The organism is Arthrobacter sp. Cza30, assembly GCF_059090765.1.
The window spans coordinates 171,499-283,422 of sequence record NZ_JBNHGA010000009.1 but is presented as its reverse complement, the minus strand read 5'-3'; the positions used below and the strand labels follow the sequence as shown (position 1 = coordinate 283,422).

Below are 111,924 nucleotides of genomic sequence, written 5' to 3'. Positions count from 1 at the left end.
GCCACGAGATGTCCACCCGCGACTGCTCCACCGGTGCGAGGGGGAGTGCCGCACCCGCAGCGATGGCGATGATTCCGGCGAGCATCGGCGGGAACCAGGACGATGCGGCGATGCGTCGGAGCCGTGATGAAGACAAGCCGGCGTCCGCTCGGGCCACTGACGTCATACTGAAACCGTCCTGTCCGCTGCCGCATGACCCGCGGAGTCCCGGGCGGCGAGTCGAGTAACCTCAGAGAATGATACCCAGTCGGCGCGCCGGGGTTCGTGCTGCCCACGCGCTGACCGCGACGGTGATCGCCGGGGTCCTGACGTACGTCGTCCTCGCCCTCGTCTCCCGGACAGTCGAGGACGGCGCGTTCGACCAGTTCTCGGTTTTCTGGTCGATCTCCCTCATCGTGGGCTTCGGCTTCTTTCTGCCTGTAGAGCAGGAGGCCGCGCGCCTGAGTCGGGACTCGTCGGTCGGGACCGCCCTGCTGCCCACGATGATGCGAGCAACTCTCACGGTGGGGATCGGCGTCGTCATCATCGGGTGCCTTTCGCTGCCGCTGCTGAGTGGTGTGCTCGGCCTATCGCCGGCGCTCGCAGCGGCATGCGTAGCCATGGTCGTCGCGTCGGCCGTCCAGTTCGCGGCGCGCGGCCGGATGCTGGCGACATCGCGCGACACGGCCTTCGTGAACCTGCTGATCCTTGACACAGTCCTGCGCGTCGCACTGCTGGGAGCCGTCGCGCTGGCAGCTGTCCTCATCCCGCTGGTCGACGCCGACGCCTGGTACGCCTTCGCGCTCATCGCGGCGATCGTCGGCGCCCACGCGTGGGCGGTACCGTGGCGCTCCTGGGCGCCGCAGAACCCCGCGGTGGTTGCGGCGTTCCGGAAGGCTGTGGTCCTCCTGGTTGCGACGAGCCTCTGCGCGCAGATCCTCGTCAACGCAGGACCGATCGTGATTCAGGCCTTGGAGCCCTCGACCGGGTCAGCGGGCGCATTCCAGGCCTCGTCCACTCTCGCCCGGGTCCCGCTGGCGATGATCACGCCTGTCCAAGCGATGCTCGTCGGGCCGCTGGCCGCACTCGCGATCGCCGGCGACGTGGATGCGATCGCCGCGACGATGCGGCGCGTGGCGATCGCCGCCATCGGTCTGGCGCTCGTCGGCGGCGCCGCCGCACTGTTCATCGGGCCATGGCTGGTGGATTCCATCTTCGGTGCCGGTCGCGCTCTTCCCGGACCCGACCTCGCGCTGCTCGTGGTGGGCGTGATCGTGCACGTAGCCCTCATCGTGTTCACGCAGGCGGTCATCGGCGCGGGACAGCACATCTCCGCCCTGATGGCGTGGGTGATCGCGCTCGGCGGCGGCATCCTCGTTTTCATCGTTGCGTTGGCGTCGGCCGGGCCGGTCCTCGCCGTCGAGCTAGGCTTCGGCGTCGGGTCGGCGGCCGGTGCCGTCGTCGCCTACGTCGCGCTCATTCGGCGTGCGCACATCGCCGCGCAGCGGCGTGAACACTGATCGGAGGTCCACACACGTGGCCAGAATCGTCATCGGCGTCAACTACTACTCGCCGTATGTCAGCGGCCTCACCAATGTGGCACGCGACGTCGCCGAGGGCCTCGCATCCCGCGGCCACGCCGTGACGGTCGTGGCGTCTCAGCATGATTCGTCGCTGCCGCTCGATGAGGTCATCAACGATGTGCGAGTACGTCGGTGCCCGGTCCGCCTGCGTATCGGCAAGGGCGTTGTCAGTCCCTCGTTCGTCGGAACCATCCTCGAGGAGGCCCAGTCAGCTGATGCAGTGAACTTGCACGCCCCCATGCTCGAGGCGGGTCTCGTCGCGCGCCGCCTGGCACAGCGCGGGACTCCGCTCATGTTCACCTACCAGTGCGACATCAGTCTGCCTCCCTCCGTCATCGGCAGAATGCAGGCACTCGCGATGGACGCTTCCACACGTGCAGCGGCATCCCGCGCCTTCGCGAACGTCGTGTCGTCGGCTGATTACGCGGAGCACTCCAGGGTGGCCGGCTCACTCGCGCACCGCCAGGTGGTGATCGCGCCAGGCTGCCACCTGCGGACCGGTGGATCGCCGAGCCTGCGAGAGACGGAGGGGCTGCATGTCGGTTTCCTCGGCCGCATCGTCGAAGAGAAGGGCATCGAGTACCTCGTCGATGGCTTCGCGGCCTATCCCGACCCCGATGCTCGACTGCTTCTCGCCGGTGACTTCGCGAACGTCGCGGGCGGCTCCGTCATCGAGCGGGTGCGTGAACGCATCGGAAACGACGACAGGATCCGCGTACTGGGTTTCCTCGACGACGCTCGATTGGACGACTTCTATGCGTCGATCGATACGTTCGCGCTTGTCTCGGTCAACGCTTTCGAGGCATTCGGGATCGTGCAGGTGGAGGCGATGATGGCGGGGGTGCCCGCCATCGCCAGCGACATGCCGGGCGTTCGCACGCCGGTTCAGGCCACCGGGTTCGGTGAGATCGTTCCGCCTCGCGATCCGGTCGCCATCACAGAGGCGCTCGCGCGGCTGCAGTCGTCGTCGTACGACGCAGTGGCGGCCGCGAAGCTGGCCCGGGATCTCTACCACGTGGACCGAGCCACCGACGCGTACGAGGAGCTCATCGCACGGGCGATGGCGACTCGCGTGGCCAGATAGGCGCTATGCCCACAGCCGGGAAGCGTAGAGCGCGATGATGAGCGTCGCCACCCACAGTGCCGCCAGCAGTTGCAGGGACCGGTCGCGAAGCGCGATGTCCTCCGGGGTTTCGGCGTCTCCCCGGTCGATGTGCTGGCAATAGCGGAAGATCGCGAGGATGAAGGGAACGACCGACAGTGACACCCACAGCTGGCTTCCTCCCGCTGCTCCCGAAAACGCCCATTGGGTGTAGCTGAGCACCAGAATGGCCGCTGCCGCCTGCCATACGAAGCGGAGGTACGACGGCGTGTAGCTGCGAAGCGCGCCGCGAGCGGACGACTCCGATCCCGGCTCGGATTCGAGGAGGATCTCCGCGTATCGCTTACCCGAGACCATGAGCAGCGAGCCGAAGACAGCGACGAGTAGGAACCACTGCGAGAGTTCGACACCGGTCGCCGCGCCGCCGGCGATCATGCGCAAGAGGAACCCGGATGACACGACGGCGATGTCGGCAAGCGCGACGTGCTTGAGCCAGAAGCAGTAGGCAAGCTGCACCACGTCGTACAGGACTATGACGACGAGCAGCTCCCAGGATGCCGTGATGGCAACGGCGAGGCCCGCAAGGAAGAGAACCACCGCGCACGCGACCGCCATCCCGACCGGCACGACGCCTGCTGCGATCGGGCGGTTGCGCTTGGTGGGGTGAGCGCGGTCCGCCGCAACGTCCTTCGAGTCGTTGACGAGGTACACCGCCGAGGCCGACACGCTGAACGCCACGAACGCGATGAGCCCTGTGACGACAGTTCGCGGTTCCACGATGGTGCCGGCGGCCAGGGGCGCCGCGAAGACGAGCACGTTCTTGAGCCACTGTCGCGGCCGTGCGGTGCGGATGAGCCCGGTGGCCACCGACCTTGTCGGAGTCGACACGCTCGGGGTGAGATCTGGCTCGGTTATGGCAAGCTCCAGAGTTCGGGCTCGGGGTGAGTGCACGTCTACGCTAACTGACGGAGGATCCGAAACGGTGCGGGGAGGCTGTGACCATGGGCGCATCGCGCGTTCACCTGATCAGGCATGGGGAGGTCGAGAACCCGACGGGTGTCGTGTACGGCAGGCTTCCTGGCTTCCACCTTTCGGAGCGCGGGCGACGACAGGCCGCGGCAGCGGCGGCAGCGCTCCGCGAGATGGGCGCGGACGTTCGCCGCGTGTTCGCCTCTCCGCTCGAACGGGCTCGCGAGTCAGCCGCTCCCATCGCGGAGGCGTACGGGCTCGATGTCGAAACCGACGAGGACTTCGTCGAAGCGACGAGCCGACTCGAGGGGAAGCCGTATGACATCAGCCTGCAGATCCTCGCCCGCCCGGCCGCGTGGCCTTTCCTGGTCAATCCGTTCCGCCCCAGTTGGGGTGAGGCTTATGCACAGGTCCACTCCCGCATGGTGCGCGGCATCCGCAAGGCGGCGGACGCGGTCGACGGCGGCGATGTCGTGATCGTCTCGCATCAGATGCCGATCTGGGTGATCGCTCGACGCGGCGTAGGGCGTCCGCTGTACCACGACCCCCGCCGCCGTGAGTGCGCCCACTCGAGCATCACGACATTCGAGTTGGCGGGGGAGACGCTCACTCGCGTCGCGTACGCGGACCCGGGGGCGGCCGTCTGATTCGCTGACCATCGATGCGCGCCTGCGCTCCATGCCGTCTCTCCGCCGCACGACCGCGGGGCGTCACGGAGACGATGATCTACGCTGGCCTCTATGCCGAAACCCGTCGACGCGTCCGACCGGCCGATCGGAATCGATGCTCGGGCGGCGGCGGAGGTGCCCGCAGGTCGCGGTCGATACGTCCGCGAACTCCTCAGCGCCCTGGAGCGCATCCCCGAAACAGCTGACGAGCGATTCATCCTGTACGCGCGGGAGCCGTGGGGCGACCTGGATCCTCGACGTTTCCGCTGGTCGACCATCCCGCTTCCCGACCCGGCATGGAACGTCGCCGCCGGCATCCGAGCCAGCCGTGAGACACGCGCGTTCCTCTCGACCAACAGCTATCTCACGGCGTGGTTCACACGCGTGCCTACGACCGTGGTGGTTTACGATCTGGTGCCGTTCGTCACCGACGATGTGGCTCAGCGCCGTGCCGCCCGCATCGAACGCGCGACGATCAAGCCGGCTCTGCGACGCGCGGCGTCGCTTCCATGCATCTCTGAGGCCACCCGTGTCGACCTCGAGCGGCTCTTTCCCGGCGTCGCGGGCAAAACCGTTGTGACGCCTCTTGCTGCGGACGGCTCCTTCTTCGAACCGGTTGCCGAGACCGGTCATCCGGAGTTGGAGCGGCCGTACGTGCTCGCAGTGGGCACATTGGAGCCGCGGAAGAATTTGGAGCGGCTGCTCGACGCGTGGCTCCGGCTCGCTCCGGATCTGCGTTCGCGATACGACTTGGCACTCGTCGGCCCGCGCGGCTGGGACGACGCCGACATCGTCACGAAGGCGACAGCCACCCGCGCACGCCTCCTGGGAAGAGTCACGGACGCGCAGCTGCGCGCCCTCTATGCCGGAGCTTCGGCGTTCGCCTATCCCTCGCTGTATGAGGGATTCGGCTTGCCCCCCTTGGAAGCGATGGCTGCGGGAGCGCCCGTGCTCACATCCGACGTGTCGAGCCTGCCCGAGGTCGTCGGGGACGCAGCCGTCCTCGTGGACCCGCATGACGTGGACGCGATCGCGAGCGGATTGACACGCATCCTCACCGATCCGGTCCTGGCGGACGACCTCCGGCGGGCCGGGCGAGCGCGCGCGGCATCATTCAGCTGGAACCGCACGGCTCAGGAGACCCTGAATGCCGTACGCAGCACGATCGGAAGCGCTGTCGTCCGCCGCCGCTGATCAGGTCGTGATCGGTTCCGTGGCGTCGAGCCTTCGCATGGCCGCTCGGCATGTCCGCCAGAGCAGCACCGTTGCGGCGCCCTCCGTGGCGGCGTACCCGATGGCGGCACCCAGAGGGCCCCACGGCAACGTCAGGATGACCATCGCCGGTACACCGACAGCCGTTCCGATGAGCGTGGCGCGGACGACGCTGCCGGCCTCGCCTGCAGGGAAGAGGATATGGCGAGTCATCGATGTGCGCACTGAGAAGAAAGCGAACGTCAGCCCCATGGCGACGAGGATGGCTGTCGTCGCGGAAGCGTCAGCACCGAACAGCACCGTGCTGACCCACGCCCCGGCCACACTCAGTCCGAGCCAGCCAATGACACCGATCGCGGCATGCGCCCCGAGCGACAACCGCATCCTGCGGCTCCGTGCACGCCCGTGCGCCTCCGCGATCCACGCCTGGAGAGCGTTGGCGAGGGTAACGGGGATGAACTGACCCAGTTTGAGCATCTTGTCCGCGGATGCGAAGCCCGCTGCTTCCGCTGGAGCAGCCGTCACCGCGACCAGTGGAGTCGGTACGTTGGAGTAGGCGCCGAGTGCGACGTCATTCAGCGCGACGGGCGCTCCCGAGCGGAGCAACCGGCGGAGGTCGCCACGAACCGGCCAGGCACCCTCGTAGCGGCGGAGCGCGCGCAGGGTGAAGGCGCCGGTGCCGAGGAGCGTGACGAGGACCCCCGCCAACGGATACACCTCGACGGGAGCGCCGTACGCGATGACCACCGCGCTGATGGCCGCCAGGCTCAGACGCGGAACGGAGTCGTAGAGGACGATCGAGCGAGGTTCCCCCACGCCCGCGGAGAACCAGGTGAAGGACAGGGCGATGAGCGCTCCCTGCAGCCCCATGAGGACGGAGAGCCACTCGGTCCCCGGCGCTGCCACGAGCCAGCACACCGCGCCCATAGGAGGCAGGGCCACGACGGCGATCAGAAGGCGAATCACGAGGGATTCCCTGTAGAGGGTCCCGCGCTCCCTGTCATCTCGAGCAATCGAAACGAGCGCCGGTCCGATGGCAGCCCACCCGTAGCCGATCAGGATGGCGGCGACTGTGCCCACCGATTCGCCGGCGATGGCGGACGCCCACCCGGCTTGCCCAGCAGACCGCGCGACGATCGGAAGGACGAGGAGCGGCGAGATGGCGGCGATCGCCGGTACCAGGAAGAAGAGGCCCATCCGTCGCCACAGGGGCGACGCAGTCACACGGGCCCCCCGGCGGATCCGGCCAGCGCGCTGAGGATCCGGGCGGTGCCGCGAGCGGATTCCTCCCACGTGAAGCGAGCGGATCGCTCCAGACCGGCATTCCGCCGGCGATCGTTGGGGCGGTCCCGGATCGCGGCGACGATCGCCGAGCCGAACCGCTCGGGCGATCGCGCGTCGGCATAGAGCGCCGCATCCCCACCGACCTCGCGGAGAACGGGCACGTCGTTGGCCAGAACGACGCATCCTCGCCGCATGGCGTCGATGACAGGAAGTCCGAACCCTTCATCGAGCGACGGACATGCGTATACGTCGGCCACCGCGTACAGCGACTCAAGCTCCTCGCGGGAGACCCAGCCGGCCAGCACGACATCATTCGTCAGCCGGAGCTCGTCGATAAGCGGCGCGAGAGGGTCGCGACCACGCGATCCGGTGACGATCGTCAAGGGCCGGTGTTCAGGCGGGATCGTGGCGACAGCACGGAGCAGTCCCTCGAAGTTCTTGTGCGGCAGCCGATTGCCCGTGCTCAGCACGACCGGTCTTCCCGGGCGGATGCCGAGTCGTTGCAACGTGCCCCACGGATCTGCGGCGGCCTCGGGAGCGGTGGTGCCATGCGGCACGACGTGGATACGGCCAGGCTCCACGCCGATGACCTCGACGATGGCGGACTTGGCCGATTCGGATGCCGTGATCACGGCATCCGCGGTCCGTGCGGTCGCGCTGATCAGCCGAGCAGTCACGGCACGCAGCGTCCGTTGGATCAGCGGTCCGCCTTTCGCATGGTAGATCACGTCATGCACAGTCGACACGCGTCTCACGCCGCGGGTGACAGGACCGAAGTTCGCGGGCGTCCACACGACATCAGCGCCGATGCGCCGAGCCGTCTTGTTCACCGTGATGAGCTCGCCGAGAGCCCACGTCGCCCGGTCGGCGCCGACCCAGCGTTGCACGTAGACGTCTCCGGGGAAGAAAGCCCGTACGCGTTCGGCACCTGACCGGTTGGTCACGGCGGCGAACGAGGCGCCCGGAAGCAATGCGGGCAACCGCGTGGCGATCTCACGAGCGTAGGTCTCTGTGCCGCCGCGTGTCCCCGTAAAGCCGAGTAAATCGACCAGGATGCGTTCGGACACGCGCGTCAGCTCTCGATGACGGCGTCGACGTTGGTCTCTCGCCGAGGAATCGTCAGGACGCCCGAGTAGAAGCTCATCATCATCGTCTGGAACCCGAGCATGATCCCCAGAGCGCTCGGAATGGCGATGCGGACCACCTCGGTGGCATCCTGCGGGCCGAAGTCCAGACTGCCCCAGCGGATGACCTGGATCACGCCGAGCAGTATGCCGAAGAGGAACAGCGCCAGCCCTGCGAGGAGTCCCCGCTCGGCACTCCACCGGGCCACGATGGCTCGATAGCGCGGGCTCGTGGGCAGGAACGCCTCTTGGGTCGCATAGAGCTTCGTGAGCCAGAAGAACAGCAGGGCCTGGTATCCGATCACGCAGAGGGCGCTGGCATACACCATGGTGGTCACGTCGAACCCGACGGCTCCGATCCGCACACCGCCGAAAGAGAGGATGCCGACGGCGATCGCGCCTAGGAAGAACGCCACGAGTCCGGGATAGACGAAGAGCCAGCGCGGGGCGAACAGGAGCAGGAAGCGGAGGTGGCGCCAGCCGTCGTGCCAGCTGCGCAGATGGGGCGGGCGCGATCGGCCGTCCTTCTTGAGGGTCGTCGGCACCTCTCGGATCCGATACCGGGCCAGGGACGCCTTGACGACCATCTCGGAGGCGAACTCCATGCCGGTGGTCTGCAGGTTGAGCTCGCGGATTCGCGCGGCGTTGAACCCGCGCAGTCCGCAATGGAAGTCGCCGATGTTGGGGCGGAAGAACAGCTGGCCGATGCCTGAGAGCACGGGGTTGCCGAGGTACTTGTGCAACGGCGGCATGGCTCCCGGCGCGATACCGCCCGCGAAGCGATTGCCCATGACCAGGTCGTCGCCCGCCCGGAGCCGCTCGACGAACGGATCAAGATTCTCGAAGTCGTAGCTGTCGTCCGCGTCGCCCATGATGATGTAGGCGCCTCGGGCGTGTTCGATGCCGTTGATCAGAGCCGCCCCGTACCCACGTCGCGGCGCGCGCACCACCCGTGCGCCGAGGGCGGTGGCGATCTCCTGAGACCCGTCGGTGCTGCCGTTGTCCGAGATGAGGACCTCGCCCGAAATGCCCGTCCGAGCGAGAAAGCCCTGGGCCTTTCGGATGCAGACCGCGATCGTCTCCGCCTCGTTGAGGCAGGGCATCAGGATCGTGAGTTCGACGGTATTGACGTCACTCGGCTGATTCATTGTGGTCCTTCGGATCGATGTCCGCCGCGACGGAGCCTTGAGTCGGATTCTGGCGTGTCGGCGAGCCCGTCACCTCTGCGAGGATCGCCTCGACCGTGCGTTCGACAGTGCGCGTTCGGACGGCCTCTTCGTACCACGCGCGGGTCGATCGGCGGAGGGCATCGCCACCCTCGATCGCAGCGACGATGGCCTGGGCGAGGACGTGCGCCTCTGTCGAGGCGGCCACGAAGCCATTCGTGCCCGGCTCGATGAGTTCTGTGGCGGCGTTGCCCTCGTCCTCGACCAGGACGACAGGTGTCCCGTGCGCCGCCGATTCGACGACCACCAGACCGTAGCCTTCCCTACGAGACGGGTTCACGAGTGCAGCGGCCGCGCCCATCAGGCCGTCAAGCTCTTCCTGCGAGACGAACCCCGGCTGCTCGGTCCACGCGCCGGCTCCCGCGGCGTCGATCGCCGCCCCGATCTCCGGCGAGCTGGGTCCTGATCCCAGCACGACGAGCCGCAGCCCCGGTACGCGCTCCCGCGCGAGCGCGACCGCGGCCGGAAGGGTCTCGACCCGCTTGTCGGGAATGTGGCGACCGGCGTAGAGCACGTAGGGGGGATCGGCGGCCTCGGTTGCCCGGCTCGCGGCTTCTCCGTCGATCAGGCCGGGGCTGACGAGAAGCCGGCCCCGCAGACCCTCGGTCCGCAGCGCTCGCGCCGTGAGCTGTGAGTGGCACGTTGCGACCGGCGTGACGGCCACCGCGGCGCGCTGAAGGAGCCAGGCGACATGACCCGTCAGGGGCCCCGCGTACTCGACCCACTGGGCGCGCCCCCAGACTTCGAGGTAGTCGACGACCACGGGGGTCCTGGATCCCGCCAAGGCGAGCTGCGCCGCGAACACGTTGAGCACGGGCAGCCCGCTCACGATCACCGCCGCGTACGTCCTCCGCCGTCGGCGCAACGCGCGGAACAAGCCCCATGCGAAGGACAGCGCCGCGCGGCTCCGCCTGACGCCTGCGTCGTCGTAGAGCCGCAGCGGTCCCGTCACGGGCACCACCTTCATCTCGCCGGCATCCGGCGACTTCCCATCCGGCCATTGCTGGGCGGTGAGGTAATGCACCGGCCAGCCGTGAGCGGCGATCCACCGGGCGTACGAGCGGTACAGCCGCTCGCCGCCTCCGGTGGTGTAGGGGAAGAGGCAGTCGTAGGCGACGGCTATTGGAGCGTTCGACATGCCAGTCAGCATCCTTCGATCTTGAACAGTCGCGCCGAGCCCTCCGCGTCCACGAGCACCAGCTCATCGGACGGCTCGAGGTCGTTGAGTCCCCTTCGGTCCAGCCCCTGACCAGGATCGTCGAAAACGTTCTGGGACCCGAAGTCGAGCACGTGTGTCACACCCAGCCGCGTCACCGCTTCGCAGACGCGAGAGTCGGTGGAGATGTATCTCAACCGGGTGTCGATGAGCTCCTCGTCCTCGGACCTGCTCCCGAACATGTGGCGCTCCAGCACCTCACGGTCGGCGAGCGCGTAAGCCAGCGATCCACCTGTCCACGGGTTGGCCGCGATGACCGCATCAGGCGGAATGCTGTCGTCGAGCCGCGAGAGGAGTTCCTTCTCGTCCGTGCTCAGCAACGGCGCGGTCTCGGTGTACTGGTAGCTGACGCGCGCGGAATCGGCCATAGCGAGGACATTCGGACCGAAACCAACGGAGAACAGGGCCGCAGCGGCGATCGGAGCGATGACCGCCGGAAGGGCCCGGGGTACCGAGAGACGTCGAACGAGGCGGCGAGCCATCGAGACGACGGCGACTGCGCCGAGAGTCGCGACCGGGATGGCGGCTATCGGAAGAAGGGCGGCCAGACGGTACGAGTCGTTGTACCACGGGTTCGTCACCATCTCTCGAAGGAAGTTCTCCCTCGGCGTCCCGGATACGAGGACGAACATGAATCCCGCGACGGCGAACGGCACGACGACGACGACCCATCGAGGACGAACCACGGCGGCGATCAGGCCGGCCACGATCAGCAGGGACACGAGCGGGGTGAGCGGAGCATCGCCGGGCGAAGCGAACAGCGCCTCGCGCAGGGCGTCGCCGGTGCCCTGCCAGGGCCCCCATCGGGACATCTCCCAAGGAGTGCGGGAGAACCGCCACAGCGCCGCTCCGGCGGCGAGCAGCACCACGCCGATCGCCCCGTTGACGATCCACGTCGTCCGCGATCGTGCGCGCATGGCCGCCGTCATCAAGACGACGAGAGTCGAGAACGTGCCGAGGGCGAACAGCGCGAGGAAGGCGTTGGGATGCCCGAGGCCGACTCCTGCGCAGACCACCAGCAGCAGAACCGCCGCGCGCACCCGATGCGGGGTCGAGCGGGCCCGCAGCAGGAGGCAGAGCGCCGCCAGTCCTGCTGCTATGAGGGAGTAGCCCGTCGCGTTCGGGTAGAGAACGCCGAAGAACATGAGCAGGATGGGGAAGGCGCCGAACCCGGTCGCCAGCGCCCCGGAGGCGACGAGAGCTGTCGCTCGATCACGGAAGAGTGCTGCGCCCAACGCCATGCAGGATGCCGGCCACACGACTGCGCCGATGGCCACGTTCGTCGCGTTGACGGCGACCGGAACGCCGGCTCCGGTCATCGCCGCGGACATCGTCACGAGCGCATGCCAGGCGTTGGGATAGAAGCCGATGTCGGAGGTGGCGCCGATGGTCCACGGTGACGCGCTGCCGGCATCGAGCGCATAGCGGATGGAATTGAGATGGACGACGTTGTCGAACGTCTGCGAGATGTGTTCAGGGCCGATGAAGACGGAGGTCAGCTGCGCAACGATGATCACGGAGGCGGCGAGAAAACCCGCTGAAGCGGCGACGACCTGACGAGGCGCCGGCGGAGCGGGGTGCTCGGGCCCCACCCAGCGGCGAAGCGCGTACGCCGCTGCTCCAGCCACGATCGTGAGCACCGCCACGGGAAGGGGGGACCACGGCACGCCGATCACGTCGGCCAAGGCGGCCGAGACGGCGACGATCGCCACAGAGATCGCGGGCGCGAGGAAGTACAGTCCTACGGGGCGAGCGCTCCAGCCGGCGAGTCGGACGACGGTTCCGGGAATGATGATGAAGGCGAGGACGACGAGGAAGGGAGGCACTGCGGCCAGCCAATCGCCTATCATTCCGGTCCTGTCTACGCGGGGGGCACAACAGTCAGCCATCGTAACGGAGCCGTCCTGGACGGCCGCCGTCGCTGCCGGCGTGGGACCCCGGGTTGATGCCCGGCGGAAGGGGCAAGCGCACTCATTAGACTGGAGCGGGCGTCATGGTCGCATCAGACCGATGGCGCTCGATCACAGAGGGGCGTGTTTCTCCATGGATGTTCTCGTCGTCGGCTCGGGCTTCTTCGGGCTCACGATCGCCGAGCGGGCGGCCGAGGCCGGTCGCAAGGTCACCGTCATCGATCGCCGCGACCACATCGGCGGCAACGCGTACAGCGAGGATGAGCCCGAGACCGGCATCGAGGTGCACCGCTATGGCGCCCACCTGTTCCACACCTCGAACCCGGCCGTGTGGGAATACGTCAACCGCTTCACCAGCTTCACGAACTACGTCCACCGTGTGTACACGAACCACAGAGGCGTGGTGTACCCGTTGCCGATCAACCTCGGAACGATCAATCAGTTCTTCCAGGCCGCGTATACGCCGGACGAAGCGCGCGCGCTCGTGCAGGAGCTGGCCGGCGAGTTCGATCCGAAGTCGGCGCAGAATCTCGAGGAGCGCGGCATCGGATTGATCGGCCGACCGTTGTACGAGGCATTCATCCGCGACTACACCGCCAAGCAGTGGCAGACCGATCCCAAAGAGCTGCCGGCAGAGGTCATCAGCCGTCTTCCGGTGCGATACAACTACGACAATCGGTACTTCAACGACACCTGGGAGGGTCTGCCCACCCACGGCTACACGGCGTGGCTCGAGCGCATGGCAGACCACCCCAACATCGAGGTCAAGCTCGGGACGGACTTCTTCGACGAGTCCCAGCCTTTGAACAAGAGGGTCACGGTGGGACAGCTGCCCATCGTCTACACCGGACCGGTCGACCGGTATTTCGACTACGCCGAGGGCGCCTTGTCGTGGCGAACGCTGGACTTCGAGGAGGAGGTCCTCGATGTGGGCGACTTCCAAGGCACCTCGGTGATGAACTACGCCGATGCGGATGTGCCCTTTACGCGCATCCACGAGTTCAAGCACTTCCATCCGGAGCGCGCCGACCGCTATCCGGCGGACAAGACGGTCATCATGCGAGAGTTCTCGCGCTTCGCTTCCCGCGACGACGAGCCGTACTATCCGGTGAACACTCCCGAGGACCGTGCCGGGCTGCTCGCCTATCGGGACCTCGCCAAGGGTGAGAAGGATGTGTTCTTCGGTGGGCGCCTCGGAACGTACCAGTACCTCGACATGCACATGGCCATCGGGTCGGCGCTGTCGATGTGGAACAACCAGCTCGCCTGAGCGGCTCCCCATAGACTCGTCCTCGTGAGCACTGCGGCCGTCGGCGCCCCCGGATCGCCCCGGCGCTACTTCCACTCACTGTGGCTGCTCTCCGCCCGCGACCTGAAGGTCCGGTATGCGACGAGCGCACTGGGATACCTGTGGTCGGTGCTCGATCCGCTCGTCATGAGCGCGATCTACTGGTTCGTCTTCACGCAGATCTTCCACCGCACCGTCGGGCACGAGCCGTACATCGTGTTCCTCATCACGGCGCTCCTGCCGTGGGTCTGGTTCAACGCCGCCGTATCGGACTTCACTCGCGCGTTCAACAAGGATGCTCGGCTGGTCCGTTCCACGGCCATACCGCGGTCGATCTGGGTGAACCGCATCGTGCTCTCGAAAGGCGTCGAGTTCCTCTGCTCCCTGCCGATCCTCGCGCTCTTCGTCGTCGTCGCCGCGTTCGGCGACGTGCCGGTGCAGCTGAACTGGGCCATCCTTCTCTTCCCGGTCGCGGTGCTGCTGCAGACGACGCTGCTCGTCGGACTCGGACTCCTGGTAGCGCCACTGTGCGTCATCTGGGCGGATCTCGAGCGCACCACCAAATTGATCCTGCGTGCCCTCTTCTACGCCTCGCCTGTGATCTACGGGGTCTCGGACCTGCCGGGCGCGTTCGATACGCTCGCCGCGTTCAACCCGCTGGCCGGGATCTTCGCCTTGTATCGCGTCGGCTTCTTCCCCGACGAGTGGGATCCGTGGGTCATCGGCATCGGCGCTCTCACGAGCGTCGCTTTCCTCGCCGTCGGCGTCGCGGTCTTCCGGCGCCTGGAGCGTCCGGTGCTGAAGGAGCTGTGATGCCGGAAACCGATCTGGCGATAAAGGTCCGCGACCTCGGTGTCCGTTTCCGGCGCAACCGCCGCGGTCGGCGAAGCATCAAGGATCTGTTCGCCGACTCGTCCCGCCGGACGAAGCCGGGGGAGTTCTGGGCTCTGCGTGACGTCTCGTTCGACGTGAAGCCCGGCGAAGCCATCGGAGTGGTCGGACGCAACGGCCAGGGCAAGTCCACACTGCTCAAGCTCGTCGCGGGGGTTCTGCTTCCCGACGAAGGATCGGTGAGCGTCAACGGCGGTGTCGCGCCATTGATCGAGATCACGGGCGGTTTCGTCGGGGACCTCACGGTCCGCGAGAACGTCCGGCTCACCTCGGGGCTCCACGGGATGTCGAAGGCGGAAGTCGCGCGCCGGTTCGACGGCATCATCGATTTCGCCGAGCTGGGCGACTTCGTGGACACGCCGTACAAGCATCTCAGCAACGGCATGAAGGTCCGCCTCGCGTTCTCGGTGGTGTCGCAGCTCGAGGAGCCGATCATGCTCGTCGACGAAGTGCTCGCCGTCGGCGACAAGGCCTTCAGGGAGAAGTGCTACCGCCGGATCGACGAACTCCTGGCGGTGGGACGCACGCTCTTCTTCGTCTCGCACAGTGAGCGGGATCTCCGCCGGTTCTGCGACCGTGGTCTTTACCTCGACAAGCATCGCCTCGCGATGGATGCCCCGCTCGCGGAAGTGCTCGACCGCTACAACGCCGACTACCCTGCCGGCGGGTAGCACAAGCGCATCAGCTCTTCGCCGGCGCCACCTCGAGGGGCGGCATGGGCTGCCACGCGGCGTCTTTGGCGATCGCGCGGCCGTCCTTCAGGCCCCGGAAGAGGTTCGATGTGCCCCGCACCGTCCGCTCGACAGCGATGAGCCGGATGAGCTCCTTCGCGAACGTCAGAGCGGTTCCCAACCCGAAGAGCAGCGGATTGTAGACGCCGTGCGCACGGTAGTAGTGCTTGATGTATGCGCGGTTCCGCATGATGTAGTACCGGTACGCGTTGCTTGATGCGTTGAGGTGACGGACCCCCATGTCCCACTGCTTGATCTCGCGTGTGCGACGCAGTACGAACTCGTCCACGACGACCGAGGTGGTCTTGCGTGACGCCAGCCAGCCGTAAGTCTGATCGTCCCAGTAGATGAAGAAGCGCGGGTCAGGCAGGCCGATCTGCCGCACGATGTCGCGGTGGATGAACATCCCCTCGAAGCATCCGGAGTTCATCACCCGGTAGCCCGAATCGTCGAACTTCGCCGGCGCGAAGGGGATCGGGATGCCGAGCGGCTCGGCCACACGGTACTGCCAGTAGAAGGGGCTGCCGTCGTAGTCGTAGCGGCGGCCCTGGATGCTTCTGAACCGCGGCGCCCATTTGCCCATCCTGGCCAGGCCGTCGCTGATCACCTCGACGTCGTCGTCCATGAGCCAGATCCACTCGGATCCCAGGTCGTATGCCACCCGCACGCCTTCGCTGAAGCCGCCGGAGCCGCCCGTGTTCGTGTCCATACGGCGGTAGACCAGCTTGGCCGGCTCCAGCCTTCCGCGGAAGGACTCCACCACGTCTGCCGTATCATCGATGGACGCGTTGTCGATGACGACCACATGACCCGGCTTGGGGTGCATGACGGCGATGCTCTCGAGCAGCCGGGTGAGCAGCCCCGATCGGTTGTACGTCACGATGGCGATGGTCGCCGCGGCGGGGTCGAAGTGTTCCGAGGGTCGAAGTGAAGTCACTGTGATGTCCCGTCGAAGATCCGCTTCCAGCTTTCCACGGAGGTGAGCGCGTCGGCGTGCGCACGGTACTCCTGCGAAAGCCGCGGCCAGCGCCGCTGCAGCTGCCAATGCAGCCGGACGGATGCGACCAGTTGCCGGCGGAAAGTGGCGCGGTCGCGGGTGTAGATGTTCTTGCCGGACCCGTCGGCCGCACTCACCAGAGCACTGTCGAAGAGCGGGATGCGCCACCAGTTCGCATCTCCCTTGCCGAATTCGGCTTCCGGCATCTCGACGTTCTCAGGGCGCGGCGTGTGGAACCAGTGAGCGATGAGGGTTCGCGCGGTGAACCACCGGAGCGCCAGACCGGTAGGGCTGTCGAAGACGTTCCTCTTCAGGCGACGGAAGACCTGGCGGCCCTTGCGTGCTCGGAGGATGACATCCGTGTCCTTATGGATGCGGGTCTCTGGGAAGCGGGCTGCCACCGCGCGTGCGTCGGGCATGGCTGTTGCGAGGTTTCGTGCCATATGCGCCGGACCCGACAGCACATCCCGCAGGGCGCGAATGCGGAGTTCGACGGGGTAGTACTGCATCATCAGCAGGTGCTTGATGTCCATCCGCCGGGAGTGACGGATGAGCGTTCCCCCGCGCGGTGTACGAGAATGCAGCAGCGCAGCGACGATGCGGTTGCGGGCGTGGAAGTACGCCTGCCAGTCGATGGCGTCGTCTTTGCCGAGCCATGAGACGTGCCACAGAGCGATGCCGGGCATGGACACCGTCGCGTGACCAGCCTGCCCCGCTCGCAGGCAGAACTCAGCGTCGTCCCATTTGATGAAGGCGGGCAGCGCGAGGCCGACTTTCCGAATGATCTCCATAGGGATCAGGCACATCCACCACCCGTTGTAGTCCGCGTCCATCCTCATGTGCAGGATGGGAGCCTGACGCAGATTCGTCTCCCCGAAGTCATGCGGCATGCGCTCTTGGAAAAGCGTTCGCCACATGAACGGCTTGTCGTCCACCACCTCGGCCCACGCGTGAAGGCGTGGTCGATCGAGAAGATCGAACATGTGGCCGCCGATGATGGTCGGGTTGGTGGTGTAGCGGGCGAAGACGATGGAGCGGCGAAGCGACTCGGGCTCGATGCGCACGTCGTCGTCCAGGAGTTGCACGAACTCGCTCTCCGGCCGCGCGAGCGTCTCGACCATGGCGCGCGAGAACCCGCCGGATCCGCCCAGATTCGGCTGGGTGACGATCTGAAGCTGATCCCCGAGCTCAGCTGCGATGCGGGGGAACTCCGCTTCGGCGTCCACGCGCTTGTCGCCCTGGTCGATGACGAAGACGCGGTCGACGAGTTCGAGCACGTCAGGTGAGGCGGCCAGGTGGCTCAGCGTGTCGATGCAGTAGTCGGGCTTGTTGTATGTGGTGATCCCGAGCGAGGCCTTGCCGGTCCGAACGGGTGCCTCGTCGGTGGTCCACTCGGCGCCTTCGAAAGTGGCGGCTTCGTCGTCGGCGACGATGTCGAACCAGATCCAGCCGCCGTCGCTGTACTGCGTCAGGGGGATGTCGAAGCAGGTCTCAGAGCGACCCTCCACCTCACTCGTCTCGATGCGCTGCTTGGCGCCGCCGCCGTTGGAGCGGTAGACGAGGACCGTCGCGGGTCCGTCGATGCGAACCGTGAGCCGGATCCGCCGCACAGACGTCCAGTGCTGCCAGTACGACGCCGGGAAGGCGTTGAAGTAGGTGGCGAACGACACGCGTCGACCGGCGGGGATGCGTGCACGGTTCCGGCCGAGGACGTGGCCGAGGTGTGCGCGATTGGAGACCCGGACCGGCTCTTCGTCGATGACCGACCACGTCTCGGGGTCGATGTAGAGCGGGAGGAGATCGGGATCGCGATCGAGGGGGAGGATGGCGTTCTGCAGGACGTAGGTCACGAGGCGGATCTCCGGTAGCGGGCATCGGGCGCCGGGCGTCGGGCCGCAGAGAAGCCTACCTTGCCGCCCCGTCGGTTCCCTGGACGCCGGGCAGTGCCTCGGGTCCGCTGGGCAGCGAGTCCCCGGCATCCGTCCCGTTCCCGATGCGCTCGCGCCACGACCGCGACTGCCCGGCCCGGACGGTGCACAGCACCAGCAGCAGCCAGCCGGGGCCCGCGAGCGTGAAGCTCTCGAAGGCGGAGTCGACCATGAGCGCGACGAGGATCAGCGGCGTCCACGCGTACACCACCGAGCGACGCTCGCTCGCGACGAGCCACGAACGAGCGAGCGCCAGGCCGGCGAGCCCGATGAAGAGGAGAAGTCCCACCCAGCCCAGCTGCAGCAGGACGTCGAAGAAGGCGTTGAGGCCCGTGGCGTGGTTCTGGTCGAGCTGGAAGTTCACCGCGTTGAAGGGGAACTCCCGGGGAGCCCACGGACCGAACCAGCCCCAGCCCTGCACGGGGCGGAAGCGCGCGAGGTCGACCATGACGTTCCACAGCTCGACCCGCATCGAGAAGTCGGTGCCGGCGCCCAGGAGCGCGATGATCGGATGCCTCGCGAGATAGCCGATGGCCACGCCGAGCACGACGAGCGCGCCGAGGGTCCACTGGAGCGCGCCGCGGTGCTCGGGCCTGGTGTGCCGGACCCAGATGAGCGCTGCGACGGCGAGACCTACGCCGACGGCGAGCACGAGCACGGTGGGAGAGTCGCTCAGCGCGCCGAGGCCCCCCGCGAGAACGACAGACGCGACGGAGAGCCCGGGCCGCACCGATTGGGTGCGGTACTCGATGAGGAAGGTGATGACGGCGAGCACCGCGATGAAGCCGAGCATGTTGCGGGTGCCGAAGATGCCCTGGACGGGCCCCAGCTGCGCGAGGTTCCCCTGCACGCCGATGATCGGGAACGGCATGTCCAGCAGCACGCCCGAGAGCACCTCGACGATGAGCGAGATCGCCAGCAGCGTCCGCAGCACGTCGCCGAGCGCGCGCACCGTCTGCAGCGTGTCGCGGATGTGGCCGATCACCACGGCGAGGAGGGCCAGACCCGCCGTGGACAGCCAGCTCCAGAACGAGGTGGTGGCATCCGAGCTCCAGAAGACGCTCGCGAGTGCCCAGCCGAGGAAGACGACCAGCGTCGTGGGGCCCAGGCGCAGCAGCGAGATCTCGTCGCGCCGGGCGGCGAGGACGCCCGCCCCGATGGCAGCGAGCCCGGCGATGATGGTGACGTACGTGACCCGGCCCGCGATCCGCTCGATGGCGTACGACGCGAAGACGGCGCCCAGGACGGCGAGGGTGTACGCGCGCGCGAACGACGGCGAGGCCAGCAGCGTGCCGAGCCACCGGTGGTGTGCGGGGCGCGCGCCGGTGCTCACGCGTCCTGCTTCGTCGGCTCGCCCCGTTCGATCGCGGCGCTCTGCTCGGCCGGGCCGACGCCGACGTGCGGGGACTGCTTGATCTTCGCGCCGAGCATCGCCACGAACAGCCATCCCCACAGCAGCAGCGGCGTGGACTCGGCAAGCCCCTGAACGAGGACGATCGCGCCGATGAGGGTCGGCAGCAGCGTGACGGGCGAGTAGGGGCGGTCGGCCCGCAGGTCCCAGCGGGGACGGTCGATGGCGAAGAACCACGACCTCCAGAGGAATGCCGCATACACCAGGGCCAGCAGCACGACGCCGACGATGCCGAGCTGCATGGACACGTCGACCCACATGTTGTGGGCCTGCAGGACCGTCTGGCCGTGATCGATGATCCACCGATCGAACGCCGGGTCCCACGGCGCCCAGGGCGTCGCGAAGCCCCAGCCGGTCACGGGACGCTCGGCGGTGCGCTCGAGCACCGCCTGCCAGATGCGCTCGCGGCCGGTGAGGTCCGAGCTGCGCCCAAGCGCGGTGAACAGCGCGTCGCGCAGCAGCCACAGCGCCAGCAGGCCGCCGAATCCCACGACCGCGTACGCGATGTAGTACTTCGTGCGCGCTCCCGGTCGCTGCGCGGTGCGCATGAGCAGCACCGTGACCAGGACGACGATCACGGCCGCTGCGGCGACGTACGCCGTGGCCGAGGACGCCCGGACGAAGAGGAAGACAGACGCCGCGATCCACAGCCACAGCGGGACGCGCCGCGGCGCACCGGACGCGAGCTGGATGGCGAAGACGATCACCGCGAGGAGCGCGACAGGGGCGAGCAGGTTCGCGTTGCCCATGATCCCCTGTATGCGGCCGTCGTCGAACAGGTTGTCACGCGACCAGTACACGATCGGGTCATCGGCGGGCTCGGCCGGGATGACGAAGCCCGGCAGCAGCGGTCCGCGCACGAGGACCGACACCGCGAGCTCGAACAGCAGCGAGAGCGCGACCACCCACTTGAGAGCGGAGGCCACGGCACGAACGAGCTCCCGCCAGGTGAGCACGGCGCCGACGAACAGCGCCTGCACGGTGCTGACATACAGGAGCAGGAGCGTGACGGCGGTCACATCCGACCAGGCCGACCACAGCAGTGAGGCTGTCGCCCACGCGACGTAGCCCAGCAGGATCCACGGCAGCCGGCGCCATTGGAAGGGCGGACGCACGATGAGCCACAGCACGACCGAGACCACCGCGCTGGCGAAGCCGACGGCCGCTGCGACGACTCCACCGAGCGCGTGCACCCATGCCACGCCGGAGAGGGCCTGGAACAGCACGAAGATGCACCAGCCGCGCAGGAGGAGATGGCCGGTCTTCTCACGGACCGGCGGCGCGGGCGGCGCCGACGCCGGGTGCTTCGAGTGGACGGCCATCGTTTCTCAGGGTACCCCGCGCGATCGGCCCTGCCCGGGGACCTCGCCGCATCCCGGACGGGCCGCTGGCTAGGCTGATCGCATGCTGGTCCCTCTCGCCAACGACCCGCGCGACTACGCGTGGGGATCCACGTCCCTGATCGCCGCTCTGGAGGGGCGCGAGCCGTCCGGCCGCCCCGAGGCGGAGGTGTGGTTCGGAGACCACCCGGGCGATCCGTCCGAGACGCCGGAGGGCCGTACGCTCGACCGCTGGATCGCCGACGAGGGCGTTGCGGCGGGAGTGTCGCGGCCGCTGCCGTACCTGCTGAAGCTGCTGGCGGCGGCATCCGCGCTGTCGATCCAGGCGCACCCTTCGAAGGCGCAGGCCGAGGCGGGCTTCGCGCGCGAGGAGGCTGCGGGCGTTCCGCGCGACGCCGCAGAGCGGACCTACCGCGACGACAACCACAAGCCGGAGCTCATCGTGGCGCTCAGCGACTCGTTCCGCGCGCTCGCGGGCCTCCGTGACCTCGCGGCGACCCGGCGCCTGCTCACCGACGTGGGACCGGCGGCCCGGCCGCTGCAGGAGCGGTTGGCAGAGGAGAGGTCGCTCCCGGAGGTCATCGGCTGGCTGCTGTCGGACGGAGCCGGGGTCGCCCGAGACGTCATCGCCGCGGCGGTGTCGGCGTCCTCCGACGAATTCGCGGCGGAGCTGGAGCTCGCCCGCACCCTGGACGCCTCGTTCCCCGGGGATCCCGGCATCGTCGTCGCGCTGCTGATGAACCTCGTGACGCTGCGTCGCGGCCAGGGCCTCTTCGTGCCGGCGGGCATGCTGCACGCTTACCTCGAGGGGCTCGGAGTCGAGCTGATGGCGGCGAGCGACAACGTGCTGCGCGGGGGCCTGACTCCCAAGCACGTCGACGCGCGCGAGCTCGTCACCGTGCTCGACGGCTCGCCGGGCCTGCCGCCGATCCTCGACCCGCGCGCGGTGGAGGACGGGATCGTCGAGTACGACGTGCCCGTGGACGACTTCGCCCTGCTGGTCGTCCGGCCCGGCGGCTCGGAGGTGACCGTGCCGCTGCACGGCCCCGCGATCGCCCTGGCGACGAGCGGCGCCGTGGACGTCCACGGGTCGGTGACGGGCGCCGCAGCCGCCCTCGGGCCCGGCCAGGCGGCCCTCGTCACCCCCGACGAACGGCAGCTGCGGATCTCCGGGAGCGGCGAGGTCTTCGTCGCTCTGCCGGGGCGCTGAGGCGCGCGCGAGCTCTCATCGGACCGTTACACAGTCCGACACGCCGACGGCGAGTCGTGAAGCTTCAAGAGCGAGTTGAGGCTTTAGTATCTGCGACTTGATTTCCCCGAACTACACCGGTGTAATTAGCGGTACACGCAGCCGCGTGGGAGTGGGATTTCGGGGGGTGAGAACGACATGACGGTTTCGCAGTACCGTTCCGGCGTTCCCGACGATTGGTTCGTCGATCCGGTCCAACTGGGGGTTCCGGGGGTTCGCCGCAATATCGACGGGGATGAGGACAATCCGCTTTCCTGGCAGACGGACGCCTTGTGCGCACAGACGGATCCGGAGGCGTTCTTCCCCGAGAAGGGCGGCTCGACCCGTGACGCCAAGCGCATCTGCGCGTCGTGCGACGTGCGCAGCGAGTGCCTCGAGTACGCGCTGCAGAACGACGAGCGATTCGGCATCTGGGGTGGACTCAGCGAGAGGGAGCGCCGCAAGCTGAAGCGCCGCGCCGGCTGACACGCCGGCCGTCGTGACCGGTCCGGGGGTGGCCGCAGCGACGGGACGCGATGACGTTCCCTCGGCGCGTGCGCCGGGAGCGGGCGGGGCGCGCGCCTAGGCTGAGGAGGTCATGCCCGCCCGAGTACACGCCCTCCTCGTCGTGCGCCCCGACGGCCGCACGCCCGCAGCGTTCCACCTGCGGCGCACTCTCGCAGCGCTCGCCGAGCAGACCCGTCGACCGGATGCCGTCACCATCGTGCTGTGCGGCGGCGACGAGCACCTCGCCGAGGTCGCCGGCGCCGCGGGCGCCGCAGCGGTGGTGCGAGCAGCCGCCTCGACCGGGTTCGCCGCGGCCACCGCACTGGTGACCCCGACGGTCGAGGCCGACGCGGTGTGGCTCCTCGCGCAGGACACCGCGCCCGAGCCGGAGGCGCTGGCGCGCCTTGCGGGAGCCCTTGAGCTCTCGCCTTCCCTGGCGTTCGTCGCTCCCAAGCTCGTCCGCTGGGACGACCGGTCCGAGATCGTCTCGCTGGGTGTGGGGATGACCCGCTTCGGCAGGAGCATCGGCCTCGCGGACGGCGAGCTCGACCAGGGCCAGCACGACGCGGTGGAGGACGTGCTCGGAGCCGACGTGCGGGGCATGCTCGTGCGCATCGACGCGTGGCGCGCGCTGGGTGGCCTGGACCGCGGACTGGCCGGCGCCGATGAAGGCCTCGATCTCGGTGTGCGAGCACGGCTCGTCGGCGCGCGGGTGGCGCTGGTGCCCACCGCGCGTGTGGCGACAGCCGGTGACGGCGCGGCCGGGCTGCCGTCGCCGACGACCAGGCAGCGACGGCGGCGGATCGCCTACGCCGAGCGCCTGGCCCAGCTGCACCGCCGTCTCGCCTACGCCCCGGCTGCGGCGGTCCTCCTGCACTGGCTGTCGATCTTCCCGCTCGCGCTGTGGCGCACGATCGCCGATCTCGTCCGCAAGCAGCCGGCACGCATCGCTCCGGAGTGGGCCGCTGCTGCCGTCGCCTTCGTGCGGCTGGATGCGGTCGTCCGCGCGCGTCGCCGGATCGCCCGCACTCGGCGGGTGTCGTGGGCGCAGCTGGCTCCGCTGCGCATCAGCCAGGGGGAGCTGCGCGAGCGGCTCGAGGACGAGCCCGAGCCCGCCATCGGGGCGCCCCAGCGCACCGACCTGCGATTCTTCTCCGGTGGCGGCGCCTGGCTCGTGCTGGCGGCCCTTGCCGCGTCGATCGGCGCGTTCTTCTCGCTGCTGGCCTGGCCGGTTCTCGGAGGCGGTGCGCTGCTCCCGCTCGCCGACACCGTCGGCCGGCTGTGGGACGAGGCGTCGTTCGGCCATCGGGCGATGGGGCTGGACACGATCGGACCTGCCGATCCGTTCGCTGCGATCGTGGCGATCATCGGCTCCCTGTGGCCGTGGGCACCCTCACGCGCGCTGGTCGTGCTGTGGATCCTCGCCCTCCCGCTCGCGGCGCTCGGCGGATGGTTCGCCGCCACGCGCGTCACCGAGCGATCGCTGCTGCGGCTGCTCGGCGGAGCGGGATGGATGCTCGCGCCCACCTTCCTCGTGGCGCTCACGCAGGGACGCCCGGCCGCCGTCATCCTGCACCTGCTGCTTCCCTGGCTCTTCTTCGCCGGCAGCGTGGCGCACCGCTCGTGGGCGGGCGCCGGCGCGGCATCGATCCTGCTCGCCGCGGTCGCCGCATCGGCTCCGTCCCTGACCCCTGCGCTCGTCCTGCTGTGGCTTCTCGCCATCGTCCTGTGCATCGCGCTGCGAGGCGGTCGAGGGGTCGGCCGCGTGATCTGGACCATCGTGCCCTCGCTCGCGGTCGCCGCTCCCGTCGTATGGCACGCGATCATCAGCGGTCGGCCGTGGGGTCTGTTGTCCGACCCCGGGGCGCCGTGGGCCGGACCGCAGGTCGCCGCGGATCCCATCGGGCGGGCGCTGCTGGCCGCCGGCATCCCGACCCCGGACCTCGCGGGCTGGTCGACGCTGCTGCCCGATGGGCCGACGTGGTGGGTGCCCCTGCTCGCGGCGCCGGTCGCACTGCTCGCCCTCGCGGCTCCGCTCACTCAGCGGTGGGCGGTGGGCACCGCGCTCCTCGGCGTCATGGGGCTCGGCCTGGCGACCGCCTTCGCCGCAGCCGGCATCGCCGTCGCCTTCTCCCAATCGGTCGTCGTGCCGCTGTGGCCTGGAACCGGGCTCAGCCTCGCGTGGCTGGGGATGCTCGGCGCGGCGCTGGTCACGCTGGACGCGGGCCTCGCGCCCCGACTGGCTCTGGCCCGCAGCGCCGTGGCTCTGGTCGTGCTGGTGGCGATCCTCGCCCTCGCGGCGCCCTCGCTGACCGCGCTGTCCCGCGGCGCGGCGACCATCGTCAACGCCGGCGACAGCACGCTGCCCGCCTTCGTCGCGGCGCAGGGGCGGGACGACGCCGACGTCGGCACGATCGTGCTCACCCCCCAGCCGGAGTCCGGCGTGGCGGCACAGGTGGTGTGGGGCCCGAGCGAGACGCTCGGCGGCCAGACCACGGTGCTGTCCACGCGCACGGAGCCGTCGGCGCAGGACCGGGAGGTCGCCGAGCTCGCCGCGGACCTCGTCACCTCGTCGGCGGACGACGTCGTCGCGGAGCTGGCCGGGCACGGCGTCGGCTTCATCCTGCTCGCCCCGTCACCGGGAATCGAGACCGCCACGGCGCGGACGATGCGCCTGTCGGCGACCACGGCGCTGAACCAGCGTGACACGCTCGACGCCGTCGGGCAGACGGCCAAGGGGGAGCTGTGGCGCGTCATCGAGGACGTGTCGCCGCGGCCCCAGGAGCCGGCATCGGCCGCCGTCACGGCCAGGCTGATCGCGATCGGACAGCTCGCGATCCTCGCGATCGCGCTGCTGCTCGCGCTTCCCACCGCCGCGACCCGACGTGAAGCCCGCCGCACGCCACGCGTGGTGGGACCGCATTGGCAGGAGGGGCGATGAGCGATCGACGCATGTTCCGCTGGGCGACCACGAGCGCCCGCATGCTGGCCGGCACGATGGTGTCGATCGCCGCGGCGGTCGCCGTCGTGACGGCCGTGTCGGTGTCATGGCCCACGCTGCAGCGCCAGCCGGTGACGGTGTCGACGGTGCCTGCGCCCGCCGCGTCCGTCATCGCGTGCGACGGCGGTCTGCTCTCCATCGGGCGCGACGCCCTCAACGCCGCCGCGCTCGGCGCGGTGGCATCCCAATCCGTCACGAGCGGCGTGCGGGACGAAGCCCCCGCTCCGGCCGAGCACCGACTCGAGGCTCCTCAGGTGACCGGCGCCGAGGGTCCGGCCGTGTTCACCGCGCCGCCGCAGGACCGCCAGCGGGTCGAAGTGGCCGCCGCCGGGTCTGCGACCGTCGCCGCGAAGGACTTCGCGGGATTCGCAGCGTCGGCCTGCCGTCCGCCGCTGCTGGAGTCCTGGCTCGTCGGCGGGTCGGGCGCGACCGGCGCCGCCGACCTCGTGCTGCTGTCCAACCCCGGCACCGTCGCCGCGACCGTGCAGCTGACCGTCTACGGCGCCTCGGGCGCACAGACGCCCCCGGGCGGGACCGACGTCATCGTGCCCGCCGGATCGCAGCGGGTGGTGCCGCTCGCCGGCGTCGCGCTGGACGAGGCGAGCCCGGTCGTGCGTGTCTCGGCGGTGGGAGCGCCGGTGCATGCGTCGCTGCAGGCGAGCATCACCCGGACGCTGACGCCCGGCGGTGCCGACCAGGTCGGGGCGATCGGGCAGCCCGAGACCACGCAGACGATCACGGGGGTCGCCGTCACGGCCGCTCCGGGCGCCGACGGCGCCTCCGATGCGGCGACGGTGCTCCGGATGCTGTCGCCTTCGTCGGATGCGGCCGCTCGGGTCACCGTGACCCCGGTGGGCCAGAGCGGCACCGGCGAGCCGCGGGAGATCTCCCTGGTCGCGGGGCAGCCGGCCGAGCTCGCCCTGCCCGGTCTCGCCGTGGGCTCCTACACGGTCGAGGTCGTCGCCGACGCGCCGATCGTGTCGGCGGTGTGGCAGGCGACCGGATTCGCGGCGGGCGACGACTTCGCCTGGTACACCCCGTCGCCCCAGGTCGCCCAGCCGAGCCTGTTCGCCGTTCCCAGCGGCCCCCCGGCGACGCTGACGCTGGTCAATTCCGGCGAGGCGGAAGCGACGGTCGCGCTGGTGCCGACGGGCGGCGGCGACGTCATCGAGGTGAGCGTGCCCCCACGGGGCACCGTGACGACACGGCTGCCCTCGCGCGCGGTGTACTCGCTCGAGCCCGACGCGCCGGTGCGGGCAGCGGTCTCGCTCACCGGCGACGGCGCCCTGGCCGGCATCCCCGTATGGCCGGCCGACGCGGCCGCGCCGGAGATCGTCGTCTACCCCTGACACTCCGTGCGCGGAGGGCGGGGATTCAGAAGTAGCGGAAGCGCTCGGGGCCGAGGTCCCACGGATCGCGGTTCAGGTACTCGGCCGCGGCCCGGAACACCGCACCCTCGACCAGCATGCGCCGATGCAGCTCGTCGTCTCGGTGCAGGTGGCTGAGTCGCTCGATCGGCAGGCGGTAGAGGATGATCCGCTGGGCGTCGCGCAGCACCGTCCAGCGCGGGATCCCGTTCTCACCGGGAGCGGCCGGCATGTCGGCGACCTCGAATCGCACGTCACGCAGCTCCTCCCACGCCGAGCGCAGGAACTCCGCGGCGGTCCCGACGGCCAGATCGAACCGGTCGACGCGGGTGTCGAGCGGCGGCAGCGGTGGGCGTACGACAGGGCTGCGGCCCTCGCGGCCGTGGCGACCATGGCGCGACGCGCGGCGTGGTGCGCGATCGCTCGTCCGGGTGCGCCGCCAAGCCATGCCTTCATCCTAGGTCGGATGCCTCGCTCCGGCGCGGCATCCGGTCCGATGTCCGGAACCGGCGCTAAGGTCGACGCGATGCGCGAGAGAGTCTGCTCCAAGGTCGGCTGCGCCCGTGAGGCCGTGTCGACGCTCACCTACGACTACGCCGATCAGATGGCGGCTCTCGGACCGCTCGGCGCCGTGGGCGACCCGCACGCGCACGACCTGTGCGCGATCCACACCGACCGCATGTCGGTGCCGCGAGGCTGGGTGGTCGTGCGGCACGAGACGCTGCGGGTCTGATCCCGCGTGGGACAATAGGCGGATGACGACCGACGTCTCAACTCGCTCCGCCCGTTCGACGAACGCGCAGGCGACGCCTGCCGGCGCAGCCGCGCCGTTCGCGTTCGAGGTCGCAGACCTGAGTCTCGCCGAAGCCGGGCGACACCAGCTGCGCCTGGCCGAGAACGAGATGCCGGGTCTGATGGCGCTGCGCGAGGAGTTCGGTCCCTCGCAGCCGCTCAGGGGCGCGCGCATCGCGGGCTCGCTGCACATGACCGTGCAGACCGCCGTGCTCATCGAGACCCTCGTCGCGCTGGGCGCGCAGGTGCGGTGGGCCAGCTGCAACATCTTCTCGACACAGGACGAGGCCGCCGCCGCGGTCGTCGTCGGCCCCACGGGAACCGTCGACGCGCCGGCCGGTGTGCCGGTCTTCGCGTGGAAGGGCGAGACGCTCGAGGAGTACTGGCGCCTCGCCGACCGCATCTTCGACTGGTCCGACGAGGGCTTCGACGGACCCAACATGATCCTCGACGACGGCGGGGACGCCACCCTGCTGGTGCACAAGGGCGTCGAGTTCGAGAAGGCCGGCGCGGTCCCGGCGCCCGCGCCGGGCGACTCCGCCGAGTACCGCATCGTCCTCGACACGCTGCGGGCCTCGATCGAGCGCGACCCGCAGCGCTTCACGCGCATGGCGGCGGAGCTGCTCGGGGTGACCGAGGAGACGACGACGGGCGTGCACCGGCTCTACGAGCTCGCGGCATCCGGCAGGCTGCTGTTCCCCGCGATCAACGTCAACGACTCGGTGACCAAGTCCAAGTTCGACAACACGTACGGCATCCGCCACTCGCTGCCCGATGGGCTCAACCGCGCCACCGACGTGCTCATCGGCGGCAAGGTGGCGTTCGTCGCCGGTTACGGCGATGTCGGCAAGGGCGCGGCCGAGGCGCTGCGCGGGCAGGGTGCGCGCGTGATCGTGGGCGAGGTCGACCCGATCTGCGCGCTGCAGGCCGCGATGGACGGCTTCCAGGTCGCGCGGCTCGAGGACGTCGCCGGCCAGGTCGACATCGTCATCACGGGCACCGGCAACACGCGCGTCGTGACAGCCGAGCACCTGCTCGCGCTCAAGCACCTCGCGATCGTCGGCAACGTCGGGCACTTCGACGACGAGATCGACATGGCGGGCCTGGCCGCGATCCCGGGCGCGGAGCGGATCGAGATCAAGTCGCAGGTGCACGAGTGGCGCCTGCCCACGGGACGGAGCGTCCTGGTGCTCAGCGAGGGCCGGCTGATGAACCTCGGCAACGCCACGGGGCATCCGTCGTTCGTGATGAGCGCGTCGTTCACCAACCAGGTTCTCGCGCAGATCGAGCTGTTCACCAAGCGCGACCAGTACCCGGTGGGGGTGTACACGCTGCCCAAGTCGCTCGACGAGAAGGTCGCTCGCCTGCATCTTCCGGCTCTCGGGGTGCAGCTGACGACCCTCACCGACGAGCAGGCCGCCTACCTCGGCGTTCCGGTGGAGGGCCCGTACAAGCTCGACCACTACCGCTACTGACCGCGGTCGCCTCGTTCGGTCCCGTCGCGCCGCCTTCGACCGCGAGACAGCATCCGGGCGCCGAGACAGCGCGACCGGTCACGCAGTCTCGGTGCTCCGTTGCTGTCTCGCGAAGGAGGATCGGGGTCAGCGGGCCGGGAAGCCGCGAGGAGGGGCCGCGGCGGCGGCCGTCAGCGCGTCAGCGCGCGCGGTCTCGAGCTGCAGAGCGCGCAGCTCGCGGTCGCGGCGCACCGCGACGACGGCGATGAGGAAGGTCTCGGGGTCCACCGCCGGCACGGGGGAGACGTGCTGCGCGGCTTCAGCGGCGAGGGATGCCGCGACGCGGGCGCGCGCCGACGGCTCCATGCTGGGCGCGGACCGGGCGAACTGCGCGAGCCGGCGCGAGAGCCGCTCGGGCAGGCGTGCGACGTCGGCGACCGCGGCCCACTCGTGCAGGACCGGCGGCACGCCCAGCCCCGAGTCGGGCAGCTTCGGGGTGCGCGTGCGCTCGCAGTAGGTGCCCGCGAGCAGGTCGCCCAGTCGCTGCGAGCGCGGCGTGAAGGCTCCGACGAGCGCGGCGACGGCGCCGATGGTGAACCACAGCTCGAGCACGCCGACGAGAGCCCGGATGAACGCGTGACGGAACCCGGCGGCTCCGCCGTCGACGCGGACGATGCGTCCGCCCACCGCGAGCCGGCCGAGGCTCCTTCCCCGCGTGACCGTCTCGACGACGGTCGGGACGACGACCGTGACGAGGACGACGACGACGATCGTGAGCACCGGCTGCAGCGCGGAATCGATCGCGCCGATGCCGACTAGCCAGCTCGACACGAGGGCGAACAGCAGCAGCACGGCGACGCCGAGGAGCATGTCGATGAAGCATCCCAGCGCGCGCAGGAAGAAGCCCAGCGGCTGCACGTCCAGCGCCACCGCCTCGCCGGTGAGCACCTCATCCTGGTGGATGTCGACGATCGCGCGCTCAGCAGGCATGGCTACAGTAAATCGCATGGACCTCGACGCGCTCACGGCCGCCCGGCGGGCGGAGTGGGAGCGGCTGGACGAGCTCAGTCGTGCGCGTCACCTGTCCGGCGCCGAGGTCGACGAACTTGTGGTCCGCTACCGCGCCGCCTCGGCCGACCTCGCCGAGGCGAAGACGTCGGCAGGCCGAAGCATCCAGAGCGATCACATCTCCACCATGCTGGCGCGCGCACGCCTGCGCCTGACCGGGACGCCGGAGAACGTCCTGCGGCAGATTCCCCGCTTCTTCGTGCTGCAGCTGCCGGCCGCGCTGTACCGCGTGCGGTGGTCCACCCTCGCCATCGCCGTCGGCTTCGTCGCCGTCGTCGCGACAGTGGCGGCGTGGGTCGCGGCCGACCCGGTCCTCGTGGCCAGTCTCGGTCCGCGGGCGCAGTTGGAGCAGTACGCGGAGAACGAGTTCACCGAGTACTACAGCGAGAACCCGGCGGCGGTGTTCGCGGGGACGGTCTGGACGAACAACGCCTGGATCGCGGCGCAGTGCGTGCTGTTCGGCGTGACCGGCGTGTGGCCGATCATGGTCCTCGTCCAGAACGCCGTGGGCGTCGGCACAGCGGCCGCCGTCATGACGGCGTTCGACCGGGGGGACGTCTTCGTCCTGTACATCCTCCCGCACGGTCTGCTCGAGCTCACCAGCATCTTCGTCGCGGCGGCAGCGGGCCTGGGGATCTTCTGGGCCTGGGTGGCCCCCGGGGCCCGCACGCGCGGGGAGGCGCTCGCCGCGGCCGGCCGCTCGCTCGCCACGATCGCGATCGGGCTGGTGATGGCGCTCGGCGTCTCCGGCCTCATCGAGGGCTTCGTGACGGCGCAGCCCTGGCCGTGGCCGGTCAAGATCGGAATCGGGGCCGCCGCCCTCGCCCTGTTCCTGGCGTACATGCTCCTCGTGGGACGCCGCGCGCACCGGCTGGGGGAGACGGGCGATCTCACCGAGTACGAGACCGGCACGCCGACCCTCGTGGCGGGGTGAGCCGTTCATCCGCTTGTTTTGATCCGTTCAAAACAAGCGGCTAGGATGGGGACATGCCCGCTCCCTCCGCTCCCGTCGAGGAGACGTCGACGGATGCCGCGATCCGGCGGGCCGGGCTCCGGGTGACCGACACCCGCCGCGCCGTCTACGACGCCCTCCGCTCGCTTCCCCACGCACCCGCCGACGCGCTGTTCGAGCGTGTCAAGGCGACGGTGCCGGCGACCAGCGTGCAGTCGGTCTACAACGCCCTCGGCGACTTCGTCACGACGGGCATCGCCCGCCGCATCGAGCCGGCCGGACATCCCGGGCTGTTCGAGCTGCGCGTCGACGACAACCACCACCACGTCGTCTGCACCGCATGCGGGCGCGTGGAGGACATCGACTGCGTCGTCGGGCAGGCGCCGTGCCTGCACCCCGACGAGACCCACGGCTTCCGCATCCACACCGCGGAGGTCACCTTCTGGGGTCTGTGCACCTCCTGCGCGGACGCGTGACCTCGCCGGTCGCGAACGCCCACCCGAATCCACCTCTCAACGGAAGGACATCCATGACCGACAGAGAAGACGTCGTCGAGCAGATCGGTGAGAACCCGACGGACATCGACCAGGCCGTCACCCCGATCGACACGCCTGTCGACGAGCGGTTCGACGGCGAGGACCGTCCCCGCTCGAACGAGGACAACGTCGGGGGATGCCCGGTCATCCACGGCGACGCGCAGCAGCCGGCGACGCCGTCCTGGACCGGATCGCAGCCGCACCCGACCGTCGGCTCGGCGAACCGCGTGTGGTGGCCGAACCAGCTGAACCTGAAGATCCTGGCGAAGAACCCCGCCGTGGCGAACCCGCTCGGTGAGGACTTCGACTACAAGGCCGCATTCGAGAGCCTCGACCTCGCCGCCGTCAAGCAGGACATCGAAGAGGTGCTGACCACGTCGCAGGACTGGTGGCCCGCCGACTTCGGTCACTACGGACCTTTCATGATCCGCATGGCGTGGCACAGCGCGGGCACCTACCGGGCCACCGACGGCCGGGGCGGCGGCGGTGCCGGCATGCAGCGCTTCGCGCCGCTGAACAGCTGGCCCGACAACGTCAACCTCGACAAGGCCCGCCGCCTGCTGTGGCCGGTCAAGAAGAAGTACGGCCGGAACCTGTCGTGGGCCGACCTCATGATCCTCGCCGGCAACGTGGCGCTGGAGTCGATGGGCTTCAACACCTTCGGCTACGGCGGCGGCCGCGCCGACGTGTGGGAGCCGGACGACGACGTGTACTGGGGTCCCGAGACGACGTGGCTCGGCGACGAGCGGTATTCGGGCGACCGCGAGCTCGAGAAGCCGCTCGCCGCGGTGCAGATGGGGCTCATCTACGTCAACCCGGAGGGCCCGAACGGCAACCCCGACCCGATCGCCTCCGCGCGCGACATCCGGGAGACGTTCGGCCGCATGGGCATGAACGACGAGGAGACCGTCGCCCTCATCGCCGGCGGTCACACCTTCGGCAAGACCCACGGCGCCGCACCCGACACCAACCTCGAGAGCAACCCCGAGGCGGCGGGCCTGGAGATGCAGGGGCTCGGCTGGAAGAACAACCACGGCACCGGCAAGGGCGACGACACGATCACCTCGGGCCTGGAGGTCACGTGGACCTACCACCCGACGCGCTGGGACAACGAGTTCTTCCACATCCTGTACGCGTACGAGTGGGAGCTCATGCGCAGCCCCGGCGGCGGCCACCAGTGGCGGCCGGTCAACGGTGCGGGCGAGGACATGGTGCCGCTGGCGCACTCCGACGGCCGCCGCGAGCCCCGCATGCTCACGAGCGACCTCGCGCTGCGCATGGACCCGGAGTACGACAAGATCTCCCGTCGCTTCAAGGACGACCCGGTCGCCTTCGGTGACGCGTTCGCCCGTGCCTGGTTCAAGCTGACCCACCGCGACATGGGTCCCATCGCGCGGTACCTCGGCCCGGAGGTCCCCGCCGAGGAGCTCATCTGGCAGGACCCGGTGCCCCCGGTCGACCACGAGCTCATCGACGCGGGCGACGCCGCGGCGCTGAAGGCGGCGGTCCTCGAAACCGGCCTGACGGTGTCGCAGCTGGTGTCGGTGACCTGGGCGGCGGCATCCACCTTCCGCGGCAGCGACAAGCGCGGCGGCGTCAACGGCGCCCGCATCCGCCTCGCACCCCAGAAGGACTGGGAGGCGAACAACCCGGCACAGCTGGCGACCGTCCTGGCCGCTCTGGAGGGCGTGCAGGCCGCGTTCAACGAGGGACGCACCGGCGGCAAGAAGGTCTCGCTCGCCGACCTGATCGTCCTCGCCGGCAATGCGGCGGTCGAGAAGGCGGCGAAGGACGCCGGATTCGACGTGGAGGTCCCCTTCCACCCGGGGCGCACCGACGCCACGCAGGAGCAGACCGACGCCGACTCGTTCGCCTACCTCGAGCCGGTCGCCGACGGCTTCCGCAACTACTACACGCGCAAGGCCGCCCTGCCGCAGGAGCACCAGCTCATCGACAAGGCGAACCTGCTGACGCTGAGCGCGCCCGAGATGACGGTGCTGGTCGGGGGTCTTCGTGTGCTGGGTGCGAACTGGGACGGCTCGGACTACGGCGTGTTCACGGACCGCAAGGGCGTGCTGACCAACGACTTCTTCGTGAGGCTGCTGGAGCTGGGCACGACCTGGAAGCCGCTGGACCCCGGCTCGCAGGCGTTCTCGGGCAGCAAGGACGGCTCCGGTGAGCCGGTGGGCGTCGGCACGCGCGTCGACCTGCTGTTCGCCTCGAACTCGGAGCTGCGCGCGGTCGCCGAGGTGTATGCCAGCGACGACGCCGCCGAGAAGTTCGTCCGCGACTTCGTCAAGGCGTGGGGCAAGGTCACGGAGCTCGACCGGTTCGACCTCGTCTGATCCGCATATGGAAGCGGCCCGTCCCGGAGGGGACGGGCCGCTTTCGCGTGGACGCTACTTGACGCGGGCTTCCGCCTGCGCGGGGCGCACACCGGTCGGCTCGAACAGGGCGCGGTGCAGCCAGCCCGCGAGCACGCCGCCGACGATCGGGAAGAGGATGAACACCCACAGCTGGATCAGGGCGTCCGGTCCGCCGTAGATCGCGGCCGCGATCGAGCGCGCGGGGTTGACCGACGTGTTGTCGATGGGGATCGAGGCCAGATGGATGAGCGTCAGCGTGAGCCCGATCGCGAGCCCGGCGAAGCCGGCGGTGCCCCGCTGCGGGTGCGTGACGCCGAGGATGATCATCACGAAGATCGCCGTGAAGAGGATCTCGGCGATGATCGCGGCGCCCATGCCGAATCCGGCGGGGGAGTGGTCGCCGAAGCCGTTGCTGGCGAAGCCGCCGTCCTGTGCGGCGGCGAGCCAGCCCTCCGGACCGAACAGGCCGATGAGCACGATGAGGGTGGTCCCGAGCGCACCGCCGATGACCTGCGCGATGACGTAGCCGGGCACGTCCTTCCATTGGAAGCGGCCGGCGGCGGCGAGACCGAGGGTGACGGCAGGGTTGAAGTGGCCGCCTGAGACCGGACCCCAGGCGTAGACGCCGGCGATGATGGTCAGGCCGAAGGCGAGGGCGATCCCGAGGGCGCCCACGACCTCCCCGGCGACGAGCGCCGTGCCGACGGCGCCGAAGACGAGCAGAAACGTTCCCAACGCCTCGGCGACGAGTCGGTTGACGGTCGACGGGGCTTCGGTGGTATCCGGCATGGCGGACTCCTTTCTCCGCGGCCGACAGTAGCGGCATCCTCAGGTTTTTCCCAGGAATCGCGCTCGGAGTGTCGGTTTCGCCGCAGCATCCGGCATTCCTCCGCCCGGGGCGGTCAGAGGCGCCCGGCAGCCTTGAGCGCGAGGTAGCGGTCCGCGATCCGAGGCGGGAGCGCGTCAGGCGTGTCGGCGATCGCCTCGGCCCCGGCTCGCGCGATGCCTGCGGCCACGACCGCGGCGTCTCGCTCGGCGCGCGCGATGGCGGCCGCGTGGTAGACGTCGGCGGCATCCGGGCGCGCGGGCATCGCCGGTCTGTCGCCGGTCACCGTGCCGACCAGCACGTGGGCTTCCCGCGCGAGCGCCGGAAGCGAACCCAGGAAGCCGCGCGCCGCCTCGGCGGCGTCCTGCGCGGTGAGCAGCACGACGAGTGAGGGCCGCGGGGCCAGCGTCCGGATCTGCGAGAAGGCGGCATCCCAATCCGTGTCGATGAGCTGGGGCTCGACGGGCGCCATGGCATCCACGAGCGCGGGCAGGAGCGCCGGGCCGTCCACGCGGGACACCCGCCCACGCACCACGCGGTCGAACATCAGCAGGTGCACGTGGTCACCGGCCCGGGCGGCGAGGGCGGCCAGCAGCAGCGCCGCCTCCATCGCGGCGTCCATGCGCACGCCGTCGCCGACGCGGGCGGCCGCGGTGCGGCCGGTGTCGATCATGAGGACGACGTGCCGGTCGCGCTCCGGACGCCACGTCCGCAGCATCGTCGTTCCCGCTCGGGCCGTGGCGCGCCAGTCGATCGACCGCACGTCGTCCCCGCGGACGTATTCGCGCAGGCTGTCGAACTCCGTGCCCTGCCCGCGCACCTGCACGCTGGTGTTGCCGTCGAGCTCCCGCAGACGCGCGAATCGGGAAGCCAGATGCCGGCGCGCGGTGAACGGCGGCAGGACGCGCACGCCGCCCGGCGCATCGATCCGCGCTTGGCGGCCGGCGAGCCGCAGCGGCCCGTCTGCGCGCACGACCACGAACCCCGATCGCAGTTCGCCGCGGCGACGCGGCAGCAGCGGGATGCCGATGCGCCGGCTCTCGCCCGGGGGGATGTCGATCGCCGGTCGGTCCGAGGGCGCCCCGGCGGTCGGCTGCCACGCATCCCGCAGCCACCCGCGCAGCGTGCGCTCGCCGGTGTTCCGCACGTCGAGCTCGGCGAGGACCGGCTGTCCGAGCAGGACGCGCCGCGGCACCCGTCTCGTGATCGCCACACGTCGGGGATCCGCCGCCGCGGCGGCGTCGCCGAAAGCCGCGAGCGCACACAGGACGATCCAGCCGCCGGTGGCCAGCCAGGCGTTCACGCCGCCCGCCGACAGCAGCACGACGGGGGCCGCGCCGAGGATCAGCAGCAGCGGGAGACGACCGGTGACGTACATGAGCGGAGGCGGATCAGACCGGCACGCGCGTCTGCTGCAGCACCGAGCCGAGCACGGCGTCCACGGAGACGCCCTCCAGCTCGGCATCGGGACGCAGCCGGATGCGATGCCGCCACGTGGGGACGAGCATCGTCTGCACGTGGTCGGGCGTGATGGCGGGGTAGCCGCCCAGCCAGGCCCACGCCTTCGCGGCGGCGAGCAGGGCGGTCGCCGCGCGCGGGCTGACGCCCAGCTGCACCGACGGGCTGCTGCGGGTCGCCTGTGCCAGGTCGACGACGTACCCGAGGACGTCGTCGGAGACCGTGACGGCGGCCGCCGCACGCTGGGCGGCGCGGATCTCATCCGGGCTCGCCGCGCGCTGCAGTCCCGCCGCGCCGAGGTCGCGCGGGTCGAACCCCGAGGCGTGGCGTCTCAGCACGGCGAGCTCCGCGTCCCGCGCGGGAACCTCGACGTGCAGCTTCAGCAGGAAGCGGTCCAGCTGCGCTTCGGGAAGCGTGTAGGTGCCCTCGTGCTCGATCGGATTCTGCGTGGCCGCGACGAGGAACGGCTCGGGCAGAGGCCGTGTCACGCCGTCGGTGGAGACCTGGCGCTCCTCCATGGCCTCCAGCAGCGCCGCCTGCGTCTTCGGCGGGGTCCGATTGATCTCGTCGGCGAGGACGATGTGGGTGAACACCGGCCCCGGACGGAACTCGAACTCGCCGGTGCGGGCGTCGTAGACGAGGGACCCCGAGACGTCGCCGGGCATGAGGTCGGGCGTGAACTGGATGCGCTTGGTGTCCAGGCCCAGCGCGGCGGAGAAGGCCCGCACGAGCAGCGTCTTGGCGACGCCCGGCACGCCCTCCAGCAGCACGTGACCGCGAGCGAGCAGCGCGATGAGCAGTCCCGTGACGGTGCCGTCCTGACCGACGACGGCCTTCCCGACTTCGAGGCGCACGCGGTTCATCGCCTCCCGCAGCTCGGCGTCCTCCGCAGCGGCATCCGGGGTGGGGGCGAGGTCGGTCATCGATGGTTCCTTTCCGGGCGGATCGCCGTCTGCACGGCGTCCTCGAGGTGACGAAGGCGAGAGCTGAGTGCGACGAGCTCGGCGTCGCCGCGGGGAACGTCGTCGATCAGGATGCCCCGCACGGCGCCGCGGTCCAGGCCGGTCCGCAGCGCGGCGGCGTCGGCGATCTCGGTCGCCGACGCGCCCGGGCCCAGTGCCAGCATGCGCGCGAGCCGGCCGAGCGTCCCCAGGCGCAGCTGGTCGGCCGCGTGCACGGCGTCGCGAGAGCGGGCGTAGAGCCGCGCGCGGCCCTCGGTCGTCTCGGACGCGCGGACCGTGACCGGAAGCCGCTCGGTCACCAGCGGCCCGAACCGGCGGCCGCGCCAGAGGCCCGCGGCGACGCCGGCGACCAACAGCAGCACGATGACGGGGCTCACCCAGGGCGGAGTGAGCTCACCAAGGGTCGGATCCGCGTCGGACAGGTCGGTGTCGGCGGGGCTGGGCACGTACCAGACGACGACCGGATGCCTCCCCACCAGGTTCAGGGCGAGGGCGGCGTTGCCGTGGTCGGCGAGGCGGTCGTTGACGAACAGCTCCCGGCCGTCGACCGCGGCGACCCTGCGGTCCCCGTCGGTGGCGACCAGGAGTCCGTGGCCGTCCCCTGCGGGATAGCACGCCGTGGCGTTCTGCGCGGCGGTGAAGACGCCGACGGGTTCGATCGGTCCTGCCCGCTGCGCGTCGCCGAGAGCGCATCCGGGCTCGACGGCTCCGACCGGTGCGACACCGGCGGGCGTCGACCCGGGGAGGAGGAGGTCCAGCGTGCGCGCGCGGGGCTGGACGAGCACCACGTCGTCGGCGGCATCGGCCATCTCCAGCACGGCGTCATCGGACAGTGCGGGAGCATCCGGCAGGACGAGGGTCGCGGCCGCGCCGGCGAGGGCGTCCGCCGCGGCGGCGCGGTCCCGGGCGATCACGACCTCCACGCCGTGCTCACGCAGGATTCCGGCGAGGGCGCGCGTGCCCGCCGGCCCCGCGGATGCCGGATCGAGGGCGTCTCGCTCGGCCCACTGGTTCGCCGCCGAGATCGCCGCACCGATCCCGCCGATCAGCAGCAGCCCCAGGCCGATCGCGATCCAGGCGGCGATGCGCCGGGCACGCGGCGCGGTTCTGCGGGTGGCGTGCGGTTCCCGGGCGGCTGCCGCCGCCGCCGGCGCGGAGCCGGAGGTGCCGACGCTCACGCGGGCACCGCCGGCACGGGAGCTGCCTTCCGACCCGGGCGCGCTCGCGTGACGGCGTCCTCCGTCGCCGCGACGAGGCGATACGTCTCCGCGGTGCCGGGTCTGCGCAGGTAGCGGACATCGTCGAACGCGACCGCGGCGGCCTCCAGCTCGTCGGCCAGATCGGGGAAGGCACGCGAGGCCGCCCGCGCGAAGGCGTGCACGGTGGCGCCCGGCGGAGTGTCCACGACGCCGCGCTCGAGGCATCCGCGCACGAGCGAGCGGAAGCGCAGCACCACCGCCGCGTCCCACTCGCCGGCGCGGGCGTGGCGCTCGGCCTCGGCGCGCAGCTGCGCCGCCGAGCGGACCTCTGCTTCGCCGAGGATGACCGGCGATGCGCGAGCGGCCCGGCGCGAGGCGCGCGGCATGCCCCACACGAGGAAGGCCGCGACGATGACGACCACGACCACGACAGCGGCGACCACCGCGAATGCCGAAGCCCAGCCGCCGGAGACGTCGGGCGACAGGATGGACTGGATGAAGTCGCCGATCGCGCGCGCGATGCGATCGAACGGCGTCGGCTCCGCGATGTCGTAGACGGGATCGGCCAGCTCCCGCTTCGCCCACTCCCGCGCCTCGTCGCCGTCCGGTGTGAGCGGCGGCACCGCGTCGGCGGAACGCGCGAGCGCAGCCGCCGGGCTCACGGTGCTCCGCGGTCGCGGTCCGAAGCCGCAGCGCCGGGCGCGGTCCACGTCGTCGACGACGGGGCCTGCGCTGCGGCCGGCTGCGCGGGCGGCTCGGATGCCGGCGCGGGCGCCTCGGCCGCCAGCGCGGGGGCCGACGCGGGACCCGGAGCCGCCGACGACGGCCATGGTGCGGCCGGTGACCGCGCCGGCATCACGTACCCGGTGGGGTGGGCGTAGCCGGCGGAGTGCGGCGGGATGCCGCCCGCGCCCGGCTGACCCGGGTAGCCGAGCGGAAGGGCCCCCGGCGCGGCGTAGCCGGGCGTGGCCCACCCGCGCGGCGCGATCACTCGGCCGACGTTCTGACGGTAGGGGTCGCCCAGATCGGTCGCCCCGGCGTCCCTGCGCTCGATGTAGGCGAGCAGGTCGAGGTCCAGTCCTTCGCGGCGCATGCGGCAGTCGATGTAGATGATCGCCGTCGCCGTGGACTGCACGACGATGGCGACCGACTGCAGCAGGAGCGTGACGACCTGGGTGAGCAGGCCGGTCGCGATCATCCCGATGATGGCGCTCGGCTCGGGATCGCCGGTCGGGGCGACCACCGTGGTCAGCCCCATCGAGAGGAACGTGAACGGGATGCTCACCACCTGGGCCACCGCTCCGAAGATGACCGAGATCACCAGGATGACGCCGAGGGCCGGCCAGAACCGGCCGCGCGTGAGCGTCCAGGAGCGCACCAGCGCCTGGGAGATGGTGGCGTGCTCCACGATGATCGTCGCCGGCACGAGCAGCAGCTTGATCATCAGCCACCACGTCAGCGGGATGGCCGCGAGGATCACGAGGATCGTGAGGACGATCGCGGCGGGCGGTGCGACCATCGCGATCCCGATCACCCCGAGAACCACGACGGTCACGAGCGCGGCGACGGCGAGGATGACGAGGAGCGAGTAGCCGATGAGCCGCCATGCGATGGGCTTCACCTGGCGCCACAGCGCACCGAGCGAGAGCTTCTCGGCCAGGGCGGCGTGGGTCACCTCGACCACCACGACCGCCTGCACGAGCACGCTCAGCGCTCCCGCGGCGAGCCCCAGCACGATGCCCGCCACCACGGTGATCCCGATCGATCCCGCCAGCACCGTGTCGTACTCGTCGGTACCGGGGCGGAGCGTGTCCAGGCGCGAGAACGCGGCCCACGTGACCGCGAGCAGGGCGACCAGCACGACGATGTAGGCGAGGGTCTGCACGATGAGCGCGAAGCCGAGCAGCACGCGGGGGTTCTGTCGCAGCGCCGCGAACGAGCGGCCGAGGATCGTCCCGAACGTCAGCGGGTGGAGCGGGATGATGCCGGGCCGGGATGCCGGCGTCCAGGCCGGATACGCGCTCACGGTGTTCCCCTTCCATCGTTCCGCGGCCCATCGCGTCGCAACGCCGGCCGCGTGACCCCTATCGTTCCACATCGTCCGCGGCCGCATCCCCGGCGCGCAGAGGTGTCTCGGCCGCGCTTCGGCTCGCGCACAGGCACCGTCGACTACTCTGTGGGAAGCGCATGGGGATGGCGCCTGCCGTCGTCGTGCCGGACGAAAAGGAACGAACGCGCGCGATGACTTCACGCATCCTGGTGGTCGACGACGACACCGCCCTCGCCGAGATGATCGGCATCGTGCTGCGCACCGAAGGATTCGACACGGTGTTCTGCGCCGACGGCGGGGAGGCCGTCGACGCCTGGCGCACCGAGAAGCCCGACCTCATCCTCCTCGACCTCATGCTGCCCGGCATGGATGGCATCGAGGTGTGCACCCGCATCCGCTCCGAGTCCGGCATCCCGATCATCATGCTGACCGCCCGCACCGACACGGCGGATGTCGTGAAGGGCCTGGAGTCGGGTGCCGACGACTACATCGTCAAGCCCTTCAACCCGAAGGAGCTCGTCGCGCGCATCCGTACGCGTCTGCGTCCCGCCAGCCAGCCGACCGGTGACACCCTCCGGATCGGTGATCTGACGGTCGATGTCGCCGCGCACGAGGTGCGGCGGGGCGACACGGCGATTCCGCTGACGCCCCTGGAGTTCGAGTTGCTCGTCGCGCTCGCGTCCAGGCCGCAGCAGGTGTTCTCGCGCGAGATGCTGCTGGAGCAGGTGTGGGGGTACCACTACAAGGCCGACACGCGTCTGGTGAACGTCCACGTGCAGCGACTGCGGGCCAAGGTCGAGCAGGACCCCGACAACCCGCGGATCGTCACGACGGTGCGCGGCGTCGGCTATCGCGCCGGCGCGGTCGTGTGAGGCCGACGTGGCAGCCCCGAAGACAGGGGTGACGGCGACGACCCAGACGCCGCTCACGGGATGGCGCCTGTGGCGCGCCTGGCCGGGCAACATCGCGACCCTGTGGCGGCGGTCGATGCGGTTCCGCACCCTCCTGCTGACGCTCGTGCTGACGGTGCTCGCGGTGACCGTCGCCTCGGTCGTGATGGCGCTGTCGATCCAGAACAACCTCTTCGTCTCGCGCAAGGACCAGGTGCTGACGGATGCCGTGCAGGCTCGCGATGCCGCCCAGAGGGCTCTGGACGCCGCCCTGCAGGGTGATGGCGTGCAGCCCCAGAACGTCATGACGCTGGCGTTCACGGCGCTGGACAACCAGTCGGCCAGCGAGGTGGCGGCCGTGTTCTTCATCGGTCCGCCGCCGCCCGGTGCCCCGCAGGACCGCAGCACGTCGCTGGAGATCGACGAGATGCTCACCGACGGCATGCGCCAGGCCGTCCGAGCCAACCCTGATGATCAGATCTGGCAGTCGGTGGCGCTTCCACAGCCCGACGGCAGAACGGCGCCGGGGATCATGGTCGGTCAGCAGCTGTCGCTGCCCGGCGTGGGGCAGTACGAGCTGTACCTCGGCTACGACCTGGCCAACGCACCCCAGACGCTCGGATTCGTCCAGGGCACGCTGTGGCTCTCGGGGATCGCGCTGGTCGTGCTCATCGGCAGCATCGCCTGGCTCGTGCTGCGCTCGGTGACCGCGCCGATCGGCGAGGCGGCCGAGACGAGCGCCCGCCTCGCGGCCGGGGAGCTCGGCGTGCGACTGGAGGTCCACGGCGAGGACGAGCTGGCCACGCTCGGCCGCTCGTTCAACGCGATGGCCGACAGCATCGAGTCGCAGATCAAGGAGCTCGCCGATCTGTCGCTGGTGCAGCAGCGGTTCGTCTCGGACGTCTCGCACGAGCTGCGCACGCCGCTGACGACGATCCGCCTCGCCGCCGACATGATCAACGACCAGCGCGACGAGTTCGACCCCGCCACCGCCCGAGCCGCGGAGCTGCTGAACGCGCAGGTGCAGCGGTTCGAGACGCTGCTGACCGATCTGCTCGAGATCAGCCGTTACGACGCCGGCTCGGTGCAGCTCGAGCTCGAGCCGACCAGCCTCGCGCACCTGGCGGAGGACGTCATCGCGTCCATGCAGCAGCTCGCGGATCGACACGGCTCCGACGTCCGGCTCGTCGCCCCCGGCGGCTACTCGCCCGTGGACATGGATCCGCGGCGGGTGCGCCGGATCGTGCGCAACCTGCTCGGCAACGCCATCGAGCACGGCGAGGGACGCCCAATCGTCGTCACGGTCGACAGCGACCAGCACGCCGTCGCGCTGGGTGTCCGCGACTACGGCATGGGGATGCGGCCGGAGGACGCCGAGCGGGTCTTCGACCGGTTCTGGCGCGCAGATCCCTCGCGCAAGCGCACCCTCGGCGGCACGGGGCTCGGCCTGTCCATCGCGCTCGGCGACGCGAAGCTCCACGGCGGGGAGCTCGCGGTCTGGTCCGAGCCCGGCCGTGGCACGAACTTCGTGCTGACGCTTCCGCGACACGTGGGCGGCCGCATCGACGGATCGCCGATCGCCGTGGACCCCGGTGACGACGCGGCTTCTCCGCTGGATGAGCTCGGCCTCACGCAGCCCATCCCGGTGCCGCGCGGAGCCGAGGCGCGTGCGGCGCGGACCGCCGTGGCGGATGCGGCCGACCGAGGAGGTGTGCGGTGACCCCGCGGCGGAGCATCCTGGTGGTCGTGCTCGCGGTGCTGGCGCTGTGCCTGAGCGCGTGCGCGGGCTTCCCGACGACGGGGCCGCTGAACTACGGCCTCTCCACGGACGACACCGGCGACGAGGCGCAGAACGTCCAGTTCCTCCCCAGTCGTCCGCAGCCCGGCGGGTCACCGGCCGAGATCGTCGAGGGCTTCATCAACGCCGGCAGCGGCCCCGGTGCCGCAGGGGACTGGGCGCGGGCGAAGGAGTTCCTCGCCCCGGACCTGCAGAACACCTGGCGGCCCAAGGCGGGCGTCACGATCGACATCTCCGGCGAGCGGGCCTATACCGAGACCGCCGAGGGCCTGGTCGATCTCACGCTGGACGCCGTCGCCACCGTCGATGACCGCGGCGCGTACGAGCGGGCCGAGGTGGTCGAGCGGACGCTGGCGTTCGAGCTCGCCAAGCAGGCCGACGGCGAGTGGCGCATCACGAAAGCGCCCGACGGCGTCGTGCTCGACCGGGATCAGTTCCCCACCGTGTTCCACCGGTACTCGGTGATGTACTTCGACCCGACCTGGCAGTACCTCGTGCCCGACGTGCGCTGGTTCCCCACCACGAACGCGGCCGCCAGCATCACCTTCGCCCTTGTGAACCAGCCCGCGAGCGACTGGCTCGCAGGCTCCGTCGTGACGGCGTTCCCCGAGAACGTCTCGGCGGTGCCGTCGGTGTCCACGCCGGGCGGCGTCGCCGAGATCGAGCTGTCGCGGGAGGCGCTGGATGCCGACCAGGAGACGCTCGATCGCATGCTGACGCAGCTGGAGTCGAGCCTCGCCGGGGCGGGCGTCGTGGAAGTCGTGCTCAACGTCGGCGCGGCGCCTCTTCCCGCCGAGGCGGTTCCGGTCAGGTCCACGCGCGTGACGAGCGCGCCGCTCGTCCTCACCGCAGAGGGGTTCGGCTTCCTCACCGGGGAAGAGCTCGAGCCGGTCCCGGGATTGTCGCGCAGCGTCGTCGCGGCGGCGCCGCTGTCGGTGCAGGTGAGCCCGGATCGGGATGCCGCGGCGGCGCGACTGGCCTCGGGAGAGGTGGCGCGGATCACGCCGGACGGCGCCGAGATCCTCGACAGCCGCGCGGGGCTGATCGATCCCACGATCGACCATTCGGGCATCGTCTGGAGCGTTCCTCGCGAGCAGCCCGCCGCGCTGGCGGCGCACCTGCCGTCCGGGGAGGCCGTGGATGTCGCCGACGCATGGTCCGAGGCGAGCGCGATCGCCGCGATGTCGGTGTCCCGCGACGGCGCGCGGATCGCGGCGACCGTGACTGCGGGCGGCCGCACGGCCCTGTGGGTCGCCGGCGTCTTCCGCAACGCCGACGGCGTCCCCGAGCGCCTCGGACCGCCCCTGCAGCTGAGCATCGTCGGCGCGCCGGCGCTCGGCATCGCCTGGATCGACGACATCAGCATCGGCGTGCTCGGCGCCGGACAGGACGAGGCGATCGTCCTGGAGCAGGTGGTGGGCGGACCGTCCACCACGAGCACGGCGACCGCCGACATGACCTCGATCGCCGGCGGCGGCGGGATCTCCAACGTGCGTCTGCGCGCGTCCGACGGCACCCTGTACGTGCGGCGGGGGACGACGTGGCAGCCGTCGGCGGAGGACGTGCTCGTGCTCGCGACGCAGCAGGGCGCGCCCCGATAGCGTCTCGCGCGGGGCACGGCGGGCCGTTCCTCGCGGCTCCTCCCCAAACGCGGCGCCTCGCCGATGTCTCCACACCTCGCCGGGTCGACTCCTGCACCCTCCCTCGCCCGGACACCCTCGACGCATGGCCCTTCCTTTCACCGCCGAGGTGCGGACGCTGTGCGAGGGAGCGCTCGCCGAGACGCTCGCCCTGCTGCTTCCGGTCTCGTGCGCGGGATGCGACGAGCTCGACACCCCGCTGTGCGAGGCGTGTGCGCGAGAGCTGACACCGCAGCCGCACCGGCAGGTGGTCGACGCACCGGGCGGTCCCGTGGAGGTGTGGAGCAGCCTGCGGTTCGATGGCGTGGCGGCACGCGTGCTCCGCGCGGTCAAAGAGGACGGCCGCACGGGGCTCATCCGGGCGCTCGCGGGCTGCGTCGCCGCGGCCCTCGCGCGCGCCGATGCGCCGGGCGCCGTCGTCGTTCCCATGCCGACATCGCGGGCGGCGTACCGTCGCCGCGGCTACCGCGTGCCCGACCTCCTCGCCCGCAGCGCCCGCATCCGGCCGGCCCGGGCGCTGTCGTACACGCGCCGAACGGGCGATCAGCGCGGGCTGGGCCGGCTCGAGCGACACCGGAACACCGCCGGCAGCATGGTCGCCCGTGGCATCCGCGGGCAGCGCGTCGTGGTGCTCGACGACGTCATCACGACCGGCGCGAGCCTCGCCGAGGCCGTGCGCGCTCTGCGGGAGGCCGGGGCCGACGTGGCCGCCGCCGTCACGGTCGCGGCGACCCCGAGACGTCTCCCATAAGGCGGTGAACGCCGTGCGTCAACAGGTGAAACTCACAGGTGACAGAGTCCGAACCCGGGGCTAGCGTGGGGTGGACAAGGCGACTGATGGGTCCGCCCTTGGCCGGGTGGACCGGAACAAGGAGGTCAGGGATGGAAACCAGCATCGTCGGCGTGGGAGTGGGTATCACCGATCGCTTCCGAGATGTCGTCGAAGAGAAGGCCGCCCGGATCGAGAACATCGCGCCGCGCGCACAGCGCGTGGATGTCAAGGTCACGCACCGCGGATACCACAAGGGACGCGTCGAGGACGAGACCGTCGAGCTCACCGTGAGCGGCAAGGGTCCCATCATCCGGGCGGAGGCCTCGGACGGTGACAAGTTCACCGCTCTCGACCTCGCCGTCGACCGGTTGTGCGAGCAGCTGCGGCGCGCCAAGGAGAAGCGCGTCGACTCCCGCAACCACCCTCGCGGCGCCAAGTTCGAGAAGGGCACCGGCGCTCTGGAGGGCATCGACGTGGAGCCGGCGTCCGCCGACGTGCTGCGTGCCGTCGCGACCGGCGAGGTGCCGGTGGTGACCGGCAGCGAATCCGAGGAGGAGTACACACCGGTCGTCATCCGGACCAAGGAGTTCGAGCCGGAATGGATGTCGGTCGAGGAGGCCGTCGACCGCATGGAGCTGGTGGGCCACGACTTCTTCCTCTTCATCGACGCGCGCACGGACCACCCGAGCGTCGTGTACCGGCGCAAGGGCTGGGATTACGGCGTGATCTCGCTGACGACGCAGGCGCAGCCTCAGGTCGCATAGCGAACCGAACGAGACGACGGGATGCCTCCAGCCGAGGCATCCCGTCGTCTCGTCTGCGGGAGAGCTAGTCGATGAAGCCGTCGAGGATGCTGCCGATCACGAGGCCGCCGAGGATGCCGCCCATGAGATCGCCGCCGCCGCCGCGGCGGCCGCCGCCCCAGCCCGGCTGCGGGCCGCCCCAGCCGCCGCCCCACTGATCGGGCTGCGGACGTGCCGCGTCGATGTCGCGCTGAGCGAGCTGCAGCCCCTCGGCGGCGAGGAAGGCGGCTCGCCGGGCCATGGCGAACGCCTGCTCGCGGTGGTCCTCGTCGATCCGCGTCGCCGCCGCGGCGGAGGTCCCGAGATAGCGGTCCAGGTCGGCGCGGACGCGCTCAGCCTCGGCGAGGCGGGTGCGCGCGTCGGCGCCGATCCAGCCGCGGTGCCCGGCGATGATGTCGCGGGCGACGGCCAGCTGGCGGTCGGCGTCGTCGATGGCGTGACGGACATGCTCCAGCGGCGGGATGGGGCGGGCGGCGCGTTCGCGTGCCGCCGCGATGGCGGCATCCAGCCCGGCGTTGGCTTCACGCAGACGGGTCAGCTGCTCGAACGGGTCGGTGTTCACGCCGGCGGCGGGCAGCGCCGACAGGGCCGCCTGCAGTTCTGCGATGGCAGCCGACACGGCGGGGGTCTGCGGTTCGCGCAGCGCGACCACGAGGTCCTCGCGGGAGTCCTCGACGATCGCGGCGAGCGTCGATTCCGCGCGCAGCGCTTCGACCTCGAACGTCTCCACCGCATCGAGCAGCGTCTCGGCGCGGCGAACCGACTCGGTGGCCGCCTCGAGCGCCATGTTGGCCTGCTCGCGCTGACCCGCATCGCGGCGGCGCTCCGCCACGGCGGCGCTGTGCTCGGCGAAAGCAAGCAGCTGCTCGGCCTCGGCGGGGTTGGACTGCACCTGGGTGAGCGCGTGGGTCGAGTACCGGGCGCTGAGCCGCTCGACCGTCTCGCGGGCGTCGGGGATCCGCTGGCGCAGGCGCGCGGCATCCGCTCGCACGCGGGCGATGATCTCGGGGGCGCGGCGGGCGCGCTCGATCGGAGCCGCGAGCGCCTCCGTGCGGTCGTCGAGCAGCTCTTCGGCCCACTCGCACAGCTGCACGATGCGGGCGTTGCGCGTGCGCAGCTCCTCACGGGTGTCGGGGATCTCGTCGTGGTTGAGCTGGTGGAGATGGAAGGCCTCCTGCATGTGCGTGCGCACCGCCTCGAGCGCCTCCCGCAGACCCTTGGTGGCATTGGGACCCAGCTCCGCCTCGGCGAAGGAGAGCTCATCCGTGGTCAGACGGATGCGCTCGTCCGCGTCGACGAGGGCCCTCTGCGCGCGACGCGCCAGGTCGGCGTCCTGTGCGTCCAGGTCTTCCTGCTCACGCTTGCGCTTGCCCCAGAATCCGGCCATGCCTCGATCCTACGGGGACGGCTGGGAGCGGGCTGGACCCTGTGGACCGCCAGAGGCGCTGTCAGGCGAGAATGCTTCAGCCGTCGCCGCGCCGGTGGCGGGGCTTGCGGTCGCCGGCGTCGCGCAAGCCCGAACGCCTGGGTCCCCGCGCATCGCTGCCGAAGCTCCGGTCGTCGCGGCGACGGTCCCCGCCCCGGTCGTCCCGATAGGACCGCTGCTCGGCATCCTGTCGGCGCTGCGGGCGCCCGGCGTCGGGGCGCAGTTCGATCAGCCGGCCGGAGATCCGCGTGTCGGCCAGGCGGTCGAGCGTCTCGCGGGGGAGGTCAGCGGGCAGCTCGACGAGAGAGAACTCCGGCTTGATCTGAATCGCGCCGAAGTCGTCGCGGCGCAGTCCGCCCTCGTTCGCGAGCGCGCCGACGATCTGGCGCGGCTCGACACGGTGGCGCTTGCCCACCGCGATGCGGTAGGTGGAGAACTTCCCCGCGCCCGGGCGCTCGCGGCGCTCGCCCCGCTCCTCGCGACCGCCCCGCTCGTCGCGGCCGCCCCGCTCGCTGCGCTCCCGGACGACCGGCTCGGGGTCGGGCTCGAGCAGCAGGGGCGTCTCACCCTGCGCGACGATGGCGAGGGCGGCGGCGACGTCGACCTCGGGCACGTCGTGATTGCGGACGTAGTGGGTCACGATGTCGCGGAACCGGTCGATGCGCGCGGTGTCGGCCAGCGCCTCGCTGATGCGGTCGTCGAACCGCGCGAGCCTGGTCTCGTTCACCTCGTCGACGCTCGGCAGCGACATCTGGGTGATCTCCTGGCGGGTCGCCCGCTCGATCATCTTCACTAGCCCGCGCTCGCGCGGCGTGACGAAGCTGATGGCCTCGCCCGAGCGGCCTGCGCGGCCGGTGCGGCCGATGCGGTGCACGTACGACTCGGAGTCGGTGGGGATGTCGTAGTTGACCACGTGCGAGATGCGCTCGACGTCCAGGCCCCGGGCGGCGACATCCGTGGCGACCAGGATGTCGAGCTTGCCGGACTTCAGCTGATTGACGGTCTTCTCACGCTGGGGCTGCGCGATGTCGCCGTTGATCGCCGCCGCCGAGTATCCACGGGCCCGCAGCCTCTCGGCGATCTCCTCCGTGACGCTCTTGGTGCGTCCGAACACGATCATGCCGTCGAAGTTCTCGACCTCGAGGATGCGGGTGAGGGCGTCCATCTTCTGCTGCCACGACACGATGAGGTAGCGCTGGGCGATGTTCGCGGAGGTCGTGGTCTTCGCCTTGACCGTGATCTCTTCCGGATCGTGCAGGTACTGCTTCGACATGCGGCGGATCTGCGCCGGCATGGTCGCGGAGAACAAGGCGACCTGCTTCGTCTCGGGCGTCTCGGCGAGGATCGTCTCGACATCCTCGGCGAAGCCCATCTTGAGCATCTCGTCGGCCTCGTCGAGGACGAGGTACTGCAGCTGCGAGAGATCGAGCGTGCCCTTCTCGAGGTGGTCGATGATGCGACCCGGCGTGCCCACGACGATGTGCACGCCGCGGCGCAGCGCGGACAGCTGCACGCCGTAGCCCTGCCCGCCGTAGACGGGAAGGACGTGGACGCCCTTCAGGTGGCCGGCGTACTTCTCGAACGCCTCGCAGACCTGCAGCGCGAGTTCGCGCGTGGGCGCCAGCACGAGCGCCTGCGGCGACTTCTGCGACAGGTCGAGCCGGTCGATGATGGGCAGCGCGAACGCCGCTGTCTTGCCGGTTCCCGTCTGGGCCATGCCCACGACGTCGCGGCCGCCCAGAAGCGTGGGGATCGTCGCCGCCTGGATCGCCGAGGGACTCTCGTAGCCGATCTCGCGCAGGGCTTTGAGGATGGGCGCGCTCAGCCCGAGGTCGGAGAAGGTCAGCGCTGCGGGCTCATCCGGAGCCGCGGTCTCGGTCAGGTCTTGGTCTGTGGACACAGTTCAGGGTATCCGGGTACGGCTGTGAGAGGACAGGATGCCGCAGGTCGCCTTCACAACGGGCATCCTTCGGGCCAGCGTGCAGTGTCAAAGAGAAGCGACGACCGGCTTCCGGGACCCGCCGGGCTCGACCCCGGATGCCTCGCCCTTGGCAGGTCGGCCCCGCCGGGGCTTCTCGGTGGACAGCGCCAGCGCGAGCGCGTGGTCGGGATGACGCTCGAGACGCTGCTCGACGCGCTCGAGCCATCGCAGCTCCGCTTCCGCAACGAGGATCATCGAGTCCACGACGAGCGACCGCGCCAACTCCTCCGGTCCTCGCGGTTCGCCGTCCGCGACCGCCGCTCGCCGGAGCTCCTCCAGCCGGGCACGCGAGCCCTGCCGCTGGGCGGCGATCATGTCGGCGGCGTGGACGCCCGGAAGGGTCACGGCCACGGCGAGCTTGATCGCGAGCTCGTCCCTCGTTCCCTGCCCGCGCATCACGGGGGACTGGAGCCACTCGCGCACGTGGGCAGACCCGGCGTCGGTGATCCGCCAGTACACGTGACCGTGCTCGTCGACGTCGCCCTTCTCGACCAGGCCGTCCCGCTCCAGCCGATCGAGCGTGTTGTAGATCTGCCCGACGTTGAGCGGCCAGGTGGACCCGGTGCGTCGGTCGAACTCGGCGCGCAACTGGTAGCCGTAGCAGGGGCCCTGGTCGAGGATCGCGAGCAGGCTCTGTCGTACCGACATCCGGTCCCCCATATATATACCGAGTATGTACGTGCTGAGTATAGACATTCCTGAAAACACTCGAGCGGATGCCGCCCGAGCGTGTCGATGCCGACGCCTCAATCGACGCGGGTCAGGCGGGCGAGGGCCTCTTCCACGGGTTCCCGGACCGGCTGGTGGCAGCGGTCGCGCGGGATCGCCGCGCGGATCCACCGCCCGTGGGCGTCGAGGAGCCGCACGTCCGGCGGGTAGACCATCATCGCGGGGCACGGCCCATCGGCGAGCGGCTGGTCGGGCACAGCGAGCGCGGCGAGCAGCGCAGCGAGGTCCCCTTGGAAGCGGCGGGGCTGAACCGGCGGGTCCGCCAGCGGCTCGTCCCCGGGCGCCGACAGTTCCCGCGACGGCTCGTCGGTGAGCTGCGGGAGGACCGGCTCCTCTGTCGGCGCGGGAAGGATCGTGAGGGCCGGGTCGCACAGCACCACGACCACCGGTGTGAAGCGGTCGGGAACCCCGCCGGCCACGGCGTCGGGGTCGCAGACTTCCGGGGAGTCCGACACCGGAGCGGCCTCACGATGCTGCCCCATCAGCGGGGTCGCGCACGCCGTGAGGGCGAGCACGAGCCCGAGCGCGAAGCCGATCAGCGCCACCGCCGGCGGCATCCGTCCGTTCATTCCGTCCCTCCGGCGTCGGGCCGTCTTCCCATGCTCGCGGCGTCCAGCCCATCACAAGGTCACAGGTGGATAACATGGGCACATATGCCTGGGCGCCGCCAGGCGGCATGGGCGCCGACGCGCCGCACCGAAAGATGGAGACACTCCGTGGCCAACCCCCTCGAGAAACTGCTCCGCGCCGGCGAGGGACGCATCCTCCGCAGGCTGCAGCAGGTCGTGAAGGCCGTGAACGCCCTCGAAGAGGATTACGAGCACCTGACCGACGAGGAGCTGCGCGGCGAGACCGCCGAGCTGCGTGCCCGCTACGAAGCCGGCGAGACCCTCGACCAGCTCATGCCGGAGGCGTTCGCCGCCGTCCGGGAGGCCGGCAAGCGGACCCTCGGCCAGCGGGCGTACGACGTCCAGATCATGGGCGGCGCCGCACTGCACCTCGGCAACATCGCAGAGATGAAGACCGGTGAAGGAAAGACGCTCACCGCGGCCTTCCCGGTGTACCTCAACGCGATCGCCGGCAAGGGCGTTCACGTGATCACGGTCAACGACTTCCTCGCGTCGTACCAGTCCGAGCTCATGGGCCGCATCTATCGCGCCCTCGGCATGACCACCGGCACCATCGTCGCCGGGCAGACGCCCGACGTCCGCCGCGAGCAGTACAACGCCGACATCACCTACGGTACGAACAACGAGTTCGGCTTCGACTACCTGCGCGACAACATGGCGTGGCGCAAGGAGGACCTGGTCCAGCGCGGCCACTTCTTCGCGATCGTCGACGAGGTCGACTCGATCCTCATCGACGAGGCCCGGACGCCGCTGATCATCTCCGGTCCGTCCTCGGGTGAGGCGAACCGCTGGTTCGTCGAGTTCGCCAAGATCGCCAAGACCCTCGAGCCTGGCGTCGACTACGAGGTCGACGAGAAGAAGCGCACGATCGGCGTGCTGGAGCCCGGCATCGAGAAGGTCGAGGACTACCTCGGCATCGACAACCTGTACGAGTCGGCCAACACCCCGTTGATCTCGTTCCTCAACAACTCGATCAAGGCGCTCGCGCTGTTCAAGCGCGACACCGACTACGTCGTGATGAACGACGAGGTCATGATCGTCGACGAGCACACCGGGCGCATCCTGGTCGGTCGTCGCTACAACGAGGGCATCCACCAGGCCATCGAGGCGAAGGAGGGTGTGCCGGTCAAGGCCGAGAATCAGACGCTCGCCACCGTCACGCTGCAGAACTACTTCCGCCTGTACGACAAGCTCGCGGGCATGACCGGTACCGCCGAGACCGAGGCGGCCGAGTTCATGTCGACGTACAAGCTCGGCGTGGTGCCCATCCCGACGAACCGGCCGATGATCCGCAAGGACATGCCCGACCTGGTCTACAAGAACGAGCAGGCGAAGTTCGCCCAGGTCGTCGAGGACATCGCGGAGCGCCACGCGAAGGGCCAGCCGGTCCTGGTGGGCACCGTGAGCGTCGAGAAGAGCGAGTATCTGTCGCGGCTGCTGGCGAAGAAGGGCATCAAGCACGAGGTCCTCAACGCCAAGAACCACGCGCGCGAGGCCGAGATCGTCGCCCGCGCCGGGCGACTGGGCGCTGTCACGGTGGCCACCAACATGGCCGGTCGCGGCACCGACATCATGCTCGGAGGAAACGCCGAGTTCCTCGCCGTCCAGGAGATGAAGGCCAAGGGGCTGGACCCGGTCGAGACGCCGGACGAGTACGAGGCGGAGTGGGATGCCGTGTACGAGGCGGTGCGCGAGCGCGTCGCCGAGGAGGCGGCGAAGGTCATCGACGCCGGCGGCCTGTACGTGCTCGGGACCGAGCGGCACGAGTCCCGCCGCATCGACAACCAGCTGCGCGGACGGTCCGGCCGTCAGGGCGACCCCGGCGAGAGCCGCTTCTACCTGTCGCTGACCGACGATCTCATGCGCCTGTTCCAGTCGGGCGCCGCGGAGGCGATCCTCGCGCGGACGAACTTCCCCGACGACGTGGCGATCGAGTCCGGCATGGTCACGCGCGCGATCAAGTCGGCGCAGAGCCAGGTCGAGGCGCGCAACGCCGAGATCCGCAAGAACGTCCTGAAGTACGACGACGTGCTGAACCGCCAGCGCGAGGCGATCTACTCCGACCGCCGTCACATCCTGCAGGGCGACGACATCGCGGACCGCGTCCAGCACTTCATCGAGGACGCGATCAACGCCGTCATCGACGACCACACCGGGTCCGGTCACAGCGAGAACTGGGACTTCGACGCGTTGTGGACCGAGCTGAAGACGCTCTACCCGGTCGGTGTGACCATCGACGAGGTCGTGGCGGAGGCGGCGGACCGCAAGGGCGGCATCACGGCCGAGGGGCTCAAGCGCGAGATCCTGTCGGACGCGCGCATCGCCTACCAGAAGCGCGAGGAGTCGCTCGGCTCCGCGGCGACGCGGGAGCTCGAGCGCCGCGTCGTGCTGCAGGTGCTCGACCGCCGCTGGCGCGACCACCTCTACGAGATGGACTACCTCAAGGACGGCATCGGCCTGCGGGCGATGGCCCAGCGCGACCCGCTCATCGAGTACCAGCGCGAGGGCTACCAGATGTTCCAGGCGATGATGGGCCAGATCAAGGAGGAGTCGGTCGGCTACCTCTACAACCTCGAGGTCGAGGTCCGTCGCGCCGGCGAGGGCGAGCAGGTCACGCAGGTCGAGGCCAAGGGGCTGGGCGCTCAGCCGGTCGAGGGTCAGCGGCTGCAGTACTCCGCGTCGAACGACATCGGTGAGGTCGAGGTGCGCAACGACCGCGGGCAGGTGCAGCAGGCTGCGACCAACCGGCTTCGCCAGGCCGCCGCGACGGCGGGCCAGGCCGGTCAGCCCGCCGCGACGCCGGAGCCGCAGCGCGGCTCGTTCGGGCAGCGGACGGATGCCTCGGCGCGGCAGCAGCCCGCCCCGCAGAACCGTGCACAGCGGCGCGCCGCCGAGAAGCGCAAGTAGCGATTCCGGCGGGGGCGAGGGCGCGGTCCACGCGGCGGTCATTGGCCCTCAGGGGGCGCGGATATCCTGATGCGATGAGTCCGCTCCGCCCCCTCGATCAGTCCGCCAAGCTCAAGGATGTGCTCTACGAGATCCGCGGGCAGGCACTCGTCGAGGCCGACCGGCTCGAGGCCGAGGGGCACACGATCCTCAAGCTCAACACGGGCAATCCTGCGGTGTTCGGCTTCGAGGCCCCGTTCCAGATCGTGCGCGACATGATCGAGGCGGTGCCGCACGCGCACGGGTACAGCGACAGCAAGGGCATCATGTCGGCCCGGCGAGCGGTGGTCTACCGCTACGAGCAGGATCCGACGTTCCCGTCGTTCGGGCCGGAGGACGTCTTCCTCGGCAACGGGGTCTCCGAGCTCATCACGATGGTGATGCAGGCGCTGCTCGACGAGGGCGACGAGGTGCTGATCCCGGCCCCCGACTACCCGCTGTGGACCGCGATGACGAGTCTGGGCGGCGGCACGCCGGTGCACTATCTCGCCGACGAGCAGAACGGGTGGCAGCCCGATCTCGACGACATCCGCGCGAAGGTCACCCCGCGTACGAAGGCGATCGTCGTCATCAACCCCAACAACCCCACCGGGGCCGTCTACTCGCGACAGGTGCTCGAGGGGATCGCCGAGATCGCCCGCGAGAACTCGCTCCTCGTGCTCGCCGACGAGATCTACGACCGCATCCTCTTCGACGAGGCGCAGCACATCCCCATGGCGTCCGTCGCGCCCGACCTGCTGGTGCTCACCTTCAACGGTCTGTCCAAGACGTATCGCGTGGCGGGCTACCGCTCAGGCTGGCTCGTCATCACCGGCCCCAGGGACCACGCAGCCGGCTTCCTGGAGGGCATCACCCTGCTCGCCTCGACGCGCCTGTGCCCCAACGTGCCGGCACAGCACGCCGTGCAGGCGGCGCTGTCGGGGGTGCAGTCGATCGACGCGCTGGTGGCGCCGACGGGGCGTCTGCACGAACAGCGGGATGCCGCGTGGGAGAGTCTGGAGGCGATCCCCGGGGTCAGCTGCGTCAAGCCCCAAGGAGCTCTGTACGCCTTCCCGCGCCTTGATCCGGAGGTGTACGAAATCCACGACGACGCCAAGCTCGTCTACGACTTCCTCGTCGCGGAGCACGTGCTTCTCGTTCAGGGGACCGGCTTCAACTGGGCGACGCCCGACCATCTGCGGATCGTCACGCTTCCCGAAGCGCGGGTGCTGTCCGAGGCGATCGAGCGGCTGGGCAACTTCCTCGCGTCCTACAGGCAGTGAGTCCGGCGGCGTGCCGTGCGGCAGCCGTCAAGCCCCTCGACCGCCGACGAGCCGGGATCGTAGCCTGCGGGCATGGCGATCGAGTTGAATCGACCCGCGCTGCGGCACGCGCGCGCCCTGATCCGCGAAGGCAAGGTCGTCCGCGACGAGCGGGATGACTGGTCGGAGGCCGCCCCCACGGCCGACGAGGAGAACGCGTTCATCGAGAAGGAGGGCTGGACCGAGTACGCGCACTGGCACCTCGGCATCGACAAGACCGAGAACCGCGAGACCAAGCAGGCGTACTCGTTCCCGTTCGGCGACTTCCGGAAGGTGCACCGGTCAGGGGTCATCTCGGGGGAGAGCCGTGCCGGCCAGTACGACCACGACGAGATCCGCGGCGCGCTGAAGGGGCTGCTCGAACTCATCGACGGCGACAGGGGCTGACTGCCGACCGCGTCCCGCGAGGTGCCGGCGGCGCGCCGCTCAGAGAAGCGCGAGGGATGTCGCGCGCCAGCGACCGTCCATGCCCTCCAGGCGCAGGGCCACCGCCCGCGTACGTGCCGGACCCTGCACCACCACGACGGACTCGACGACACCGTCGGCCGGCGAGGAGAACCGCACCGAGAGGATCGCGTGGACGGGGCGCCGAGCCGGGACGCCGCGCGCGCTGCGCGCGCGTGCCGCCAGGTTCGCCCGGGTCACGAGCTTGCGGTAAGGATCCTCGGTGAGCCAGCGTGCGAGCTGGTCGACCTCTCGGACTCCGGCGAACACCTCCAGCACGCCGCGCGTGAGGTTGCGAAGGAACGGCTCGGGGTCGGGCAGAGCGGTGGACGGTGTCCGCTGCGGCGCGAAGAACTCGGAGAGCTCGGCGCCGGCGGACGCGTACGACACACGAGCTGTGCCGGCGGGCGTCTGGGCCATGGGTGCCTATCTCGACATCGGGGGACAGGGTTGTCTCCGCGGACAGTGAAACACACAGGCAACTTTCAGGGGAACCCCGCTCTCGGCCGTTGTGGATAACTTCCGGCTGGGGAGATCCTCGTGCCCTAGCCTTCCTGCGTGCGCTGGGAACGGTTCTTCGACGACCTCGAAGATCAGCTCGCCTCCGAGTGGGAGGCCGAGCGCGCCGCGTTGGACACCGAAGCCGAGCGGCTCCGACTGTCTCGCGTGACCCTCGCCGATCGGCTGCACCAGCTGGTCTCGCGCGACGACCCGACGACGGCATCGTTCGAGCTGTCCGACGGTGCGACGCTGCGCGCGAGTGTGACGGGCGTCGGAGCCGACTGGGCCGCGCTGATGCCCGAGGGGCGCCGCGGCGCGGCGCTGACTCCCTTCGCCGCCATCCACGCCATCGGGATGCCGCACCCCGATCTCCTGCGCAGCGCCCGCCCGGCGCCCGCGCGCAGTGTCCTCGCGGACCGTCTCACCTTCGGGTTCGTGCTGCGTGACCTGGTGCGACGCCGCATCGGCGTGAGCATCCATCTGGCGTCGGGACGCACGCTGTCGGGGACGATCGACCGGGCGGGCGCCGACCATCTCGATCTCGCGCTTCACGACCCCGGTGCGCCACGGCGCACCGACGCCGTCACCGGGTACCGCATCGTGCCGCTCACCGCGGTCGCGTGGGTGCGCGCCGACGAGGCGCCGTCGATGCCCTGAGCGGTCCTCGACGATCTCGTCAGTCGGGATCGCGGACGATCCCGGTGCCCCACAGCTCCGGGAAGCTGGCGGTCTGCGATTGGCGCCACAGAGCCATACGGCGTGCCTCCTCGGCCTGGTCGTCGAGGTAGGCCGACACGCTTTCGGACTCCACGCGCCACCGGGCCGGCGAGCCGACGCGCATGCCCCGGAGCCGGCCCTCCATCACGAGCGCGATGACCTCGTCCACCGAGACGCCGAGGATCTCGCCGACCTGCGCGGGAGCGAGGAGGCGCACGTCGGACGAGGGGGCATCGGGCATGCGACCATTATCGCCCCGCGCTTCTCACCCGGGCTTCGCCCGCGAGGCGCTGTGGATAACGATCGACGCCTTTTCGGCGGTTGGGTGACGATGGGAGGCATGACCGCCACCGAGTCCGCTCGTGCACCGCGCCGCGCCTTCCGGGGCGACGCGCGCTTCTTCCTCGGCATCCTCCTCATCGTCGTCTCGGTCGCCGGCGTCTGGCTCGTCGTGGCGGCGTCGCGCACGACGGTTCCGGTGTACGCCGCCGCCCGCACGATCGTCCCCGGGGAGGCGATCTCGTCGTCGGACGTCCGCGTCGTCGACGTCGCGCTCGGCACCGTCTCGGACGCCTATGTCGGTCCCGACGACCTCGCCGCGGCTGCCGTCGCCACGCGCACGATCGAGGCGGGCGAGCTCGTCCCGGCGAGCTCTGTCGGTGACGCCGATGCGTCGCGCACGACGAGCGTCGTGGTGCGCAGCGCGGTCGACGTGCCGGCCTCGGTGGAGGCCGGAGCGGTCGTCGAAGTGTGGGCGGCGCCCCTGATCGAGCAGGGGGAGTACGACGCGCCCCGGATACTCGTCGCCGATGCCACGGTCGTGTCGGTCACGCGTGACGACTCCATGATCGGCGGAGGCGCCGCCGCTCTGGAGCTCGTGATCCCGCGTGCCGACGTGGCCGCCACGCTCGCGGCGATGGCCGACGAGTCGGCCCTCTCGGTCGTCCCCACGGTCGGGAACAGGTCGTGAGCGTCGTCCTCGCGCTCGACGACGCGCGAAGCCTCGACGCCGGCCTGCGCCGCGAGGGCATCGAGGTGCGGGGCGAGCTCCCCACGTCGGCCATCGCATCGGCGGCGGGAGACGGGATGCTGGGGGCCGAGGCCGAGACGGTGCTGCGCGCGATCGCCGATGCCGATGTCGTCGTGCTGCAGGTGTCGCGGAGGTCGCTGTCGCCCGCCGTGGTCGCGCTGTGCGATCGCGTGGCGACGCGGATCGTCCCGCTGTGTGAGAGCCCGGCCGATGAGCGGCTCGCGGTCGCGTGCGGGCTCGAGCAGCCGCTCCCGCTCGCCGCGGAGCCGTGGCGGGTCGCCGAGGCCGTCGTCGGCGTGCCCGCGCGACCAGCGGCGGGGAAGGAGCGCTCCGGGCCTGGCGTCCTCGCCGTGTGGGGCCCAGCAGGTGCGCCGGGGCGCTCCACCGTCGCGGTGGAGCTGGCCGTCGAGCTCGCGCGCGGTGGGCGGCACGTCGGTCTCGTCGATGCCGACACCCATGCGCCCTCGCTCGCGCTCGCGCTGGGCCTTCCCGACGAAGGCCCGGGCTTCGCGGCGGCCTGCCGGCAGGCCGAGCTCGGCGGCCTCGACGCCGCCGAGCTCACCCGGATCGCGCTGCCACTCGGGCGCACCGGCGTCGACGTGCTCACGGGCATCAACCGGCCTTCCCGGTGGCCCGAGCTCAGCGAGAAGCGCGTAGCGGCCTCCCTGGCCGTGTGCCGGAACTGGGCGGAGTTCACCATCGTGGACGTCTCGTCGTCGCTCGAACGCGACGAGGAGATCATGAGCGACCTCGACGGTCCCCGGCGGAATGCCGCCACACTGGCCGCCCTGCGCGCAGCCGATCTCGTGGTCGCCGTGGCCGGCGCCGACCCGGTCGGCGTGTCTCGGTTCCTGCGCGCCTTCGCCGAGCTGCGCTCCACGATCGGGGCGACGCCCGTCGCGGTGCTCGCCAACCGGCTCCGCCCCGGCGCCCTCGGCATCGACGCGCGGGGTCAGGTGCGACGCACGCTCGACCGGTTCGGCGGCATCGAGGACGTCTGGTTCCTGCCGCAGGACCCGCGGTCCGCCGACGCGGCGCTGCTGGCCGCGCGTCCGATCGCCGAGATCGCTCCGCGCTCTCCGCTCACCCTGGCGCTGCGCCGCTTCGTCGGAGAGGCGATCGTTCCCGCTCCGCGGGTGACGGGCGCGCCGGATCGGCGACGGCGCCGCGGCATCCGCTCCGCCGCGAGTCCGGCCGCATGAGCCGCGCGTTCTAGGCTGGACGGGTGTCGACCCTCAGCGATCTCGTCTACGCCCAGGGCCGTTCCAGCGCGGAGGACGTGGAATGGCTCCACCGCCTCGCCGGGGACGGCCAGCTGCTCGCCGATCTGGCGTTCGCCGACATCGTGCTGTGGGTGCCAACCTCGGATGACTCCTTCGTGGCGGTCGCGCACACACGACCGGGCGGCGCCGCCACGCTCTTCTACCGCGACATCGTCGGCGACCGCGTGCGACCGCAGTGGCACACGCAGGTGCGCGAAGCTTTCCAGACCGGCACGATCGTGGATTCGGCCTCGCCCGACTGGTTCGAGGAGACGCCGACGCGAGTCCGGGCGGTGCCGGTGGTGCGACGCGTGGGCGGCGAATCGCCGCGCATCGGCGTGCTGACCCGCCACACCAACCTCGGCGAGGCCCGCACGCCCTCGCGCCAGCAGATCACTTTCAACGACTGCGCCGACGACCTGTTCGGAATGATCGCCTCCGGGGACTTCCCCGACCTCGCCGCGCCCACCTCGCCGCGCCGCGGCGCTCCGCGCGCATCCGACGGGCTGATCAGGCTCGACGTCGACGGCGTGACCACGTTCGCCAGTCCCAACGCGCTGTCGGCCTTCAACCGCCTCGGCTTCGAGGACGAGCTCGAGGGGGAGTCCCTCGTGGAGGTGGTGACCCAGATCCTTCCGACCAAGCGGCAGTACGACGAATCGCTCCCCGTCGTCGTCACGGGGCGCGCGCCGTGGCGGACGGATCTGGAGGCCCGCGGGGTGACCGTGTCGCTGCGGACGATTCCGCTCCGCGACCACGGGACGCGCATCGGCGCCATCGTGCTGTGCCGTGACGTCACCGAGATCCGTCACCAGGAGCAGGAGCTCATCACCAAGGACGCCACGATCCGCGAGATCCACCACCGCGTCAAGAACAACCTGCAGACGGTCGCGTCGCTGCTGCGCATCCAGGCGCGGCGGTCGCACACCGAGGAAGCCCGCGAGGCCCTCACCCAGGCGATGCGCCGGGTGTCGTCGATCGCCGTCGTGCACGACACCCTGTCGGAGGGGCTCGCGCAGAACGTCGACTTCGACGACGTCTTCGATCGCGTCCTCAAGCTGGTCGCGGAGGTCGCGGCGGCACCGAACACGCGGGCACGCACGCATACGACGGGCACCTTCGGAACGCTTCCGAGCGAGTACGCGACCCCGCTGGCGCTCGCCCTCACCGAGCTGGTGACCAACGCCGTGGAGCACGGGCTGGCAGGGCAGGAGGGCGACGTGGAGATCGTCGCCGACCGCACCGACGACCGGCTGGAGGTCCGGGTCCGCGACAGCGGTTCGGGACTGCCGGAGGGTCAGGTCGGTCGGGGCCTGGGCACGCAGATCGTGCGCACGCTCATCCAGGGCGAGCTCGGGGGCACGATCGATTGGCACACCATCATGGGCAGCGGAACGGAGGTCACGATCGACATCCCGCTGCGGTACATCGACCGCCCCAAGAACTGAGCGACGGATGCCGCGACGCGCGGCATCCGTCGGTTGCTGCCGCCCTCCGACGTGCGTCGGCGGGGCGGCCGGCGGCTCGAGGCGTCAGGACGCCCGGCGGGCGCGGGCGGCGCGGCGTTTGAGGGCGCGGCGCTCGTCCTCGGAGAGCCCGCCCCACACGCCCGAGTCCTGTCCGGTCTCGAGGGCGTACTGCAGGCAGACCTCGGTCACGGTGCACCGGGCGCACACCGACTTGGCCTTCTCGATCTGGTCGACGGCGGGGCCGGTGTTGCCGACCGGGAAGAACAGCTCGGGGTCGACGGTCAGGCAGGCGGCTTTGTCGCGCCAGTCCATGGTGGTGCTCCTTGTGACGTTGGGTGGAATGAGAGTCGCGGTTCGGGTCCGTTACTCTGGTGGGAAGTGCGAGAGGACTCGCCCCACGTCGCTGTGGGAGCACACGGCTTAACCAATCGTCCCACAGCGGTTTACCTGAATCAAGGGATGGCGGGCGGCTTTCTGTGCATCTTGCTGAGCATTCCCTCCAGGGCATGGAGAGTTCGCACAACCGAGCCGCCGTCGACCAGGAGAATCGTGAGCATGCCGACAAAGACCCTCGTGCCCGTCGCGAGTGCGCTCGTGGCGCTCGAAGCCCTCGGCCTCGGCGTGCTGGTCGTGTGGCAGGTCACAGCCGTGATCGCCGGCGACACCGGCGCGCTCGAATCCGCGATCGCGCTCATCGTGCTGACCGTCGTGGGTCTGGTGATCGTCGCCGCGTTCGCTGTGGCCATCTGGCGTGGGCAGTCCTGGGGACGCTCGGGCGCGATCGTCACACAGGTCCTGATCCTCGCCGTCTCGCTCGGTGCCGCCACCGGGGCGTATGCGGCACCCGGGGTGGCATTGGGCATCGCCGTCCCGGCGCTGATCACGCTGGTCGTGCTGGTCCTGCTGGTTCGCGCGTCCGGGCGGGGTGCGGGCGACGCCGACAGCCGATCCCGCGGCTGATCTCAGCCGACGCCGAGAAGCGCTCGCACGCGGGCGACGTGCCCGGTCGCGCGCACGTTGTAGAGGGCGTGGGCGATGTCGCCGTCCTCGTCCACGACGAAGGTCGAGCGGATGACGCCCATCACCGTCTTGCCGTAGTTCGTCTTCTCGCCCCAGACGCCGTAGGCCTCGTGGGCGGCGCGGTCCGGGTCGCTCAGCAGGTCGTATGTCAGCCCGTCGCGTTCGCGGAAGCGACGAAGAGCCTCAGGCTCGTCGCGTGAGATCCCGAGCACTGTGTAGCCGGCCGCCTGGAGCGGAACGAGGCTGTCGCGGAAGTCGCACGCCTCCGTGGTGCATCCCGGTGTCATCGCCTGCGGATAGAAGAACAGCACGACGCCTCGGCCGCGGAAGTCCTCCAGCCGGACCGGTCGCTCGTCCTGATTCTGCAGAGTGAAGAAGGGGGCCGGGTCACCGGGTTCGAGGCGCACTGTCACCGTTCCAGCCTAAGCCGACCGCCCGGGTGCCTGCTCCCGGCGCTCGCGGAAGGTCTCCAGCAGCCGCTGCAGCGAGTCCAGCCGTGCCGGACCGCCGGGCCCCAGGCGGCCCTCCTGCACGGCTTCGACGATCGCGCAGTCGGGTGCGTCAGGGAGGTGCGTGCAGCCACGGGGGCACTCTTCGGAGATGTCGGCGAGATCGGTGAAGGCGCGGAGGATGTTGGCGGGATCGACGTGTCCGAGCCCGAACGAGCGGACGCCCGGGGTGTCGATGACCCATCCGCTGCCCGCCGCGCCGCGGTAGCGCAGCGAGACGGTGGAGCTCGAGGTGTGGCGGCCACGGCCGGTGACCTCGTTGACGTGACCGGTCGCCCGTCGCGCTTCGGGGACGAGCGCGTTGACGAGCGTGGATTTGCCGACGCCGGAGTGCCCGACGAACACGGTCGAGTGCCCCACCAGCGCTGCGCCGATGCGGTCGACCGGCATCCCCTTCTCGCCGTCGCGCCCGCTGGTGAAGATCGCAAGATCGAGACCCTCGAAATGTCCGAGGAAGTCAGACGGATCCGCCAGGTCGGTCTTGGTCACCACCAGCAGGGGACGGATGCCGGCATCCAGCGCCGCTACCAGATACCGGTCGACCAGCCGCGGTCGCGGTTCCGGGTCGGCGGCGGCGACCACGATGAGCATCTGGTCGGCGTTGGCGACGATGACGCGCTCGACCTGGTCGGTGTCATCGGCGCTGCGCCGCAGGAGCGACGTGCGCTCCTCGATGCCGACGATCCGCGCGAGGGAGCCCTCGGCGCCCGATGTGTCGCCGACCACGCGGGCGCGGTCGCCGGTGACGATGGGGGTCTTGCGCAGCTCTCGCGCCCGCGTGGCCAGCACGCTGCGCTCGTCGTCATCGTCCTCATCGACCAGGACCGTGTACCGCCCGCGGTCGACGCCGAGCACGCGCGCGATCTGGGCGTCGGCGTGAGCGGGTCGTCGCTTGGTGCGCGGCCGGTTGGCCTTCGGATTGGGCCGCACGCGCACGTCGGTCTCGTCGAACCCCGGTTCGTCGGCATCGTCGTCGAGATCGTCGAGCCAGCTCACGATGCGTGCATCGCCTCCGCGGAGACGCTTCCGGAGTCACCGTCGCCGTTGAGCATCTGCTGCCACATCCGCGGGAACTGGGGCATCGTCTTGGCGGTGGTGCCGATGTCGTCGACCTCGACGCCGGGCACAGCGAGCCCCATGAGCGCCCCCGTGGTGGCCATGCGGTGGTCGTGATAGGCGTGCCACGTCCCGCCATGGAGGGGACGCGGGACGATCCGGATGCCGTCGGGCATCTCGTGCGCTTCGCCGCCGAGCCGCCGCAGCTCGGTCACGAGCGCGGCGATGCGGTCGGTCTCGTGGCCGCGGATGTGGCCGATGCCGTGCAGCGTCGACGGGGAATCGGCGAAGGCTGCGAGGGCGAAGATCGTCGGGGTCAGCTCACCGGCCGCGGACAGGTCGAGGTCGACGCCCTGGATGCCGGCACCGGCCGTCACGGTGAGAGCGCCGCCGCGGCGGACCACTCGCGCTCCCATGAGGGCGAGGATCTCGGTGAGCATGGCGCCCGGCTGGGTGGAGTGCGCGGGCCACCCGGTGACCGACACCGAGCCGCCGGCGATCATCGCCGCTGCGAGGAACGGTGCGGCGTTGGAGAGATCGGGCTCGATCGGGACGTCCTTGCCGCGGATCGGACCTGCCGGGACGATCCACTCGCCGACGCGGGGCCGCTCGACATGCACGCCCCGGTGCGCGAGCGCTTCGACGGTCATGTCGATGTGCGGCATGCTCGGCAGCCGGTCACCGTGATGGAGAAGGTGCAGGCCCACGTCGAACCGCGGCGCGGCCAGCAGCAGTCCCGACACGAACTGGCTGGAGGCACTGGCGTCGATCGTGACCTCGCCGCCGCGCGCGTGGCCGTGTCCGCGCATGATGAAGGGCAGCGCCCAGCGCCCGCCGTCGTCGATGTCGACGCCCACGTCGCGCAGGGCCGAGATCATCGCCCCCATCGGCCGGTGCAGCGCGCTCTCGTGCGCCGTGAGGGTGATGTCGCCTTGCACGAAGCCGCCGAGCGCCGCGACGAACCGCATCACGGTGCCGGCCTGACCGCAGTCGACGACGGTTCCGCCGCGCAGCGGCCACACCGGCTCGATCTCGATGTCGTCGCCGTAGCGCCCGGCGCCCGGCACGAGCTCGATGCCGACGCCGAGGACGCGCAGCGCATCGATCATGCGAGCGGAGTCGTCGGAGTGCAGCGGCGCCATGAGGCGGCTCGGGGTCTCGGCGAGCGCCGCCAGGATCAGCTCCCGGTTGGTCAGCGATTTGGAGCCGGGCACCGTCACCGTCGCCCGGAGCGGGCCATCTGCGACGGGCGCATGCCAGGCTCCGCGCCCGTCGGGCGCGGAGCGGTGGGAATACCCGTCGGCTGTCATCGGGTTCTACCCTACTGAACCCGGTCCTCGACGATCGGGAAACCTTGACGAAAGCAGAGCTTGATGTTCGCCACCCTCGAACGCATCGCCTCGGAGGCGCCTGCTGCCGTGCTCGCGGAGAGCCGGGGGCCCGCCGCCGTAGACTGGCGCGTGATGAGCGAGTCGATCGACCAGGCCACGGCCGCTGAAGCGCGGGATGCGCGCACGCAGTTCGAAGAGCAGGCGCTGCCCTTCATGGACCAGCTGTACGCCGCGGCCATGCGGATGACCCGCAACCCCGCCGATGCGGCGGACCTCGTGCAGGAGACGTTCGTCAAGGCGTTCGCGTCGTGGAAGACGTTCACGCAGGGGACCAACCTCAAGGCGTGGCTGTACCGCATCCTCACGAACACGTACATCAACACCTATCGCAAGAAGCAGCGCGAGCCCTACCAGGGCACGATCGACGACCTCGAGGACTGGCAGCTGGGCGGCGCCGAGTCGACGACCGCCACCAGCACCCGGTCCGCCGAGGCCGAGGCGATCGACCACATGCCGGCATCCGCCGTCAAGGAGGCGCTGCAGTCCATCCCGGAGGACTTCCGGCTGGCGGTGTACCTCGCCGACGTCGAGGGCTTCGCCTACCAGGAGATCGCCGACATCATGAAGACCCCGATCGGCACGGTCATGAGCCGCCTGCACCGTGGCAGGCGCATGCTTCGTGAGCTGCTGGCCGATTACGCGAGAGAGCGCGGCATCACCCCCGCCGCCACGAGGAGCACGACATGACCGATTGCGGCTGCGAGAAGGCGCGGCGCGACCTGGAAGAGTACCTGCGCAACGAGGTGTGCAAGACCGAGCACGCCGACATCGCCGAGCACCTGGAGCACTGCCCGGAATGCCGCGACGAGGCGCTCGTCGCACGCACGCTGACCGATGTGGTCGCGCGCGCGTGCAAGGAGACGGCACCGGAGGAGCTGCGCGATCAGGTGCTGGCCAAGCTCCGGGCCGTCCAGGCCGTCCACGGCTGACCCGAGCCGGCGCTGATCGCCGGATCCCGGCGGCGTGCGTCGCGGGTATGGCAGGATTCCTCGCCACGGCGTCCGATCTCCGCGAGCGGTGCGTCCGCGGTTCCGACGAGACTGAGACGGTGAGCTCGCGCCCCTCCTCTCCGCACGGAACCCTCGGCCTGGTCCAGGGGACAGCCCTGTACATCGCCTCGGTGCTGGGCACGGGTCTGCTGGTGCTCCCCGGACTGGCCGCGGAGGCCGCAGGACCGGCCAGCATCGTCGCCGTCCTCGCCGTCATCGGGCTGTCCATCCCACTGGCCGGCACCTTCGCCGTGCTGGCCGCGCGTTACCCGGATCCGGGTGGGGTGGCCAGTCATGTGCGGCGCGCCCTCGGCGGCACGGCGGCGCGGATGACGGGGTACTGGTTCCTCTTCGGCGTCTGCGCCGGTGCGCCGGTGGTGGCCGTTCTGGGTGCCGAGTACGTCGTCGCGGTCATCGGGGCGGACCGCGCCATGGTGCCGGTGGTGGCGCTGGCGATCCTCGCGCCGCCCTTCGCGGCCAACTTCTTCGGCGTGCGGGTCGCCGGCTGGGCGCAGTTCGTGCTCACGTCGCTGCTGCTGGCCGTCGTCGTGGGAGTCGTCGCCCTCGCTGCCCCGGCGGTGCAGCCGCAGAGCTTCCAGCCGTTCCTGCCCCACGGGTGGGCAGGCGTGGGCACGGCGATCAGCCTGTTCGTATGGGCCTTCGCCGGCTGGGAGGTCGGCACGCACGTCTCCGGGGAGTTCCGTGACCCCCGGCGCGCCATTCCGCTCGGCACCGCGATCGCGCTCGTGGTGACCGGGCTGTGCTACCTGGTGCTGCAGGTCGTCACGGTGGGTGCGCTCGGCGGTGCCGCAGGGGACGGCGCTGTCCCTCTCCTCGAGCTCGCGCGGCTGGGCTCGCCCGGGTTCGGCGCGGTCGCGGTGGGAGCGATCGCCGCCATCGTGGCCCTCGGCGTGATGAACGCCTACCTGGCCGCGTTCGCGAAGCTCGCAGCATCCTTAGCGGCCAATCGGGACCTGCCGCGATGGTTCGCCCCCGGCGCGGAGTCGGGCGCGGTGCCGCGGCGCGCGCTCGCGCTCGTCGGCGTGATCGTTCTGACGTACTTCGCGGTGATGCTCAGCGCGGACCTGGACCTGACGCCCTTCATCCTCGTGCACACCAGCAGCATGGTCGCGATCTACGCGGTCGGCATGGTGGCCGCCGTGCGCCTGCTGCGTCGCGGCTCACCCGGCTGGTGGATGGCGTCGTCGGCCGCGGTGCTGTGTGCGGGGATGCTCGTCCTGGCACTGGGATCGCTGCTGCCGGCTGCGGTGCTGGCCGTCGCGGCGACGACCGTGACGGTCCTCCGGCGCATCCGCCGCGACCGGACGGCTGCGCGACTTGACGCTGAGGTGAAGACAGCCGAGAGTCCCGCAGTGGAGCGCACGACGCCCCTGGATGCCGTGCATCCAGGGGCGTCGTGACGGACGCTGCCGGGCGTAGCCGTCAGAGCGTGAGCGCCTTCTGCATGATGGCGGCCTGCTCGACCGCGTGCACCTTGGGGGAGCCGGTCGCCGTGGACGCCGCGGCGGGGCGGGACACCCGTCGGATCGGCCGGCCGTTGAGCCGGTCGGCGACCTCGAGCGCGATGAAGGGCCACGCGCCCTGGTTCTCGGGCTCGTCCTGGACCCAGACCAGTTCGGCATCCGGGTACTGCTCGATGACCGCGTTGAGGTCGTCGATCGGCGCCGGGTAGAACTGCTCGAGCCGCACGAGCGCGATCGCGGGGTTGGGGTTCTTCTCCAGCTCGGCCCGCAGATCCCAGTGGATCTTGCCCGAGTGCAGCAGCACGCGCTTGACACCGCTCTTGTCGATTCCGCGATCGTCGTCGAGCACCGGGCGGAAGCGGCCCTCGAGGAACGCCTCGACGGGGCTCGTCGCCCCGCGCAGGCGCAGCATCGCCTTCGGGGTGAAGACGATCAGCGGCCGGCGCGGTCGCGCGTACGCCTGCCGGCGAAGCAGGTGGAAGTACGAGGCGGGAGTGGACGGCCGCGCGACGATCATGTTGTCCTGCGCGCACATCTGCAGGTAGCGCTCGATGCGTCCCGAGGAGTGGTCCGGGCCCTGACCTTCGTAGCCGTGGGGGAGCAGCAGCACGACGCTCGACTGCTGGCCCCACTTCTGCTCGGCCGAGGAGATGAACTCGTCCACGACGGACTGGGCGCCGTTGGCGAAGTCGCCGAACTGCGCCTCCCACAGCACCAGGGCGTCGGCGCGCTCCACGGAGTAGCCGTACTCGAACGCCATCGCGGCGTACTCGCTCAGCAGCGAGTCGTACACCCAGAAGCGGCCCTGGTCGTCGCTGAGATTCGCCAGCGGGATCCACTCCTGCCCGTTGGAGCGGTCGTGGAGCACGGCGTGGCGCTGCACGAACGTGCCGCGGCGCGAATCCTGCCCCGCCAGGCGCACGTTCGTCTTCTCCAGCAGAAGCGTCCCGAAGGCGAGCAGCTCGGCGAAGCCCCAGTCGATGGACCCGTTGCGACTCATGTCGAGGCGCTTGTCGAGCAGCTGCTGCAGCTTGTTGTGCACCGTGAAGCCGTCGGGCTTGTTCACGAACGCGTCGCCGATGAGGTGCACAGCCTCGCGGGACACCCCCGTCGTCTCCGGCTCGCCGGCGGCAGGCTCGATCGCCGAAGCATCCACCTCGACCACCGGCGACGAGCCGGTCTCGGCCGCATGGGTCTCGGCGAAGGCGATCTCGAGGCGGTTCTGGAAGTCCTGCTTGGCCTTGTCGTACTCCTCCTCGGTGATGTCGCCGCGGCCGACGAGGGCCTCGGTGTACAGGCGACGCACCGAGCGCTTGGCCTCGATGAGGTTCGTCATGAGCGGCTGCGTCATCGAGGGGTCGTCGCCCTCGTTGTGACCGCGACGGCGGTAGCAGACGAGGTCGATCACGACGTCGCGGTGGAAGCGCTCACGGTACGCGAACGCCAGCTGCGCCACGCGGGTCACAGCCTCCGGGTCGTCGCCGTTGACGTGGAAGATCGGCGCCTGGATGGTCTTGGCCACGTCCGTGGCGTACACCGACGTGCGGCCGTCCTGCGGCGTGGTGGTGAAGCCGACCTGGTTGTTGACCACCACGTGGATCGTGCCGCCGGTGCGGTAGCCGCGCAGCTGCGACATCTGCAGCGTCTCGACGACCACGCCCTGACCCGCGAACGCCGCGTCGCCGTGGACGAGGATGGGCAGCCACGAGAAGCTTCCGACGGGCTTGCGGTCCTGCTTGGCCCGGACGATCCCCTCGAGGACGCCGTCGACCGTCTCCAGGTGCGACGGGTTCGCGGCGAGATAGACCGGCAGCTCCTGCCTGCCGTCGGCCACGAACGTCCCCTCGGTCCCGAGGTGGTACTTGACGTCGCCGGAGCCGCTCTTGGAGCCGATGGCCACGGAGCCCTCGAACTCGCGGAACACCTGCCCGTAGGTCTTCCCGGCGATGTTGGTCAGGACGTTCAGCCGGCCGCGGTGCGCCATGCCGATCGCCGCGCCGTCCAGGCCCGCCTCGGCGGCGCCCTGCAGGATCTCGTCGAGGAGCGGGATGAGCGACTCGCCGCCCTCGAGGCTGAACCGCTTCTGGCCGACGTACTTCGTCTGCAGGAACGTCTCGAACGCCTCGGCCTGGTTGAGCTTCTCGAGGATCCGCAGCTGCTCGTCGTGCCCGGGCTTCTGGTACTTGACCTCGACGTTCTCCTGGAACCACGCGCGCTGCTCGGGGTCCTGGATGTGCATGTACTCGATGCCGATGGTGCGGCAGTACGAGTCACGCAGCACGCCCAGGATGTCGCGGAGCTTCATCTGGCGCTTGCCGCCGAAGCCGTTGGTGACGAACTCGCGGTCGAGGTCCCAGAAGGTCAGCCCGTGGCTCTCGATCTCGAGATCCGGGTGCGTGCGCTGCACGTACTCGAGGGGGTCGGTGTCGGCCATCAGGTGGCCGCGCACGCGGAACGAGTTGATGAGCTCCTGCACGCGTGCGGTCTTGTCGACCCGCTCGGCGAGGTCGACGTTGATGTCGGCGGCCCAGCGGATGGGGGCGTAGGGGATGCGCAGCGCGGCGAAGATGTCCTCGTAGAAGCCGCGCTGCCCGGTGAGGAGCTCGTGCACCTTCTTGAGGAACTCGCCCGAGCCGGCGCCCTGGATGACCCGGTGGTCGTAGGTGCTCGTGAGCGTGATCGTCTTGCCGATCGCGAGCTCGTTCAGCGTCTTGTCGCTCGCACCCTGGAACTCGGCGGGGTACTCCAGCGCGCCGGCGCCGACGATGCAGCCCTGGCCCTTCATCAGGCGCGGCACCGAGTGCACCGTGCCGATGCCGCCGGGATTGGTGAGCGAGATCGTGGTGCCCTGGAAGTCCGCGGCGGTGAGCTTGTTGTTGCGTGCGCGGGTGACGAGGTCCTCGTACGTCGTGAGGTACTCGCCGAAGGTCAGCTGGTCGGCGCGCTTGATGCTCGGCACGAGCAGGGCGCGGCTGCCATCGGGGCGCGGCAGGTCGATCGCGATGCCGAGGTTCACGTGGGCGGGCGCGACGACCGACGGCTTGCCGTCCACCTCGGCGTAGAAGACGTTCTGGCTCGGGAACTCCTTGAGCGCCTGGATGATCGCCCAGCCGATCAGGTGCGTGAAGCTGACCTTGCCGCCGCGCGTGCGCGACATGTGGTTGTTGATCACGATCCGGTTGTCGATCATGAGCTTGGCCGGCACCGTGCGCACACTCGTGGCCGTCGGAACGGTCAGCGACTCGTCCATGTTGGCCGCGAGCGTCTTCGGCATGCCCTTGAGGACGGTGATCTTGTCCTCTGCCGCAGCCTCCGCGGCCGACGGCTCCACCTTCGGAGCCTGCGCGGGGATGGGCTGGGGGGCGGCGGGCCGCGCGGTCGTGCGCGCCGCCACCGGCTGCGCGCCGATGACGGGGGCGGGTGCGGTCACCGGGCGCTGCTCCGCCTCCGCCGGCTGCGTCGCCGAAGGGGTGGCGGCGGGCGTCTCCGCCGGTGCGGTCGCGGGGGCGGAGGATCCCGAGGATGCCCCGCCGTCGACGGGGTGGTAGGCCTCGAGGACGGGCCACCACGCCTTGTCGACGGAGTTCCGGTCGATCTTGAACTGCTCGTACAGCTCGTCGACGAGCCATTCGTTGGCTCCGAACTCTCCTTCGTTCGAAACCCCGAGGCCCGTCACCTGGCTCGACACGCTGGATCGCCTGCTTTCATCGGTGAAGTTCTGGGACATGCGCGAAGGCCGCTGGATGCCTGAGCACGCGTCCTTAAGCCTAGCCCAGTCTGCGGCGGCGGTCCCGGCATCCGCGGTGCCTTCCGGCGCCCGCACCACGCATCATGGTGCGCACAGGAAGGGTCATTACCCTTGCCGATCATGGAGTTCTACGGCCAGCAGCCCGACGTCGATCTGACGTACTCGGATGTGTTCCTCGTACCGCGGCGCTCGGCCATCGCCAGCCGGCTGGACGTCGATCTGTCGCCCGGCGACGGCACCACCGCGACGATTCCGCTGGTGTCGGCCAACATGAACTCCGTCACCGGCGCACGACTGGCCGCGACCCTCGCCCGCCGCGGGGGCCTGGGCGTCCTGCCCCAGGACATGCCGCTGCAGGACCTGGATGCGGCCATCCGCTGGGTCAAGGACCAGCCGGTGCGCTGGGACACTCCGATCGTGCTGCCGCCGGACGCCACCGTGGCGGATGCGGCCCGGATGCTTCCCGCGACGGATGGGCATGGGATCGTCGTGGCGGAGGCATCCGAGGGGCGTGTCGACGCGGACGACATCCTCGGTGTCGTGCCGGCGACGCGGCTGGGAACGGCCCTGCCCGACGCGCGCCTGGGCGACCTGGCGCGCGGACGCGAGGCAGCCATCGACGCCGACGACATCGAGACCGCTCGTCACGCCTTCGACGTGATCGTCGCCGCGGGGGCGGACATGGTGTGCGTGCTGCAGCACGGTCACCTCGTCGGCACGCTCTCGCGCCGCAGCGCCCTGCGCTCGACGCTCTACCGGCCCGCCGTCGACGGCGCCGGCCGGCTGAGCGTCGCCGCCGCGGTCGGCATCAACGGCGACGTCGCGGCGAAGGCGCGGGCGCTGGCCGCCGCGGGCGTGGACGTGCTCGTCGTCGACACCGCGCACGGGCATCAGGAGGGGATGCTGCGGGCGCTGCGCGCGGTCGCAGACCTCGACCTCGGCATCCCGATCGCCGCCGGCAACATCGTGACGGCGGATGGCGTCAGCGACCTGGTCGCCGCGGGTGCCGGCATCCTGAAGGTCGGTGTAGGGCCGGGAGCGATGTGCACCACACGCATGATGACCGCCGTCGGGCGTCCGCAGTTCTCGGCGGTGCTGGAGACCGCCGAGGCGGCCCGCGCCGTCGGCGCCCACGTCTGGGCCGACGGCGGCATCCGCTACCCGCGCGATGTGGCCCTCGCCCTGGCGGCAGGCGCGGCGTCGGTCATGATCGGCTCCTGGTTCGCCGGCACCATCGAGGCCCCGGGCGAGCTGCAGGTCGACGATGACGGACGCGCCTACAAGGAATCGTGGGGGATGGCCTCGACCAAGGCCGTGCATGACCGCTTCGGGCGCCTCGACCCGTACGAGCTCGCGCGGAAGGAGCTGTTCGCCGAAGGCATCTCGTCGTCGCGGATCTATCTCGACCCGCTGCGGCCGGGCGTCGAGGACCTGCTCGACATGATCACGTCGGGCGTGCGGTCCTCGTTCACGTACGCCGGGGCGGCGACGGTGGGCGAATTCCACGAGCGGGCGCGCGTGGGCCTGCAGTCGGCCGCCGGCTACGAGGAGGGCAAGGCGCTCCCGGTCAGCTGGTGAGCCCGGGGCCGCTCCGCGGCCCGGTCCTCCCTCACGCGCGATCGTCGTCGTCGTGGCTCTCGCGGATCCGCCGGCCCTCCTCGACGTCCTTCCTCTCCTTCGCGATCGCCTTGTCGCTCTTGCGGGTGTCGCGGGGCGGAAGCTGGATGTCCTCTTCGGCCGCGATGCCCGCCTGCAGCTGCCGGCCGCGTTCGAGCTCGGCATCGAACTCCGCCCCGAACAGCAGCGCCATGTTGGCGATCCACAGCCACAGCAGGAAGATGATCACCCCGGCCAGCGAACCGTACGTCCGGTCGTAGTTCGAGAAGTTCGCGACGTACAGCCCGAACAGCGTCGAGGCGATGGCCAGAACGAGGATGGCGATGAGGGAGCCGAGGCTGATCCAGCGGAACTTCGGCTGCTTCGCGTTCGGGGTGGCGTAGTACAAGATCGCCACCATCAGCACCACGATGAACGCGAGAACCACCCACCTCGCGAACGCCCAGATCGTCAGCACGACCTCGCTCAGGCCCAGCGCGGAGCCGATCGCGTCGGCCACGGGGCCCGAGATCACCAGGATGACGACGGCGATGGCCACCAGCGCCACCCCGATCAGGGTGACCAGGAGCTGTGACGGCACGAGCTTCCAGAACGGCCGTCCCTCGCGGATCTCGTAGATCCGGTTCATGCCGCGGCTGAAGGCCCGCACGTACCCGGATGCGGACCACAGCGCCAGCAGGAGACCGGTGATGAGGGCCAATCCCGCGGCGGGGGAGTTCGCGATGCTCTCGAGCGGCCCTCGGAGCGACTCGGCCGCGTCGGGAGCGACCTGCTCGACGATGCCCATGATGGCGCCCACAGCCTGCTCGCTCTGACCGATGACACCCAGGATCGAGAAGACGGCCAGCAGCGCCGGGAACAGGGCCAGCACCGCGTAGTAGGTCAGCGCGGCGGCGATGTCGGTGCACTGGTCGGCGCCGAACTCCCGCAGCGTCTTGACGAGGATGTACTTCCACGACCGCTTCTCGACCTCGGCGGGGCTGTCCGGCTTGTCGGGATGGTCCGGATCGGGTGCGTTCCGGTCGGCGGTGTTCGTGTCGGCGGCGGTCATGGTCTGTCTCCACTCGTCCGGCGGTCCTGGCGCCGGCTGCCCATCGTGCGCATCGGCCTCGCGGGGCGGGCAGGGGCTTGACAAACGACGGCTTCGGGGAGGGCGGTGCCGCTACACTGGACGGCACGATGGACGACCCTCCTAGTTGTAGACGCTCGCCCCACCGACCCGCTTCCCGTTCAATCGGGGGTGACGCGTGATGGATTACGTCATGCTGGGCGTGGGGCTCCTGCTGACAATCGGCACCGGTTTGTTCGTCGCCAGTGAGTTCGCGCTGGTCAATCTCGACCGTGCCGACCTCGAGGCCCGCCGCGAGGCGGGGGAGAGCCGGCTCTCGCTGACCATCAGCGCGCTGCGGATCACCTCGACCCATCTCTCCAGCGCCCAGCTGGGCATCACGCTGACGACGCTGCTGACCGGTTACACCATGGAGCCGGCGATCTCGAACCTGCTCGCGCCGGTCTTCGACGCCTCCGGCATGCCCGAGGAGATCTCGCGCCCGCTCGCCGCGATCATCGGCGTGGCGATCGCCACGGTCTTCTCGATGATCATCGGCGAGCTCGTCCCGAAGAACTTCGCGCTGGCGATCCCCCGTCAGACGGCAAAGCTCGTCATGCCGTTCCAGGTCGCCTTCACGACGGTGTTCCGGCCCGCCATCGCGGTGCTCAACGGCAGCGCGAACGGGGTGCTGCGCGCCATCGGGATCGAGCCGAAGGAGGAGCTCTCCGGGGCGCGGACGGCGGAGGAGCTGTCGAGCCTGGTGCGCCGCTCCGCGAGCGCCGGCGTGCTCGAGGAGGACACCGCGTCACTGCTGGACCGCAGCCTCACCTTCGCGCGCCTGACGGCAGCCGACGTCATGACGCCGCGCCCCCGCATCCACGCCCTCGCCGCCGACGATCCGGTGGAGGAGATCATCCAGCTGGCCCGCCGCACCGGTCACAGCCGCTTCCCCATCTACGGCGAGTCCATGGACGACATCACCGGCATCGTCCATCTGAAGGCCGCGGTCGGCGTGCCGCGGGAGCGGCGTCAGGACGTGCCGGCCGCCGCCCTGGCCACCGAGCCGCTTCGCTTCCCGGAGACCGTGCACCTGGACGCGCTGGTCGCCGAGCTGCGCGCACGCGGCTACCAGATGGCGGTCGTCGTCGACGAGTACGGCGGCACCGCCGGCGTGGTCACCCTGGAGGATCTCGTCGAGGAGATCGTCGGCGAGGTGCTCGACGAGCACGACCGCCGCCGCGCCGGCATCGTCCGTGCGCAGGACTCGGTCATCTTCCCGGGCGACCTCCGACCCGACGAGGTCCGCGACCGCACCGGCATCCGCATCCCGGAGGGCGACGTCTACGACACCGTCGGCGGATTCATCATGAGCGTCCTCGAGCGCATCCCGGTGGTCGGCGACAGCGTCGAGCTCGACGACGGCACGATCGAGGTGCAGCGCATGGACGGTCGACGCGTCGACCGCGTGCGCTTCACGCCCGCACCGATGCCGCACGACGAGGTCGCGGCGGAGGGGGGTGAGCGCCGATGAACGACTGGGCAGGAATCGCGTGGCTGTTCGTGCTGCTGGTCGCCAACGCCTTCTTCGTCGGCGCCGAGTTCGCCGTGATCTCGGCGCGGCGCTCCCAGATCGAGCCGCGCGCCGAGAAGGGGTCCCGCTCGGCAAAGACCGCGCTGTACGCCATGGAGCATGCGACGCTCATGCTGGCGACCAGCCAGCTCGGCATCACGATCTGCTCGCTGCTGATCCTGAACGTGTCGGAGCCGGCGATCCATCACCTGCTGGCGGAGCCCCTGGGGCTGACGGGGTGGAGCGAACCCGTCGTGGACACCGTCGCCTTCGTCATCGCGCTGCTGCTGGTGTCGTACCTGCACGTGGTGTTCGGCGAGATGGTGCCGAAGAACCTCGCCTTCTCGGTGCCCGACCGGGCCGTGCTGATGCTCGCGACGCCGCTGGTGTGGGTCTCGAAGGTGTTCCACCCCGTGATCGTGTCGTTGAACTGGGTGGCCAACCACGTCGTCCGCCTGTTCCGTGTCGAGCCCAAGGACGAGGCCACGTCGACCTTCACACTGGAGGAGGTCGCCACGATCGTGAACCAGTCGCGCATCGAGGGGGTCCTCGACGACACGGCCGGGACGGTGGCCGCCGCCGTGGAGTTCACGGACAAGAAGGCCGCCGACGTCGCGGTGCCGCTGTCGGAGCTGGTGACCCTTCCCGAGACGACCACGCCGCACGAGATCGAGCGCGCGGTGGCCAAGCACGGCTTCTCGCGCTACGTCATCGTGGACGAGGAGAACGTGCCGGTGGGGTACGTGCACCTCAAGGACATCCTGCGGGCCGCCGAGGGGCCGGATGCCGACTCCGATGCGGCCAGGCCGATCCCGGGCAAGCGCATCCATCACATGGTGCCGGTGCTGGAGTCGACGGACCTCGAGGACGCGCTGGCCGTGATGCGGCGGGCCGGCCGGCACCTCGCGCAGGTGCGCGACGACAGCGGCCGCACCACGGCGGTGCTCTTCCTCGAGGACATCATCGAGGAGCTCATCGGCGAGGTGCAGGACGCCACCCGTCGCCGCGGGTACTGACCGGGCTCACGAAGAGCGGCACGCACCCGGTCCGCCACCCGCGACTGGGATTCGGATCGGATCGGCGGATTCGGATGCCTCGTGGCGAGGCATCCGAATCCGCAGCCGGGACCCGAATCCGTGGATGGGGCAAGATCCGAACTCGTGCAGCGACCGGATCGAATTCGTGGATCAGCGGCGGGCGCGCACGTACTGCCGCGGCCAGTAGTCGATGTCGGCCCCGAGCTCGGCGGCGGCCCGCAGCCCGTAATGCGGGTCACGCAGCCACTCGCGGCCGGCCATCACGGCGTCGGCGGCGTCCTCGGCGAGCACCTTCTCGGCGAGGGCGGCGTCGTCGATCAGGCCGACCGCGCTGACGGGCACGCCCGCCTCACGCCGCACGTGGGCCGCGAGTCCGACCTGGTAGCCGGGAGCGGGAGCGATCCGCTGATGCGCGACGAGCCCGCCGCTGGAGATGTCGAAGAAGTCCACCCCGCGCTCCGCCGCCCAGCGCGCCACGGTCGCCGTCTGGTCGGCATCCCATCCGCTCTCGGCCCAGTCCGTCGCCGAGAACCGGACGAGAAGCGGCGCATCCGGCGCCGCGTCGCGCACCGCATCGAGGACCCGCAGCAGCAGCCGTGCCCGACCGGCGAGCGATCCGCCGTAGTCGTCGTCGCGCAGGTTCGACAGTGGCGAGAGGAACTGGTGCAGCAGGTAGCCATGGGCGGCGTGGATCTCGAGCACCTCGAAGCCGGCCTCCACCGCTCGCCGGGCCGCGGCGGCGAAGTCGGCCACGACGCGATCGATGCCGGCAGCGTCGAGCGCGCGCGGCGCGGCGTAGCCGTCGAAGGCGATGGCGGACGGGGCGACCGTCGTCCACCCGCCGTCCTCGAGAGGAACCGATCCGCGACGCCCCGACAGAGGAGACCACGTCGACGCTTTGCGTCCGGCGTGGGCCAGCTGCACGGCCGCCACGGCACCACGGCGACGGATCGCCGCCACGATCGGCGCCCACGCGTCGCGCTGCTCGTCGTTCCACAGACCCGTGTCCTCCGGCGAGATCCGGCCCTCGGGCGACACGGCGGTCGCCTCTGCCACGACCAGTCCCGCTCCGCCCGAGGCGAACTGCGCGAGATGCGTGTGGTGCCACTCCTGCGGCACGCCGTCCACGGCGCTGTACTGGCACATCGGCGCGACCCACAGCCGGTTGCGCACGCGGACGTCGCGGAGGGACAGGGGAGTGAACAGGCGACTCAAGAAGGGAACCTCCGGGGTTGATGAGAGCGCGGATGCCGCCGGGTACTGTGTCGGCATGACGCGGTCATGGACGGTGCAGGATGCGGCACGTGCTCTGCGCAGGCCGACTCGCACGGACCACAAGTATTCCCGAGGCGTGCTGGGTATGCGCTCAGGGTCGCAGGCGTATCCCGGTGCCGCCGTGCTGGGCGTCGAGGCGGCGTGGCGCACCGGGCTCGGCATGGTCCGGTACGTGGGGCCGCCGCGGCCGACCGAACTGGTGCTGGCGCGTCGGCCCGAGACCGTCACGGTCGACGGCAGAGTGCAGGCATGGGTCATCGGCTCGGGGACGGACGCGTCCAGCCGTGAGCCCGACGAGACCGAGGCGCTGCGCCGGCTGCTCGACGGACGCGAACCGGTGATCGTCGACGCCGGCGCCCTCGAACTCGCCGCCGACGCAGCGGCGCCCCGCATCCTCACGCCGCATGAGCGCGAGCACGCGCGCCTTCGCGAGAGTCTGGGACTGAAGCCCATGCCCCACGACCTCGTGGCCGAGGCGCGCGAGACCTCGGCGGTGACAGGCGCCGTCGTGCTGTTGAAAGGCGCCACCACGATCGTGACGGCGCCGGGCGGCTGGTCGGCGACGATCGAAGCCGGGACTCCGTGGCTGGCCACCGCCGGAACCGGCGACGTCCTGGCCGGCGTGGTCGGCGCGGTCGTCGCCGGTGCGGAGGCATCCGGACGCGGAACGGATGCCGCCGCGCTCGCCGGGCTGGCGGCCTCCGGCGCGTGGCTGCACGGTCGCGCCGCCGCGCTGGCGGCCGAGGCTGTCGGCGACGGTCCGATCACCGCGCTGGATGTCGCCGAGGCCCTCCCTCGCGCGGTGGGCGAGGCGCTGGCAGCCCGGTGACCCGATCCGGCGGCCGGTACGCACCGCCATAGGATGGTCGGGTGTCGAGGCGCGCCTGGCTGTGGATCGCCTTCGTCCTCGTGCACGTCGTCGTGGCCTGGCTGGGCTTCGTGCTGCCGAACACCCCCGCGGGCGACGTCTACCTCGTGTACGAGCCCTGGGCGCGTGACGCGGTCGCCGGCACGGCGGTCATGGGGGTGACGGCGCCGTGGGTCTACCCGCAGCTGGCTCTCCTCCCGATGGTGCTGGCGCTCGGACTCGATCTCGCCGGGTATCAGGTCGCGTGGGTGCTGCTGGTCACGATCGCCGACGCGCTGGCCTTCGGACTGCTGATCGGCCGGGGACGGTCCCTGGGGCGTTCCGGGGCCGCCGGCTTCTGGCTCGCGTTCGTCCTGCTGCTGGGTCCTGTGGGGATGTACCGTCTCGACGGCGTGACGGTGCCGCTGGCCGTGGCGGGCTGCCTGTGGCTCGTCGGCCGCCCGCTCGTGGCGTCGCTGCTGCTGTCGGCCGCGACGTGGATGAAGGTCTGGCCGGCGGCGCTGCTCGCCGCCGGGGTCGTCGTGCTGCGCCGGCGCCTGCCGCTGATCGGGGGCGCGCTCCTGGTCTCGGGAGTCGTCGTCACCGTGGTCCTGGCCGCCGGCGGCGGCGCCCACGTGTTCGGGTTCGTGTCCGGCCAGACCGGGCGCGGCCTGCAGATCGAGGCGCCGGTGTCGGCGTTGTACCTGTGGCAGGCGGTCCTCGGCGTGCCCGGCGCGTTCGTCTACTACGACACCGAGATCCTCACGTTCCAGGTGACCGGCGCCGGTGTCGACGGCGTCATCGCCGCGATGACGCCGGTGCTCGTGGTGATGGTCTCGGCCATCGCGGCCGTCGGGGCGGTGCAGGCGTGGCGCGGCGCCGCGTTCGCGGCGCTCTTCCCGCCGCTGTCGCTCAGCCTCGTCCTGGCGTTCATCGTCTTCAACAAGGTCGGCTCACCGCAGTTCCTGACGTGGCTCGTCGCGCCGATCGTGGTGGGCCTGGTCATCGACCGGCGGCGCTGGCGGTGGCCGGCCGCGGTGGCGCTGGCCGCGGCGCTGCTCACGCAGTCGGTGTACCCGCTGCTGTACGACAGGGTGATCGGTGCCGAGGCTGTCGCCGTGGGGGTGCTCACCGTCCGCAACGTCGTGCTCATCGCGCTGCTGGCGTGGATGCTCGTCCGCGTCGTCCGTGTGGCCCCCGGCAGCCGTGCCCGCGTCCCCGTCTCCTGGCCGCGACCGCGGCTCGGACAGTCCTGAACACACCAACCGGAGGTTTCCATGCTCGTCGCCTTCTCCGTCGCCCCGAGTGGCACAGGAAACGCGGACGGATCCGTCCACGATGCCGTCGCGGCGGCGGTACAGGTCGTCCGCGACAGCGGTCTGCCGCACCGCACGACCTCGATGTTCACCGAGATCGAGGGGGAGTGGGACGAGGTGCTCGACGTCGTCAAGCGCGCCACCGAGGCGGTGCAGGCGTACGGGTCCCGCGTCTCGCTCGTGCTCAAGGCCGATATCCGGCCGGGATACTCGGGCGAGCTCGACGGCAAGATCGAGCGACTGGAACGGGCGATCGAGAAGCGTGAGGCCGGCGACGACGCGGTCTGAGCCTGCTCGAGGACCGGGCGTCGGCGGCATCCGTCCGAATCGATTCGCCAGCATGCCGCTCCGGCGACTAGCATGACGCGGTGACCTCCTCGACATCATCGAGGGGGGCGGCGACGTGGGCGCTCCTCTCCCTCGCCGTCGGAAGCTTCGGCATCGGCATGACCGAGTTCGTCGTGATGGGCCTGCTGCCCAACATGGCGCAGGACCTGCTGCCGTCCGTGTGGGCCGCGCGGCCCGAGGACGCCATCGCGCAGGCGGGCTGGCTCATCTCGCTGTATGCGCTCGGCGTCGTCGTGGGTGCCCCCACGATCGCCGGTTCCGTCGCCCGGTTCCCGCGACACCGCGTCATGGTCGCGCTCGCCGTGGCGCTGACGGTCTTCACCGCGCTGACCTTCCTCGCCCCCACCTTCGAACTCGTGGCGGTGTCGCGCTTCCTCGCGGGCCTGCCGCACGGCGCGTACTTCGGCATCGGCGCGCTCGTGGCGGCTGATGTCCTGGGTCCGGGGATGCGTGCGAAGGGCGTCGCGTTCGTCCTCACAGGTCTGACGGTGTCGAACGTCGTCGGGGTCCCGCTCGGCACCTTCCTCGGTCAGTACGCCGGCTGGCGCGCAGCCTTCATGGTCGTCGCCGGCATCTTCGCCGCTGCGACGATCCTCATCGCCTTCTTCGTGCCCGCGCACGCGGGCGACCCCGGACGGACCCTGCGAGCCGAGCTGAAGGTGTTCCGCATCGGGCAGGTGTGGCTGGCGCTGGGTGTCGGGGCGATCGGCTTCGGCGGATTCTTCGCGGTGTACAGCTATGTCGCGCCGTTGGTGACCGACGTCGCGGGCAGTCCGGCGTGGGTCGTGCCCATCGTCCTCATCGTCATGGGCGTCGGCATGACCGTGGGGAACCTCGTCGGCGGTCACCTCGCCGATGTCGACCTGCGGCGGACGCTCCTCGCGGGACTCGTCGCGCTCGCGGCGATGCTCGCCCTGCTCGCCCTGACCGCACAGCTGATCTGGGCCCTGGCGCTGTTCGTCTTCGCGGTGGGCTTCGTCGCCTCGGCACTGAGCCCCACCATTCAGACGCGTCTCATGGACGTCGCGGAGGACAATCAGTCCATCGCCGCCGCGCTGAATCACTCCGCGCTCAACGTCGGCAACAGTCTCGGAGCGTTCCTCGGCGGCGCCGTCATCGCCGCGGGGTGGGGCTTCGTGGCGCCGGCGTGGGTCGGCGTGGCGCTCGCCGCCGCGGGACTGCTGCTCGCGGCGATCAGCGTGGCGCTCGAACGCCGCCGCGAGCGCGCTGCGGCGCCGGTCGGCGTGTCGTCCTGACACGCGCCCGGCCAGCGCTGCCCCGCGGCGCCGATGAGGCGACCGCGCACGGGGATAGAGTGAGCGGATGCCGGACCCGATGATGCCGTCGGACCGCACGGTGAGCGACCTGGCGCGTGCTCTGGACGACGCCCGGTCGCGACGCCCGGAGGACGGCGCGGACCCCGACGTGCCGGTGGCGGCCACCGTGGTGCTGCTGCGTGACGGCGGCGGCGGGCTCGAGGTGCTCATGATCGAGCGGCCCGACCGCGGGTCCTTCGCCGGAGCGTGGGTGTTCCCCGGCGGCAAGGTCGAGGCGGTCGACCGTGTCACCCCCGCCGAACCGGAGGAGGACGTCGCCCGCCGTGCCGCGGTACGCGAGACGCAGGAGGAGATCGGCCTCGTTCTGGACCAGGACGCACTCGTTCCGCTGTCGTGCTGGGACCCGCCGCCCGGGCTCGCGCTCCGCATCCGCACGTGGTTCTTCCTGGCGGCCGGTGGACCGGCCGAAGCGTCGGCCGACATGGTGCTCTCAGAGAGCGAAGTGGTGTCGGCGGCGTGGATGCGGCCCGCGGACGCGCTCGCCGCGCACGGTCGTGGCGAGCTCACGCTCTACCCGCCGACCTGGGTCACCCTGCACGGGTTGTCGATGCACGTCGACTCTGCATCCGCTCTCATGGCGTCTCGTGTCACGGGCGTCGAGCGCTTCGAGACGGTGGCGCGGCGTGGGGGAGAGGGGCCGCTGCTGCTCTGGCGCGGCGATGCCGAGTACGACATCGGGGATGACGGGGAGCACGACGTGGTGCCGGGCGGTGCGGCATCCGCGGCGCGTCACCGTCTGGACATCGGCGCGTTGCCGTGGCGGTATCAGCGGAGCGAGTGACGGGCAGGGCAGGGCTCGTGCGGTTCCGGTCAGCTCTCGAGGAGGCGCCGCACGTGGGCGCCGACCGCGGGGGTCTCGATGAGGAACCCGTCATGGCCGAAGTCGCTGCTGAGGACGACGGCGCGATCCCCGTCGAGCGTGTTCGGGATGCCTCGGGCGATGCGGTGCTGCCCGTCGATCGGGAAGAGCCGGTCGGTGTCGATCCCGAGCACGAGCGCCGTGGCCGTCACGCGAGCGAGGGCGTCCTCGACGCCGCCGCGATCGCGGCCGACGTCGTGGGAGTTCATCGCCTCGACCAGCGTGATGTACGCGTTGGCGTCGAACCGGCGCGTGAACTTGTTGCCATGGAAGTCGAGATACGACTCCACCGCGAACCGCCCGCCGTGACCCAGGGGGCTGACGCCGGACTGCCACGTCCGCTGGAAGCGCTGGTTCAGCTCGGTGGGCGAGCGGTAGTTCAGCAGCGCCATGCGACGCGCCAGCGCCAGGCCGCGCGTCGGTCCGTCGCCGTCCGGGGCGTCGTAGTACTCCCCGCCTTGGAACCGGGGATCGATGCGGATCGCCTCCAGCTGCACCGAGTTCAGGGCGATCTGGTCGGCGGTGTTCACGGGAGGAGCCGACAGGATGCCGACCCGCTGGACGCGCTCGGGATGGGCCGCCGCCCACTCCAGCGCATGCATCCCGCCCATCGATCCGCCGACGACGCCCGCCCACACGTCGATCCCGAGCGCATCGGCCAGCCGCACCTGCGCGGCGACCTGGTCGCGGATCGTCAGGTACGGGAATCGCGAGGCCCACTCGTAACCGTCAGGGGCGATGGATGCCGGCCCGGTGGAGCCCTGGCAGCCGCCGAGCATGTTGGGCGCCACGACGAACCAGCGGTCGGTGTCGATGGGACAGCCGGGGCCGACGATGTCGTCCCACCAGCCGGAGGTGGGATGCCCCGGGCCGGCGGGTCCTCGGACGTGACTGTCGCCGGTGAGCGCATGGAGCACGAGCACGGCGTTGTCGCGGGTGGGGCTCAGCTCGCCCCAGGTCTCGTACGCGAGCCGATACCCCGGAAGCTCACGCCCGCCCTCGGTGCGGAAGGGCCCGAAGGCGGCGAAGAGCCGGTCGCCGACCGGGTCGCCGTCGCGCCATGCGCCCGTGGCAGGCGGCCTGCCCAGCAGCTGGCGGGCGTCGGCCTCCGTCACCGGTGCGCTGGGCACCGTGTCTTCGGAGGTCTGCCAGTCCATTCGTCCATTCTCGCGTGCCCGCGAGACCCCCGACGGACTGTTACACCCGATCCGCGCGGAACGGCTGCGTCTCGTACACCGCGCCGTGCTGCCCCGCGAGGGCGATGGGCCGACCGTCGACCGTCTGGACGAACCGGTGATCCGTGCGGATGCCCCTCGGCAGCTGGGCGTCCACGGCGGGATACGTGCCGGTCGTCTCGTTCGACAGCCACAGCACCCTCCTGCCGATCGCTTCGCCGAGCCCGGCCATGATGTCGGAGAAAAGCTGCCGGCTCTGGGCGTCGAGGTACAGCAGCACGGCGCTGTGGAAGACGACGACCGTCGCTTCGGCGGGCGCCTGCGCCCCGGCATCCGTCACGGTCTCCAGCAGGTCGCCGCGGATGATCTCCGGAGGGGAGGATGCCACCACCGCGGCGGCGGCCCGCAGCCGTGCCACGCGCGCGTCGTGGTCCGGGCCGGGCCACACGAGCGTCGCCAGCCAGTCGACTGCCTCCGCGTCGCGCACGTCGATGGGTGACAGGTCGATTCCGCGGCGCCACACCACCTCAGGGCGGCGCTGCGGGAGGCTCGCGTCCTCGTCGAGACGGCACTCCAGGAGCACGGGCGTCTCGTCGGCGGGCGGGTCGAGGCGGTGGATGCCATCCGGCGCGGTGTATTCGTAGCCGTAGCGGTCGGGGAAGAGGCACAGACCCCCTGCGGTACCCACCTCCAGCAGGGCCACCGGCCCGTCGATGCGCGAGAGCACCGGCAGCAGGGTCGCACACCGGTTCGGCTCGTTCGTCTGCGTCGAGCGGGCGTGTGCGACCTCGAGCACCGCCTCCCAGTGCGTGAGCAGCCACTCGCGCCATTGCGCGAACCCGACCAGCGGCGAGCCGGCCCATCGCGCGGCGGCGTAGAGCAGGTTCGGCTGCTGCAGCCGGTGCGGCAGGTGTGCGAGCCGCTGCGTCAGCTCGCCGTCGCCGGCCACGCCGAGCGACCATTCCTCGTACAGCGGGGAGGTCCCGCGCGCCCAGCGGCGTCCGAAGTCGTCATAGAGCGCCGCGATGCCCGCGGCGCCGTCATGCGTGCCCACGGCCACACCCTACGGTGTGCGCGGCGCACGTGTCGGGATGCCGGTCTAGCATGCGTGGCATGGACGCTGTCGTCGACTACCTGCTCGAGGGCGATCCCGCCATCCGGTGGCAGACTCTGCGCGACCTCGCCGACGCCCCGGCCGAAGACGTCGCGGCCGAGCGTGCGCGCGTGGCGACGGAGGGGTGGGGCGCCCGGCTCCTGGCCGAACAGGGACCGGACGGGCGGTGGGACGGCGGCACGTACCGGCCCGGCTGGGTCGACGAGTCCCGGCCCTTCTTCGACGCGTGGACGGCGACGCACTTCTCGCTGCAGTCCCTCATGGAGTACGGCCTCGATCCGGCATCCCCGCAGGGCGAGCACGCCATCGCGCTCGTACGCGACAACGTGCGGTGGGAGCACGCGGGCCAGCCCTACTTCGAGGGCGAGGTCGAGCCCTGCATCAACGGCATCGCGCTCGCCGTCGGCGCGTACTTCGGTCAGGACGGCTCGAAGGCGGCAGAGACGCTCCTGGCGACTCAGCACGAGGACGGCGGGTGGAACTGCTGGGAGGACGACCCCGCCGCGGCCAGCTCGTTCCATTCGACGATCTGCGCGCTCGAGGGGCTGTGGGCGTGGGGGCAGCGCACCGGCGTCGACGACATGTCGGACGCGCCGCCCACCGTCACGCGCGACGCCGGCGAGGTCACGGCCGCGCGCCTGCGGGGCGAGGAGTACCTGCTCGAGCGCCGCCTGTTCCGGCGTAAGACGACCGGCGAGATCCCCGACCTGCGCATCACCCTGACCTCTTCGCCGGTGCGGTGGTTCCACGACATCCTGCGGGCGCTGGACTACTTCCGCCTCGCACGACCCGAACGCGACGACCGCTGCGCCGAGGCGATCGAGCTGCTGGGCGCCAAGCGCCTCGACAACGGGCTCTTCCCACTGGAGAACAACCACGAGGGTCCGACGCTGTTCGAGCTGGCCGGGGAGCACGACGGCTTCCCCAGCCGCTGGGTGACGCTCCGCGCACTGCGCGTACTGCGCTGGTGGGAGCAGGGCTGGGCCGCCCCCCAGCGCGTATGACGGATGCCCCGGCCCGTCGGGGCCGAGGCATCCGTCATGGGATCCGCGAGGTCAGGCGCGAGCGGCCTCCGACACCCGTCGAGCGGCGGCGAGCGCCTGCTCGAGGTCGGCCTTCAGGTCATCGACGTTCTCGATGCCGACGGACAGGCGCACCAGTCCCGGCGTGACACCCGTGGTCAGCTGCTGCTCCGGCGTCAGCTGCGAGTGCGTGGTCGACGCGGGGTGGATCACAAGGGAGCGCACATCGCCGATGTTGGCCAGGTGGCTGAACAGGCTCAGCGAGTTGACGAACTCGCGGCCGGCCTGGACGCCGCCCTTCAGCTCGAAGGAGAGGACCGCGCCGACGCCCTTCGGGGCGTAGGTGTTCGCAGCGGCGTACCAGGGCGAGGTGGGCAGTCCCGAGTAGTTGACCGAGGCGACGTCGTCCTGGTTCTCGAGCCACTCGGCGATCTCCTGCGCGTTCTGCACGTGACGCTCCACGCGCAGCGACAGCGTCTCGATGCCCTGCAGCAGCAGCCACGCGCTGTTGGGCGCGATCGCCGCGCCGAGGTCGCGCAGCAGCTGCACGCGCGCCTTGATGATGTAGGCCAGGCCGTCGCCGACCGCCGCCGTGTACGACGCGCCGTGGTACGACGGGTCCGGCTCGGTCAGGCCCGGGAAGCGGTCGACGTGCTCCGACCACGCGAAGGAGCCGCCGTCGACGATGACGCCGCCGATGGTGGTGCCGTGGCCGCCGAGGAACTTCGTCGCCGAGTGGATCACGATGTCGGCGCCGTGCTCGAACGGGCGGATGAGGTAGGGCGTGGCGATCGTGTTGTCGACGATCAGCGGCAGGCCGTTCTCGTGCGCCACGTCGGCGACGGTGCGGATGTCGAGCACGTTGATCTTCGGGTTGCCGATGGTCTCGGCGAAGAACAGCTTGGTGTTCGGGCGGACGGCGCGGCGCCACTCCTCGGGGTCGTCCTGGTTCTCGACGAAGGTGACCTCGATGCCCAGCTTGGCCAGCGTGTACTTGAAGAGGTTGTACGTGCCGCCGTAGATCGAGCTCGATGCGACGAAGTGGCCGCCGGCCTCGGCGATGTTCAGGATCGCGAACGTGGACGCCGCCTGGCCGCTGGCCAGCAGGAGCGCACCGGTGCCGCCTTCGAGGGCGGCCAGGCGCTCCTCGACGACCGCCTGCGTGGGGTTCTGGATGCGGGTGTAGATGTTGCCGAACTCGGCGAGCGCGAACAGGTTCGCGGCGTGGTCGGCGTTGTCGAACACGTACGACGTCGTCTGGTAGATCGGCGTAGCGCGGGCCTTCGTCACCGGGTCGGGCTGGGCGCCCGAGTGGATCTGCTTGGTCTCGAAACGCCAGTTCTCGGGTGCGGACATGGGCTTGCTCCTACGGGATCGGATGCCGAAGACCCCTCGCCTTCGACCGGAATCGACAGTACGGAGTCCGCGCCGAGCTCGACAACGCCGCGGAAACGTGACGTAACAGGCCCCGTCCGGACGTCGGTAGCGTGGAGGCATGGTGACACGACGTGCGGTGGTGACAGGAGCAAGCTCTGGCATCGGCGAAGCGACCGCTCGAGCGCTGCGGGCGAGCGGATGGGACGTGGTGGCCGTCGCGCGCCGCGCCGACCGGCTCGAGGAGCTCGAGGACGAGTGCGGGTCCGTCGCGTACGCCGCCGACCTGACCTCCGACGCCGATGTGCAGGCGCTGACGGAATTCCTCGCCGAGTCCGGACCCGTCCACGCGCTGGTCCATGTCGCCGGCGGCGCCCGCGGCACGGACCGCGTGGAGGACGGACGCGTCGAGGACTGGCAGTGGATGTTCGAGGTCAACGTCCTGTCGGCCCAACGGCTCGTGGCGTCCTTGCTCCCGCTGCTGCGTCGCGCCGCGGCATCCGATGGTCACGCCGACACGCTGTTCGTGACGTCCACCGCCGCCCAGACGGCGTACGCGGGTGGAGCCGGCTACAACGCGGCGAAGGCCGGCGAATCCATGCTGGCCCACGCGCTTCGCCTCGAGCTCAACGGTGAGCCCATCCGGGTCATCGAAGTGGCGCCGGGGATGGTGCACACGCCCGAATTCACACTGAACCGGCTCGGCGGCGATCGCGTGGCGGCCGAGCGGGTGTACGAGGGCGTGCAGCAGCCGCTCACCGCCGGCGACGTCGCGGACGTCGTCGCATACGCGCTCAACGCGCCGGGGCACGTCAACCTCGACCTGGTGACCATGCGACCGGTCGCGCAGTCGGCCCAGCATCTGCTCGCACGCGGGCCGCTGCGTCCGCGCGTCGAGGACGACCGCGCGTGATCCCGGCAACGGGCACGGTCGTCACCTATCCCGCCGGCGACGTCGCCTCGACCGGCACGGTCGTGCACGTCGTCGACGTCGGCAGCGGCCGCACCGCCGTCGTGCTCGACCGGACGGCTTTCCACCCCGTCGACACGGCATGGCCGGATCAGCCCGCCGACCGTGGCGCGCTGCGCATCGGCGACCGCCGACTGGAGGTCGTGGACGCGGTGGTCGGCGCCGCCCGCGAGGACGAGCTGCTCCTGGGCGCCGATGTGCCGGTGCGCACCGGCACCGAAGGCTGGACCTTCGTCGTGGCCCATATCGTCGCCGACGGGCAGCCCGCCGAGGGAGACGTCGTCGAGGTCTCGGTCGACCCGGAGTACCGGGCGGCGCTGTCGGCGGGTCACACGGCCTGCCACCTCGCATCCCTCGCGCTCGACCGCGGCCTCGCGGGCGCATGGCGGAAGGACGTCCCGCGAGACCCGCTGGGGGCGCCGGCGTTCGATGCGCTCGCGATCGAGCGGTCCCGCATCACGCCGGGGGGATCGCGGGACGAGTACCGCATCGGCAAGTCGCTGCGGCGCAAGGGCTTCGATCCGGAGGCGCTGACCGACACGGCGGCGCTCGCGGAGCGGGTGAACGAGCGGCTGGCGGAGTGGGTTCTCGCAGGCGGAGCGGTCCGCGTCGATCGCGAAGGCGACACGCTGGCGGACCGCCGGACATGGGTCTGCACGCTCGAGGAAGGCGAGGCCCGCATCCCGTGCGGCGGGACGCATCTCACGGCGCTGTCGGAGCTGTCCCGCGTCACCGTCGCGTTCGACGTCGAGGAGGCCGACGGCGGTCAGCGGCTCATCATGACCACGACGGCGGAGGTGCGCGGTGGCGCTGACGCTTGATCAGCTCGCCGACGCCGGGCTTCTCGACCCGGGCTGGGCCGCTGCGCTCGCCCCCGTCGCCCCCGACATCGCGGCGCTGGGGAAGCGGCTGCGCGCCGAAGTGGCCGCGGGTCGGCACTACCTTCCGGCGGGCGAGCGCGTGCTGCGCGCGTTCGCGCGCCCGCTGTCCGAGGTGAAGGTGCTGATCGTGGGGCAGGATCCCTACCCGACACCCGGGCACCCGATCGGCTTGTCGTTCGCCGTCGATGCGCACGTGCGCCCGCTGCCGCGAAGCCTCGCGAACATCTATCAGGAGCTGGAATCGGATCTCGGCATCCCGCGTGCCGCGCACGGCGACCTGTCGGCGTGGAGCGATCAGGGCGTCATGCTGCTCAACCGGGTGCTGACGGTCGCGCCCGGTCAGCCGGCATCCCACCGCGGCTGGGGCTGGGAGAACGTGACGGAGCACGCCATCCGCACGCTGGTCGCGCGCGATCAGCCGCTCGTGGCGATCCTGTGGGGGAGGGATGCCGCCGGCCTCCGCCCCCTCCTCGGGACCACCCCGGTCATCGAGTCGCCGCACCCGTCTCCGCTTTCGGCGAGCCGCGGCTTCTTCGGGTCGCGGCCGTTCTCCCGCGCGAACGAGCTGCTCGCCCGGCAGGGCGCCGAGCCCGTGGACTGGGCCATTCCGTCCCTCGCCGGTCCGGCGAGCGGCCCGTCGGAGCCGTCGGGGCGCAGCGGCCCGAACTCGCCCACGGGCATGGGGCAGGATGCCACGCGCGTAGGCTGACGGAATGCTCGAGGAGGAATACGACAGAGACCGGCGCCGGCTGCCACGGCACCTGCGTCGCCGGCCAGAGCCGGAGCGCGCCTTCTCGTACACCATCCGGCCTATGGCCGATGAGGACATCCCCGACATCCGGGAGATCTACAACCACTACGTGACGAACTCCGTCGTGACCTTCGACGAGGACACGTGGTCGATCGCGCAGTGGCGCGAGAAGGCCGAGAACCTCCGCCGACTCGGGCTGCCGTTCCTCGTGGCCGAGTCCCCGACCGGACAGATCCTCGGCTATGCGCTGGTGCAGCCGATGTCGAGCAAGTCGGCCTACCGCTTCTCGGTGGAGAACTCCATCTATCTGGGCCAGGCCGCCACCGGCAAGGGCTTGGGCCGCGCGCTGCTCGAGGCCCTCATCGAGGCGTGCGAGGAGGCCGGCATCCGCCAGATCGTCGCCGTGGTCAGCGACAAGGGCGCGGAGGGATCGATCGCGCTGCACGAGAAGCTCGGCTTCGTCGAGGTCGGCCGCATGGGCCGAGTCGGCTTCAAGTTCGGCCGCTGGCTGGGTGTGATCTACCTGCAGAAGTCGCTCAAGCCGGCGAAGAAGAAGACGCTCTTCGGACGCTGATCACGACCGGTGGTCGCCGCGTGCGGTCGCCTTCCACGAGCGCACCGCGTCGACGAGCTCACGCCACGCTCCGGTGAGAGCGGCATCCGGCAGCTCGACGTCGTGCGCTTCGGCGCCCTCACCCCGCGCCCGGATGCGCCACACGAAGCCGTCGGGGACCGGCTTCGCGCCGGCGCCCTTCCCGTCGACGGAGATCTCGTCCCAGGGGCAGCGGTCGATCAGCGCGAGCCAGCGCGGCGCTTCGTCGTCTGCGGGCTGCACCGTCCAGCGGCGCGTGAGACCTGCGAATCCGCCCGTGCGCGACACCTCGATCTGTACACGCGCCGCAGCGGGCGCCGCCGGGCGCTCGGCGCCGTCGCGCTCCTCGGGCTCAGCGCTCGGTGTCTGTTCCATCCTCGGTCACGCCCACGCCCGTCCATCCGGTGCGCACGGCGAGCACCTCCTCCGACTCTTCACCGTACTCCGCGACGGCGGCGGCCACCGTGGCGCGGGCGAAGGCCGCGAAGTCGGCGGTCGGCGACAGGGTCCCCGCGGTGAGCGCGCGGTACCAGATCAGGCCCGCCCGCTCCCAGGCCCGTCCGCCGAGCTCCATGGCGGTGAGGTAGAACGCGTGGTTGGGGATGCCCGAGTTGATGTGCACCCCGCCGTTGTCGTCGCGGGTGTCGACGTAGTCCCGCATGTGCCCCGGCTGGGGGTCCCTGCCCAGGACGTCGTCGTCGTACGCCGTGCCGGGCGCGGACAGCGAGCGCAGAGCGGTGCCTTGCACGGCATCCGTGAAGATCCCCTCGCCGATGAGCCAGCTCGCCTCTTCGACGGTCTGACCCCGGTGATGCTGCTCGGCGAGCGCCCCGACCACGTCGGCGATCGACTCGTTGAGCGCCCCCGACTGCCCCTGGTACTCCAGTCCGCCCTCGTCGTCGATCACGCCGTGGGCGAGCTCGTGGGCGATGACCGTGAGCGATCCCGTGAAGCCCGTGAACACCTCGCCGTCGCCGTCTCCGAACACCATGCGCTCGCCGTTCCAGAACGCGTTGTCGTAGTCGCGGCCGTAGTGCACGGTGGCCAGGAGCGACCCGCCCGCGCCGTCCAGACTGTTGCGGGCGAACGCGTCCCACAGGAAGTCGAACGTGGCCCCCAGCCCGTCGAACGCCTCGTCGACGGCGACGTCGCCCGTGGGCGGGTCGTCCTCCCCGCGGACCCGCACGCCCGGAAGCACCTCGCGCCGCTGAGCGTCGGAGATCTCGCGGTCGGGCGCGGGCGTCGTCTCGGCGACGAGCGAGCCCTGGGCGTCGATCGACAGCCGCAGCCGCGATCGCACCGGGCGGTAGTCCCGCGGCGCGGCGAGAGTGGAGCGGGCAGCCTGCGCCGCGCGGGACCACTGCGGCTCCTGCACAGCGGCGATCCGCGCCAGCAGGTACGGGGGGACGATCGCGTGACCCATGCCTCGAACCTAGCGGCGCCCTCCGACCCCGGCGCCGCGAGCGTCGGCATGTGCACGGATCCGGGTACCGCGCCCGGATTCGGATGCCACGGCTCGTGCGGGCCCGAATCCGCGGCGTGCGTCCGAATCCACTGAGGCGCGCCGGGCGGCTGAGGCGGCGCCGAGGCGCGCCGGGCGGCTCAGGCCGCGCCGGGGTCGATGACCGGGATCGACGCGAGCAGGCGACGGGTGTAGGCGACCTGGGGCTGCAGCAGCACCTTCTCCGTCGGGCCCTCCTCGACGATGCGCCCGTCCTTCATGACGATGACCTGGTCGCAGAGGTTCTGCACCACGCCGATGTCGTGCGACACCAGCAGCAGCGTGAGCCGGTCCCGTCGGCGCAGCTCCTCGAGCAGCTGCAGGATCTGCGCGCGCACCGTCACATCGAGCGCCGAGAGCGGCTCGTCGCCCACGAGGAGGCGGGGGCGATGCACGAGCGCGCGCGCGAGGGCGATGCGCTGGCGCTGACCGCCGGAGAACTCGTGCGGGAAGCGGCCGGCCATGTCGGCGTCGAGCCCGACATCCTCGAGCACCTCGCGCACGCGGGCGTCGCGGTCGCCCTCGATCCCGAGGGCCCACAGCGGCTCGCTCACGATGCGGCCCACGCTCATCCGGGGGTCGAGCGACGCGTAAGGATCCTGGAACACGATGCCGGTCTGCCGTCGCAGCCAGTGCAGCGACCGGGCGCTGCCGCGGGCGTCCACCGGGCGGCCGTCGAATTCGACGCTGCCGGCGGTCGGGGTGTCCAGTGCCAGCAGCAGGCGCACGAGGGTCGACTTGCCCGAGCCGGACTCGCCGATGATCCCGACCGCGGCCCCCTCGTGCACGTCGATGTCGGCGTCCTCGACGCCGACCGTGACGCCGCGGCGCTCGAACAGCTGGGTCTTCGGGAGCGGGTAGCGCCGCGTCAGGCCGCGGCCGCGCAGCAGCGGCGGGCGCCCGTCGCGCCCCGGGCGCGCGGCGTTCATGCCACGCCTCCCGGTCGCCACAGCGTCGCCGTCGCATCGCGCAGCAGGCTGCGCGTCACGGGCGACTCCGGCGTGCTCAGCAGCTGCGGCACCGGCGCCTGCTCGACCACGCGGCCGTCCTCGAGGACGACGCCGTGGGAGGCGATCTGCGACAGGACGGCCAGATCGTGGGTGATGAAGACCAGCGACATGCCGTCGTCCTCGACGAGCGAGCGCAGCAGCTCGAGGATCTCGGCCTGGATCGTGACGTCGAGCGCCGTGGTCGGTTCGTCGGCGATCAGCAGTCGGGGACGGCAGGCGAGGGCCATCGCGATCGCGACACGCTGACGCTGACCGCCGGACAGCTGATGCGGATAGCGGGCGACGATCCGCTCGGGCTCGGGAAGGGCGACCCGGGATGCCTCCGCCACGGCGCGTGCCGCGGCATCCCGTCTCGACACGCCCTCATGGATGCGCACCGACTCGGCGATCTGGCGGCCGACGGTGCGGATGGGGTTGAGCGCGGTGCGGGGTTCCTGGAAGACGATGCCGATCTCGTCGCCCCGCAGCGCCGCCAGTTCGCGGTCGGACCGGCCGATCAGCTCGAGGCCGTCCCACCGGATGCTGCCCTGCGCATGCGCGCCGTCGGGGAGCAGCCCCAGGATCGCCAGCGCCGTCAGCGACTTGCCCGACCCGGACTCGCCGATGAGTCCGACACGCTGGCCCTCGGAGACCGAGAACGACACGCCGTCCACCACGCGCCGGCCGCCGATGTCGATGACGAGGTCCTGCACCTCCAGACTCATGCGACCACCTCGGGCACATGCGTGCGCGCCTCGCGCGCGGCTCCGCGGGCGCGGCTGAGCGTCGGGTCCGTCGCATCGCGCAGGCCGTCGCCGAGGAGGTTCAGGCCCAGGACGGTGAGCGTGATCGCAAGTCCCGGCCACAGCACCGACAGCGGATGCACGGTGATGTACTGCTGCAGCTGATCCAGCAGCAGACCCCACGACGGCTCGGTCACCGGTGCCCCGAAGCCCAGGTACGACAGGCCCGCCTCGGCGAGAACGGCGACGGCCATGCCCCACGACAGCTGCACGATGAACACCGGCGCCACGTTCGGCAGCAGGTGACGCGCGAGGTTCTGCCCCGGCGTGAGGCCGGAGGCGCGGCCGGCGAGGACGAAGTCGCTGTGCAGCACGCGGCGCAGCTCCGGCCTGGTCACCCGCGCGATGTTCACCCCGAAGCCGATGCCCACGGCCCAGATGACGACCCACAGCGATCCTCCCCATACCGCCGAGATCATCATCGCGATGATGAGCACGGGGAACGCGATGAGGACGTCCACGAGGACGGCGACCGACTCGCGCACCCAGCGGGAGGTCAGCGCCCCCAGCGTCGCGAGCGCCATCCCCACCGCGGTGGCCACCAGGCCGGCGCCCACAGCGACGAAGACCGTGGTGCGAGCCCCCGCCATGAGGAGGCTCAGGATGTCCCGGCCGGAGCCATCCGTGCCCAGCAGGTGCGGCCAGCCCGGCGGCGCCCAGCGGTCTGCGATCTCGACCTGCTGCGGATCGAACGGCGTCCAGAAGCGTGCGGCGATCGCCGTGAGCAGCACGACGGCCACCACGACGATGCCGAACCGCCCGGTGGGCAGGTGCCACAGCCGTCGGAGCCAGGCCCACCGCGACGGTCCGCGAGGCACGCGGGCCGCGGCGTCCGTGGCGGAAGCGGTGCGCGCCGTCACGATGCCTCCCGCTGGCGAGGGTCCAGGGCGCGGTGGACGAGGTCGACGACGAAGCCGACGATGAGCACGAAGCCCGTCAGCGCCAGCAGCTCGCCCTGCACCTTGGGCAGGTCCCGCGCGCCGACGTCGGCCACCAGCATCCGTCCGATGCCCGGCAGTGCGAAGAGCTCCTCGATGACGACCGCGCCGACGATGATGCCCGCGACCTGGAGCCCCAGCACGGTGATGACCGACAGCCCGACGACGGGCAGTCCGTGACGGACCAGGGCGGCGTTCCGGGTGAGGCCCTTGGCGGCGGCGGTGCGGACGAAGTCCTGGCCGACCGCCTGAAGCGTCGCGCTGCGCACGAAGCGCATCAGCATCGCGCCCTCGACGATCCCGATGGTCAGCGCCGGCAGCAGCAGCGAGCGCAGGGCGGCCCACGGGTCCTGCCACCCCGCACGGGGGAAGCCCTGCGCCGGCAGCCAGCCCAGCCACACGGCGAACACGACCACGAGCATCATGCCCGCCCACACCACTGGAACCGCCGCGAGCGCCTGCGCGCTGAAGGTGAGGGCCGTGCCCTCCGCGCGGCCGCGTCGCATCGCCGACAGCACCCCCAACGGCACGCTGAGGAGGATCGCGATCGCGAGCGACAGGATGCCGAGGGGCACGGTGACCTGGGACTTCTCGGCGAGCTCGTCGACCACGCTCGTGCCGGTGAGCAGCGAGCTGCCGAGGTCGCCGCGGAAGACGCCGGCGATCCAGTCGACGTACTGGACGGGGAGGGGTCGCCCCAATCCGAGCCGCTCGCGGATCGCCGCGATCTGCTCGGGAGTGCTGTTCGTCCCGGCGATGAGCTGCGCGATGTCACCGGGCAGCACGCGGAGAGTCAGGAAGATCAGCACGCTGGCCACGAACAGCCCCAGCACCAGCAGGGCCAGCCGCGTCAGCGTGTAGCGGATCACCCGTTGCTCTTGGCGATCTCGGCCAGGTTGAGGCGCTCGTTCACGTTGATCGAGGGCATACCCGTGATGTTAGTGCCGACCGCCACGACGGATGCGCCGTTGTACAGCCAGTCCGCGGCCGCGTCCTCCGACACGATGCGGGCCGCCTCCTGCAGCAGTTCCGCGGCCTCGGCCTCGTCGGTCGCGGCGAGCGACTGCGCGTACAGCTCCTGCACCTCGGGGTTGTCGTAGGTGAAGTAGTAGTCCGGGTTCGCCCAGTTCTCGAAGTCGCGCGCCTCGGTGTGCAGCACGAAGCTCAGCTCGTAGTCCTTGTTCGTGTAGACGTCGTTGAGCCAGGTCGGGAAGTCCACCGACTCGACCTCGAGCGTGATGCCCACCTCGTTCAGATCCGACACGAGCACCTGCGGGATCGTCGTGGCGTAGAAGTTCGGGATCGTGAGGGTCAGCTCGAGGTCCTCGGCGCCGGCCTCCTCCAGCAGCGCGCGCGCGGCCTCGGGATCGTACGGGGCGACGTCGCCGAGGTCTTCGTACCCGGGGTCGAGCTCCGGGATCGGCCCGTACTGGGTCTGTCCCGCGCCGAGCGCCTCGATGAAGGCGTCGTGGTCGATCGCCTGACGGATCGCCTGCCGTACGCGCCGATCGGCCAGCGGACCCGTGGTCTGGTTGAACGCCAGCACGCCCTTGTCGGTCGACTGGCCGACCTCGAGCGTGAAGTCGCCGTTCGCCTCGATCTGCTCCCTCAGGTTGGCGTCGAAGCCGGTCACGACGTCCACCTCGCCGGCCAACGCCGCGTTGAGGGCCGCCTGGTTGTCGGGGATGTAGTCGAAGACGACCTCGGCGACGCCGGCCGCCTCGCCCCAGTACGACTCGTTGCGGAGGAAGGTGATGCTGTCGCCCTGACGCCAGTCCTCCAGCACGAACGGCCCGGTGCCGTTGGCATCCGTCTGGTAGTCGACCGTGTCGCCCTCTTTGAGGATGATGCCCGCGCGCCCGGTGAGGTTCCACAGCAGACTCGAGTCGGGCTGGCTGAGACCGAGGGTGATCTGCTGCCCCTCCACGGCGATCGACGCGACGTTGGCCAGGCGTGCCGAGTCGCGCCAGTCGGCGGTGTCACGGCGAGTGGTCAGAGACCAGACGACGTCCTGCGGCGTGAGTTCCTGGCCGTCGTGGAAGGTGACGCCCTCGCGCAGCGTGAACGTGTAGGTCAGGCCGTCCTCCGACACCGTCCAGTCGCTCGCGAGCGCCGGCTCGATCTCCTGCTCCGGGGTGCGCGCGACCAGCCCCTGGTAGATGTTGTCGACGAGGATCTGGTCCAGCGCCGCGCCCGACGTCTGGCGGATGTCGAGATTGCTCGGCTCGAGCACGAGTCGGATGGCCACCGATGCGCCGGGGTCGGGCTCACCCGGCGAGCTGGGCGTGGTCGGCCCCGTGCCGCCGCTGCAGGCGGAGAGCGAGAGGATGCCGGCGGTGAGGAGCGCTGCCGCGGCGAGGACGGTGCGACGGGACATGGGGATCCTTCCGGGAGGGGTCCGCGTGCTGTGCGGGCGCGGGCCGCGCGACGGGTTCGCCGCACGGCCGGTGCGGTAGTCCAGCCTAGGGATATCCCGATGGCGTACGACGATCCGCTACCCGGAACGAAACACAAGCGTTAATGCTTCCCGTCCAGAAACGCCCTCAGCGCCGGTGCGCGACCGCTACGCGGGCGTGACGAGCGCTCGGAGCCGCCGGCCGAGCGGGACGGGGATCTCCTCCTGCACGTTGTGGCCCGAGGGCACGACGGCGACGACGGCGTCCGGGTTGCGGCGCGCGAACTCCGCGGCGTCCCTCTCCGTGACATAGCCGCGCTCCCCGCGCAGAAGCGTCGTCGGGACCTGCACCGCGGCGAGGTCCTCCCACCCTGCCTCGCCCAGCACCGCGCCGACGGCATCCGTGCTCTCGTCCTGCGCGGCGGATGCCGTCGCCCGGGCTTGCGGAGCGGAGGCGGCGGCGTTGGCCAGGTGCGCGAAGTGGTGCTTCCACTCGACCCGCCCGTCGGGGCGGATGCGCGAGTTGAAGAACACTCCGCGCTCGGCCTTCCGGCGGGTGCCCCCGCCGAGCCCGAAGGCGAGCGCCCGGTCGACGAGGTCGTCGCGCGAGGCCCAGTCCACGGGGCCGGCGAAGAAATCGCGGATCTGCGTGGGCCCTGCGTCGGGGTCCACGCCGGGCGTGATGTCGATGACGACCAGTTCCCGGACGAGGTCGGGACGCGCGGCGGCGACGGACGCGGCCGTCAGGCCGCCGAGCGACTGCCCGACCAGGAGCTGCGGCGTGTCGGTCCAGGCGTCCATCCCCGCCGCGACGTCCGGGGCCAGCACGCGCGCGACATAGGCGGCGTCTTCGCGCCAGGACGAGTCGCCGTGGCCGGGAAGGTCGATCGCGAGCGCCGGAAGCCCGAGCGCGAGGATCGTGGTGTCCCAGGTGTGCGCGTTCAGGCCTGCGCCGTGAAGGAACGTCACGAGAGGGCCCGCATCCGGCCGGTCCGGGGGCGAATATCTCAGGGCGCTGAGGGTGCGACCGTCGGGCAGGGCGAGCAGAAGGCGCTCGCCGCGGGGGAGAGGGGAATCGATGCCTGCTTCAGCGGCTTGCTCGGGCAGGAAGGAGAACTCGTCGGTGGGCTCGCTCACCCGGTCATTGTCCCCCACGCGTTCCGGCGGGCAAGGCGGCCGCCGCTGCGCCGCACGGATGCGGCGTCGGTAGGCTGGCGGAATGACGCAAGAACGCCGCGTGCATCTGTCCCGATCAGCGCCTCCCGCGTATCAGGCGCTCGCCGCGTTCTCCAAGACGGTGGGCGGTCTCGCCGGCGACGCGGGCATCGACGAACGGCTCAAGGAGATCGTCCAGATCCACACGTCGCAGCTGAACGGCTGCGCCTACTGCGTACGCGTCCACGTCGAGCGGGCCGTCAAGGCCGGGGTCTCGGTCGATGAGATCGCGCAGATCGCAGTGTGGCGGGACTCCGGAGTGTTCTCCGAGCGGGAGCGGGCCGGGCTGGAGCTGGCGGAGGCGTTCGCCTTCATCCACGAGGGCGGCATCCCCGACGAGGTGTACGAGAGCGTGGGTGGCGTGCTCACCGAGCCGGAGTACGTCGCGCTCAGCTGGATCCTGGTGTCGATCAACGCCTTCAATCGCGTGGCCATCGCCGGGCGCTACAGCGTTCCGTCGCGTGAGGACCTCGCGGGGGAGGACCGGGACGCCGCCACGGGCACCGTATGGTGACCGACGCCGCGGTCCCGGGCGTGCCCGGCGCGCCCGACCCCTTCGTCTCGGGGGCGATGAACCTCCGCGATGTCGGCGGGCTCCGCGCCGGCGACGCCGTGACCCGTCACGGCGTGCTCTATCGGTCGGGCAATCTCGCGCGCCTCGACAGCGAGGGAACGCGCGCCCTGGCCGATCTGCGGCTGCGCCGCATCATCGACCTGCGCGCGGACGAGGAGATCGCACTCGAGCCGAGCCGCATCGAGGGCGTCGATGTGGTCGTGCAGCGCGTGCCGCTCTTCCTCGGATCGGTCGCGTCGTTCTTCAGCGACGACATCAGCCTGGACGAGATGTACCGGCATCTGGTGGACGACTCCTCAGCCGGCGTCGTGGACGTCGTGCGTGGCATCCTCGCCGACCAGCCGGTCCTCGTGCACTGCACGGTCGGGAAGGACCGCACCGGTGTCACCGTCGCGCTCACGCTGGCGGCAGCGGGGGTCGAGCCGGAGGCGGTGGTGGCCGACTACGCCCGCACCGAGGGGCTGCTGCCTGCCGAGCGCAACAGGCGGATCGTGGAGCTGCTGCGCACCATGCACCCCGAAGCGGTGCATCTGGAAGACCTCGCCACGCGCTCGCCCGCGCCGGTGATGCGCGCGCTCCTGGACGACGTGCGCACCCGCTACGGGTCGGCGGCGGACTATCTCCGCGCCCACGGACTGGGGGACGATGAGCTCGCCGAGCTCCGGCGCGTGCTGCTGCGTCCCGCGTGACGCGCGGCATCCCGAGACCCGACTGAGGTTAGGCAACCCTATCTCCGCGGTATAGTGGTGTCGTCATGGCACACACCACCCAGTCCCAGGTCGAGCACAGCGCGAGCGCCTGCCGCGCATCGCGGCACACGCGCGTGCAGCACCTGATCACCGCCGACGAGTCCTCGCTCGGCGAGCTGGAGGCCGTGCTGGCGACGCTGCCGCTCTGCTCGACGGGTCGGGTGTTCATCGAGATCCCGGATGCCTCGTGGCAGGGCGCGATCTCCGCGCCGAGCCGCATGGTCGTCACCTGGCTCGATCGGTCGCAGCGCTCCGGCGCTCCCGGCACCGGGCGCGGCTGCGCGTCGGGCGAGGCGCTCGCGCGTGCGGTCACCGCGTGGGCCGACGAGATGCTGTGCGCCGAGGACGATCACACGACCGTCCGCCTTCTCGGCGGCTTCCTCGGCACGGCCGACATCGTCGACCATCTGATCGTCCTGGGCGTGCCGCCCACCGCGATCCACACGCCGGCCGAATACGGACTCGCGACCGCCCGCTGATCAGCGGGCGCGGCGCGGCACGTAGTTGCCGTCCTCGAGCCCGGCCTCGATCTCGAACCGGTTCCGCAGCGGGTTCCGGCCGGCGAGCGCGTACAGCACCGGCATGAGGAATCCGTACCGCTGCCACTGACGCTTGTGCACCGCCTCGTGGCGCAGCAGCGCGGCGCCTACGCGTCCGTCGCCGGTGAGGAAGCATCCGCCGACGCACACCCCGCCGCGCGGGAAAGCCCAGGACGGCAGGCCGCGGAAGATCCAGAGCCCCTCTCGTCGCTCGATCCGCCCGGTGCTCCACAGCGTGCCCCACGCCCAGCCCACCGCGCAGCCGTACCAGTAGCCGATCCGGCTGACGGGCGAGTCGAGGAGGAACGCCGGGATGAGCGCCTCGAGGCGGCGACCGCGGGCGACGGCGCGTTCGGCGTCTTTGCGCCACTGCGCGGGGAGGGAGGCGGCCGGGCTCACGCGAGCGCTCCGATCACGCGCAGGATGGCGCCGAGGTCGTCCACGGCGGCATCGGGCGAGGACGGTGAGAACTCCGTCAGCGACGCCCCCACCATCGGCATCCGGTCGCGCACCGCACGCACGGTGGCCACCACGTCGGCCGGAGAGGCTCCGAACGGCACGGGATGCGACAGCCCGCCCATGTGCCCCGGGTCGAGGACGTCGAGATCGACGTGGATGTACACCTGGTGCGCTCCGGTGGCCTCCAGCGCCGCGACCACGCCTGCCGGGTCGCTGAGCGCGTCCGGTGAGAGCACCGTCATCCCGGTCGCGGCGATGAACTCCTGCTCGGGCGGGTCGAGTTCGCGCGTGCCGGCGAGCACCACCCGGTCCGGGGTCATCGTGCCGGGCTCGAGCCGCAGCTGGGGGAGACCGTCGCCGAGGATCGCACGCAGCACCATGCCGTGGAAGGCTCCCGTCCGCGACGTCTCCGGGGACTGCAGGTCGGCGTGCGCGTCGAGCCAGAGGACGGCGGTGTCGGCGTCCACGACCGCCGCCAGCGACGTCAGCGCCACGCCGCAGTCGCCGCCGACCACGATGGCAGGGCCGTCTCCGGTGGCCAGCTCCTGCGCGACCTGATCGCGGATGCGCAGGAGCGAGCTGAGTCGCCGCACCGCGGTTCCCAGCGATTCGCCCGCCTCCATGGGCACGTCGACGATCGAGCAGGACGCGCGCGGCAGATCGCCCGCGACGGCGAGCGCTCCGTCCACGAGCCGCATCGCGCGGGAGGATCCGGAGCCCTGCCATTGGGGGACGATGACGAATCGGCTCATCCCCTCATCATCCCCCACGCCGTTCCCCGTCAACGCGAGAGGGCGCCGCGCTCACAGGAGCACGGCGCCCTCGCACGGGCTGTGGCGTCAGCTGCCGATCGCGGCCTGCGGCGTGCCGCCGGCCTTGAGAGCGGCCAGGCGCGCCTCGACCTCGGTCAGCTCTCCGACGTCCTCCAGCTGGTTGAACTGCGCGTCGAGCGACGACGCGGCCAGCTCCTGCTTGCCGGCGGCGAGCGCTTCCTGGCGGCGGACCTTGTCCTCGAACCGGCCCAGCTCGCTGGTGGGGTCCAGGACGTCGATCGAGCGGACGGCGTCGTGCACCTTGGTCTGCGCCTCGGCGACCTTGGCGCGCGAGAGCAGCTCGGTCCGCTTGGACTTCAGCTGCTCCAGCTTCTGCTTCATGCCGTTGAGGCCGTCCTTGAGCTTGTCGACGACCTCGGTCTGCGCCGCGATCGTGGGCGCGATCGCCTTGGCCTCGTTCTCCTCGGTGATCTGGCGCTGCAGCGCGATCTTGGCGAGGTTGTCGAACTTGTCGGCGTCGGCGGTGTTGCCGGCCTGGCGCAGCTCGTCCGCCTTGCGGCTGGCCGCGAGCGCCTTGTTGCCCCACTCGGCGGCCGCCTGGATGTCCTCCTGGTGGTCGCGCTCGAGCAGCCGCAGGTTGCCGATCGTCTCGGCGATGGCCGACTCGGCGTCGGCGATGCTGTTGGTGTAGTCGCGCACGAGCTGGTCGAGCATCTTCTGCGGATCCTCGGCCTGGTCGAGGAGTGCGTTGATGTTGGCCTTCAGGAGCGTCGAGATGCGCCCGAAGATGGACTGCTTCGCCATCGGATTTCCTTCCTTGTCGGACTGAGTTCTCAGGTTCTGGTTCGGGATGCGGCGGCACCGCGTGGTCGTCGGGGGCGGGTCAGAAACGACCACCTCCCCGGCGGGCGCGGGTCCCGCCGCCGCCGAAGCTGCCGGGGCGGAACCCGCCCGACGACCGCCCGGCGGAGCCGCCGCCGAGCATGCCGCCGAATCCGCCCGAGGATCGGCCGCCGCCGCTGAGCATCGAGTTGAGCACGATGCCGCCGAGCACGGCCCCCAGCATGCCGCCGCCGCCGGAGCTCTGCCCGCCGAACATCCCGCCGCCGCCGTCGAAGGCGCCGACGTCGTCCTGCGCGAGCTGGATCGACTGGGCGGCGAGGTGGTCGGCCCGCTGGGCGTGCTGCATGGCCTGCCGCGGGTCACTGGACTGAAGGGCCTGGGCGCGCGCCAGCGCGGCGCCCGCCTCCGCCAGCCGTGTGCGCGCCTCGGCGCCGATGGCCCCCCGGCGCGCGGTGATGTAGTCCTCGGCCGCCGAGACCTGGGCCTGCGCCTGCAGGATCAGCTGGCCGACGACCTGTCGCGCGCGCTTCTCCTGGGCGTGGGCATCCCGCACGCCCTGGACCAGGGCGTCGATCTGCCGGTTCGCCGCCTCGAGGCTCTGCAGTGCGATGAGCGGCCGCCTGTGCGTGCCGGCGAGGTGCGCCCTGGCCGCATCGAGCTGCTGCCGGGTGGCCGCGACGGCGCCCGCGATGCGGCCGTCGGGGTCGGCGAGAGCGGATGCCCCGGCGATGTCGCTCTCGAGCTCCGCCACGAGTGCGACGGCGCTGGTCTCGGCCTGGGCGAGGTCGGCGGCGAGCTTGCCGATGGCGTCTTCGAGCAGCGCCGCCTGACCGACCGCCTCCTCCGCCGCGCGGATGCCGACCGCCGCTTCGCCGCCGCTTCCCGAAGCGATCGCCCGCTCGGCCGCGGCGAGCTGCTCCGCGGCGAAGGCGAGCCTCTGCCGGGCCTGCTCGGGGTTGTCGGCGATGGTCGCGAGCGTTTCCGGTGCGTACGCCGACTGCAGCCGCCGCAACTCGCTCTCGGCGCTTCCGAGCGCGTCTGCGGCCTTCTCGCGAGCGGCCCGCACGCGAGCGAGCGCCGCGGGCGCGTCCTGCTCGAGCTTGCGCAGCTCGTCGAACGCCGCGGCCTTCTCGTCGAGAAGACCGTTGGCCGACTCGCACAGGGCGATGATGCGCTCGTTCCACGCGCGCCTGTCGGCGTCCGAGTCGGGCGTGGCGTCGTCGAGCTGCTGCTGCAGTGTGAACGCCTCGTCGAGACTCGCCCGCGCCGTGGCGAGCGCCGCCTCGAACTCCACCGTCGCGGCATCGCCGAACTGGGCTTTGGCGAACCCGAGCTCCTGCGCACTGGTCTTCAGCGCGTCGTCGGTCTCGACCAGCAGCGACGCCGCGCGCCGCTCGAGCTGTTCGAGAGGCACCTGCGCGGCCGCGGGGGCGCTCGTCGCGCTCGGCGTCTTCCTGCGACGCCGCACCAGCACCACGACGAGCGCGATCGCGGCCGCGATGGCGGCCACGACGAGGATGCCGGTGAGAAGGCCGCCGCCGTTCCGTCCGTCGTCGGCGCCTCCGGTCCCGCCCTGCTCGGCATCGACGAACCCGGCGGCGGCCGCGTCGACCGCACCGAGCCAGTCCTCCTGACGGAGAGCCGGCTGCACCCGCTGCTGCTCGATCGCCGCCAGCTGGTCGAACGTGACCGGCCCCTCGGAATCACCCGAGATGTAGTACTGACGACCCTCGGTGGCCACGGCCAGAAGATACTGGCTCGGCCCGAGGCCGTTGTCGTTCGCGACCCGTGTGGCCCACTGTTCGGCGCCCGACGGATCGGTGAAGTCGTCGACGTAGACGACCCACAGGTCGATCCCGGTCTCGGTCTTCAGCTGCTCCAGACGCTCCTGCGCCTGGGCCTCCTCGCCGGCTGAGAGCACGTCGACGTCGTCGAGCACGTATCCCGATCCCAGCTGCACCGGGGGAGTGGCCGATGCCGGAGCGGCGGCGACGCCCGCGAGCAGCAGCGCCGCACCGGTCGTGAGCACCGCGGCCCATCGCGCTCGCATCGATTCCCCTCCAGACGCGGGATCCGCCCCTCAGGCGAGTCTATGCAGGCCCGCGCGCGCGGTGGTAGCGCGCCTGCCAGTGGTATGGGAGGTGCGGGTCGCTGCCGGGTCCGCTGACGCCGTGCGGGTAGGGTTTCGGATCCGGAGGACGAGGATGGACGATCGCTACGGCGCCGATGTGCTGGCGTCGGCATGGAAAGGCCATGGACGCCGAGAGCTGGCCCGGGTCGAGGCATCCCGTGACCTCGTCGTGGAGGTGGCGGACGACGGCTACTGCGGCGCTGTCGTCGCTGTGTCGGGCGGCATGGTGGAGCTCGAGGATCGCCGAGGGCGGAGACGGCTGTTCCCACTGGGCGCCGGCTTCCTCCTCGATGGGGTCGATGTCGTGCTCGTGCCGCCGACGGCCGCACCGGCGTCCGGGCCGAAGCGCACGGCGTCGGGCTCGTTCGCGGCGCCCGAGGCCCGTGCCCGCACCGCCCGTGCCAGCCGCATCCTCGTCGAGGGACGCCATGACGCCGAGCTCGTCGAGAAGGTGTGGGGCGACGACCTGCGTGCCGAGGGCGTCGTCGTGGAGTACCTGCAGGGTGTGGATCTGCTCGAGGCGGCGCTCGTCGAGGAGCCGCCGTCGGCGTCGCGCCGATACGGCGTGCTCGTGGACCATCTCGTGCCCGGCTCGAAGGAATCCCGCGTCGCGGACGCGATCGCACGCGGTCCGCACGGCGCGCACGTGCTCATCGTGGGGCATCCGTGGATCGACGTGTGGCAGTGCGTCACGCCGCGGGCGATGGGGATCCAGCGGTGGCCGGAGGTGCCCCGCGGGATCGACTTCAAGGTCGGGGTGTGCCGGGCGCTGGGCTGGCCGGCTCGCGATCAGGCCGATCTCGCCCGCGCCTGGCAGCGCATCCTCGGGTCGGTGTCGAGTTACCGCGACCTCGAGCCGGCGTTCCTCGGCCGCGTCGAGGAGCTCATCGACTTCGTCACCGCGTGAGCACCGGCGGCGCATGAGGCACCGGCAGCCCGCGATGCGCGCCCGCGTCGGTAGCCTGGACGGGTGAGCGAGACCTCCCAGACCCGCACCTTCCGCGACCGGCCGGTGTCGTTCGTGCGCCGCAGCGGCCGGATGTCGGAGGCGCAGGAGCGGGCATGGGCCGAGCTCGCCCCGCAATACGTCGTCGACGTCGTCCGCGACGCCGCGGCGACCAGCGTCCTGCCCGGAACCGCGATCGAGCCCGCCGCGGTGTGGGGGCGCAGCGCGCCGCTCGTCGTCGAGATCGGCTCCGGTCAGGGGCACGCGATCGTGCACGCGGCGGCCTCGCACCCCGAGAAGAACTTCCTCGCGATCGAGGTCTTCAAGGCGGGGCTCGCCCGCACCATGCTCGACGCCGACCGGGCGGGGGCTCGCAACCTGCGCCTGGTCGAGGCGAACGCGCCCGAGGTTCTGCAGCACCTGCTGCCCGAGGCATCCGTCGACGAGCTGTGGGTGTTCTTCCCCGACCCGTGGCACAAGAAGAAGCACACCAAGCGGCGCCTGGTCACGTCCGGGTTCGCTGGCATCGCCGCCCGCGCCCTGCGCGACGGCGGGACGCTGCGGCTGGCGACGGACTGGGAGGAGTACGCGGTGCAGATGCGCGAGGTCATGGAAGCGGCGCTCGACTTCGCGCCCGCATTCGACGGGGAGTGGGCGCCGCGCTTCGATGGACGCGTGCTGACGGCCTTCGAGCGCAAGGGCACGCGCCACGGGCGCGAGATCCGCGACCTGTCCTATCACCGGCTCGGCCGGGCGTGAGAGCCGGACCGCGCTGATGCCTGCCCACCCTGCTCTCGCTCCGACGACCACCCGGCCGACGTGGTCCTGGGGTCTCGCGCCGGCGCTGCTGGTCTGCCTCGCGGCCCCGGCGTTCTTCGTCGTGCGGATCCCGTGGCTGGGGTGGGCGCTGCTGGCGGCCGGTGTCGCCCTCGCGTTCGCGACGGAGCGCACGGATGTCTCGGCGCGAGCTCTCGCGCCCGAGGGCGCGAGAGCGCCGTCGCTCGTGCGCGACCTGTCGCTCATCGCGGTGGGCCTGCTCATCGTGAGCGCCATCCCGCTCAAGGCCGAGCTCGACAACCTCGCGATGCTGCGGTTCGCCCTCGCGCTGGGAGGCGCCGTGGCGGTGCCGTATGCGATCTCGCGATGGCTGTACCGCGATCACGCCATCCGGTTCCCCTGGCGCGGCGGCGGGCGCTGGTCGACGTTCCAATGGGTGTGGCTGGTCGTCGTCCTGCTGCTGGGGTGGCTGATCCTGCCGTTCTACTTCATCACCTCCGGCGTGTATCAGAACTGGCCGGTCGTGGAGACCCCGGACCTCATCGCGCGGCTGTTCGTCGGCGTCGGCGCCGTCGGCATCTGGGACGAGCTGTTCTTCATCTGCACGTGCTTCGCCCTGCTGCGTCGTCACTTCCCCGACTGGCAGGCGAACCTGTTGCAGTCGATCGTGTTCGTCTCCTTCCTGTGGGAGCTGGGGTACCAGGCGTGGGGGCCGTTCCTCACCATCCCGTTCGCGCTGCTGCAGGGCTTCATCTTCAAGAGGACGCGGTCGCTGGCGTACGTGGTGACGGTGCATCTGCTGTTCGACGCCGTCGTGTTCCTCGTCCTCGTCCACGCCCACAACCCCGGCGTGCTCGACGGCCTGTTCCTGGTGTGAGGCGACCGCCTGCCCAGGAGGTGCCCAGTCCGACCGGTTAGGCTGGCGCGCGGATCCCGACCGGATCCCGGACGAGGGTTCAGTACCCGGTGAGCGACAAGACTGGCCAGGAGGAACAGTCGTGTCGTGGGTCATCCTCATCCTCTCCGGCGTGCTCGAGGCGGTCTGGGCGAGCGCGCTGGGCAAGTCGGAAGGCTTCACCAAGCTGTGGCCGAGCGTGGTCTTCGGCGTCGCCCTCGCGGCGAGCATGGGCGGCCTGGCGTGGGCCATGCGGGACATCTCGACCGGCACCGCCTACGCGGTGTGGGTCGGCATCGGGGCCGCGCTCACCGTCGCGTATGCGATGATCACCGGCGAAGAGCCGTTCTCGATCGTCCGGCTGCTCCTGATCCTCGGGCTCGTCGGGTGTGTGATCGGGCTCAAAGCCGTCAGCGCCGAATAGCGGGCGCAGCCGCGTGGGCGGCCGGCTACGCCGCGGTCACGCGTTGGAGCAGCGATTCCAGGACGGCGACAGCCGTATCGATCGTCGCGGCGAGGACGTCCTCGGGTCCGCCGCTGAGCGCCAGTTCGCGGTGCCCGGCGCCCGAGCGCGTGGCCCAGCCGACGAAGACCGTCCCCGCGGGGTGGCCGTCCTCGTCGTCGGGGCCACCGACGCCGGTCGTCGAGACCGCGATGTCGGCATCCATGAGGGCCAGGACGCCCATGGCGAGCTGCTCAGCGCATTCGCCGGAGACGGGGTCGAGCCCGGGTGTCGTGCCGAGCACCGCCTCCTTGGTGCGCGTCTGATACGCCACGACGCCGCCGGCGAACCACTCCTCGGCGCGTGCGCCCTTGCCGACGGTGCTGGCGAGCAGGCCGCTGGTCAGAGACTCCGCGAGCGCCACCCGCACCCCGTTCCCTCGGGCGGCCTCGGCCACCCGTTCCACCGCATCGGTCATCGCCCGTCTCCGTCGCTGTGCCTGCCGGCGTTCCGGAGCCGGTCCCGTCGCACGCCGCTGTCGCACGCCCCTCTCGTCCCGGCCGTCACGAGACGATGTCGCGTTCGTCGACCATCTCCGCGTGAGCGGGCTGGGCGGGTTCGGGGACCAGGTACAGGCCGGCGGGAGAATTGGCGGTGTAGGCCAGAGCGTCGATCCAGGCGGGATTGAGCCGCGGCGTCCGGCTGCCGTAGAACTTGTACACGAGCGAGCACCGTGGATGGATCCACACGGTCGTCCGTCCGTCGCCGATGCTGGCGTCGTCCTTCCACGTGAAGTGGAACGGCTCGCCGCGTCGCAGCTTCGTGCCGATGACCAGCTGCAGGTGCGCCAGCGTCCGGTCGTCGAAGTCCACCTTGACGGTGCCCTCGTAGATCAGTTTCCCCATCGTCCACCTCTGGCTTGCTCACTCGCTGGAGCCGGCGGTCTCGTGGTGCGGAGCGCCGACGGGCTTGGACTCGCTGGAGCCGCGCTGTCGAAGGAAGATCGACAGCGCGATCATCGCCCCGACGGCGAGGAACTCGGACTGCCAGTTCTGGAACGTCCGGCTCCAGAAGTCCGGCAGCGTCAGGTACTCCAGCCAGGTGACCGGCGGCTGGCCGTGCTCGGCGTTCTCGGAGTTCATCACGACGGTGCCCGCCAGGGACTGCGCGAGCCACGACAGCAGGAACACCGCGCCCATCACGATCAGCAGCGAGTTGGAGAAGAGCACCTGGCGGATGCCTCGTGCCTTCGCCCACTCCGGCGAATCGTCGCGGGCGTGCTCGCCGACCAGCTGCTCCTCGTCGCTGTCGGGACCCTCGTCGCCGGGCTTCTTCGACTCGGGGGAGCCCCGCTGCACGAGCCAGATCGTCGCGGCGATGAACACGAGAAACTGAAGGAACTCCGACTGCCAGTTCTCGGCAACGTCGACGACGAACTCCGAGGAGGTGACGAACCCGAGGTAGCTCTCCGGCGGCATGCCGTGCTGCTGGAGCTTCTCGTTGTCCTCCATCCAGCCGGCCACCGACTGCGCGATCAGGGTGAGGGCGAACAGGCCCAGGAACAGCAGGCTGAGCGCGTTGTCGCGGATGGTCCGCATGCGCTCACCGCCCCATCAGCGGGACGGCGATCATGTACGCCAGACCGATGCCCAGCAGGGCGATCCAGGACCAGAAGACAGCAGCCTCGCCGGGCCGTTCTCCGGCCTCCTCAGGCGTGAAGTCCACCACGTTCTCCTCTCGCGAGCACGGCGGCGTGCGCCGTGCTCTCATCCTCGCGCCAGGGCCGGGAATGGTGAACGGGTTGACAACGGCGTCGCCGTCGGGGAAAGGCGCGCGCACCGGATGGAGATCGGGGACGAGGAGGAAGCCCGGATGAAGAGAGGGGATGAGTCGACCGCTAGGCCGACTCATCCCGTTTGCGCCCCCGACAGGAATCGAACCTGCGACCTTTGGTACCGGAAACCAACGCTCTATCCCCTGAGCTACGGAGGCGTGCCGATCGAGACTACCACCCCGGGATGGGAGGCCCTGTCAGGGCGCGATCGCCTGCGGGTCCTGCGGGGCGTCGGCGACGACCTCCGTCTGCTCCGTCATCGCCTCGATGGCCTCCGCCACGCGCTGCGCGAGGTACGCGTGCCCTTCCGTGGACGGGTGATCGCGTCCGATCTCGCCGGTGTCGATGACGTCGAGGTAGTTGTCCGGGGTGATCCACTCCTCCGCGATGGGGGAGATGTACCACCATCCGCGCGACGCTGCGAGCTCCCGCAGGTCCGCGTCGATGGCTCGCGTCGCCTTCTCGACCGGCAGCACCTGCGGCGCAGGGCCGAGGATCACCACCGTCGCGCCGGGGAAGCGCGCGGCGAGGGCATCCCACGCGGCGTTGACGGCCTCCCGGTACCCGGTGGGGTGCAGCCTGCGGTCGTTGATGGAGCCCTCGACGATGATGAGGTCGGGGTCGATCGCCCGATCCAGCGCGGCGATGCGCTCGCCGTACGCAGGGCCGTCGATGCCGGGCTTGAGGTAACCGCTGCCGCGCACGCCGTCCACGGTCGTCTGCCAGCCGAGTTCGTCGGCGAGCCGGTACGCGAAACCGAGGGTCGGTTCGATGGCGGCCGAGCCATAGACCCACGAATCGCCGAAGACGAGCACGCGCGGCCGATCGGGCAGGGTCAGCGGGGCGGGAGCGACGGCGACGGATGCCTGGTCGGCGGCGACGGCGGGGGCCACGGGCGGGGCGGCCCACGGCCTGGCCAGCGCGACGGCGCACAGCGCCACCACGGCGAGCGCGGCGCCCAGCAGGGGAAGCCACAGCCGCCGTGCGCGGAAGCGGCCGGGCGCGTGCATGGATAGAGGGTAAGTCATGAATCGGCGTGCGCCCGTCCGCCGGTGGACAGCGAGGTCGCTCGCGGGCCGATTCGGGACCGTGGCCGCCCAACTAGACTGGTCCGGCTATGAATCCCGACGCTCTCTCCGCCGCTCTGCTCGCCGTCGTCGCCCCGCTCGCCGAGGCCCGACGTCCGGGCGCAGCCGACGGCCTGACGGCGGGTGACCTGCCGCTCGAGCGTCCGAAGAACCGGGAGCACGGCGACTGGGCGTCCAACGCCGCGCTGAAGCTCGCGAAGGCCGTCGGCGTCAACCCGCGGGAGTTCGCCGCCGAGATCGCCGAGGGTCTCGCGCAGGTGGAGGGCATCGCGGACGTGGAGGTCGCGGGGCCGGGCTTCATCAACATCCGCCTGGATGCCGCCGCGGCGGGCGCGCTGGCGAAGACGATCGTCGACGCCGGCGCCGCGTTCGGCACCAACGACTCGCAGCGGGGCAACACCATCAACCTGGAGTTCGTCAGTGCGAACCCCACCGGTCCGCTGCACATCGGCCACACACGGTGGGCGGCGCTGGGCGACTCGATCGCGCGGCTGCTGCTGGCCAGCGGCGCGACGCTCGTGCGGGAGTTCTACATCAACGACGCCGGTGCGCAGATGGAGCGATTCGGACGCTCCGTGCTCGCCGCCGCCAAGGGTGAGCCCACGCCCGAGGACGGATACGCGGGCGCCTACATCGAAGAGCTCGCACGCCGCGTGCTCGCCGCTCGTCCGGACCTGCTCGAGCTCAGCGACGAGGACCAGATCGCCATGGCGCGCGACCTCGCGTACGAGTTCCAGCTCGGCGAGCTGCAGGCCTCTCTCGAGAAGTTCAACGTGCACTTCGATGTCTGGTTCTCGGAGCGCACCCTGCACGCCAAGCCCGAGGACGGCGGCCCCAGCCTCGTCGACGAGGCGGTCGACCGGCTCCGCGAGCAGGGCCACGTGTTCGACCAGGACGGCGCGGTGTGGGTGCGCACCACCGATTTCGGCGACGACAAGGACAGGGTGATCCGCCGCTCCAACGGCGAGTACACCTACTTCGCCGCGGATGCCGCGTACTACCTGAACAAGGGAGACCGGGGCTTCGCGCACAAGATCTACCTGCTCGGCGCCGATCATCACGGCTACGTGCATCGGCTCAAGGCGCTCGCCGGCGCCGCCGGGGACGATCCGGACAAGGACATCGAGGTGCTCATCGGCCAGCTCGTGTCCATCAACGGCGCGCGTCTGAGCAAGCGCGCCGGCAACATCATCGAGCTGGACGACCTGCGGGAGTGGCTCGGCACGGATGCGCTGCGTTACTCGCTGGCACGCTACCCCGCCGACTCGCCGCTGACCCTCGACCCCGAGATCCTGCGCAAGCGCACCAACGACAATCCCGTCTTCTACGTGCAGTACGCCCACGCCCGCACGCACAACGTCGCGCGCAACGCCGGGGCGTCGGGCGTGGATCGGTCCGAATTCGCGCCGGAGCTGCTCACCCACGAGACGGAGTCGGCGCTGCTGGGCGCCCTGCAGGAGTTCCCGCGGATCGTGGCCTTCGCCGCCGAGCTGCGCGAGCCCCACCGGGTGGCCCGGTATCTGGAGGAGCTGGCCGGTCTCTACCACCGCTGGTACGACAACTGCCGTGTCATCCCGCTGGGCGACGAGCCGGTCCAGCCCGTGCACCGGACGCGTCTGTGGCTGAACGACGCCACCGGGCAGGTGCTGCGCAACGGGCTGACGCTGCTGGGCGTGGGCGCACCGGAGCGGATGTAGCCGCCATGTCGGGGGACCGGACGCCGGCGGCCTCGCTGTT

106 protein-coding genes, 1 tRNA gene and 1 riboswitch (2 of these 108 cut by a window edge) are annotated in these 111,924 nt (G+C 70.8%); of the genes, 54 read left to right on the top strand and 53 right to left on the bottom strand.

All coding sequences use genetic code 11. From position 1 onward, the window contains the following. On the bottom strand, positions 1 to 166 hold the 5' end (the start) of the coding sequence (locus AC5RVZ_RS27865; RefSeq protein WP_494068857.1) for an arabinosyltransferase domain-containing protein. Its footprint begins 2,909 nt before the window's first position; 166 of the gene's 3,075 nt are visible here — the first part of the coding sequence; the start codon lies at positions 164 to 166; its stop codon lies beyond the left edge, outside the window. A gap of 70 nt (positions 167 to 236) precedes the next feature. Here AC5RVZ_RS27865 and AC5RVZ_RS27860 point away from each other — a divergent pair, with 70 nt between their 5' ends. Further along, positions 237 to 1,499 carry a polysaccharide biosynthesis protein gene (locus AC5RVZ_RS27860; RefSeq protein ID WP_494068856.1) on the top strand — a complete coding sequence of 421 codons (1,263 nt, stop codon included), beginning with the start codon at positions 237 to 239 and terminating at the stop codon, positions 1,497 to 1,499. Between the two features lie 16 nt (positions 1,500 to 1,515). Continuing rightward, positions 1,516 to 2,646, top strand: coding sequence for a glycosyltransferase family 4 protein (locus AC5RVZ_RS27855; RefSeq protein WP_494068855.1), 1,131 nt, complete (start codon positions 1,516 to 1,518; stop codon positions 2,644 to 2,646). A 3-nt stretch (positions 2,647 to 2,649) separates the two neighbouring features. Here the strand turns inward: AC5RVZ_RS27855 and AC5RVZ_RS27850 are convergent, their stop codons facing one another. Next, positions 2,650 to 3,552 carry a decaprenyl-phosphate phosphoribosyltransferase gene (locus tag AC5RVZ_RS27850; RefSeq protein ID WP_494068854.1) on the bottom strand — a complete coding sequence of 301 codons (903 nt, stop codon included), beginning with the start codon at positions 3,550 to 3,552 and terminating at the stop codon, positions 2,650 to 2,652. A gap of 113 nt (positions 3,553 to 3,665) precedes the next feature. Here AC5RVZ_RS27850 and AC5RVZ_RS27845 point away from each other — a divergent pair, with 113 nt between their 5' ends. Beyond that, on the top strand, positions 3,666 to 4,280 hold the full coding sequence (locus AC5RVZ_RS27845; protein WP_494068853.1) for a histidine phosphatase family protein: 615 nt from the start codon (positions 3,666 to 3,668) through the stop codon (positions 4,278 to 4,280). Positions 4,281 to 4,373: 93 nt separating this feature from the next. After that, positions 4,374 to 5,495: a glycosyltransferase family 4 protein gene (locus tag AC5RVZ_RS27840; protein WP_494068852.1), complete on the top strand. Its 1,122-nt coding sequence runs from the start codon at positions 4,374 to 4,376 to the stop codon at positions 5,493 to 5,495. Here AC5RVZ_RS27840 and AC5RVZ_RS27835 read toward each other — a convergent pair whose 3' ends face one another. The 5 genes from AC5RVZ_RS27835 to AC5RVZ_RS27815 are packed head-to-tail and all read right to left on the bottom strand — an operon-like array spanning position 5,496 to position 12,213. Continuing rightward, complete coding sequence (locus tag AC5RVZ_RS27835; protein WP_494068851.1) at positions 5,496 to 6,737, bottom strand: oligosaccharide flippase family protein; 1,242 nt, start codon at positions 6,735 to 6,737, stop codon at positions 5,496 to 5,498. Beyond that, entirely contained in the window at positions 6,734 to 7,864 is a 1,131-nt protein-coding gene (locus AC5RVZ_RS27830) for a glycosyltransferase family 4 protein (protein WP_494068850.1), read from the bottom strand. Before AC5RVZ_RS27830 ends, AC5RVZ_RS27835 begins: the two co-directional genes overlap by 4 nt. Positions 7,865 to 7,869: 5 nt before the next feature. Then, positions 7,870 to 9,069 carry a glycosyltransferase family 2 protein gene (locus AC5RVZ_RS27825; RefSeq protein WP_494068849.1) on the bottom strand — a complete coding sequence of 400 codons (1,200 nt, stop codon included), beginning with the start codon at positions 9,067 to 9,069 and terminating at the stop codon, positions 7,870 to 7,872. After that, on the bottom strand, positions 9,053 to 10,285 hold the full coding sequence (locus AC5RVZ_RS27820; protein WP_494068848.1) for a glycosyltransferase family 4 protein: 1,233 nt from the start codon (positions 10,283 to 10,285) through the stop codon (positions 9,053 to 9,055). Before AC5RVZ_RS27820 ends, AC5RVZ_RS27825 begins: the two co-directional genes overlap by 17 nt. Positions 10,286 to 10,290: 5 nt before the next feature. Then, positions 10,291 to 12,213, bottom strand: a complete 1,923-nt coding sequence (locus tag AC5RVZ_RS27815; protein WP_494068847.1) for a DUF6541 family protein — start codon at positions 12,211 to 12,213, stop codon at positions 10,291 to 10,293. Positions 12,214 to 12,406: 193 nt separating this feature from the next. Between AC5RVZ_RS27815 and glf the strand changes: the two genes are divergently transcribed. The 3 genes from glf to AC5RVZ_RS27800 are packed head-to-tail and all read left to right on the top strand — an operon-like array spanning position 12,407 to position 15,123. Beyond that, complete coding sequence (gene glf / locus AC5RVZ_RS27810; protein WP_494068846.1) at positions 12,407 to 13,543, top strand: UDP-galactopyranose mutase; 1,137 nt, start codon at positions 12,407 to 12,409, stop codon at positions 13,541 to 13,543. A 24-nt stretch (positions 13,544 to 13,567) separates the two neighbouring features. After that, positions 13,568 to 14,374 (top strand): ABC transporter permease, encoded by an 807-nt coding sequence (locus tag AC5RVZ_RS27805; protein WP_494068845.1) that lies wholly within the window; start codon positions 13,568 to 13,570, stop codon positions 14,372 to 14,374. Further along, complete coding sequence (locus tag AC5RVZ_RS27800) at positions 14,374 to 15,123, top strand: ABC transporter ATP-binding protein (protein WP_494068844.1); 750 nt, start codon at positions 14,374 to 14,376, stop codon at positions 15,121 to 15,123. Before AC5RVZ_RS27805 ends, AC5RVZ_RS27800 begins: the two co-directional genes overlap by 1 nt. 10 nt (positions 15,124 to 15,133) lie before the next feature. Here the strand turns inward: AC5RVZ_RS27800 and AC5RVZ_RS27795 are convergent, their stop codons facing one another. Genes AC5RVZ_RS27795 through AC5RVZ_RS27780 form a run of 4 tightly spaced genes read right to left on the bottom strand, consistent with a single transcriptional unit; the run spans position 15,134 to position 20,841 of the window. Beyond that, complete coding sequence (locus tag AC5RVZ_RS27795) at positions 15,134 to 16,126, bottom strand: glycosyltransferase (RefSeq protein WP_494068896.1); 993 nt, start codon at positions 16,124 to 16,126, stop codon at positions 15,134 to 15,136. Then, entirely contained in the window at positions 16,117 to 18,030 is a 1,914-nt protein-coding gene (locus AC5RVZ_RS27790; protein ID WP_494068843.1) for a glycosyltransferase, read from the bottom strand. The genes AC5RVZ_RS27795 and AC5RVZ_RS27790 overlap by 10 nt, the downstream gene beginning before the upstream one ends. Before the next feature lie 55 nt (positions 18,031 to 18,085). After that, entirely contained in the window at positions 18,086 to 19,441 is a 1,356-nt protein-coding gene (locus AC5RVZ_RS27785; protein ID WP_494068842.1) for an O-antigen ligase family protein, read from the bottom strand. Next, positions 19,438 to 20,841: an O-antigen ligase family protein gene (locus AC5RVZ_RS27780; RefSeq protein ID WP_494068841.1), complete on the bottom strand. Its 1,404-nt coding sequence runs from the start codon at positions 20,839 to 20,841 to the stop codon at positions 19,438 to 19,440. The genes AC5RVZ_RS27785 and AC5RVZ_RS27780 overlap by 4 nt, the downstream gene beginning before the upstream one ends. Positions 20,842 to 20,923: 82 nt before the next feature. Between AC5RVZ_RS27780 and manA the strand changes: the two genes are divergently transcribed. The 4 genes from manA to AC5RVZ_RS27760 all read left to right on the top strand — a co-directional run bounded on the left by manA (position 20,924) and on the right by AC5RVZ_RS27760 (position 26,944). Next, entirely contained in the window at positions 20,924 to 22,069 is a 1,146-nt protein-coding gene (manA, locus tag AC5RVZ_RS27775) for a mannose-6-phosphate isomerase, class I (protein WP_494068840.1), read from the top strand. 177 nt (positions 22,070 to 22,246) lie between these two features. Then, positions 22,247 to 22,573 carry a WhiB family transcriptional regulator gene (locus tag AC5RVZ_RS27770; RefSeq protein ID WP_494068839.1) on the top strand — a complete coding sequence of 109 codons (327 nt, stop codon included), beginning with the start codon at positions 22,247 to 22,249 and terminating at the stop codon, positions 22,571 to 22,573. Between the two features lie 112 nt (positions 22,574 to 22,685). Next, positions 22,686 to 25,535 carry a glycosyltransferase family 2 protein gene (locus tag AC5RVZ_RS27765; protein WP_494068838.1) on the top strand — a complete coding sequence of 950 codons (2,850 nt, stop codon included), beginning with the start codon at positions 22,686 to 22,688 and terminating at the stop codon, positions 25,533 to 25,535. Then, the gene (locus AC5RVZ_RS27760; protein WP_494068837.1) at positions 25,532 to 26,944 is read left to right on the top strand and encodes a DUF5719 family protein; all 1,413 of its coding nucleotides are present in this window, start codon (positions 25,532 to 25,534) and stop codon (positions 26,942 to 26,944) included. The genes AC5RVZ_RS27765 and AC5RVZ_RS27760 overlap by 4 nt, the downstream gene beginning before the upstream one ends. 25 nt (positions 26,945 to 26,969) lie before the next feature. Here AC5RVZ_RS27760 and AC5RVZ_RS27755 read toward each other — a convergent pair whose 3' ends face one another. Further along, the gene (locus tag AC5RVZ_RS27755) at positions 26,970 to 27,410 is read right to left on the bottom strand and encodes a metallopeptidase family protein (RefSeq protein WP_494068836.1); all 441 of its coding nucleotides are present in this window, start codon (positions 27,408 to 27,410) and stop codon (positions 26,970 to 26,972) included. Between the two features lie 78 nt (positions 27,411 to 27,488). On the opposite strand from AC5RVZ_RS27755, the gene AC5RVZ_RS27750 reads away from it, so the two are divergent. Then, on the top strand, positions 27,489 to 27,695 hold the full coding sequence (locus AC5RVZ_RS27750; RefSeq protein ID WP_494068835.1) for a DUF3499 family protein: 207 nt from the start codon (positions 27,489 to 27,491) through the stop codon (positions 27,693 to 27,695). A 22-nt stretch (positions 27,696 to 27,717) separates the two neighbouring features. Next, positions 27,718 to 29,229 carry an adenosylhomocysteinase gene (gene ahcY, locus AC5RVZ_RS27745; RefSeq protein ID WP_494068834.1) on the top strand — a complete coding sequence of 504 codons (1,512 nt, stop codon included), beginning with the start codon at positions 27,718 to 27,720 and terminating at the stop codon, positions 29,227 to 29,229. Positions 29,230 to 29,355: 126 nt separating this feature from the next. Here ahcY and AC5RVZ_RS27740 read toward each other — a convergent pair whose 3' ends face one another. Next, a complete protein-coding gene (locus tag AC5RVZ_RS27740) occupies positions 29,356 to 30,198 on the bottom strand; it encodes an RDD family protein (protein WP_494068833.1) in 843 nt (280 codons plus the stop codon). 16 nt (positions 30,199 to 30,214) lie between these two features. On the opposite strand from AC5RVZ_RS27740, the gene AC5RVZ_RS27735 reads away from it, so the two are divergent. The 3 genes from AC5RVZ_RS27735 to katG are packed head-to-tail and all read left to right on the top strand — an operon-like array spanning position 30,215 to position 34,109. Then, a complete protein-coding gene (locus tag AC5RVZ_RS27735) occupies positions 30,215 to 31,210 on the top strand; it encodes a stage II sporulation protein M (RefSeq protein ID WP_494068832.1) in 996 nt (331 codons plus the stop codon). A gap of 53 nt (positions 31,211 to 31,263) precedes the next feature. Beyond that, positions 31,264 to 31,704 carry a Fur family transcriptional regulator gene (locus tag AC5RVZ_RS27730; protein ID WP_494068831.1) on the top strand — a complete coding sequence of 147 codons (441 nt, stop codon included), beginning with the start codon at positions 31,264 to 31,266 and terminating at the stop codon, positions 31,702 to 31,704. 53 nt (positions 31,705 to 31,757) lie between these two features. After that, positions 31,758 to 34,109: a catalase/peroxidase HPI gene (gene katG / locus AC5RVZ_RS27725; protein WP_494068830.1), complete on the top strand. Its 2,352-nt coding sequence runs from the start codon at positions 31,758 to 31,760 to the stop codon at positions 34,107 to 34,109. A gap of 54 nt (positions 34,110 to 34,163) precedes the next feature. Here katG and AC5RVZ_RS27720 read toward each other — a convergent pair whose 3' ends face one another. From AC5RVZ_RS27720 to AC5RVZ_RS27695, 6 genes are all read right to left on the bottom strand, one after another. After that, positions 34,164 to 34,919, bottom strand: coding sequence for an aquaporin (locus tag AC5RVZ_RS27720; RefSeq protein WP_494068829.1), 756 nt, complete (start codon positions 34,917 to 34,919; stop codon positions 34,164 to 34,166). Positions 34,920 to 35,032: 113 nt separating this feature from the next. Beyond that, complete coding sequence (locus AC5RVZ_RS27715) at positions 35,033 to 36,334, bottom strand: DUF58 domain-containing protein (RefSeq protein ID WP_494068828.1); 1,302 nt, start codon at positions 36,332 to 36,334, stop codon at positions 35,033 to 35,035. Positions 36,335 to 36,347: 13 nt separating this feature from the next. Next, positions 36,348 to 37,337: an AAA family ATPase gene (locus tag AC5RVZ_RS27710; RefSeq protein WP_494068827.1), complete on the bottom strand. Its 990-nt coding sequence runs from the start codon at positions 37,335 to 37,337 to the stop codon at positions 36,348 to 36,350. Continuing rightward, complete coding sequence (locus AC5RVZ_RS27705) at positions 37,334 to 38,554, bottom strand: DUF4350 domain-containing protein (RefSeq protein WP_494068826.1); 1,221 nt, start codon at positions 38,552 to 38,554, stop codon at positions 37,334 to 37,336. The genes AC5RVZ_RS27710 and AC5RVZ_RS27705 overlap by 4 nt, the downstream gene beginning before the upstream one ends. Continuing rightward, positions 38,551 to 39,237, bottom strand: coding sequence for a DUF4129 domain-containing protein (locus tag AC5RVZ_RS27700; RefSeq protein WP_494068825.1), 687 nt, complete (start codon positions 39,235 to 39,237; stop codon positions 38,551 to 38,553). Before AC5RVZ_RS27700 ends, AC5RVZ_RS27705 begins: the two co-directional genes overlap by 4 nt. Beyond that, positions 39,234 to 40,601 carry a DUF7847 domain-containing protein gene (locus AC5RVZ_RS27695; protein WP_494068824.1) on the bottom strand — a complete coding sequence of 456 codons (1,368 nt, stop codon included), beginning with the start codon at positions 40,599 to 40,601 and terminating at the stop codon, positions 39,234 to 39,236. Before AC5RVZ_RS27695 ends, AC5RVZ_RS27700 begins: the two co-directional genes overlap by 4 nt. A 215-nt stretch (positions 40,602 to 40,816) precedes the next feature. On the opposite strand from AC5RVZ_RS27695, the gene mtrA reads away from it, so the two are divergent. From mtrA to hpf, 5 genes are all read left to right on the top strand, one after another. Next, positions 40,817 to 41,497, top strand: coding sequence for an MtrAB system response regulator MtrA (gene mtrA, locus AC5RVZ_RS27690; protein ID WP_494068823.1), 681 nt, complete (start codon positions 40,817 to 40,819; stop codon positions 41,495 to 41,497). Positions 41,498 to 41,504: 7 nt separating this feature from the next. Continuing rightward, positions 41,505 to 43,235: an MtrAB system histidine kinase MtrB gene (mtrB, locus tag AC5RVZ_RS27685; RefSeq protein WP_494068822.1), complete on the top strand. Its 1,731-nt coding sequence runs from the start codon at positions 41,505 to 41,507 to the stop codon at positions 43,233 to 43,235. Continuing rightward, entirely contained in the window at positions 43,232 to 44,914 is a 1,683-nt protein-coding gene (locus AC5RVZ_RS27680; protein WP_494068821.1) for an LpqB family beta-propeller domain-containing protein, read from the top strand. Before mtrB ends, AC5RVZ_RS27680 begins: the two co-directional genes overlap by 4 nt. Before the next feature lie 124 nt (positions 44,915 to 45,038). Then, positions 45,039 to 45,704 (top strand): ComF family protein, encoded by a 666-nt coding sequence (locus tag AC5RVZ_RS27675; RefSeq protein WP_494068820.1) that lies wholly within the window; start codon positions 45,039 to 45,041, stop codon positions 45,702 to 45,704. A gap of 131 nt (positions 45,705 to 45,835) precedes the next feature. Then, positions 45,836 to 46,489, top strand: a complete 654-nt coding sequence (gene hpf, locus AC5RVZ_RS27670) for a ribosome hibernation-promoting factor, HPF/YfiA family (protein ID WP_494068819.1) — start codon at positions 45,836 to 45,838, stop codon at positions 46,487 to 46,489. A gap of 64 nt (positions 46,490 to 46,553) precedes the next feature. Here hpf and AC5RVZ_RS27665 read toward each other — a convergent pair whose 3' ends face one another. The 4 genes from AC5RVZ_RS27665 to AC5RVZ_RS27650 all read right to left on the bottom strand — a co-directional run bounded on the left by AC5RVZ_RS27665 (position 46,554) and on the right by AC5RVZ_RS27650 (position 51,233). Continuing rightward, positions 46,554 to 47,915, bottom strand: coding sequence for a hypothetical protein (locus AC5RVZ_RS27665; RefSeq protein WP_494068818.1), 1,362 nt, complete (start codon positions 47,913 to 47,915; stop codon positions 46,554 to 46,556). A gap of 76 nt (positions 47,916 to 47,991) precedes the next feature. Next, the gene (locus tag AC5RVZ_RS27660; protein ID WP_494068817.1) at positions 47,992 to 49,854 is read right to left on the bottom strand and encodes a DEAD/DEAH box helicase; all 1,863 of its coding nucleotides are present in this window, start codon (positions 49,852 to 49,854) and stop codon (positions 47,992 to 47,994) included. 87 nt (positions 49,855 to 49,941) lie between these two features. After that, positions 49,942 to 50,583, bottom strand: coding sequence for a PadR family transcriptional regulator (locus AC5RVZ_RS27655; protein ID WP_494068816.1), 642 nt, complete (start codon positions 50,581 to 50,583; stop codon positions 49,942 to 49,944). Between the two features lie 98 nt (positions 50,584 to 50,681). Beyond that, positions 50,682 to 51,233: a hypothetical protein gene (locus AC5RVZ_RS27650; protein WP_494068815.1), complete on the bottom strand. Its 552-nt coding sequence runs from the start codon at positions 51,231 to 51,233 to the stop codon at positions 50,682 to 50,684. A 147-nt stretch (positions 51,234 to 51,380) separates the two neighbouring features. On the opposite strand from AC5RVZ_RS27650, the gene secA reads away from it, so the two are divergent. From secA to AC5RVZ_RS27635, 3 genes are all read left to right on the top strand, one after another. Then, positions 51,381 to 54,200, top strand: coding sequence for a preprotein translocase subunit SecA (secA, locus tag AC5RVZ_RS27645; RefSeq protein WP_494068814.1), 2,820 nt, complete (start codon positions 51,381 to 51,383; stop codon positions 54,198 to 54,200). A 74-nt stretch (positions 54,201 to 54,274) separates the two neighbouring features. Beyond that, positions 54,275 to 55,501 carry a pyridoxal phosphate-dependent aminotransferase gene (locus tag AC5RVZ_RS27640; protein ID WP_494068813.1) on the top strand — a complete coding sequence of 409 codons (1,227 nt, stop codon included), beginning with the start codon at positions 54,275 to 54,277 and terminating at the stop codon, positions 55,499 to 55,501. A 72-nt stretch (positions 55,502 to 55,573) separates the two neighbouring features. Beyond that, positions 55,574 to 55,927: a hypothetical protein gene (locus AC5RVZ_RS27635; RefSeq protein ID WP_494068812.1), complete on the top strand. Its 354-nt coding sequence runs from the start codon at positions 55,574 to 55,576 to the stop codon at positions 55,925 to 55,927. A 39-nt stretch (positions 55,928 to 55,966) separates the two neighbouring features. On the opposite strand, the gene AC5RVZ_RS27630 is transcribed toward AC5RVZ_RS27635, so the two are convergent. Beyond that, positions 55,967 to 56,404: an Rv3235 family protein gene (locus AC5RVZ_RS27630; protein ID WP_494068811.1), complete on the bottom strand. Its 438-nt coding sequence runs from the start codon at positions 56,402 to 56,404 to the stop codon at positions 55,967 to 55,969. Between the two features lie 138 nt (positions 56,405 to 56,542). Between AC5RVZ_RS27630 and AC5RVZ_RS27625 the strand changes: the two genes are divergently transcribed. Further along, complete coding sequence (locus AC5RVZ_RS27625) at positions 56,543 to 57,142, top strand: hypothetical protein (protein ID WP_494068810.1); 600 nt, start codon at positions 56,543 to 56,545, stop codon at positions 57,140 to 57,142. Between the two features lie 19 nt (positions 57,143 to 57,161). Here the strand turns inward: AC5RVZ_RS27625 and AC5RVZ_RS27620 are convergent, their stop codons facing one another. Next, positions 57,162 to 57,443: a helix-turn-helix domain-containing protein gene (locus tag AC5RVZ_RS27620; protein ID WP_494068809.1), complete on the bottom strand. Its 282-nt coding sequence runs from the start codon at positions 57,441 to 57,443 to the stop codon at positions 57,162 to 57,164. Between the two features lie 99 nt (positions 57,444 to 57,542). Between AC5RVZ_RS27620 and AC5RVZ_RS27615 the strand changes: the two genes are divergently transcribed. From AC5RVZ_RS27615 to AC5RVZ_RS27605, 3 genes are read left to right on the top strand one after another with little or no spacing between them, the layout of a single operon-like run. Then, positions 57,543 to 58,172, top strand: coding sequence for an SAF domain-containing protein (locus AC5RVZ_RS27615; protein WP_494068808.1), 630 nt, complete (start codon positions 57,543 to 57,545; stop codon positions 58,170 to 58,172). Then, positions 58,169 to 59,434 carry a CpaE/TadZ family protein gene (locus AC5RVZ_RS27610; protein ID WP_494068807.1) on the top strand — a complete coding sequence of 422 codons (1,266 nt, stop codon included), beginning with the start codon at positions 58,169 to 58,171 and terminating at the stop codon, positions 59,432 to 59,434. The genes AC5RVZ_RS27615 and AC5RVZ_RS27610 overlap by 4 nt, the downstream gene beginning before the upstream one ends. Before the next feature lie 23 nt (positions 59,435 to 59,457). Next, positions 59,458 to 60,942, top strand: coding sequence for a sensor histidine kinase (locus AC5RVZ_RS27605; protein ID WP_494068806.1), 1,485 nt, complete (start codon positions 59,458 to 59,460; stop codon positions 60,940 to 60,942). Between the two features lie 84 nt (positions 60,943 to 61,026). Here AC5RVZ_RS27605 and AC5RVZ_RS27600 read toward each other — a convergent pair whose 3' ends face one another. Next, the gene (locus AC5RVZ_RS27600) at positions 61,027 to 61,275 is read right to left on the bottom strand and encodes a WhiB family transcriptional regulator (protein ID WP_005048317.1); all 249 of its coding nucleotides are present in this window, start codon (positions 61,273 to 61,275) and stop codon (positions 61,027 to 61,029) included. A gap of 243 nt (positions 61,276 to 61,518) precedes the next feature. Here AC5RVZ_RS27600 and AC5RVZ_RS27595 point away from each other — a divergent pair, with 243 nt between their 5' ends. Then, positions 61,519 to 61,923, top strand: coding sequence for a histidine kinase (locus tag AC5RVZ_RS27595; protein WP_494068805.1), 405 nt, complete (start codon positions 61,519 to 61,521; stop codon positions 61,921 to 61,923). A gap of 2 nt (positions 61,924 to 61,925) precedes the next feature. On the opposite strand, the gene bcp is transcribed toward AC5RVZ_RS27595, so the two are convergent. From bcp to aroA, 3 genes are read right to left on the bottom strand one after another with little or no spacing between them, the layout of a single operon-like run. Beyond that, positions 61,926 to 62,396, bottom strand: a complete 471-nt coding sequence (gene bcp / locus AC5RVZ_RS27590) for a thioredoxin-dependent thiol peroxidase (protein ID WP_494068804.1) — start codon at positions 62,394 to 62,396, stop codon at positions 61,926 to 61,928. A gap of 9 nt (positions 62,397 to 62,405) precedes the next feature. Next, positions 62,406 to 63,488, bottom strand: coding sequence for a ribosome small subunit-dependent GTPase A (rsgA, locus tag AC5RVZ_RS27585; RefSeq protein ID WP_494068803.1), 1,083 nt, complete (start codon positions 63,486 to 63,488; stop codon positions 62,406 to 62,408). Next, on the bottom strand, positions 63,485 to 64,858 hold the full coding sequence (gene aroA, locus AC5RVZ_RS27580) for a 3-phosphoshikimate 1-carboxyvinyltransferase (RefSeq protein WP_494068802.1): 1,374 nt from the start codon (positions 64,856 to 64,858) through the stop codon (positions 63,485 to 63,487). Before aroA ends, rsgA begins: the two co-directional genes overlap by 4 nt. A gap of 153 nt (positions 64,859 to 65,011) precedes the next feature. Here aroA and AC5RVZ_RS27575 point away from each other — a divergent pair, with 153 nt between their 5' ends. The 3 genes from AC5RVZ_RS27575 (at position 65,012) to AC5RVZ_RS27565 (ending at position 67,349) form a co-directional block, all read left to right on the top strand. Further along, positions 65,012 to 65,626 (top strand): sigma-70 family RNA polymerase sigma factor, encoded by a 615-nt coding sequence (locus AC5RVZ_RS27575; protein WP_494068895.1) that lies wholly within the window; start codon positions 65,012 to 65,014, stop codon positions 65,624 to 65,626. After that, entirely contained in the window at positions 65,623 to 65,868 is a 246-nt protein-coding gene (locus tag AC5RVZ_RS27570) for an anti-sigma factor family protein (protein WP_494068801.1), read from the top strand. The genes AC5RVZ_RS27575 and AC5RVZ_RS27570 overlap by 4 nt, the downstream gene beginning before the upstream one ends. Positions 65,869 to 65,987: 119 nt before the next feature. Then, on the top strand, positions 65,988 to 67,349 hold the full coding sequence (locus AC5RVZ_RS27565; RefSeq protein ID WP_494068800.1) for an APC family permease: 1,362 nt from the start codon (positions 65,988 to 65,990) through the stop codon (positions 67,347 to 67,349). A 22-nt stretch (positions 67,350 to 67,371) separates the two neighbouring features. Here the strand turns inward: AC5RVZ_RS27565 and AC5RVZ_RS27560 are convergent, their stop codons facing one another. Then, entirely contained in the window at positions 67,372 to 71,100 is a 3,729-nt protein-coding gene (locus AC5RVZ_RS27560; protein WP_494068894.1) for a multifunctional oxoglutarate decarboxylase/oxoglutarate dehydrogenase thiamine pyrophosphate-binding subunit/dihydrolipoyllysine-residue succinyltransferase subunit, read from the bottom strand. A gap of 180 nt (positions 71,101 to 71,280) precedes the next feature. On the opposite strand from AC5RVZ_RS27560, the gene guaB1 reads away from it, so the two are divergent. After that, complete coding sequence (gene guaB1, locus AC5RVZ_RS27555) at positions 71,281 to 72,738, top strand: GMP reductase (protein ID WP_494068799.1); 1,458 nt, start codon at positions 71,281 to 71,283, stop codon at positions 72,736 to 72,738. Between the two features lie 31 nt (positions 72,739 to 72,769). Here the strand turns inward: guaB1 and AC5RVZ_RS27550 are convergent, their stop codons facing one another. Next, on the bottom strand, positions 72,770 to 73,828 hold the full coding sequence (locus AC5RVZ_RS27550) for a YihY/virulence factor BrkB family protein (RefSeq protein ID WP_494068798.1): 1,059 nt from the start codon (positions 73,826 to 73,828) through the stop codon (positions 72,770 to 72,772). Positions 73,829 to 74,027: 199 nt separating this feature from the next. Between AC5RVZ_RS27550 and AC5RVZ_RS27545 the strand changes: the two genes are divergently transcribed. Next, positions 74,028 to 75,359 (top strand): hemolysin family protein, encoded by a 1,332-nt coding sequence (locus AC5RVZ_RS27545; RefSeq protein ID WP_494068893.1) that lies wholly within the window; start codon positions 74,028 to 74,030, stop codon positions 75,357 to 75,359. Then, entirely contained in the window at positions 75,356 to 76,414 is a 1,059-nt protein-coding gene (locus AC5RVZ_RS27540) for a hemolysin family protein (protein WP_494068797.1), read from the top strand. The genes AC5RVZ_RS27545 and AC5RVZ_RS27540 overlap by 4 nt, the downstream gene beginning before the upstream one ends. 171 nt (positions 76,415 to 76,585) lie before the next feature. On the opposite strand, the gene AC5RVZ_RS27535 is transcribed toward AC5RVZ_RS27540, so the two are convergent. Continuing rightward, positions 76,586 to 77,650, bottom strand: coding sequence for an NADH:flavin oxidoreductase/NADH oxidase (locus AC5RVZ_RS27535; RefSeq protein ID WP_494068796.1), 1,065 nt, complete (start codon positions 77,648 to 77,650; stop codon positions 76,586 to 76,588). Positions 77,651 to 77,705: 55 nt separating this feature from the next. On the opposite strand from AC5RVZ_RS27535, the gene AC5RVZ_RS27530 reads away from it, so the two are divergent. From AC5RVZ_RS27530 to AC5RVZ_RS27510, 5 genes are all read left to right on the top strand, one after another. Beyond that, positions 77,706 to 78,539 (top strand): ADP-dependent NAD(P)H-hydrate dehydratase, encoded by an 834-nt coding sequence (locus AC5RVZ_RS27530; RefSeq protein WP_494068795.1) that lies wholly within the window; start codon positions 77,706 to 77,708, stop codon positions 78,537 to 78,539. 41 nt (positions 78,540 to 78,580) lie between these two features. Continuing rightward, complete coding sequence (locus tag AC5RVZ_RS27525) at positions 78,581 to 79,813, top strand: hypothetical protein (protein WP_494068794.1); 1,233 nt, start codon at positions 78,581 to 78,583, stop codon at positions 79,811 to 79,813. Between the two features lie 21 nt (positions 79,814 to 79,834). Continuing rightward, complete coding sequence (locus AC5RVZ_RS27520; protein WP_494068793.1) at positions 79,835 to 80,161, top strand: thiamine-binding protein; 327 nt, start codon at positions 79,835 to 79,837, stop codon at positions 80,159 to 80,161. Positions 80,162 to 80,241: 80 nt separating this feature from the next. Continuing rightward, positions 80,242 to 81,477, top strand: a complete 1,236-nt coding sequence (locus AC5RVZ_RS27515; RefSeq protein WP_494068792.1) for an MFS transporter — start codon at positions 80,242 to 80,244, stop codon at positions 81,475 to 81,477. Between the two features lie 67 nt (positions 81,478 to 81,544). After that, complete coding sequence (locus AC5RVZ_RS27510) at positions 81,545 to 82,339, top strand: NUDIX hydrolase (RefSeq protein WP_494068791.1); 795 nt, start codon at positions 81,545 to 81,547, stop codon at positions 82,337 to 82,339. A gap of 29 nt (positions 82,340 to 82,368) precedes the next feature. Here AC5RVZ_RS27510 and metX read toward each other — a convergent pair whose 3' ends face one another. Continuing rightward, on the bottom strand, positions 82,369 to 83,574 hold the full coding sequence (gene metX / locus AC5RVZ_RS27505; protein WP_494068790.1) for a homoserine O-acetyltransferase MetX: 1,206 nt from the start codon (positions 83,572 to 83,574) through the stop codon (positions 82,369 to 82,371). A gap of 40 nt (positions 83,575 to 83,614) precedes the next feature. Beyond that, positions 83,615 to 84,646 (bottom strand): DUF2332 domain-containing protein, encoded by a 1,032-nt coding sequence (locus tag AC5RVZ_RS27500; protein ID WP_494068789.1) that lies wholly within the window; start codon positions 84,644 to 84,646, stop codon positions 83,615 to 83,617. A 59-nt stretch (positions 84,647 to 84,705) separates the two neighbouring features. On the opposite strand from AC5RVZ_RS27500, the gene AC5RVZ_RS27495 reads away from it, so the two are divergent. Further along, the gene (locus AC5RVZ_RS27495) at positions 84,706 to 85,710 is read left to right on the top strand and encodes a hypothetical protein (RefSeq protein WP_494068788.1); all 1,005 of its coding nucleotides are present in this window, start codon (positions 84,706 to 84,708) and stop codon (positions 85,708 to 85,710) included. A 51-nt stretch (positions 85,711 to 85,761) separates the two neighbouring features. Here the strand turns inward: AC5RVZ_RS27495 and AC5RVZ_RS27490 are convergent, their stop codons facing one another. Further along, positions 85,762 to 87,084, bottom strand: a complete 1,323-nt coding sequence (locus AC5RVZ_RS27490) for a bifunctional o-acetylhomoserine/o-acetylserine sulfhydrylase (protein WP_494068787.1) — start codon at positions 87,082 to 87,084, stop codon at positions 85,762 to 85,764. Positions 87,085 to 87,223: 139 nt separating this feature from the next. Between AC5RVZ_RS27490 and AC5RVZ_RS27485 the strand changes: the two genes are divergently transcribed. Genes AC5RVZ_RS27485 through AC5RVZ_RS27470 form a run of 4 tightly spaced genes read left to right on the top strand, consistent with a single transcriptional unit; the run spans position 87,224 to position 90,278 of the window. Further along, positions 87,224 to 88,015 carry an SDR family oxidoreductase gene (locus AC5RVZ_RS27485; RefSeq protein WP_494068786.1) on the top strand — a complete coding sequence of 264 codons (792 nt, stop codon included), beginning with the start codon at positions 87,224 to 87,226 and terminating at the stop codon, positions 88,013 to 88,015. Then, positions 88,012 to 88,893 (top strand): alanyl-tRNA editing protein, encoded by an 882-nt coding sequence (locus tag AC5RVZ_RS27480; RefSeq protein ID WP_494068785.1) that lies wholly within the window; start codon positions 88,012 to 88,014, stop codon positions 88,891 to 88,893. The genes AC5RVZ_RS27485 and AC5RVZ_RS27480 overlap by 4 nt, the downstream gene beginning before the upstream one ends. Next, positions 88,877 to 89,662: a uracil-DNA glycosylase gene (locus tag AC5RVZ_RS27475; protein WP_494068784.1), complete on the top strand. Its 786-nt coding sequence runs from the start codon at positions 88,877 to 88,879 to the stop codon at positions 89,660 to 89,662. Before AC5RVZ_RS27480 ends, AC5RVZ_RS27475 begins: the two co-directional genes overlap by 17 nt. Positions 89,663 to 89,666: 4 nt before the next feature. Further along, positions 89,667 to 90,278 (top strand): GNAT family N-acetyltransferase, encoded by a 612-nt coding sequence (locus AC5RVZ_RS27470; RefSeq protein ID WP_494068783.1) that lies wholly within the window; start codon positions 89,667 to 89,669, stop codon positions 90,276 to 90,278. Here AC5RVZ_RS27470 and AC5RVZ_RS27465 read toward each other — a convergent pair whose 3' ends face one another. The 8 genes from AC5RVZ_RS27465 to AC5RVZ_RS27430 all read right to left on the bottom strand — a co-directional run bounded on the left by AC5RVZ_RS27465 (position 90,279) and on the right by AC5RVZ_RS27430 (position 98,059). Further along, positions 90,279 to 90,671, bottom strand: coding sequence for a protealysin inhibitor emfourin (locus AC5RVZ_RS27465; protein WP_494068782.1), 393 nt, complete (start codon positions 90,669 to 90,671; stop codon positions 90,279 to 90,281). Then, complete coding sequence (locus AC5RVZ_RS27460) at positions 90,649 to 91,719, bottom strand: M4 family metallopeptidase (protein ID WP_494068781.1); 1,071 nt, start codon at positions 91,717 to 91,719, stop codon at positions 90,649 to 90,651. Before AC5RVZ_RS27460 ends, AC5RVZ_RS27465 begins: the two co-directional genes overlap by 23 nt. 179 nt (positions 91,720 to 91,898) lie before the next feature. Then, positions 91,899 to 92,726, bottom strand: coding sequence for an ATP-binding cassette domain-containing protein (locus tag AC5RVZ_RS27455; RefSeq protein WP_494068780.1), 828 nt, complete (start codon positions 92,724 to 92,726; stop codon positions 91,899 to 91,901). After that, on the bottom strand, positions 92,723 to 93,511 hold the full coding sequence (locus AC5RVZ_RS27450; protein WP_494068779.1) for an ATP-binding cassette domain-containing protein: 789 nt from the start codon (positions 93,509 to 93,511) through the stop codon (positions 92,723 to 92,725). The genes AC5RVZ_RS27455 and AC5RVZ_RS27450 overlap by 4 nt, the downstream gene beginning before the upstream one ends. Continuing rightward, positions 93,508 to 94,407: an ABC transporter permease gene (locus AC5RVZ_RS27445; protein WP_494068892.1), complete on the bottom strand. Its 900-nt coding sequence runs from the start codon at positions 94,405 to 94,407 to the stop codon at positions 93,508 to 93,510. The genes AC5RVZ_RS27450 and AC5RVZ_RS27445 overlap by 4 nt, the downstream gene beginning before the upstream one ends. A gap of 38 nt (positions 94,408 to 94,445) precedes the next feature. Continuing rightward, entirely contained in the window at positions 94,446 to 95,396 is a 951-nt protein-coding gene (locus tag AC5RVZ_RS27440; protein WP_494068778.1) for an ABC transporter permease, read from the bottom strand. Next, on the bottom strand, positions 95,393 to 96,904 hold the full coding sequence (locus AC5RVZ_RS27435) for an ABC transporter substrate-binding protein (protein WP_494068777.1): 1,512 nt from the start codon (positions 96,902 to 96,904) through the stop codon (positions 95,393 to 95,395). Before AC5RVZ_RS27435 ends, AC5RVZ_RS27440 begins: the two co-directional genes overlap by 4 nt. Positions 96,905 to 97,090: 186 nt before the next feature. After that, a complete protein-coding gene (locus AC5RVZ_RS27430) occupies positions 97,091 to 98,059 on the bottom strand; it encodes an alpha/beta fold hydrolase (RefSeq protein ID WP_494068776.1) in 969 nt (322 codons plus the stop codon). 82 nt (positions 98,060 to 98,141) lie between these two features. On the opposite strand from AC5RVZ_RS27430, the gene AC5RVZ_RS27425 reads away from it, so the two are divergent. The 3 genes from AC5RVZ_RS27425 to AC5RVZ_RS27415 all read left to right on the top strand — a co-directional run bounded on the left by AC5RVZ_RS27425 (position 98,142) and on the right by AC5RVZ_RS27415 (position 99,939). Further along, positions 98,142 to 98,651: a carboxymuconolactone decarboxylase family protein gene (locus AC5RVZ_RS27425; protein WP_494068775.1), complete on the top strand. Its 510-nt coding sequence runs from the start codon at positions 98,142 to 98,144 to the stop codon at positions 98,649 to 98,651. After that, a complete protein-coding gene (locus tag AC5RVZ_RS27420) occupies positions 98,645 to 99,400 on the top strand; it encodes a tyrosine-protein phosphatase (RefSeq protein ID WP_494068774.1) in 756 nt (251 codons plus the stop codon). Before AC5RVZ_RS27425 ends, AC5RVZ_RS27420 begins: the two co-directional genes overlap by 7 nt. Positions 99,401 to 99,465: 65 nt before the next feature. Then, positions 99,466 to 99,939 (top strand): SIP domain-containing protein, encoded by a 474-nt coding sequence (locus tag AC5RVZ_RS27415; protein ID WP_494068773.1) that lies wholly within the window; start codon positions 99,466 to 99,468, stop codon positions 99,937 to 99,939. Here AC5RVZ_RS27415 and AC5RVZ_RS27410 read toward each other — a convergent pair whose 3' ends face one another. The 4 genes from AC5RVZ_RS27410 to AC5RVZ_RS27395 form a co-directional block, all read right to left on the bottom strand. After that, positions 99,940 to 100,398, bottom strand: coding sequence for a Fe-S oxidoreductase (locus AC5RVZ_RS27410; protein ID WP_494068772.1), 459 nt, complete (start codon positions 100,396 to 100,398; stop codon positions 99,940 to 99,942). It lies immediately after the preceding gene. Further along, on the bottom strand, positions 100,395 to 101,210 hold the full coding sequence (locus AC5RVZ_RS27405; RefSeq protein ID WP_494068771.1) for an arginase family protein: 816 nt from the start codon (positions 101,208 to 101,210) through the stop codon (positions 100,395 to 100,397). The genes AC5RVZ_RS27410 and AC5RVZ_RS27405 overlap by 4 nt, the downstream gene beginning before the upstream one ends. A gap of 87 nt (positions 101,211 to 101,297) precedes the next feature. Then, on the bottom strand, positions 101,298 to 102,035 hold the full coding sequence (locus tag AC5RVZ_RS27400; protein ID WP_494068770.1) for a PspA/IM30 family protein: 738 nt from the start codon (positions 102,033 to 102,035) through the stop codon (positions 101,298 to 101,300). Between the two features lie 79 nt (positions 102,036 to 102,114). Continuing rightward, the gene (locus tag AC5RVZ_RS27395) at positions 102,115 to 104,124 is read right to left on the bottom strand and encodes a TPM domain-containing protein (protein WP_494068769.1); all 2,010 of its coding nucleotides are present in this window, start codon (positions 104,122 to 104,124) and stop codon (positions 102,115 to 102,117) included. 154 nt (positions 104,125 to 104,278) lie between these two features. On the opposite strand from AC5RVZ_RS27395, the gene AC5RVZ_RS27390 reads away from it, so the two are divergent. The 4 genes from AC5RVZ_RS27390 (at position 104,279) to AC5RVZ_RS27375 (ending at position 107,247) form a co-directional block, all read left to right on the top strand. Continuing rightward, complete coding sequence (locus AC5RVZ_RS27390; protein WP_494068768.1) at positions 104,279 to 105,112, top strand: DUF3097 family protein; 834 nt, start codon at positions 104,279 to 104,281, stop codon at positions 105,110 to 105,112. Between the two features lie 132 nt (positions 105,113 to 105,244). Further along, positions 105,245 to 105,910, top strand: a complete 666-nt coding sequence (gene trmB, locus AC5RVZ_RS27385; protein ID WP_494068891.1) for a tRNA (guanosine(46)-N7)-methyltransferase TrmB — start codon at positions 105,245 to 105,247, stop codon at positions 105,908 to 105,910. A gap of 16 nt (positions 105,911 to 105,926) precedes the next feature. Continuing rightward, positions 105,927 to 106,805 (top strand): CPBP family intramembrane glutamic endopeptidase, encoded by an 879-nt coding sequence (locus tag AC5RVZ_RS27380; protein ID WP_494068767.1) that lies wholly within the window; start codon positions 105,927 to 105,929, stop codon positions 106,803 to 106,805. A 47-nt stretch (positions 106,806 to 106,852) separates the two neighbouring features. Continuing rightward, a riboswitch (guanidine-III (ykkC-III) riboswitch) is annotated at positions 106,853 to 106,916 on the top strand. Between the two features lie 10 nt (positions 106,917 to 106,926). Then, positions 106,927 to 107,247, top strand: coding sequence for a DMT family transporter (locus tag AC5RVZ_RS27375; protein WP_494068766.1), 321 nt, complete (start codon positions 106,927 to 106,929; stop codon positions 107,245 to 107,247). A 25-nt stretch (positions 107,248 to 107,272) separates the two neighbouring features. Here AC5RVZ_RS27375 and AC5RVZ_RS27370 read toward each other — a convergent pair whose 3' ends face one another. The 6 genes from AC5RVZ_RS27370 to AC5RVZ_RS27345 all read right to left on the bottom strand — a co-directional run bounded on the left by AC5RVZ_RS27370 (position 107,273) and on the right by AC5RVZ_RS27345 (position 110,109). Beyond that, complete coding sequence (locus tag AC5RVZ_RS27370) at positions 107,273 to 107,743, bottom strand: CinA family protein (RefSeq protein WP_494068765.1); 471 nt, start codon at positions 107,741 to 107,743, stop codon at positions 107,273 to 107,275. 85 nt (positions 107,744 to 107,828) lie between these two features. Then, positions 107,829 to 108,170, bottom strand: coding sequence for a DUF7882 family protein (locus AC5RVZ_RS27365; protein WP_494068764.1), 342 nt, complete (start codon positions 108,168 to 108,170; stop codon positions 107,829 to 107,831). A gap of 18 nt (positions 108,171 to 108,188) precedes the next feature. Next, positions 108,189 to 108,863: a DUF6766 family protein gene (locus AC5RVZ_RS27360; protein ID WP_494068763.1), complete on the bottom strand. Its 675-nt coding sequence runs from the start codon at positions 108,861 to 108,863 to the stop codon at positions 108,189 to 108,191. Positions 108,864 to 108,867: 4 nt separating this feature from the next. Continuing rightward, on the bottom strand, positions 108,868 to 108,990 hold the full coding sequence (locus AC5RVZ_RS27355; protein ID WP_494068762.1) for a hypothetical protein: 123 nt from the start codon (positions 108,988 to 108,990) through the stop codon (positions 108,868 to 108,870). 194 nt (positions 108,991 to 109,184) lie between these two features. Further along, positions 109,185 to 109,257: transfer RNA gene (locus tag AC5RVZ_RS27350), tRNA-Arg, on the bottom strand. A gap of 39 nt (positions 109,258 to 109,296) precedes the next feature. After that, positions 109,297 to 110,109 (bottom strand): SGNH/GDSL hydrolase family protein, encoded by an 813-nt coding sequence (locus AC5RVZ_RS27345; RefSeq protein ID WP_494068761.1) that lies wholly within the window; start codon positions 110,107 to 110,109, stop codon positions 109,297 to 109,299. 107 nt (positions 110,110 to 110,216) lie between these two features. On the opposite strand from AC5RVZ_RS27345, the gene AC5RVZ_RS27340 reads away from it, so the two are divergent. Continuing rightward, entirely contained in the window at positions 110,217 to 111,884 is a 1,668-nt protein-coding gene (locus tag AC5RVZ_RS27340; protein WP_494068760.1) for an arginine--tRNA ligase, read from the top strand. Between the two features lie 5 nt (positions 111,885 to 111,889). Next, positions 111,890 to 111,924 carry the 5' portion of an LmeA family phospholipid-binding protein gene (locus AC5RVZ_RS27335; RefSeq protein WP_494068759.1) on the top strand. 790 nt of this gene lie beyond the right edge of the window, so only the first 35 of its 825 coding nucleotides appear in the window; it begins with the start codon at positions 111,890 to 111,892; its stop codon lies off the right edge, out of view.

Excerpts from the sequence above, each read along its gene's own strand:
- AC5RVZ_RS27860 (WP_494068856.1), top strand. The coding sequence starts at position 237 with ATGATACCCAGTCGGCGCGCCGGGGTTCGTGCTGCCCACGCGCTGACC.
- AC5RVZ_RS27845 (WP_494068853.1), top strand. The coding sequence starts at position 3,666 with ATGGGCGCATCGCGCGTTCACCTGATCAGGCATGGGGAGGTCGAGAAC.
- AC5RVZ_RS27840 (WP_494068852.1), top strand. The coding sequence starts at position 4,374 with ATGCCGAAACCCGTCGACGCGTCCGACCGGCCGATCGGAATCGATGCT.
- AC5RVZ_RS27825 (WP_494068849.1), bottom strand. The coding sequence starts at position 9,069 with ATGAATCAGCCGAGTGACGTCAATACCGTCGAACTCACGATCCTGATG.
- AC5RVZ_RS27820 (WP_494068848.1), bottom strand. The coding sequence starts at position 10,285 with ATGTCGAACGCTCCAATAGCCGTCGCCTACGACTGCCTCTTCCCCTAC.
- AC5RVZ_RS27815 (WP_494068847.1), bottom strand. The coding sequence starts at position 12,213 with ATGATAGGCGATTGGCTGGCCGCAGTGCCTCCCTTCCTCGTCGTCCTC.
- glf (WP_494068846.1), top strand. The coding sequence starts at position 12,407 with ATGGATGTTCTCGTCGTCGGCTCGGGCTTCTTCGGGCTCACGATCGCC.
- AC5RVZ_RS27800 (WP_494068844.1), top strand. The coding sequence starts at position 14,374 with ATGCCGGAAACCGATCTGGCGATAAAGGTCCGCGACCTCGGTGTCCGT.
- AC5RVZ_RS27780 (WP_494068841.1), bottom strand. The coding sequence starts at position 20,841 with ATGGCCGTCCACTCGAAGCACCCGGCGTCGGCGCCGCCCGCGCCGCCG.
- manA (WP_494068840.1), top strand. The coding sequence starts at position 20,924 with ATGCTGGTCCCTCTCGCCAACGACCCGCGCGACTACGCGTGGGGATCC.
- AC5RVZ_RS27770 (WP_494068839.1), top strand. The coding sequence starts at position 22,247 with ATGACGGTTTCGCAGTACCGTTCCGGCGTTCCCGACGATTGGTTCGTC.
- AC5RVZ_RS27765 (WP_494068838.1), top strand. The coding sequence starts at position 22,686 with ATGCCCGCCCGAGTACACGCCCTCCTCGTCGTGCGCCCCGACGGCCGC.
- AC5RVZ_RS27760 (WP_494068837.1), top strand. The coding sequence starts at position 25,532 with ATGAGCGATCGACGCATGTTCCGCTGGGCGACCACGAGCGCCCGCATG.
- AC5RVZ_RS27755 (WP_494068836.1), bottom strand. The coding sequence starts at position 27,410 with ATGGCTTGGCGGCGCACCCGGACGAGCGATCGCGCACCACGCCGCGCG.
- AC5RVZ_RS27750 (WP_494068835.1), top strand. The coding sequence starts at position 27,489 with ATGCGCGAGAGAGTCTGCTCCAAGGTCGGCTGCGCCCGTGAGGCCGTG.
- ahcY (WP_494068834.1), top strand. The coding sequence starts at position 27,718 with ATGACGACCGACGTCTCAACTCGCTCCGCCCGTTCGACGAACGCGCAG.
- AC5RVZ_RS27740 (WP_494068833.1), bottom strand. The coding sequence starts at position 30,198 with ATGCCTGCTGAGCGCGCGATCGTCGACATCCACCAGGATGAGGTGCTC.
- AC5RVZ_RS27735 (WP_494068832.1), top strand. The coding sequence starts at position 30,215 with ATGGACCTCGACGCGCTCACGGCCGCCCGGCGGGCGGAGTGGGAGCGG.
- AC5RVZ_RS27730 (WP_494068831.1), top strand. The coding sequence starts at position 31,264 with ATGCCCGCTCCCTCCGCTCCCGTCGAGGAGACGTCGACGGATGCCGCG.
- katG (WP_494068830.1), top strand. The coding sequence starts at position 31,758 with ATGACCGACAGAGAAGACGTCGTCGAGCAGATCGGTGAGAACCCGACG.
- AC5RVZ_RS27720 (WP_494068829.1), bottom strand. The coding sequence starts at position 34,919 with ATGCCGGATACCACCGAAGCCCCGTCGACCGTCAACCGACTCGTCGCC.
- AC5RVZ_RS27715 (WP_494068828.1), bottom strand. The coding sequence starts at position 36,334 with ATGTACGTCACCGGTCGTCTCCCGCTGCTGCTGATCCTCGGCGCGGCC.
- AC5RVZ_RS27710 (WP_494068827.1), bottom strand. The coding sequence starts at position 37,337 with ATGACCGACCTCGCCCCCACCCCGGATGCCGCTGCGGAGGACGCCGAG.
- mtrA (WP_494068823.1), top strand. The coding sequence starts at position 40,817 with ATGACTTCACGCATCCTGGTGGTCGACGACGACACCGCCCTCGCCGAG.
- AC5RVZ_RS27675 (WP_494068820.1), top strand. The coding sequence starts at position 45,039 with ATGGCCCTTCCTTTCACCGCCGAGGTGCGGACGCTGTGCGAGGGAGCG.
- hpf (WP_494068819.1), top strand. The coding sequence starts at position 45,836 with ATGGAAACCAGCATCGTCGGCGTGGGAGTGGGTATCACCGATCGCTTC.
- AC5RVZ_RS27665 (WP_494068818.1), bottom strand. The coding sequence starts at position 47,915 with ATGGCCGGATTCTGGGGCAAGCGCAAGCGTGAGCAGGAAGACCTGGAC.
- AC5RVZ_RS27655 (WP_494068816.1), bottom strand. The coding sequence starts at position 50,583 with ATGTCGGTACGACAGAGCCTGCTCGCGATCCTCGACCAGGGCCCCTGC.
- AC5RVZ_RS27650 (WP_494068815.1), bottom strand. The coding sequence starts at position 51,233 with ATGAACGGACGGATGCCGCCGGCGGTGGCGCTGATCGGCTTCGCGCTC.
- AC5RVZ_RS27640 (WP_494068813.1), top strand. The coding sequence starts at position 54,275 with ATGAGTCCGCTCCGCCCCCTCGATCAGTCCGCCAAGCTCAAGGATGTG.
- AC5RVZ_RS27635 (WP_494068812.1), top strand. The coding sequence starts at position 55,574 with ATGGCGATCGAGTTGAATCGACCCGCGCTGCGGCACGCGCGCGCCCTG.
- AC5RVZ_RS27630 (WP_494068811.1), bottom strand. The coding sequence starts at position 56,404 with ATGGCCCAGACGCCCGCCGGCACAGCTCGTGTGTCGTACGCGTCCGCC.
- AC5RVZ_RS27620 (WP_494068809.1), bottom strand. The coding sequence starts at position 57,443 with ATGCCCGATGCCCCCTCGTCCGACGTGCGCCTCCTCGCTCCCGCGCAG.
- AC5RVZ_RS27615 (WP_494068808.1), top strand. The coding sequence starts at position 57,543 with ATGACCGCCACCGAGTCCGCTCGTGCACCGCGCCGCGCCTTCCGGGGC.
- AC5RVZ_RS27600 (WP_005048317.1), bottom strand. The coding sequence starts at position 61,275 with ATGGACTGGCGCGACAAAGCCGCCTGCCTGACCGTCGACCCCGAGCTG.
- AC5RVZ_RS27595 (WP_494068805.1), top strand. The coding sequence starts at position 61,519 with ATGCCGACAAAGACCCTCGTGCCCGTCGCGAGTGCGCTCGTGGCGCTC.
- aroA (WP_494068802.1), bottom strand. The coding sequence starts at position 64,858 with ATGACAGCCGACGGGTATTCCCACCGCTCCGCGCCCGACGGGCGCGGA.
- AC5RVZ_RS27575 (WP_494068895.1), top strand. The coding sequence starts at position 65,012 with ATGAGCGAGTCGATCGACCAGGCCACGGCCGCTGAAGCGCGGGATGCG.
- AC5RVZ_RS27570 (WP_494068801.1), top strand. The coding sequence starts at position 65,623 with ATGACCGATTGCGGCTGCGAGAAGGCGCGGCGCGACCTGGAAGAGTAC.
- guaB1 (WP_494068799.1), top strand. The coding sequence starts at position 71,281 with ATGGAGTTCTACGGCCAGCAGCCCGACGTCGATCTGACGTACTCGGAT.
- AC5RVZ_RS27550 (WP_494068798.1), bottom strand. The coding sequence starts at position 73,828 with ATGACCGCCGCCGACACGAACACCGCCGACCGGAACGCACCCGATCCG.
- AC5RVZ_RS27545 (WP_494068893.1), top strand. The coding sequence starts at position 74,028 with ATGGATTACGTCATGCTGGGCGTGGGGCTCCTGCTGACAATCGGCACC.
- AC5RVZ_RS27540 (WP_494068797.1), top strand. The coding sequence starts at position 75,356 with ATGAACGACTGGGCAGGAATCGCGTGGCTGTTCGTGCTGCTGGTCGCC.
- AC5RVZ_RS27530 (WP_494068795.1), top strand. The coding sequence starts at position 77,706 with ATGACGCGGTCATGGACGGTGCAGGATGCGGCACGTGCTCTGCGCAGG.
- AC5RVZ_RS27520 (WP_494068793.1), top strand. The coding sequence starts at position 79,835 with ATGCTCGTCGCCTTCTCCGTCGCCCCGAGTGGCACAGGAAACGCGGAC.
- AC5RVZ_RS27510 (WP_494068791.1), top strand. The coding sequence starts at position 81,545 with ATGCCGGACCCGATGATGCCGTCGGACCGCACGGTGAGCGACCTGGCG.
- metX (WP_494068790.1), bottom strand. The coding sequence starts at position 83,574 with ATGGACTGGCAGACCTCCGAAGACACGGTGCCCAGCGCACCGGTGACG.
- AC5RVZ_RS27495 (WP_494068788.1), top strand. The coding sequence starts at position 84,706 with ATGGACGCTGTCGTCGACTACCTGCTCGAGGGCGATCCCGCCATCCGG.
- AC5RVZ_RS27490 (WP_494068787.1), bottom strand. The coding sequence starts at position 87,084 with ATGTCCGCACCCGAGAACTGGCGTTTCGAGACCAAGCAGATCCACTCG.
- AC5RVZ_RS27485 (WP_494068786.1), top strand. The coding sequence starts at position 87,224 with ATGGTGACACGACGTGCGGTGGTGACAGGAGCAAGCTCTGGCATCGGC.
- AC5RVZ_RS27470 (WP_494068783.1), top strand. The coding sequence starts at position 89,667 with ATGCTCGAGGAGGAATACGACAGAGACCGGCGCCGGCTGCCACGGCAC.
- AC5RVZ_RS27465 (WP_494068782.1), bottom strand. The coding sequence starts at position 90,671 with ATGGAACAGACACCGAGCGCTGAGCCCGAGGAGCGCGACGGCGCCGAG.
- AC5RVZ_RS27460 (WP_494068781.1), bottom strand. The coding sequence starts at position 91,719 with ATGGGTCACGCGATCGTCCCCCCGTACCTGCTGGCGCGGATCGCCGCT.
- AC5RVZ_RS27455 (WP_494068780.1), bottom strand. The coding sequence starts at position 92,726 with ATGAACGCCGCGCGCCCGGGGCGCGACGGGCGCCCGCCGCTGCTGCGC.
- AC5RVZ_RS27450 (WP_494068779.1), bottom strand. The coding sequence starts at position 93,511 with ATGAGTCTGGAGGTGCAGGACCTCGTCATCGACATCGGCGGCCGGCGC.
- AC5RVZ_RS27435 (WP_494068777.1), bottom strand. The coding sequence starts at position 96,904 with ATGTCCCGTCGCACCGTCCTCGCCGCGGCAGCGCTCCTCACCGCCGGC.
- AC5RVZ_RS27425 (WP_494068775.1), top strand. The coding sequence starts at position 98,142 with ATGACGCAAGAACGCCGCGTGCATCTGTCCCGATCAGCGCCTCCCGCG.
- AC5RVZ_RS27420 (WP_494068774.1), top strand. The coding sequence starts at position 98,645 with ATGGTGACCGACGCCGCGGTCCCGGGCGTGCCCGGCGCGCCCGACCCC.
- AC5RVZ_RS27415 (WP_494068773.1), top strand. The coding sequence starts at position 99,466 with ATGGCACACACCACCCAGTCCCAGGTCGAGCACAGCGCGAGCGCCTGC.
- AC5RVZ_RS27405 (WP_494068771.1), bottom strand. The coding sequence starts at position 101,210 with ATGAGCCGATTCGTCATCGTCCCCCAATGGCAGGGCTCCGGATCCTCC.
- AC5RVZ_RS27400 (WP_494068770.1), bottom strand. The coding sequence starts at position 102,035 with ATGGCGAAGCAGTCCATCTTCGGGCGCATCTCGACGCTCCTGAAGGCC.
- AC5RVZ_RS27395 (WP_494068769.1), bottom strand. The coding sequence starts at position 104,124 with ATGCGAGCGCGATGGGCCGCGGTGCTCACGACCGGTGCGGCGCTGCTG.
- AC5RVZ_RS27390 (WP_494068768.1), top strand. The coding sequence starts at position 104,279 with ATGGACGATCGCTACGGCGCCGATGTGCTGGCGTCGGCATGGAAAGGC.
- trmB (WP_494068891.1), top strand. The coding sequence starts at position 105,245 with ATGTCGGAGGCGCAGGAGCGGGCATGGGCCGAGCTCGCCCCGCAATAC.
- AC5RVZ_RS27380 (WP_494068767.1), top strand. The coding sequence starts at position 105,927 with ATGCCTGCCCACCCTGCTCTCGCTCCGACGACCACCCGGCCGACGTGG.
- AC5RVZ_RS27370 (WP_494068765.1), bottom strand. The coding sequence starts at position 107,743 with ATGACCGATGCGGTGGAACGGGTGGCCGAGGCCGCCCGAGGGAACGGG.
- AC5RVZ_RS27365 (WP_494068764.1), bottom strand. The coding sequence starts at position 108,170 with ATGGGGAAACTGATCTACGAGGGCACCGTCAAGGTGGACTTCGACGAC.
- AC5RVZ_RS27360 (WP_494068763.1), bottom strand. The coding sequence starts at position 108,863 with ATGCGGACCATCCGCGACAACGCGCTCAGCCTGCTGTTCCTGGGCCTG.
- AC5RVZ_RS27345 (WP_494068761.1), bottom strand. The coding sequence starts at position 110,109 with ATGCACGCGCCCGGCCGCTTCCGCGCACGGCGGCTGTGGCTTCCCCTG.
- AC5RVZ_RS27340 (WP_494068760.1), top strand. The coding sequence starts at position 110,217 with ATGAATCCCGACGCTCTCTCCGCCGCTCTGCTCGCCGTCGTCGCCCCG.